A 115,343-nucleotide genomic window follows, 5' to 3' on the forward strand; every position below is an offset into this window, starting at 1 on the left:
ATCAGATCCCCTTCTTCGTATGTAACATTGCCTTCTATCATCCGATTGCCTTTTTTAATTTGTAATATGCTTTCCATCTGCGGTCTCCACCACTTCGCACAATATTTTACCGGGTTTTTCAAATTCTTTACCTGGATGTTTTTCGCGGAAAATAAGGTATAATGGGAACATTGACAGATAGGAGGTTACAGTCCGATGAATCGTTATCAATTGGTAACATTAGCTTTGGCATTTTGCGTAACCGCCTGTCTCATCGGAGTTGGCATTTCCATTGGGGAAAATAGCCCCCTTGGTATCCTTGGCTGTATCGTTGTTGCCTTCTCATTGATGGGATTTGGCTTTTCGTACAAGCGCAAGAACATGCGCTGACCCCTTTTCCGTTACCTTCTCACAAGCAAACTATTCACATAGAACAGCAGCGATGGCAAGCCTTTCGCCTGTTTTAGCAGCTGTTTTGCAATGGTGTAAATACGTGGCTGGCTGCGGTTTACTTTTCGATCTGCCAAGTAAAATGCAATGAGCCCGTCCACGATCATACGGTGAAATGAAGGATTTGGCAAGCGTCTAACGCTTGCCTTTGCTTGTTTTATGAAATATTGTAAACGATCCGTTGCGTCCCGCTCCGAGTCATAGTAACTGACGAAGTTTAGATCCCCGCCCAGTCTGTCTTCTTCCAGGTCAATCAAATAATCAAGCAAAATGTGCAAGCCGCACAACCACGGGAAGTAAGCCTCACTCACCTCACGGATCTGCTCATCGGATACATCCTCCTGCGTCGCCAGACAGAACAGGGCAAAAATCCCGATCGTTGAGCCTGTTACCGCCGCAAACTCCTGCCAGTACAGTTCCCCATACTTTTCCTCATATTTCCCCCACCACTTCAGCAGCTCACCTTCCCGTAAATGCGGGGCAATGTGCTTGTACACTTGAAGATCGCTGTACAGGGTCGAAAACTCCACTACTTGAGGCTGAATCTTGGTAAAAGCGGGCAATTGTGCCGCATATCGCTGACAGGTCTGAACCAGTGACATCAGATACCCGCCGTCGTCCTTTTCTTCCCGATATAGATAGTAGTCTCGCAATGGTGCTCCCGGTGTAAGGGCATCTTGCATGGATACGTGAAGCTGCCGAAAATCTTGCGGATCTAAAGACGTGCTGCGATCACACAGGTTGTCCAAATAATCGCTAATCGTTTGATAGGCCACAATCAGCGGCACGATCGTCTCTACGTATGGAATCACCTGGGCGGCGTACACCGATCCTCCCTGGCAATGAAATTTCTTCGTGTTCATACTATCTAATGCCTGTTTTCTCAGTTCCGGATTGGGAATGGTCTGCGCTCGCTCACGCCAAGCCGCAAACTCTCGTTCCAGAACAGGTTGGACATGGCGATAGACTCGATACAGTAGCTGCCATGGATTACGCAGTTCGCTCACTTGCTTCCCTCCCAACACAACAATAGTGATATCTTACCACATTTGCTGTCTCGCACCAAAAAAGCAATTGTATTATCCGATCCTGCGTTTGGATTCCATATAAAGAACGAACATGAATTTCTTTGTGTTGATTTTCGTGGAAGACAGGGCCGTTTCTTTTTGCGACTCCAGTTCGCGCATACGTTTGCGCACCTCGGTAAAGTCAAAGAAGGTAGAGGCATACGTCTCGAATTTGGGATTGCTGTAGTCCGTCAGCCCAAGGGAGGCTAGATGGGTCAAAGCCTGGTAGATGGCGCGACGAACTCGCTGCTCTGCTGCCTTTATCTCTTTTTGTACGAGGGCTGCTTCCTCGGTCCCCAGTTTGATTGCTGCGACTTGTAAAAAAATCTCTTTTAAGGAAGGGAAATTTCCGTCTCCGGATTTTTCTTTTTCCCAGCGATGCAGATACTCCATCATATCGAGTAGATCCCTTGACCCCGTTTCACTGATCATGCCCAGCTCCGTCAGCAGAAAGCGTGCGGATGTGGTGATGCTGCGCTCCGTGTAGACCTGCTCTTTTTTCGGTTGACCCGCATTTCCTCCGAGCACACTCAATGAGCGCTGGATACCTTCGATCGATTGCTGCAAGAGTATCCTCTCACGTACCTTTTGCATGACGCTGATCACTTCCAGCCTGTTTACAGGCTTGGTGATGTAGTATTCGATCCCCAAAGAGTACGCCTCTGCAATCATCTCTTTGGATTCGATCTGCGAAATCATGACGATCTTTCCAGGGTAGTCCTGCAATTGGCGCACTGTCTCAATCCCGTCACGATTTGGCATCAACAGATCAATCAGGAGAATATCAGCCCGTTTCCATTCCAGAAAATCACGGTCAATCTGCGAGCCGTCCTCCGCCTCCCCACAGACTTCACCCAAGTCGGCATCTTCAATGATATGAGTGAGCATGGATCGAATAGCGGGATCATCATCTGTAATGAAATAACGCATACTTTCACCCTTTCTGAACGAGACTGGCAATTGGTAATCGTATGATGAACAAAGTCCCGCGCTCTTGCTTTTCTTCCGAGATCTCGATGTGACCTTGCAGGTTGTCGATCACTTCCTTTACATAACAAAGGCCGATACCCGTAGATGGCTTTCCAGACACATCGTATTTCGTGGTAAATCCGGGCATGAACAACAGCTCTTTGTCCTTCACCTGAATTCCAGGACCGTCATCCGCAACGGAAAATTGAATCCATTGGCGCGATTCTGACAAAGATGCCGAGATCGATACCGTTCCTTTGTCTTGAATGGCCTCTACTGCATTTGCGACCAAATTATTGACGAGTGACAAGGTCGTGTAAATATGGCAAGCCAGATAAGGAGCAGCTACATCCGACTCAAACCAAATTGTTTTCCCCAACAGACGTGCGTACTTCTCCTGCGCACGTACGATCATGGCGATCAATTCTCCCATGGGCATGTAGTCGCGTTCATTCTGGTCAGAAATCAGCTTGGAGAGTCCTGCATAGATACGCTGATTGTCTTTCTTTACTTCATGGACTTGTCCCGCGATCGAGAGTGCCTGCTTGGAGTAACGATCGATCCAGTCGTCAGCGCCTTGTTCTTTCATTTTCCGGTAGAGATCGTAGCATTCACGGGTGATGTCCTCGACCTGATGCAGTGTCTTTTTCAGATGAATAGATTCCTCGTACAAGTTGGAAATTAGCATCAAAACGCGTTCATTTCGGTTGCGCTGTTGCTTCTCCATCCATTTTGCCTGCCGAAGCTGAATGATGTTAAAAAAGCTGAGGACAAAAAAACTGCGGATGAGTGCGATGGCTGTAATGGGACCGATAACCGACAATTGCAGAACATTGTCCCACGAAGAAGAACGAAACGACAGCTCGACCAGATTGGCTCCGATTTCAGCGGCCGTTCCGAGCAAGCCCACCCAGAGTGGCAAATGATGAAACAGGTTTACACGGAAGAGGGAAAACAATCCGGCAAACGTGGCGTAAAAAAAGAAAGCTGGCAAATGCATATGAAACGAAACGACGACATCAACAACGTCCTGCGACAGCCAGTCCAGAATGATGCGAAACAACACAACCGTCGCACCCGTCAGTACTCCCGCTACAAACGATGGCCGCAGCCACAACAGCAAAAAGAAAAAGGCTGTCGTCCCAAAGCTGATTCGAAAATCGTCCTGAAAGGGATGAAACTTTAATTCTCCCGCAATTGGCACGGTGAGTAGCATGACTAGAAGAATATAGAGGTTCTCTCTCATCGATGATTGCGCTATCCTCCAACACCCCTCATGGAGCAGATTTCCCAAATTAGAAAACTTGGCTTTGCCAAGCCTTGGCGCCGGCGAAGCCTTAGTTGCGCTTATACTATCATCCTTAGAAATTTTATACTTTCAGATAGTACAAGATTCGACATCTATTTTACTATATTCTTTTATAGTTTTTTGTAGTTTTTTATAGCTAAGCGCTTACACTTCCATGAGATAGTGTCCTTACGGCTATGAAAAAACGTCTGTTTATTCAGAAGTGGCACTATATTTATACAGTAAACATTTAGATAAGGGGGAATTCTCATGAAAAAACGCAGTACGCTTCTCTCGCTGACCCTGCTCTTGACCATGTCCTTGGTTACAGCATGTGGCGGCGGTGGCAACGCAGCTCCAGGAGGAAATACCAGTGGCGGCAGCAACGATCCGTCACAGCTGGTCATCGCTACAGGCGGTACAGGTGGTACTTATTATCCACTGGGCGGCGGAATGGCTGACCACATCACCAAAAACGCTGGTATCACAGCAACAGCTCAAGCAACTGGTGCATCCGCTGAGAACATCCGCCTGCTGCGCGACAAAAAAGCTGATATCGCTTTCACGCAAAATGATATCGCTGAGTACGCAGCAAAAGGTACAAACATGTTTGAAAAAGATGGAAAAATCGAAGCATTCCAAGCACTGGGCGCTCTCTATGACGAAACGATCCAAATCGTAGTGTCCGCTGACAGCAACATCAAGACCGTAGCCGACCTGAAAGGCAAACGTGTTTCTGTAGGCGCACCAGGTAGCGGTACCGAAGTAAACGCTCAACAAATTCTGGAAGCGTACGGCCTGAAATTCGAAGACACCCAATTGCAACGCCTCTCCTTTGCTGACTCTGCCAAAGCAATCCAAGACGGACAGCTGGATGCTGCGTTCCAAACAGCTGGTACACCAACAGCTGCCATCACCGAATTGGCTGCAACAACAGGCGTAAAAATTATCCCGATCGAAGCAGACAAGATCGACGCGATCATTGCCAAATATCCTTTCTATGTAAAAACAACCGTTCCAGCTAACACGTATCAAACCGTACCAGAAGAAGTGACTACCGTTTCTGTTAAGTCCATGCTGGTTGTACGCGCTGATTTGAGCGAAGACCTCGTTTACAAAATGACGAAGGCAATCTTCGACAACACAGACAAACTCGGTCATGCAAAAGCAAAAGAAATCAAGATGGAAAGCGTATTGGCTGGTGTGAGCTTGCCTGTACATCCAGGAGCGAAAAAGTACTTTGATGAAAAAGGCGTGAAATAGGATTTCATGCTTGTGAGAACACAGAAAGGGCGGACCGCGTTCCGCCTTTTCTCCTTACTGCTTCTACTGGCGGCGGTCACAGGCTTTTGCACGATCCCCTTATTTCCTTCTCTCGTGATTCGAGACACGCTGTCCCACAAGCTCATGTGGAGCAGCAAGATAGCAGACGATACGACCTTTGGCATTCGTTGGACTCATTCCATTCATCGCTCCTTAATTGAAGAGCAATACCGCATCCAGGGCGGACAGATCATTTTGGCGGAAATGTCCTTCCATGACTACGGTATCGGCATGGAAAACGAGCTGTCCCCAGGTGAAGAACTGGTCATCTCGGACGGAGCATTCCGCATTCGTCACATGAACCGTGTCTTTCCTGCCCTCCACTTGTTTATCGGACAGGTGCGGGCTAACCATACTTTGCTTTTCGCAGGCAGTGAGATTCCGCTTAGTTCCATCGACAAACCGGGATCTGCCATTACCATTCAGGCAGAAAAGCGATCCATATTGAGCAAGATAGGAGGCTACTAGATGAGCGCAACAAACACACCCAACATGAGTCAGCAAGAGATGGACAATCTAATTGCCCAGTACGACAAAGAATCAGCTGTACGTCAATTCGTCGGTCCGATGAAGTGGTTCACCTTCCTGCTGCTCATCCTCTTCTCCGTTTACCAGCTGTCCAGCACGCTCTTTCTCACGCTTCCCCCGCAAATTCATAGGCCCATTCACTTGGCATTTGGTCTTGGGCTGGTCTACCTGCTATATGCCGGAAGCAGCAAGGGCGACAAAAACAAAGTAGGGATCGTTAACATCATCCTCGCCTTGCTCGGCGTCGGTGTCTGTATGTACTGGGTATTTGATTACGAAGGCCTGGTCACACGTACAGGAAATTACACCACCCTGGACATGGTGGTTGGTGGCGTTGCTATCCTGTTGGTACTGGAAGCCGCACGCCGCGTCGTGGGCATCCCGATTACTCTGATCGCTTGCATTTTTCTGCTCTACACTTATCTCGGCCCGTACATGCCCGGATTCCTCGAGCACCGGGGCAGTGACGTCGAACGGATTATTGGTCATAGCTACTACACACTGGAAGGGATACTCGGTACGCCACTCGCCGTTTCTTCCACCTTTATCTTTTTGTTCGTTCTGTTTGGAGCCTTTCTGGAAAAGACCGGTGTCGGTGAGTACTTTAACGACTTGTCCCTGGTGATTGCAGGGCGTCGCATCGGTGGCCCTGCCAAAGTAGCGGTCTTCTCCAGTGCACTCCAAGGAACCATCAGCGGCAGCTCCGTTGCCAACGTCGTTACATCTGGCGCTTTTACCATCCCGATGATGAAACGCCTCGGCTACCGTCCTGAGTTTGCCGCAGCTGTAGAAGCCTCTTCCTCCACAGGTGGACAGATCATGCCTCCTGTAATGGGAGCGGCAGCCTTCCTGATGGCCGAATTTATCGGCGTTCCTTATCTGGATATTGCCAAATCAGCGGCATTGCCTGCCATCCTGTTCTTTGTCGGGATCTGGATCATGACTCACTTTGAAGCAAAGCGTCTCGGCCTGCGTGGCTTGACCAAAGAAGAGCTGCCAGATAAAAAAGAAGTTCTGAAAAAAATGTACCTGCTGCTGCCAATCGTCATTATCATTACGGCTCTGATGATGAACATTTCTGCAGAGCGTTCCGCTATCATCGGAATTATCTCGACCATCGTCGTCGGGGCTTTCCGCAAAGAAACACGCATGTCTTTGTCTGATATTCTGGAAGCACTCGCTTCTGGTGCAAGAATGGCACTCGGTGTCGTTGCCGCTACAGCCTGCGCAGGAATTATCGTAGGTACCATTACCTTGACGGGTATCGGTCTGAAGCTCGCGAACGGCTTGATCGACCTGGCAGGTGGACAACTGTTCCTGACACTGTTCTTTACGATGATCGCTTCTCTCATTCTCGGGATGGGGACACCTACTACAGCGAACTACATCATTACATCGACCATCGCTGCACCTGCACTCGTGCAACTGGGAGTGCCGGAAATTGCTGCTCACATGTTTACGTTCTACTTTGGTATCGTGGCTGACATTACGCCACCAGTCGCTCTGGCCGCCTTTGCCGCAGCCGGCATAGCCAAGTCAAAACCGATGCGAACCGGTGTCGAGTCTACCCGATTATCCATCGCCGCCTTTATGGCCCCGTACATCTTTGTTGTTTCACCCGCCCTACTCTTAATCGATACGACATTCTTTGAATCCATCTGGGTCATGTTGACTTCTACTCTCGGAATGATCGGGGTGGGTGCGGGATTGATTGGCTACTGGATGGCAAAGCTTAATCCATTGGAACGCATCCTGGCAATAGCTGGCGGTGTTTTGGCCGTCATTCCAGGTATCGAAACCGACATCGCTGGATTTATCTTGTTGGGTCTCGTATTCGGCTTGTCCCTATACAAAGCACGCAAGCAAAAGCAGCAGCTGCAAGCTTCCGCTTAACCTTTCCTGCCACCACTCATTGAGTAAGTGATTGTAAACAAAAATCCCTCCCGTACGTTGTTCCCTGAGAGAACAGTCACGTACAGGAGGGATTCTTTTTGCTAATCGGTTTTAATGACTTTGGTCCAGCCATCTACTTGCTCGACTCTACGTTCCTTCATCAGCTTACCCAGCGCACGCTTAAAGCTGGACTTACTCATCTGGAATTTTTCTTGGATGATGTCTGCTTCCGTCTTGTCGGTATACGGCATAGCGCCATCACGATTGTTCATATAGCGGAGCAGCTTCTCTGCGTCTTCTCCGTATTGGAGTTCTTTACGCTCCCGCATGGAGCCATTCAATCTGCCATCCTCACGCACGAAACTGACGCGGCACCGTACTGTTTGACCGATTCTCATTCGCTCTGTCATCTCGTCACGGTGGATGAACATAATGTAATCATCCTCGGTCAGCAAAAACGCCCCAGCTGCAATGACTTTGTACACCGTAGCTTCCACATTTTTGTTTTTCATGCTCTCATCTGCCAGAACGGAAATCTGCATGACTTCTTGTTCCGTCACAGGCTTTGCCAAAAGTCTGCCCAGTTTGTCCTGCTTCAGAGCCACCAGCATGCGATCACCGGGTCGCGGCCACTCATCCCTCAACTTTGGCAAATCGTCAACGAACACCAGCAGATGCTTGTTGATCCCGTTGTCCAAAAACACGCCCATACGCGACGAGAGGTCCACTACCTCCAGCCAGCCGTACTCACCCATCCCTACATAGGGCAGGTCCATCGTGGCAGCCAGACGGTTTTCGTGGTCGTGGTACAGGAATACCTCGACCTCGTCGTCCATATCCAAAGGTCCATGCGCCTCATTCTTATGCAAAAATACTTCGTCTTTATCCGACCGTAAAAAGTAACCAATGTCGGTTTTACGTGCCACCGTCATTTCCAGTGTCATCCCCGCTTGTAATTGACTGGGCGGTGTATTCGTCCGTACCTGTTTGTTCTTATTGTACATTGCGACCAATTCCTCACTCTCGTCCATCATGCACACTAAATATACCCGTCCGGCAGGGGAAAATACCACAACTTTTTTCCACGCATCCATACGGAAACACCGTAAAACAGGCAAGTCTTGTACAAGTGGACATACATATGACAATAAGGATTTTCTGCCATTTCTCTATCCACTTGACGTTAGGAGTGACTGTTCCGTATGCTTCTGCTACTCGAACATATCTTTTTAGGTATCGTGCAAGGCTTGACCGAATTCTTGCCCATTTCCAGTACTGGTCACCTCGTCCTGTTCCGCAAGCTATTTGGCTTGCAAGAAGCAGGTCTGTTATTCGATACGATGTTGCATCTAGGGACACTCATTGCCGTGGTCATCGTCTTTTGGCGGCAAATTCAATACATCCTCACACATCCTTTTAGCAAGCTGACGAAGCTACTAGTTGTCGGCACGATTCCGACAGCCGTCATCGGTCTCGCCTTTGAGGACTATTTTGAAGAAATCTCGCGAACCGGCGTCACGATCGGCTGGGAGTTTCTCGTGACTGGCGCCATAATCTGGGGAGTGGAATCCATGCGCCGAGGACGCCGCACCTTTGACCAGATCAGTTACACGGACGCCTTGATTATTGGCACCCTGCAAGGAGCTGCCATCCTCCCGGCCATTTCCCGTTCCGGACTTACCATTGCCGGTTCCCTCATGCGTGGGATCGATCGAGCAGATGCGGCTCGTTTTTCGTTCTTGCTCTCCTTGCCGGCCATCTTAGGGGCATGCGTCCTGCAAACAGCCAAGCTCGCCAAAGCGCCATTAGAGACTTCTCTACTGATCCCGATGATCGTCGGCACGATGTTTTCGGCAATCGCCGGCTATTTCGCCATTCGCTGGATGCTGAAAATCATCAGTACGGGCTCCATGAAAGGCTTTGCCATCTATGTATGGATCTTGGGGATCATCATTCTCGCCTTCCAGTGGTGGGGTGGTAACCAAGATATAGGTAAAGCCAGCTACAGAGAGCCGGCTTTTCATTTGCTTTCTTCCTTATCAGGATACCGGCTCGCCACGAGTTTCCCGACTAGAATCACGATCCCGTAAAAGGCAGCAGCCAGTATAGAAGTCCCTAGCCACGTCGGCGTCCCCAGTGCCAAATACAACAAGGCGTGAGCGATCCAAATGCCTGCCAACCACGCGAGGACGTTCATACGGTTGAAAAAGCTCATCAGACTACGCAAATCGACTTGCACCTCCCACCAATCCATCTATTTATGTTATAGCCGATGAGCTGGTGTTTTATCCCCCTTGTATTCAACCAAGTTCGAGGTGTAGAGGATCGACTGCGAAGCCTGCCCGCTCCAGAATGTCTGCCAATACTTGCAGCGGCGTATTCGCTACTTCCCCGTACATTTTTTGCGTGTGCAGCTGTATCGCCTGAGGGAAATCTTCCATTAAGTGTGCACGTAATTTTTTCCCACTAAAGTCTTCATCCGTGAACAGATACACTTCCTCAGCTTCTTGGGTTAGTTGGACGAGCTCCTCTCCCTTTTCAGGGCTATAGGTCCCATACGTGCACAGAATCGTAACGGGCTCCGCCAATACTTTCAGTAGCCGCTCCCTATCCGTTTTTCCTTCCACAATAATGACACAATCTGCCATTCCCGATCCCCCCTGCTCCGCTTCTTTGTCTTTGTAGTATACCTGTCATTTCCGTTCCTAACATCCTGGGCAAGATGTGGATGAGTAGGTCACCCGATTGTTTGGCATCGTATAGGGGAACCCGACAAAACGGTTGAAGAAGGAGCGATCCACATGTCCAAATGGAAAAGCGCGAAAAACTTGAATCAAAAAGGCTTGGCTGTCACGGGCTTGACCAGCAGCACCGTCGCGGACGACACCCACACAGAAAGTAACCAAGGATCATCTCAACAACAGCAAAATCAACAAAACCAAACTTCCTCCAGCGAATCATAAAGAAGCCGAACTCCGGCTTCTTTTTTTCATCTCGCATCCCAACACGCATCCTCGCACAAGTATGAATCCCTTTACTTTCCCCGTCGCCCTTGCTAATCTTTAGATAAAAATTATTTTTTTGAATATTTGACAAGACAAAGGAGATCAGGTGTGGAAGCTTCGTTATGGAAAAACAGCTCGTTCCTGAAGCTATGGCTCGCACAGATGACAGCCAACATCGGAGATCAGTGCTACAGCTTTGCTTTGCTCTGGTATTTGCTGCAGGCGACAAAATCAGGAGCTGCCCTCAGCTTGCTCGCTATTCCTGAGATGGTCGCTGGCCTCCTGTTCTATCTGATAGGAGGCGTGCTCGCTGACAGATACAGCCCTCGCCTGCTAATGGTAGGCGCCGACGTCGCGCGAATTGCGGTGGTCATTTCTGTAGGAGTCATGGCTGCTTTAGGAATCGAGCAATTTGCTTTCTTTTTAGCTGCACAGTTTTTGCTTGGCGTTTTTTCTAGCTTGTTTCAGCCAGCCCGGACAGTGGCTCTCAAAAGCATTATCCCGATGGAACAACTGAGCCGTGCAAACGGGATTCTGGACACAACCTTTCGCACCATTCGAATTTTGGCACCGATGACGATCGGATTACTCGCATCAACAGTTCCACTTTCGACACTCTTTTTCGTGAATGCCGCCAGCTATCTTCTCTCCGTTCTTTTTATCTTCGCGATTCGCCATTCGCTAAAGAGTCAAACGGATGGTCCAACAAGCAAGCTGACTGTCCAGCAGTACAAAAAGGATATCGCCACCGGAGTGAGTGAGCTTCGTCAGAATCGCTATTTGTTTCAAATCCTGTTGTTCGGCAATCTGGGATATCTAGTCTGGCTCGTCACCTACAATGTCGGCTTTCCTTTTCTAGCTGAACGCATGGAGCAAGGGAACGGCAGTACCCTCGCCATGCTGATGGGCTTTTACGGGATTGGTAACTTGCTGGGAAGTCTTTTTATGTCACGTGCGTACTATACCCGTCATTTATTTGTCATCCTGATCGGCTGGTTGATGCAGGCGGGCGGTTTTCTGTTCTTGACGGCAGGCGCCTCATTTCATTGGATTGCCTTTTTAGGAGCTGCTCTCGCCGGAGTCGGTGGGCCACTTATCGGGATTCCGACTGTGACCGCCATTCAAGTAAAAGCAACGGATTCCAATGTCGGGAAAGTGTACGCCATCAATATGCTGATGTTTACCTTCTTCGGCATGCTGTCGAGCAGTCTGGGTGCGATCTGGCTCGGGAAGCTTCCAGTAGAACAGCTCTTCCTGATCAGCGGCTTGTTTTTAACAGCTTTGACGATTGTCGGACTGCTCGTGGAAAAACGTAACGTAACCACAAAACACCAATCTTTCGACGCGTAGTCTGAAGGATTGGTGTTTTCATTATGATTTGTTAGAAAAATGCGGGAAGGTCACCCGTGTCCTTTAATTTGTGGTCGATCAGACTGTAGTGGAGGCGAGGAAAAAGGAGAAAACGCTCCAGCTTCATGGGAACACCTACTCGGGGGCATCCCTGTCCATCTCCATGAAAAAAAACGAAACCGCGTCCAAAGCAGCCGTCTCAGGGAGCTACTCAGAGGTGGACGTTTAAAAGCGTGTTTCGCTTTTTTCCCTTGAATATCAGCAAAAAAATAGTCTGATAGAAACTACACTTGCTCGCAGGAGAAGCAGGTTTCCAGGCGGAGCGACTTCGGAACCCCGCTTAGCGGAACAACGAATTCACGGGATCAAGAAGCGGTAGCTCTGTGTTCGCTGCGAAGCGGCTACTACTTTACCGCTTCCCCGTGAATCTTTGTGGAGTGGACAGTCTATACTCCATTGCAGGGTGTAGACCGGAGCGGAGATCGGAAACCTGCTTCTCCCCCGCCACAGCTATGTTGATATCAACGCGAGATTAAAATTTCTGAAAGTCACAAAAAAAGAATTGCAACGCGACTTTTCATGTCATATAATCTGACATAAATAAATGAAGTGTTAGGAAAACTAACACAAAGAGGAGTGGATTGAATGGAACCGACTCTAGCGCAACTCTCTTCTGCCATTGATGCCACGTGGGTCATGGTATCCGCGATTCTGGTCATCCTCATGCAAGTAGGCTTTGCACTCTTAGAGGCTGGATCGACTCGCATGAAAAACGCTGGTCATGTTGCCGGCAAGACCGTTCTCACTTTCGGTATTTGCTCAATCGCATTTTGGGCGCTAGGCTTTGGCCTGACATTCGGGGACGGAAACTCCTTCCTCGGCCTATCCGGATTCTTCTTTGACGGCAACTCCACGGACTCTTTTTCCGCTTTTTCCGCAGCTACGGTTCCTATTTCTATCCTCTTTTTGTTCCAGCTAGCCTTTTGTGCAGTATCTCTCGCCATCGCCTGGGGCGGTTTTGCAGAGCGCGCCAAGCTGTCTATTTATTTCATTTTCAGCGTATTGTTTACGGTCCTCATCTATCCTGTTGTGGGTCACTGGGTATGGGGTGGCGGTTGGCTCGCCCAGCTCGGTATGCAAGATTTCGCTGGATCGACGGTGGTCCACTTGCAGGGCGCAATCGTTGCTCTCGTAGCTACCATTCTCTTGAAGCCTCGACTCGGTAAATACAACCGCGATGGCAGCTCTAACCTAATTCCTGGTCACAACCAAGTGTATTCCGTTCTCGGCGTGCTTTTCCTGTGGATCGGCTGGTTCGGTTTCAACGCAGGTTCTACACTCGGCAGTACCTCTGGATTCTTCGGCTACATCGCCATGACGACCAACCTCGCAACTGCTGCAGGCGCTGTCGCAGCTCTGGCTATCTCCTGGATTGTCATGGGCAAAGCTGACATCCCGAGCATGCTGAATGGTGTTCTTGCCGCATTGGTAGCTATCACTGCTTCTTGCGCGTTCGTAGATCCTTGGGCAGCTGTGTTGATCGGTGCTGTGTCAGGTATTTTGACATTCTATACATCTATCTGGTTTGACCGTATCGGTATCGACGATCCGATCTTCGCCTTCTCCGTCCATGGCGTTGCGGGGATCTGGGGAACATTGTCCACGGGTCTGTTTGCAACACCTGAGCTCGCTGAAAAAGTGGGCGTCGGTGGACCTGGATTGTTCTACGGCGGCGGCTTCCACCAGCTAGGTGTGCAAGCGCTTGGATTGGTAGGAGCGATTGTCTACGTGTTCGTCATTTCTTACATCATCCTGTCTGTATTAAAAGCTACGATCGGTCTGCGAGTAACTGAAGAAGAAGAGGTGGTTGGTCTTGACCTTAGCGAACATGGGGGATACGGCTATCCCGAACTTCTCCAGCCAGAACGCGTACAACCCACTGCAACCGCCAAAGCGAGTGCCTCTCACACTCTCTCCTGAGCAACTAGAGCGGATCAGTAAAGCAGAAACCTTTCGTGAGTTGTCTCTCATCCGTCAGGAACTGCTGGACACGACTCCTCTGCGTTCATTAAACCGCGCAGGCGAGATAGCTCCTTTTGCCATCGTGGTCAATCTGATACACGACAGCATCATTCGGCAAAGCATACTTTTAGCAGTGGGCGAATTGGCGAAAAGGGGCGTGGGAACACCCCCCGTCCCTTTTGCCTTTCTCCAGTTTGGCAGCGGTGGACGCTATGAACAGGCACTCATCAGCGATCAGGACAACGGTCTCGTCTACCTGCTCCCCGATTATCTGGATGTGGCCAGTATAGAGAAAGTTCACAGCTTTTTTCACCTCTTGGGGGCGACGATCGTACAAGGTCTGGAGGAAGCTGGCTATCCTCCTTGCCAAGGAAATGTGACTTGCGTTTCACAAAAATGGCGGGGCAGTGTCGAACAATGGATCGAACGTCTGAACGGTTGGGCCTCTCACCCCATCTGGGAAAATGCCCGTTATTTGCTGCTCGCCAGTGACGCCCGTGTGCTTTGGGGCGAATCGGCTATTTTCCAACCTGTTTTGGATCATTTTCGTCGCATGCTCGCCCACAACGCTTTTCTGATGAGCCGACTCGTGAGCAACACCTTGCATTATCGGGTGCCTCTCGGATTGTTTGGCCGGATTTTACCAGAGGTCAACGGTCGCTTTCGTGGCGCCATCAATTTGAAGTACGGTGTCTATCTGCCCATCGTCAATTGTGTTCGCCATTTCGCCTTATCCAATGGGATTTTTTGCAGCTCGACGCTCGAACGGCTATCTTTGCTGCGAGAAAAAGGCGTGTGGTCTAAAAGCTTTTGCGATGAAGTGGAAAACCACTTCCGTCCATTACTCGGCTTGCGTCTGATCGCTCCACTCCACTGGGAGGACGGACAATACACCAGCAACAGCTACATCAAACTAAGAGAACTGTCAGCCGACACCACCGTCATGGCGAGAGGGGCCATGAAATTGGCTATTCGTCTGCAGCGGATGACAGCAAAGCTCCCATCCGTCTCTGAGGGGTAGGAGGGAACATCTTTGGCAAAATGGGATCTATTTGGGCGTTTATGGCACATGAATCGTGATACAGCAGGAGCCCAGGGAGATTGGAAAATCGGGCACAACGACGGCGACAAGCACCACCTCGCCTTTCTTCGATCGCTGAATAAAGAACGAAAACAGGCTGATTCGGGCGCGGACATGCCGCTTGCGGATCTCGAAGTCGTCGTCGTCGATTTGGAGACAACGGGCTTCTATCCGGATCATGGTGATGCGATCATTTCGATTGGTGCAGTGGCGATGAAAGGCGATAAACTATTACTAGGGGACTCCTTTTACACGCTGGTCAATCCCGGGCGCACCATTCCTCCTCATGTCAGCTCTCTGACAGGGATTTCGGATGAGATGGTCTCCAGTGCCCCTGATTTATTGCTAGCCATGTCCCGGTTCTTCCGGTTTGTCGGTGATCGTCCACTAGTCGCACACCACTCCCGCCATGAACGTGAATTTTTTCGGGCAGGATTGTGGAAGACCAGTCGTCGTCCCTTGACACATCGCATGCTCGATACGATGCTCTTAATCCGGTTGCTGAGCAATCCGATTGGCAACGGTTCGTTGGATGCCCTTTGCGCCCAACATGACATCCCGATCTCCCGACGCCATCACGCGTATTGCGATGCTGTAGCTGCGGGTACTTTGTGGGGGAAATATTTACTCAAGGCCCAAGACGCTGGCTATACGGATCTGCGGCAAGTATACGAAGCCTTGCGGTGACCATCACACGCGAAAAAGTCTTTTCGCAAAAGAGGGAATGTTATGGTGCTCATAAGAGATGCACATTTGCGTGATTTACCAGCCATGCTGGCCATCTACAATCAAGCTGTGAACACACTTGTCGCCACCTTTGACCTGGAAGAGCAGAGTCTAGAGCAGCGCGAAGTATGGTTTCACAAGCACGGGGGGCGTTATCCTCTAGTCGTCGCAGAAGATGAAGGCGAGGTCATCGGCTATTGCTGTCTTTCCGCTTTTCGTGAAAAGCCAGCGTACGGGAAGACGGCCGAGCTTTCCATCTACATCGCGGAAAATCAGCGAGGAAAGAGCGTTGGTTCCGCTCTGATGACCGAAATCCAGAAGCGTACACGGGAGCTGGACTACCACGCCGTGATCAGCGGGATTACGGGTGGAAACGAAGCCAGCGTCAGACTCCATGAGAAGTTTGGATTTAGCCTCGTCGGGAAACTGCGAGAGGTTGGCTTCAAATTTGGGGAATGGCATGACGTCCATTATTATGAGTGGATGGTAAAGGAAGCACCTAGCTCGTAAAAGAAAGAATCCGCCCTCTGAAAAGCAGGACGGATTTTTTGTATGCAACCTGTTTTGGTATTTGTTAAAATATTGAAAATGAAATCCATCTATTTTTAACTCCAAGGAGTGTCTTCATGACCGTTTACTTGCGCCCCTTTCAAATCCCCGAAGACTATGTCGCGCTCTCAACCTTTTACAATCAGCTTCAACCAGGATCCCTTACACCGGATGACCTGGCTGCGGAGGACAAGCAGATTCCTGCCCAATCCCGCCTTTTTCTTGATGTGAATCAGCAGCTAGGCGGCTTTGGCAGAGAGCGCATCGTGGCAGAATCTACGGAAACCAAGGCTGTGATCGGCTACGCGCAAATCTGGAGAGCTCCGTGGACACCTCCCGGGTGCCTGTCGAGCTTGTTTTATGTAGAGCCAGAGCATCGGGGACAGGGCGTAGGTACTGCTCTTCTCTCCCACCTCATCCAGTGGGCGAAGCAACAGCAGGCAGATATCGTCATGTCCGAGCTCAAGGACTGGATTCCTCACTCTCTGGCTTTCGTCGCCAAACACGACTTCACAGTAGATGCCCATGTCTTTGAGCTGCATGTGGATTTGGATACGTTTGATGCGCCAGAAATGGAAGTCATGCTCTCCTCACTTGAACAAAGCGGGATTACGTTTTGCACACTCGCCGACCTGTCTCCCATTCAGGAGCAATCTATGGAAAAGATATACCATTTGTATGCCGAAACACTGAAGGACAATCCGGGACATGTCGGCGAATTGCCCGAATTGGATGAGTGGCGTCGCGAGGCCTTTCCACAAGACTCCTGTGATCCTGAGCTTGTGTTTATCGCAGCAGATGGTGAGCGTTTTGTAGGCGTGACGACGGTCTTTCACACAGACCAGCCAAGCATCAAATACACGGACTATACGGGTGTTGCCCAGGATTATCGGGGACGCGGAATTGCTCGTGCCCTCAAGCTACTCTCCATTCATGCCGTCAAAAAGCTGGGGGCTAGTACCTTGTCTACAGAGACAGAAGCGAAAAATAGCCCCATGCAGGCTGTCAACCGAAAACTCGGTTACGTGCCGGGCAAAGGGCATTATCGTATCATCAAATGTTTGTAAGCAAACGGGGATATCTATTCATAAAACCGATTCGTCACATGCTACTTTCACTCCGCCGAGGCGGCATCAATGACATGACCGTTCGTCATTTGCAACAATTGCTCAAAGGATACGGGTAAGAGTGATTCCGCGATTCCAGCAGCCGTATACACGAGAGAAAACCGCTGCAAGGAAGCATCAATAAAAATCGGCACTTCCTGCTGCAACGCAAACGGACATACCGCACCTACCTGAAATCCGGTAACCGTCTCGACTTCTTCTGGCGAAGCCATTTTCGCCTTCACTCCGTTGAACGCTGCCTTGACTTGCTTTGCGTGGATACGGACATCTCCAGCTGCTACAAACAGAGCGTATTCCTCATTGACACGAAACAGGATCGACTTGGCGATTTGGCCAATCTCTACACCCAATGCCGTCGCAGCCTCCTCCGAAGTCTTCATCGGCTCAGGAAAAAGAAGTGGCACAAGCGAAGGCTCGTACTGCTGTACATAACGCTCGACTCTCTCTAGTGGACTCCTATTCATCGTCTACCCTCGCTTTCTATAGATTAACGTAAAAGCGGGATGCCCTGGTAAAGGACAACCCACTTTAGTTATTCGGACACATACACGGTGTCCCCTTCTGCGAGCATACCTGGTGTGATGACCGAAGCGTACACGCCAAAGTGATTGTCATGTCGCTTCACACAAGTCTTCAACACGGCAGGATTCATTTTCAGCGTATCGGGATCGATGTTGACGTACATGCAGCGCTCGCAATGCCGGTTTACCTGCAAAACGACATCATTGATCCGAATCTGTTTGCCGATCCAGTGATCTTCCGCGAAAGGCTCATCGTCCTCCAGTACGACGACGAGATTTCCCCGAAATCTTCTCGGATCCAGCTCATCTTCCCCGATCAGCCGCGCGATTTCACGCAGCGATGCATCGGTCACGAGCAGAATATGATCCTCCCAGTTCTTGCCGCCTTCCAGGGGTGTGCTTCTACCGGGCTGGATCGGTCGTTTGGCTGTCTCTGCTACATGCGAGAACAGCGATTCCCCCCACGTATGGGTACTCCCGTCTTTTGCCACGACGTACACCTCGGGATATTGCTGACTCGTCGATTCCTCTGTAAAGGTCGCGGTGTAACCGAGAAGCGCGGGTACGACGTCAGCACTGAGAAATTTACCATTGCGAGATTCGTCCAGGAAGTAGTAGCCTCGGTCTCCATATAAGCCAAAGGCATCCACCTGACATTGCGTCAGCTGTTCCCCGCGCATCGCCTTTACCGGATGACGAAAGATGCTTTGTAGTCTCCCCACTTGTTTCACGAACTTCTCTCCCCTTTGTCATTTCTCTATCCTTTGATAAATGAATTACGTACGCGGCTCCAAAAGGTCAGTCGCTTGTAACGGGCAAACTTCACTTTTTCCTGACCGACTCTACAAGAAATGGAACGAACGTCCTTCCAGATGTCCTGCTCACGATCCAACCCAATCATAATCTCCGGATTCATGACGATAAGCTCCACTTCATGGTGCTTGGGTAAGACCAGCGAGCTGTTGATTGTCCGATACGCCTGATTGTTGATGGAGGCGATCTCGGAGAGCTGAATCGCTTCGATCGATGGGTGTACGATAGCTCCATCTACTGCCTTGTTGTAAGCCGTGCTGCCTGATGGGGATGAGACGATCAATCCATCTCCGCGAAATGTCTCCAGCTCGTCACCGTTGATGTAGACACATGTCACCAACGTAGAGAGCGAAGCATTGCGCAAGACGAGTTCGTTTAACGCCCATTTGTCATAGACCTTCCCATCTCGCATCGTGATGCGGCACTCCACAATCGGATATTCTACGATGGCTGGTTGGGCTTGCTGCACCAATCGCTGTACGAATTCATCGAGCTCTTCGGGTCGCCAGTCGGCATAAAATCCCAGGTGACCGGTATGAATCCCTACGTAAGATGGCTCAATGCCATATTGATGGACAGCTTCCAGCAGCGTTCCGTCGCCGCCAATCGAGAGCACCATGTCTGGATGATCATCGGGCCCATCCACAAACTGGTACGGGCTGTCCGTCGCCCCAAGCTTCTCTTTCAAAGCATGTTCTACTTCCCTTGTATAGTCGTCATTTCGCAGTACAGTCGCAATCTTCATGCTGATCTGCCCTCACTTTTATCCTTGCAAGCTCCAAAATCGCTTTTCTTTTTTTCTCACTATACCACATGAAATTGCCAGATGCATGGAAACTCCTTTTCCCTACCAACGATCTTCCTGAAAGGCTTGATTACGAAATTCCTCTAGCCTCCTGAGCGTGGCTGGGGACAAGTCATCTGGGAGCTGATCCCACTGAAAAAACTGCATCTCAGCCACTTCCCCATCATTTCTAGCCCGCTTCTCGTCGATGCGTCCATCCGTGATATGGAAGAGTGCAATGTGATCACGCTTGCCTTCTCGTTCACTGTAAAAGAGATGGCACAACCTGATTTTCCCCGCCAGTACTCCGCATTCTTCTAGCAGTTCCCTACGAGCGGCAGCGAAAAAAGACTCCCCTCTTTCCACCCCTCCGCCAGGCAGATACCATCCCTCCACGTAGGTGTGGCGAATTAACAACACGCCTTTTTGCTCATCTGTCACGATCGCTCTGACCCCAAGGGTGATCGGCTTGCGAATTTTCCAATACCATCTTTGCCATGAATGGTACCATGCCATGGTTTCTCCTCTCCCGTGCTTTTATTTTGTATGATCGGAATGGATAAAGACTCTATGATTGATAGTATAAGCACGACAATGACTTCCTGCGCCAAGGCTCGGCAAAATCATTCCCTGCACGACAAGGAAAAGGCGGGCCTCTCAACGGGCCCACCTTCTACGCCAGGCGATTTTCCAGTTCTTTGACGATGGCCTCTGCTTTGCGCATCCAGCGAGAATCCACCTCTGCGTCCTTGTCCAGCGGCTCTTGAAACTGGTTCATTGCTGAAGAAGCTAACGGTTCGTAATATCCGATATCCTGCTCCACACCAGTCTGGTAGACATGCTTGAGCACAAAGGGATGCCCCAGCTCAATCCATGCGTCAGCACTGTCCAGCTCGCCCTGAAGTACCTTGATTGGCAAGCGCAGGAACACCATATTCTGATCGTCTAATGCTCGGTCAAAGTACCCTTGCTCGTAATCCCAATTCGCCAGCGTAAAGTTCGGCTGGAGCGTTTCACGAAAATAGCCAAACGTCCCTTTGGTTCCAGGCAAGCTGCTTTGTATCGGTTTCATCGCCCATCCCTGCCTTTCCAGATTCTGATTGTAGTGTGCGACAAAGCAGGCGGTTGTACTCACCTGATCAACCCGTAAAAGAAAACAACAAAAAAACAACAAGTCCCCGAACCAAAAAAGGTTGGCAGAGACTTGTTGAAAGGCTTGCATTTAGAGCAGGGCGATGGTGAGCAAGGTAAATAGCGCCAAAGGAATGATCTTGCGGCCGTTTCCGCAAGCGCGTCTTCTTCTTTTCGGTGCTGGAACGATGACTGCTGCTTTTGGCGGTGGTGGCGGAGGTGGTGGAAAGAAAGGAAAGCACGGAACTGGCGGCGGGAATGGTGGAAATGGCGGGAACGGAGAGAGATAGGGATTTTGGCCACTAAAAGGGCTGACTTGGCTGAACGGCGACTTCTCCGTGTGATAAGGGCTGACCTGGCTATACGGCGATTTCCCAGTGTGATAAGGGCTGACCTGGCTAAATGGTGCATTCTCATTACCATAAGGATAGCCTGTTGGGTTGCTGCTGCTGCCATATGGGTTGACCTGTCCATACGGATTGCTACTACTTCCGAACGGGCTCATTTGCCCGTAGGGGCTCATCTGTCCGAAGGGACTCATTTGCCCATAGGGGCCCATCTGACCGTAGGGATCCATCTGGCCGTAGGGACCCATCTGACCGTAGGGATCCATCTGACCATAGGGATCCATCTGGCCGTAGGGATCCATCTGGCCATAGGGATCCATCTGGCCGTAGGGACTCATCTGCCCATAAGGACCCATCTGACCGTAGGGATTCCCTGGAAACATGCCGACATCAACATACGGATTCCACTCCGGATAGTCTCCTCGGCCAGCGACTTCCTCTACCTCATAGTCATCTATCATCTCTGCGGCTGGATCGTAGTCTGGATCGTCTACTTCGACATACACGTTTTGGTCGTCAAAATCCACGATCACGCCTTCAAATATTTGTCCGTCAATCGCTTCAATGCGCACTTTTTGTTCCAAGTGCTCTTTTACAATATTGTGTACATTATGGCGTATATCCTTGATCATGCTGACTGTCTGAAAGTCAACCTGATAAAGGTTTTTGTCATCCTCAGACTGCATGGAAACTCCTCCCCTTCTGGTGTTTCTTTATTACCATATACAAGAGCCCATGGGGAGGTGTACCGTTTTTGGGCTTCAGACTAGCCCATTTTATCGAAAAGCAGCTGGGAACGGGATCAAGAGAGGAATCGGCTGGGCAAGAAAGGCTCTATCTTGTCTGTCCGTCCGCTCTCGATATAATCAGCAATACGCTTGGCGGTAATCGGGGATAACAGAATACCGTTACGGAAGTGCCCCCCAGCGAGTGAAAGTCCTTCCCAGCCCGGGACGGGGCCTAACAACGGTTTGCCGTCAGCGGTAGCCGGGCGCAATCCTCCCCACGCCTCCAAAAATGCTGCTGCATGCAGGGCTGGCACATAGGGCATGACACCATTCAGAATACTCGCCAGACCAGCCATCGTGACTTCTCGCTGGAAGCCACTCTCGTCCTCCGTCGCTCCAATAACGATTTTGCCGTCTTTTTTCGGCGTGATGTAACCAGTCGTACCAAAAATCACCGTGCGCAATGGGATGCCTACAGACGAGACAGCGGCAATCTGTCCTCGCACAGGCCGCACTGGAATAGCTACATCGAGCATTTGCATCATGATGCCAGCCCACGCTCCGGATGCGATAACCGTTTGGTCTGCCCGAATAGGACCGGAAGTAGTCTCGACTCCGACGACGCGACCTGATTTTACCGCGATCCCACTGACGACGCATCCGGACAATAGCGTTACGCCCTGAACCCGGCAGGCGGTTACGAGCGAACGCAGCAACAGTCGGTTATTGATATGCCCTTCACCCGGAGAGTAAATGCCCGCCACCACTTGATCGCTCAAAAGGGGCTCGACGTCTCGCAGTTCATTGCACTCCAGCCAGTGTACATCATGGCCCGCTTCCTTTTGCCAGTGGTGCTTGGCTTGTAGCTGCTCCCGTTCCTGTCCGTTCAAGGCTACGGTGACGAGCCCTTCCAGACTCAGCTGCACATCACCTGATGCCCGTTCCTCCAGCTCCTGCGCCCATTCCGGATACAAATGCAGAGACTCCATTCCGAGATCGAGCATCGGTCCCGGAGATGCAAATTCTTTTAACGGAGCCAGCATTCCTGCCGCTGCCGAAGATGCCTGGCCGCCCCAATCTCCCTGCTCGATCAAAGTGACTGCTAATCCTCGCCGTGATAGCTCATACGCCACGCTCAGTCCAATAATTCCTCCGCCCACTACCAGACAATCACTCATCTTCTTCTCCCCTTATCTCCTGCTGCCTATTTGACGATTTATTGTTCGGAACAACAAAAAACCCACCCATTCCTCACAGGAAAAGGTGGGGCTCATACGCCATATACAAAAAACAAAGCGCTGTTCGCTCGCAACCACATCCCTGCGCCGGCATGATCCGGATCAGGTGCAATGGGTCGATGGTCGTCGCTACCATCCTCTCAGCCCCGCGTGAAGGACTCCCCAAGTTGCTTTCCGTATGTCATTTTCTCAGACCAGTATAGACCTCTTTCTGACGATCTGACAAGTTCAAAAAATAATTAATCTTCATCCTTCACGTCATAGCTTTCCGGAATTGGCTCGTGTCGGGAAGCATCCTCCCACTCCCGCAATCTGCGCAGCTCCTCCAGATGATGCTTGAATTGTTCTTTGTTAATTAAGTATTCAGTTCCATCGTGAACCGTCCGAATCCGGCCCTCTTTAATCTTTTCCAGAATAAACATCTCCGGGAGCTCCAAATATTCCGCCGTTTCGGAAACGGTCAAATACGTCTTGTTCTCTTTCAATCTAGCCTCCAATTCCGCTTTCTGCCGTTCGTAGCCGGGCTTGCCTAGCAAAGCAAACATGTTGGCTTTGTACGCCTCCACTCCGGGCTGATCGAACGGATTGACGCCCAGTAAATAGCCGCTGATCCCACATGCTTTTTCAAAAAAGTAGATCAGGCCGCCCAGATGGTAAGCTGATGCCTTCGGTATTTCCACCAATAGATTGGGCACGCCTCCATCCACATGTGCCAATACTGTTCCTTCGAAAGCCTTTTTATTGACAAACCCCATCCGTTTGCCCGTCAGGAAATTCAAGCCATCCACATCCGTGGGATCCTCCTGTACGGTCACATCCACAGATGGCGTCGTTACGGATATGACGGTCTCAAACAACTGTCGCATACCATCCTGTATGTACTGGCCCATCGAGTGAAGATCCGTTGAAAATTCGGCAGACGCAGGAAAAATTCCTTTGCCATCCTTGCCCTCGGATTCTCCAAAAAGCTGTTTCCACCATTCAGAGAAATAGCGGAACTGCGGCTCATAGCTGACTAACAGCTCCACCGTCTTGCCTTTTCGATACAGGGCATTGCGAATCGCTGCATACTGATAGCACGGATTTTCTAGAAGTTCACGTGCCATGTACTGCTCTCTTGCATCTGCCGCCCCTTGCATGAGCGCATCCAGGTCAGCTCCGCTCACGGCAATCGGTAGCAACCCCACGGCCGTCAATACGGAGTATCTACCTCCGATATCGTCAGGGATGACAAAGCTCTCATACCCTTCCTCGTCTGCCAGCTTCTTCAAGGCTCCACGAGCTTTATCCGTGGTGATATAGATTCGTTTTTTTGCTTTATCTCGCCCGTACTTCTCGACTAGCCAGTCACGAAGCAGGCGAAAGGCAATCGCAGGCTCTGTAGTCGTGCCGGATTTGGAGATGACGTTGATCGACACATCTTTTCCATCCAGGACGTCCATCAAGTGGGAGATGTAGACTGGGCTGATGTTGTTGCCTACAAAATAAATTTCCGGGGCGCGCCTTTTTGACTTGGGCAGCAGATTGTAAAAGCTGTGTCCCAAAATGTCCAAAACCGCCTTTGCCCCTAAGTAAGAACCACCGATTCCTATCACCAAAAGCACATCTGAATCAGACTGAATACGTGCTGCCGCTTGTCGAATCCTTTTGTATTCGATGCGGTCGTACTGTTCGGGCAGATCCACCCACCCGAGAAAATCCCTGCCTGGTCCTGTCTTGGTGTGCAGCATCTCATGCGCTTGTCCAATCGCTGGAGCGAGCAGCTCCCATTCATGTGGCCTGACAAAAGCAAGAGCGTTGGAGTAGTCAAAACGAATCGCTTGGTTCATGGCTCCCCTCCCAGAACGTCTTCTATTCCTTATCTTATCACGCAAAATCCACAGAAAGTACTTTCCGCCAAAACATAGCAAAATGTGACTGGAATGTGAACAATTCGGCACTTCTGTTACCTTTTGTCTACCATTCCGTAAAACCTTCGGGAAACGAAATAGCAGAATTAGAAAAAACATCCAAGGAGAATGATCATGAAAAAACGCTGGTGGATCATCGGTTCCGTCGCTGTCGTTCTGGTCGTTGGCGTCGTCGGAGTCAACATGATGGGCTCCAAGCAGGCGATGGGCCTGCCAGTAAACATCGGAGTCGCGACCAAATCTGCATTGGAAAGCAAGATCTTGACGTCGGGGGTCGTCACCGTAGAGGACAAGCAAAAATTATTTACCAACGTAACAGGTACCTTGCGCGAATTTTCTGTAAAAGAAGGCGACAAGGTAAAGAAAGGGCAGGTCATCGGCAAGATCGACACGACAGATGTCGAAAGCAGGATTCTTGATCTAGAAGCGCAGCTTGAGCTGGCAAAGGCCAACCTCGCCAAAGTACAAGCCGGAAACGAACCGGAAGAAGTGGCACAGGAACGTGAACGCTTATCACAAGCACAGCGGGAGTACGATACAAACAAACGGGAGTACGACCGAATCAGCCAGCTCCACGCCTCGGGAGCCTCAACCCTACAAGAGCTGGATAAAGCCAAGTCAGCCGTAGATTCCTCCCTCTCGACCCTGAATGTAGCCAAGCAGCAGCTTGCGCTCAAGCAAAAGGGGCCGCGCAAGGAAGAAGTCGCTTCCCAGCAGGCACAAATCAACAAACTATTGGTTGAAAAAGGGCAGCTGGATAAAGAGCGCGTCCAAAGCGTCGTCGTTGCTCCGGCTGATGGAACCGTCATTGCACGCGCTGCTGACAACGGTCAATACGTAAATAAAGGCACGGAAATCCTCACATTGGCAAATTTGGACCATTTGCTGATCGAAGCCGATATTAATGAGTCCGATGTGAACAAGCTGGGGCTAGGACAGAGCGCTGTCATCGAAGGAACCACGCTGGGCAAACAAAAGCTGAACGCTAAAGTGTCCCGCATCGCTCCGATTGCGACGACGACGCAGAGCAGCTCTGGTCAAGGAGAAAAGACGCGTGTCAAAGTCACTCTGGAGCCTACCTCCAGTGAACTCGCAGCCCTGAAACCGGGCTTTCACGTCGATATCAACATCACCGTCGAAAAAATCGAGAATGCCCTGCAAGTACCCATCGAGTCCATCCAGCAGGATACGGATGGCAGCACGTTCGTCTGGGTAGCTGCGAACGGCGCAGCCAAAAAGCAAAAAGTCGAAACCGGCATGGAAAACGAACTCTTTTCCCATATTCGCAGCGGTCTGAACGGCGACGAGCAAATCATCCTAAGCCCATCCGATGGAATGGCAGAAGGAACTCCTGTCATGCCGATGTCTGGCTCAGCACCGATGGGCATGTAACCACTTTGCAAGGAAAGGAGGTCAGCCGACAATGCTACACGTGGAAGGCTTGACGAAATCATACAAGACGGGAGATTCGACTCTGCCCATCTTAAAAGGCGTCTCCTTGCTAGTGGAAAAAGGAGAATTTGTCGCGATCATGGGACCATCGGGGTCAGGTAAATCGACCTTCATGAACATGCTCGGCTGTCTGGACCGACCAGATAGCGGTACGTACATGCTCGATGGGCTCGAAATCAGCAGTCTTAAGGATAAGCAGCTGGCACTTGTCCGAAATCAAAAGATTGGGTTTGTCTTTCAGTCCTTTAATTTATTGGCACGCTCCACCTCTCTGCATAATGTAGAGCTACCAATGATGTACGCCAACATCAGTCGAACAGAACGGCGCAATCGGGCCACAGAAGCACTGAAACGGGTCGGCTTAGCAGAGCGCATTCATCACAAGCCTACACAGCTTTCTGGTGGACAAAAGCAGCGGGTCGCCATTGCACGCGCACTCGTGAATCGCCCCGCGATCTTGCTGGCGGACGAACCGACCGGTAACCTCGACAGTCGGTCCGGTACTGAAATCATGGCGATGTTTCAGGAGCTTCACGAGCAAGGCGTCACTATCATCCTGGTTACGCACGAGATGGACATCGCTCAGCACGCCCAACGGATTGTGACATTTAAAGACGGTATTATCATCCGAGACGAACGCGTTACAGATCGGTTGTTTGCCTCTGCGTCTGACGAGGTGATCGTAACATGAATTTACTGGAGAGCTTCTACACCGCCATCGAAGGCATCTGGGCCAACAAAATGCGCTCCGGTCTTACCATGCTGGGCATTATTATCGGGATTACGTCCGTTATCGCCGTCACGACGCTCGGGGAAGGCGGACAAAAAGCCATCAACCAGGAAATGGATAAGTTTGGGAAGTTCACTTTCAACGTCTACACGAACTGGGAAAGCAAGGAAGAGTCCTCGTCTGACGATCTGACGGTAGAAGATACAGAGGTCCTCGGTAAGATCAGTCCGGCAATTGAATACATCGTCCCATACAACTCCAGCACGGTCGAAATGAAGGGTCCCAAAAAGGAAGAACGAGTCAATATTACGGCTACCACTCCTGACTACTTCGCCATGCAAACGACGATGAAAGTAGCCAAGGGACGCTTTTTCAATGAGACAGACGACAAGGAACAGCGCGCTGTCATCGTACTCGAGGATGCGCTGGGTAAAAAGCTGTTCGGGCAAATGAATCCGCTCGGTCAACGCGTACGCTGGGGCAACAACTCTCTCGTCGTCATCGGTACGTATACGGAAGAAAAATTCAAGTTTGATATGGGTGCGCAATCCTTTGGTGCTTATGTACCCATCCGTTATCAGCTGAGCTTGCTAGAAGAGCCGTACGTGCAAATGTTCATGGGTAAGGCCAAGGACAAAGAGTCCATCCAGCCTGCCATGCAGCAGACGACGCAATATTTGGCACGCAAGCACCAGAAGCAGGATCACTATATGGCCCGCAGCATGCAAGAGTCTGTCGATCAGTTTAATCAGCTGACAGGTACACTCACGATGATCTTTAGTGTCATCGCAGGAATCTCACTAGTAGTCGGTGGGGTGGGCGTCATGAACATCATGCTCGTCTCTGTCACCGAGCGGACCCGTGAGATCGGAATTCGCAAGGCATTGGGGGCACGAAGGCAAGACATCCTCATCCAGTTTTTGATCGAGTCGGTCATCGTCTGCCTCATCGGTGGCTTGATCGGAGTATTGTTCGGTCTGGGGATCGCTGCTCTGATTTCCCACTTTGCCAATTTACCGCCGCTTCTGTCCTGGAACAGTGTCATTATCGCTTTCGCCTTTTCCAGCGCGATCGGGATCTTCTTTGGTCTCTATCCAGCGAATAAAGCCGCCAAGCTGGATCCGATTGAAGCATTGCGCTACGAGTAAGTTGGCGTAAGAAAACCTCTATCGAGGCATGTTCATGGAGGAGCGACCGCGTTTAAGCTTAAAGTTATTCTTGCTGAATCAGGCGGATTCTCAAAGAAGTGTTATACTTTCTGATTCAGTAAGAAAAACGTGGATATTGTGCCCGCGTCCTTTGGTTTGGTGGAAAATCAAACGGTGGTGGAGGGAAGGAAAAAAGGGAAAACACTACAGCGATAGGGACACTGGCGCAACCATTTGGACAATAAGCTTTCCCCCTTGAATAACTAAAAAGGTGGCTAGAATCCACAAAAGCTCGCAGGAGAAGCAGGTTTCCAGGCGGAGCGACCCCGGAACCCAGCTTAGCGGAACAACGAATTCACGGGATCAAGAAGCGGTACCTCTGATTTCCCCTACGTAGCGGCTACTACTTTACCGCTTCCCCGTGAATCGTTGTGGAGCGGACAGTCTAATCTTCTTCGCAGGGTGTAGGCTGGAGCGCAGATCGGAAATTTGCTTCTCTCCACCCCGGCTATGTAAATAAGCCCATACCACAAAAAACAAGCACCTGCCGCCAATCGCTGCAGGTGCTTGTTTACGTTGGTACTGTATCCGTCATCAGCTTCAAAAGAAAAAACAGCGCAATCCCCGCGACTGCCACCGTCCACCAAAGCGGTTTGCTATCCATTTTGCCCGTCTTGTAAATGCCGATCAGCTTCCAGGTGCCCACGGCCACGCAGAGGAGACTGATCAGGAGCAGGATTGTCCCCATGATCTCCCTCCCTTCCCTCTCCTAGCTATATGGGAAGGGGAGAAAAAAAATCACTCCTTTGGCACATCCTTTTTTCCTAAACGGTTCAAGACAGCTCGTCCTCTTTGCTTGATCGACTCGTCTGATACGGTGAGCTCACGCTTTTTCATCATGCCATTTTTCGAAGTATCCGGTCGGTCGTTTTGCTTTCCCTCACGCATCAGCTGTATTTGCCTTTGCCTTTTTTCTCATAGTCATCGAGCAGCTCGCCAAAGCTTTTGTTCTTTTCGCGTTCTTCCTGCTCACGGCGTTTTTTCTCGGCTGCTTCCTGCGCTTGTCGCTCGCTCTCGGCCTTCATATCTTTTTCCAGCTGCTTTAATTTTCCAAGCGCATCGGCATTCAGCATTTCTTTTACGTTCAGACCACTTTTTGCTTCTGTGGCTGCTGCCGCCTCATGTGACGGACGCTGCGGCTTGCGTTGCTGTTTTTTGGCCATCTGATTCCCAACCCTTTCTGTATCCTTATAATGCCCTCATTCAATGCCATCTGTCTGGTCATACTATTTGCATCCGACATGAAAGAGGAGGTAATAACATGGTACGTAACAAGGCGAAAGACTTTGGCAAAACCGCTGAAATCCGCGGACCAAAGGCTCAATCCGAAGCCGTACGTTCTGACGGCTCCATTAATAGTGAACCACAAGAGCGGTTAAAAGAAAACCGTTGATCACGCAAAACAGACCAAACCGCCGTTCCTATTGGACTCGGCGGTTTTTCTTAGAGACGCTCTGTTCCCTTGCTTTTCGGATCACTCGTTCCTGCTTGATCAACGTGAGTTTGTCGTCAAACTGGAAGCGGCACCCTTTTCGCCACAGCCTTTTTGCCAAATCCCGTTCCATCTCAAGCCGCGGCAATTCCTTGCACCTTCCCATTCGAAAAAGATTGTCGCGAAGAATGGAGACATGCTGGGTCTGAAATAACGTCCAAGGCGATCGATGGTGCTCCAGCCGCGGACCGTATTTTTGTCGAATCGCATGACGCTTCTCTGCTTCCGGGCATGGTAATCCTATGTGAAAAGGCAGTCCTCCAACAATCTGACTTTCCTCCAGCAAAGGAACCGTGCAATGCTGCGTATAGGGCCGTTTGATATGTGGGTATTGTACCAGCCATTCCCTGCACTCCTGCTGCTGGATGGGGCTGAAATCGGGTTCGTAGACTGAATAGATGCGCTTGGTCCCGAGACCCAACAAGACCAGCTCACCGGAATGATCATGGGCATGCTGATGAACGCCAATGAATTCCCGCGGTACGATCATGTTGCAGGACAGTAGAATGATCAGTTCTCCACTCGCCTGCGCGAGCCCGGTATTGAGCAGGTGGTAATACGGCATTCGTCTGCGGAATCGGACGACTCGCAGCGGATAATGGGCATGAAACCGCTCGATTCTTTCTGCAATTCCGTCACAGGATGCATTGTCAATCACGATCACTTCGAATTCTTCAAATGCCGTGAATTGCAAATTCAGGCTAAACAAGGTGTACAGGAGCTGATCGGCTGCATCTCTGACCGGAATGACGACACTGGTAAGCATCGGATCTCCCCCTTTTTATAATGTATGCCACCAAGCCATAGTTGGGCTGGGCGCACAAGGTATAAGGGGATTGGTCTTGATGCATCTTATCTAAAGAAGCCTTCCCACAAAGGAGGTCCTACTGATGGACAAAGACAAACGGGAAACGAAAGAAACGGAGAATATCGCCATCGACGGTACGCTGCCACACCAAATCAGCGCCCCGGACTTCAAAAACTCGTCTCGCTCGATCCAAAAGCCGTTCGTCAACGAATTTGGCGTCGTGATCGGAGACAGCTTTTACGATTCGCAGGAGTCTCCCATCAACAGCTGGAGTACAGAAACGGATCCTTCCATCATGTCGGGGGATCAGTGGGTACATCCGACCAACGACATTGGCTGGAACTCGTATGAAAATAGAGAAATGCTGGAGGACAAACCGTTTGTTGGAGCCCGTTTTTCACACCCTACCCATGATGTGAGCAAGGGCAAAGACTAACGTTTCCTCCCTATGTAAAAAGCCCATTCGGTGCAGTCTCAATTGCCGGATGGGCTATTCGTTTGTGGTACAATGGGCGATAACGAGATGAGAGGAGCATACCCATGAGTATCACGCTTACAATCGAGCCAGCATTCGCTCTCGCTTATCAACGCTATGCTGAATTTGCTCCAGGTGACGTCCTGCGTCTGTACGTTCGGACGAGTGGTCCTGGCACAGGCGGCTTATTTTATGCCATTGAAAAAGATGAAGTTATGCAAGACGATGCGGTTTTTGAAAGTGAAGGGCTGCGTTTTGTCATTCGTCCAAACGACTTTTGGTACTTTGACGGCGGACAGCTCAGCTATAACCCCTCGTATGGTGAATACGGCTTTTCCTTTTCCAATCCTCGCTTGGAAGACTAGACTCCTTTGCATGTGACCACTCTCGAAGCGAAACCATCAAGAAACTTTTCCTTAGGATAGTCGTATACATCAAAGACTGCGATGACGTATGGGAGGAACCCTGATGAAAAAAAGCCGTTCGGTCCTCTTGGCCATCGGTGCCTTTTTATTGACCAATTTAAAATGGTTGCTGGGAATTCTGAAGTTTTCCAAATTCGGCACGACCCTGCTGTCGATGATTATCAGCCTCTGGGCTTATGCTGTTTTTTACGGATGGAAATTCGCAGCTGCACTGGTGTATCTGATCTTTGTTCATGAAATGGGGCATGTCATAGCCGCCAAACGAAAAGGGATCGCTACGTCCCCCGCTGTCTTTATTCCATTTGCCGGGGCGTTTATTTCCATGAAGGACACTCCTAGAGACGCTAGCACAGAGGCCTACCTCGCCTACGGTGGCCCGCTCGCTGGTATGATTGCCTTCTTGCCCGCTCTGCCGCTCTATTGGTGGACGCACGATCCGTTTTGGGCATTGGTGATTTATCTCGGCGCTTTGCTCAATCTGTTCAACCTGATGCCGATTTCACCCCTGGACGGCGGACGCATCGTCTCTGTTCTCTCCACCAAGATATGGTTCATCGGTTTGGTCGGGCTAGGAGTGATGCTGTTTTCGAATCCTGGGCCGCTCATGGTCTTCATTTTCATCATCGGGCTGATCACCTGGTGGAGCCGATTACGCGAGGGCTACCAGCACCAAGTCCTCCAGTATGAACGGGAGCATCTACATGGCTTCCTGTATGAGATCGCACAGTGGCCACATCTGGAATCGTCCTGGAACAAACGAGTCGAGTTGAACCAGGAAATCGACCTCTTGGAAAAGACGGAGCCGCCAAAAGGCTATCTCGTCCCCTTTGTGCAGGATGAAAAACGTTTCAAGCGCGATCGATTGCGTTTAGATAAGGTATATATGCACCGAAAATGGGACTTGTTTAAACAATGGGAGCGCGAGCCTGTCTTGTTCATTGATGGCAACCCCTTCCAGCCGGCTCCCTCGACCGTCTTGGCAGAAGCGGAGCAAAAAGCCATGCAGCGCTTGGCAGAGGTAGATGAACAAATGCATCGACTCACGACATACTACACGGCACCAGCCTCCACCAAATGGAAGGTGTTGGTCGCCTATCTCGCTCTCGCTGCCGTCCTGTCCGCCTTCTTCATGTACGGTCAGCAGTTGCTCGGGCGTTGAGTCTAGATCCAGCGTGCAAACGTCCGGCATTTTGCAACCGGACGTTTGACCATCTATGACCTTCTCAGAGCGCAAAAACGTGCGATACGGTTATCTGACAGACGCTCTTCACAACCAACAGGTCCGTAGCGCCCACTAAGGAGGTTTATCGGCTTTGTCGACTCTCCGAAAAGTTTGTAAAATAGAAAGTGTACTTTCATTAAATTCCAGAGAGGATGACTATTTACTTGGATAGCGTTCCGATAGTGCTCAACCTACTGCTTGTCATTTTTCTAGTCTTTCTGAACGGCTTTTTCGTAGCCGCAGAGTTTGCTCTCGTGAAGGTGCGGCAAACGCGCCTGACACAGATGGTCAACGAAGGTAACAAACGAGCTGCCTTTGCCCAAAAAGTCACCCAAAAGCTGGACGCATACTTGTCCGCCTGTCAGGTAGGTATTACGCTTGCCTCACTGGGTCTTGGTTGGGTCGGAGAACCTGCGATTGCTCACATGATCGTAGAACCTTTGCTTGGCTCGTCAGGACTTCCTGATTACGCGATCTCTGCCATCTCGTTCGGTGTAGCATTTGCGATTATCACGTTCTTGCACATCGTACTCGGTGAATTGGCACCAAAATCATTAGCTATTCAGAAAGCAGAAGCGACTTCGCTGTGGGTTGCTGCGCCATTAATGTTCTTCTACAAATTGCTCTACCCGGCTATCTGGTTCTTGAACGGGACAGCCAACGCGCTCATGAAACGATTGGGTATGGAACCGATTTCGGAACATGAAGCGGCGCACACGGAAGAAGAAATTCGCATTCTCGTAAACCAAAGCCATCAAAGCGGACATATCGACCAGACTGAATTGTCGTTGGTGGAACACGTTTTTGACTTCTCCGAAACCTTGGCTCGGGAGACGATGATCCCGCGCATCGACATGGTTTGCTTATATACCTCGAATACGTTTGAAGAAAATCTGGAGATCATCCGCACGCAACGACACACTCGTTTCCCTGTAGCGGATGAGGACAAAGACAACATCATCGGTTTTGTCCATGCTACCGATTTCTATCTGTCCGCCCTGCAAGATGGGCATGTCGATCTGGCTGAGCTGCTCCGTCCGGTCCTCACCGTTCCGGAAACGATGGAGATCAGTACGGTATTGCGCCTCATGCAGAAAAAGCGTTCGCAGCTTGCGATCGTCATCGATGAATACGGTGGTACTGCTGGTCTGGTAACCATGGAGGACATCCTGGAAGAAATCGTCGGGGACATTCAAGACGAATTTGACGAAGAACGACCTGAAATCGAAAAAGTCGAAAACGGTCTCTCTGTTTCTGGTATGCTCACCCTCGCGGATCTGAATGATCATATTCCGTTTGATCTCGAATCGGAGGACGTAGACACGATCGGTGGCTGGTTGTACAGCCAACTGGAAGAAGAAATCGCAGTCGGTGCGATTGTCGAGTGGGAAAATTACTTGTTCACCGTCAAACAGATGGATAATCACCGCGTGACTCGTGTCTTGATTAAGGAGTTACCTCCGAAAGAAGCTGAAGCTTCAGAGGCGTTGCAGACTGTTTCTTAAATGAATATCTAGTGTAAAAGGAACGCCCCGATCCAGCCGTTACGGCTTTGGAAAGGGGCGTTTTTTGATCGAGTATCACGTGCTTTCTATTACTTTGCTCTGCTCCCAGTCACGGACGCCGTTGTCTTCGAGAATTCCCATCGTTACGTCGCTGATGTCTGGGTCGGTAAGTATGCTGTCACGAATTCGGTACTTGATGTCATCAGCCACGGCGAGCGTCAGACCTGTACGCAGCTCCACATAGCACTCGACATGGTAAAAGCGACCTTCCTGAACAATCCGTAAACGGTTGATATCGGTCACGTCCGGATCGGCGAAAATGATCTTGGCGACACGATCCTCGATTTCTTTTGGCGCAGCTACACCGATCAGACCGACCATGTTATCGTAGCCTACCTTGAACGCGACACCGATCATCAACACACCGATCAGCATCGTCGCAATCCCGTCCAACAGGGCAAAGGAAGAAAATTGAGTCACAATCACCGCAATCAGTGCCAGCAGAGCTCCTGTCGTCGCTACAATATCTTCGTAAAATACAAGGCGTGTCGGGGGTGCAGCGCGGCCTACATTGCGGAATGCCGCCGGAATGATCGCCCATCCCTTTGCATCTACTCGCGTCTCATGGACGATTTCTTTCATCGCTTTTACCAAGACATACCCATCCACGACAATCGCGAGAAGTAGAATCCAAAAATTGACCCAGAAATGACTAGCGTGAGCGGGTTCCTTGATGAGATGCAGTCCTTCCATGATCGTCTCATACGCCATGACAGTGACGACGATCACCGCAATCATACAAAAGAGATTGATGACGCGGCCAAAACCGGTGGGAAAGCGTGGTGTTGGCTTTTTTTCTGCTAAAACGCTGCCGAAAAAAACAAAGCCTTGGTTTACCGCATCTGCAACCGAGTGCATGGCAGAGGCAAACATAGCCCCACTGCCACTGTACGTAGCTGCCAACCCTTTGACGATCGCTAGACCCGTATTGCCCAGGGCCGCGGTTGCAGAAGACATGTTACCCTTTTTTAACGTTGCCCAAAGAGAGCCCATCCTGCTATGTATCCTCCTCATAACAAATCAAGTTCAGGTCATGCACGTTTTATTATACTATTCCCTGCCAGCATACGGATGGTGCTTTTGACGAAAAAGGTAAATAATTGAAAAGAGACAGGCGCATATGCAACCCTGTCTCTTTTGACGTTATTTTTCAATTAGCCAATCAGTTTGAGCCCCGCCACTGACACGATGACGAGTGCGATGCAAGCGATGCGCAGTGTATCACGCGGTTCTCCGTACACGAGCATCCCTACCAACGCACTACCGACAGTTCCAATCCCAGTCCACACGGCATAGGCTGTCCCCATCGCGATCTCTTTCATCGAAATCGTGAGCAGAATAAAGCTGAGCGTGAAGCCGCCGATCAGTACCGCGTAAGAGCGCAGCGACGGCTTTTGGTTGACCTGTGTAATCCCCATGACCCCAACTACTTCAAAGCAGCCGGCCAAAATCAATGATATCCATGTCATGCCGCTTCACCTTCCTTCCGCGGATGATCCTCGTGTTCGGGTGTCACCAGTTTCAACCCGATGATCCCCACCAGCAACAATGCGATCAATCCGACCTTTGCCCAGCTGAATGGTTCGCCGAACAAGACCATCTCACTGATGACCGTACCTGCTGTCCCCAACCCTACGAACACCGCATAGACCGTACTTGTGGGCAATTTCTTCCCTGAGTAAATCAGTACGGCAAAGCTAACCACAAGGGCGATAACCGTTACGGCCCACGTCAGCAAACTGTCTGCATGCTTGAGCCCGGCAACCCAGACGACCTCAAATACACCTGCGACAACGACAAGAAGCCAATTTTTTCCCATAGCGACATGCTCTCCCCTCTGTACCCGTATCATTCCCCTACACATCAGGTCAGGTTCATCGAAAAAGAAACTGCTTTTTCCACGCAAAAAAAGCCTCGGTCGAATACCAACTCGATATTCTCCCGGGCTTTTATCCCTCCGTGTACACGGCATTGCCGTGGGTTTTCTCTCGGTCCAGACCGGAGCTTTTCGCATCCGCGGAACCCTAGAAAACTCTGGGTATGAAGTTAGGTGTCTTTGTTTTGATTCACTCTAATTTATCACAAAACTTTCTCCGGCTCAATGGCTGTTCTTGGATCCTGTCTAGAAAAAGGACAATCCGACGGCAAAGATAATACCGGAGACCAAGAGCGTAGTCACGCAATACCCCATGATGTCACGCACTCCGAGTCCAGCAATAGCGAGTGCGGGTAAAGCCCAGAACGGCTGAGCCATGTTCATCCATGCTTCCCCGTAGGCGATCGCCATCGCTGCGATCCCTGCATCTACCCCAAGCTGCTGCGCCGCTGGCATGATGAATGGACCTTGAACGACCCAGTGACCGCCACCGGAAGGCACGAAGAAGTTTACGAAACCGGAGCTGAGGAACGCGAGGAACGGGAATGTCTCAGGTGTGGAAATGGAGATGAAAGCGTTCGTCATCATTCCACCCAATCCCGATTGTTCCATCATGCCTTGAATACCCGCGTAAAACGGGAATTGAATCAAGATTCCAGCTGTGCCCTTTGCCGCGTTTCCAACTGCTTTCATATAAGAGAGCGGTGTACCATGCAGAAGCAATCCCGTGACAAAGAAGAGCAGGTTGACTGTATTGATGTCTACTTTGAATCCTTTGTTCGCAAAGTAATAAATCAAGTAAGAGAAGCCCAATGCACAAATGATGACAGTCAAAATCCGGCTGTTCTCCATCACTGTCGCAAACGTTTTCTCAGACGGTGCAGCCACCTCTGCTGTCGCAGCAACTTCCTCTTTTGCAAACAGCTGTGGATCAATTTCCACGACTTCCTTGCCCGTTGGCATCATCAAGCGCGTCATGATCGGCAGCGCGATCAACAAAGCAATGGTAATGAACAGATTGTAGCCCGTGAAGATCGTATCGGTAAGTGGGATCAGACCAACTGATTTTTCCATTGGGTTACCTGCTGTGGCTGCTGTCAGTGGGACGGAGCCAGAAAGTCCCCCATGCCACGTCAAAAAGCCGATGTATGCACAAGCAATCAAAAAGCGATAGTCAGAACCAGGTACGCGCTTCGCTACCTCTTTGGCAAACAGTGCTCCTACAATCAATCCAAAACCCCAGTTGATCAGACAGGCTAGGGCAGAACCGAGCGTGACAAGAATGACACCCTGTACTGGTGTTTTGGCAATACCTGCAAGTCGAGTCAGGCTACGGCTTACGAGCGGTGAGCTGGCCAGTGCGTGACCTGTCACCAGTACGAGGGCCATTTGCATGGCAAAGGCGAGCAGATTCCAGAAGCCACTTCCCCAGAATTGAACCATCTGAATCGGACCATGATCCGTAAAGATAAGACCACTAGCAAACAAAATGATGGTGAGAATAAGGGCAAAGACAAACGGGTCTGGCAAAAACTTTTGAACCAAAGTCGAGAAGAAACGTGACAACGCTTTCATGAAAGTCCTCCTTACTTGCTATGCGTTCTACCACTCCCCTCTATTACAAGAATCGTACCAACTGCTTTTTTCTTCGTAAAATGGCGCCATCTATAGGTTTTACAGAAGATGGAAATCAAAAAAGTGTGTAAAAAGTAAACCTTCCGCCTACTTTTTACACACTTTGCTTTTATTCTTCTGACACGTCTATTACATACATATCCATTTTGTACAACAGCGCACTGCGTGAGATTCCTAGCCGCTTGGCAGTTCGTAGCCTGTTTCCTTTTTCTCGCTGCAAGGCTCGTGTAATCGCTTCTTTCTCGACTTCCTGTACGATGTCCTTCATGGAACGATCCTCATAACGAATACCGAGCTTTTCCGCTTCCGTTTGTGTCTCCAGTCTGGATTCCTCCAGATGCGCTTGAACATGCTCCGGTAGGATGGCTGGCCCGCTCGCAAGCACAACTGCTCGCTCGATCGTATTTTCGAGCTGCCTCACATTTCCTGGCCAGGGATACGCATTCAGTACTTCCACGGCAGCAGGTGACAAATAGCAGCCTTCTTTACCCGTCTCACGGCCATACTTGATTAAAAAGTGACGAATCAAAAGGGGGATGTCCTCTTTGCGATCGCGTAGTGGCGGCATTAGAATAGGAACGACATTTAGACGATAGTATAAATCTTCTCGGAACAATTCTTGACGGATTCTTTCTCGCAAGTCGCGGTTGGTGGCAGCAATGATGCGAACATCTACAGGTATGGGCTCCACTCCTCCGAGCCTGACCAGCGTTCGCTCCTGTAATACACGCAGCAGCTTCACCTGCAGAGAGGGAGTGAGCTCTCCTACTTCATCGAGAAACAGCGTCCCTCCATTGGCCGCTTCAAACAGTCCTTGCTTGCGGACGACGGCTCCCGTAAACGCCCCTTTTTCGTATCCGAACAGCTCGCTCTCCAGCAGTTTCTCCGGGATGGCCCCACAATTCACAGGAATCAGAGGCTGGTCTGCTCTCGGACTATTGGTATGGATCGCCCTCGCGATCAGCTCCTTGCCCGTACCACTTTCCCCTTGGATCAGCACAGTCGCTTTGGACATGCTCACCTTGCCTACCAGCTTGTACACTTCCTGCATGGCTAGGCTCAATCCTACCAGAAACCCAGGGCTGTCCGCCCTTTCTTCTGGAGATGGGCGCATGCTTCCATCCTCTTCGCTCGTTTCAGGCTGGTGCATGGCTTTGGCGACTACCTGCTTGACCTGTGTGAGATCAAACGGCTTTTGCACATAATCGTAAGCCCCCAATCGCATCGCTTCCATCACGTCATTGGCAGACCCGTAGGCAGTCATCATAACCACGCTAGGACTCGGTCCCTTCCTCTGCTTTAATCGGCGAAGCGTCTCCATGCCGTCCAATTCCGGCATACGTAAGTCCAGAAGCATGACCTCTGGCTGATACACCTCCATCTGCTCCAGCGCCTCTACTCCGCTCGCCGCCTCTTTCGTATCGTAGCCTGCCTTGCGTAAGCTCGTGGACAAGGCTTTTCTCACATTGGCTTCATCATCCACCAACAGGATTCGTCTCTTCATCTCTCTACCTCCTCCCATCTGCCCGGCAACGCCACTGTAAACTGGACACCACTCGGTACGTTTTGCGCGGTGATATAGCCGCCAAAGGCGTGTACGATTCGTTGGGAAATAGCCAGTCCCAGGCCAGTGCCGGAAGGTTTTGTCGTATAAAACGGTTCAAACACGGACAGCAAGTGTTCTTCAGCTATGTGATGACCTTCATTGGTTACGTGGACGCATGCGTACTCACCGTCTTTTTCCATTCGAATCTGCACGATTCCCCCATTTGGCATCGCCTGGATCGCATTCATCAGGATATTCAGGAACACCTGCTTCAACAAATCCGGAGAAGCCAGAACATAGGGTGCATGATCCCCAAAGCATCGTTCTACCTGTATACCTTTTCCGGTTGCCCCCCGTTCAACCAGCATCACTGTCTGGTTGATCACATCCCATACGTGAATATGAACATTGGCCGATTCATCTGGTCGAGAGAAAAGCAGGAGCTCGTCAGCAAAACGATTCAGCCGCTCTACTTCCTCCACGATGATTTCCGTATACTCTCGACTGTCATGCTCTTCCGGCAATTCTTCCTCTATGATTTGGGCAAAGGCTTTGATGGATGTGAGCGGATTTCGCACTTCATGGGCGATACTGGCCGCCCATTCGCCAATCGCAGCCAAACGTTCCGCCTGTGCCAGCCTCATCTCCATCCGCTTCCATTGTGTTCGCTCATCCAGAACCACAATGGCTCCGAGTACTTGGTCTGTCGGGCTGACCCAGATGGAGGTTCCTACCTTTACGTAGCGTAGTCCCATTTCCGCGTGTTGAAATTCCCACTCCGCATCTCGGATCGTTCTGCCATACGTCAATGTCTCTGACAACAGCTCCACAAATGGCTTGCTTTGGGCAAACACATCCGTGTACGCTTTTCCCATGACCTGTACTGCTGATAAACCGGTCACTTTCGTCGCTGCCTCATTCCACGATGTGATATTCCCTTTCCCATCCAGTGCAAGAACCCCGCTATCCATGCTTTGCATGATCGTTTCCGTATGAGTCCGACTTACCTGCAGCTCTCCTGCCATTTTGTTGATCGCCTCTGATATTTCTCCTGGCTCCCCCTCCAATCGCCTCATTCGAAATGACAAATCCAGACTGAGCTTTCTCAATCCAGCTTTGATTTCTTCCAGAAGCGCTTCCAACCGATGAACCATCAACCCACTCGCCACTGCTGCGATCAAGCAGCCGATGCCAGAAATCGCATAGATACTCCTGCGCATTCCAGCCAACTGCACATCAATATTACTCATCAGCTCATTGGCCCATGTATAGCCAATCATTTTTCCATTTCTTTGGAGAGGATACATCGCATTCATGATATTGCCCCTGACCTGCTCTCCGATGGCGATTTCCGGCTTTCCGCTCTCCATCACCAACCGTCCGAAATGAGCTCGAGAAATCGATTCACCTACGTGAAACTTCATCTCTTGGCTTGGTCCGTATGTAACGATCGCATCCAGATCTGCCGCATAATACCCGACTCCGATGCCAGGATGCTCGGAGGCAATTCGATCTGTAAGCGGTTGCAACGCTTGGTTGATATATTCAATTTTTTGTTCGCGCGATGCCTCTTGCACGCCGAGCTTTTTGGTCAGATCGTCATAATCTTTTGGCAGAGCAATGTCCAGCTGTTGGGTAATGGCGATCAGCTTTTGCTTTTTTTCTTCCAGCAGCGCTTGTTCGGCCGCATGCAGCAGGACCATCCCCGTAATCAAAATGGGCAGGATCGTCACTGCAACGACAGAGGCTATCAGACGAATCCGATAAAAATAAGCTTTCAATAGTCATTCCTCGCTTTACAAATCCTCTTCTATGTTATTCTAACATACAGAATCTACTCATTTTCTATAACAAAACGGTCATGACCGTTTTGTTTGACCACGAGCAGTCACATCCACTTTTATGAAAAAGGAGTATACTCATGACCCATGTATTATTTGTGTGCCTAGGTAATATTTGTCGATCCCCCATGGCAGAAGCTGTCTTTCGTCACCTCGTCGAAGCCAAAGGCTTGTCCGGACAAATCTCGATTGACTCAGCAGGAATTGGCGGCTGGCATGCGGGAGAGCGACCACACGCGGGAACCCAGAAGATTTTGAAAGAAAAGGGCATCGCTCACGATACATTGCGTGCCCGCCAAATTTCCCCAGATGATTTTGCTGCCTATGATTACGTCGTTTGCATGGACGAGGAAAATCTGTCTGCGTTGATGCGAATGGCTCCCTCTGGCAAAAAGGTGTACCGGCTGCTTGACTTTGCGACTGCCGCAAACGAGCAAAACGTGGAAGACCCGTATTACACCGGACGCTTTTCCTACGTGTATGATCTTGTGGAGGACGGCTGCAACGGGCTATTGGAGCATATCCAAGCAAAAAAGGGATAGCCACATCGTGGGCTATCCCTTTTGCTTTTTCTTTTCACATGGACTTGGCTATCAAACCGCTACAATTTCTTGTTCCGTCTGCTCTCTCAGCCATTTTACGGTGCTACCAATCAACCGTTGATAGCTGTCTGCTGCCGAGAACGTATGATCACCACCGATGATGATCTCCGTCTCGCAACGGCCCCGTCTGCGTAGCCGAAGCTCGCGCTCATAATGGAACATGGCGTCCACCGCGATCACGTCGTCACGATTGCCATGCAACACCAGTGCGTCACCTTCAAAATGCTTGGCTTGGCGCAAAGGAAGCGCACCATTCAACGATTGGAAAAAGCGATCCTGAAGCAAGTAACCGCGATGGGCTGTTCTACCGGTCAGTAATGCTTCCTGGTATTCTTTTTCGCCCACGATCCGTACGATGTCGTCATAGGGTCTGGCGACTGCCGCCCACAAAACGAGCGACTGAATGCGCTTTTCCTGGCTTGCGGTCAGCATGGAGACGGCACCACCCAGGCTGTGACCGATGAGGCTGACGCGATCTGGATCGATGTTCTCCAACGCAAAAGCGTAATCGAGGACGTCACGGGTCTGGCTCAGCAGGACGTCCAGTCCACCTGCCCCGTAGTCACCACCACTTTCCCCGCACCCGCCGTAGTCAAAACGCAGGACAGCAAAACCGTTGGAGGTCAGTTCTCTGGCTGCTTTGACAAACAGTCGGTCGACTCCAATACGACTGCCGATGAATCCATGGCAGATGATGACGAGTGGATGTTTTTCACTTGCTTGGCTCGTCGATCCCTCAGGTTCATGCAGGGTTGCGGCCAAGGAAATGTCCCCGCTAGGAATTTGTAAAGTCCGTTCCATTGAACTCACCTCATTTATTTTCAGTATTCCGAGTAGTTTACTTTGTTATTAGCATTATCTCCTTTGTTGCTTTGAATGTCAAGAACACGAACGGGATATATAGGGCCTAATTGAATGCTGTAGTGGTATGGCGGAAAAAGGAGAAAACGCTCTAGGTTAGTAGGGTCACTTGCATGGGGGCATCCCTGCACGGCTCCGCTTCAAAAGCGGAACGGCGTCCAAAGTTGCCGCTTCCACGAAGTTATTTCAAAGGTGGACGCTCAAACGTGTTCCGCTTTTTTCACTCCACCTCGGCCGTGACCCTAATACCTTCGCTTTTTTCTCCTTTTTCCTGGACAGCTGTTCTGGTTGAGCTGGCTTAGATCGCACCTCGTCATGCTTCGCTGTCTTCCCCTTCCTTTCTGAACCGACCTCAGTGATAGGGCGGAAAAAGGAGAATACTGATCAAGTTAAAAATAATTTGATATAGACTGAAGAAATAAAAAGTCAGCGGCAGCCACGGACTTTAAAATAAAGTCTTAGGCTGCCACTGACTTTTTCGACTATCAAAACCGTTTCTTTTGAGTTGAATCAGCTTTCTTTTAAATGGTTGTATGTTTCATCCGTTACGGGTTCCATCCATTCGGTTTCTCCCTTCTGGACATTTGTGCTTATCGCAATATGTGTAAACCAACTATCAGGGGTAGCCCCATGCCAATGTTTCACATCCGGAGCGATCTTTACTACATCTCCTTCACGAAGCACCTGTACTGGTTTGCCTTCTTCCTGATAATATCCTTTGCCACCCATAACAAGAAGAATCTGGCCACCCGCATGCTTATGAGGTCAGCCAGGGTAAAACGTCCCAGCCTACACAGGCTTCTTACACTTGATAATCATCGTAGTCGGAACAACCTTTGCCTTTTCTAGTGAATACCAGCCGTTTACATGATGCTCCTGTATTTCGTCCGGCTTACAAACATCCTCCACGACGTGCTCAATCTGAAAGCCGGCTTTGATCAGAGCATTGATATAGGAGCCGAGCTTGTATTGTTGCATAATGGCAGGCTGGCTCCATGCTTCGTGAACATAAGGGCCTTCTTCAAGGTACGACTTTTCAAGCGTCACCACACCCTCGTTACTCTTGATACGGTTATACAAGGGATGCTCTCAGCTAAAGATAAACGCACCACCCTGCTTCAGATAGCGATGAACATTTGCCAGCGTTTTTTCTAGATTTGTCGTCCATCCGATGGCGAAAATCGAAAAGACAATGTCAAAATAATCTTGCGGCATTCCTGGATCGAGCTCCATGGGCGATTCGAATAATTTGGCTTGCGGATTTGCTTGGCTCAATAGTGTTTTCGCTGTCTCAATTTGTACGGAAGACAGGTCGATCCCCCACAGCTCTCCCGCATGGCGCTGTTGCAAATACTGCAAGGAATGCCCACTCCCACAGCCCATCTCCAGCACTTTCAAATGAGTTACATCCCCAAATAAATTCAGTTCGTCCTCTCTTGGTGCAAGTGGTCCATACTCGGGAAGAGGATTTCTCCCAAAAAATCGCGGAGCTGCTTCATCCCAGCTTTTCTTGTTCGTCATCAGCGTGTCTACATTCACGTTTCCAACCCCCATGGAAATTTTATGAACGTAACTTCTATAGACATCCAAATTTCCCCTACTTGATTTTTGTTAATACAAAAAAGGACAGCGCATGCACGCTATCCCTTTCCTACTGATTATCGTTTACGCCAAAGCGTTTACTTGCTTCACAAATTCTTTCATCAAGACAGGCAGATCGTTCCACGCGTGTCCGGAGATGAGGTTGCGGTCTACGTGGAAACGAGTCTCGATGTACTTCGCTCCAGCAGCCTCTACTTCTGGGCGGCAAGCAAAGTATGCGGTCATTTCGCGGCCTTTGATATCGTCCGCGATCACGGTCAGCGCTACACTTGCATGGCACAGGATCATGATCGGTTTATCGTTTTGGAAAAAGTGGCTGGCGATTCTTCCAAAATCCTTGTGCAAACGGATGTGCTCAGGAGCTCGTCCACCCGGAATGATCAGGGCATCAAACTGCGCAGGGTCAATTTCGTCAAACGAAGCGTGGGCTTCGATCTGATATCCTCGTTTTTCCGTGAATGTCTGCCAGTCTTCGAAATCGTGCACAACGGTGTGCAGGACTTTCTTGTCAGTCGTGGAAGCAATCGTCACATCATATCCTTCCTCGAGGGAACGGTAATAAGGGTAATAAGCTTCTAACGCTTCAACGGCATCGCCGGTAAGAATCAATACTTTTTTAGACATGAGGTCCTCTCTCCTTTACAATAAGAGCATCGTCGTCTGACAAGGTTTATTATAAATAGGATTTACGAACAACATAAGAATGCACTTTTTTGTGCGGTAGTTACAAAAAGGGTACTAATGGAAAAGAACTTCAAGGAGAAGCCCTATGTCCGACATACGCAAAGAAACACTCGAAAAGATCCAAAAAGGGGACTTTACCTGCTCCAAAGAACTGACCCTGTCTATGTTCAGCGGGAAATGGAAGGTCGTCATCCTCTGGCACCTGGGAGTTGAAGGTCCTCACCGCTTTAGCGAGCTTCAACGACTGTTTCCAAAGATTACGCATAAAATGCTGACGAGCCAGCTCAAGGAGCTGATCGAGGACGGTATCGTACATCGAGAAGTATTTCCGGAGGTGCCTCCTCGAGTCGAATACTCTATGACCGAGCTAGGAATGACGCTGCTTCCTATCATTCAAATGATGTACGACTGGGGCGAACAGCGCATGGAGCAGTTAAAGCTTGAATTCCATCCCACTGCCCCCGAAGCTGCAGAGTCAAATGAAAAAGGATAGCACCTTGTGTGCTATCCTTTAATGGTTAGGGAGCCATTGTATTTTTCGGAGGAGAAGCGAGATCACGCAAGATCGCGACTTCTACCCGTCTATTCTTCGCTCGTCCCTCTGCCGTCGCATTGGATGCGACTGGGTGGTACTCGCCCATACCTGTCGCGCTGAATTTGGTCGGATTCAGATTCGGATTCTCCAGCAACACCTTGAGGAAGTTTACCGAACGCTTTGCACTCAAATCCCAGTTGGAAGGGAACTCAGCCCGATGAATCGGCACGTTGTCCGTATGCCCAGTGACGGTGACTTTTTTCGGATGTGGCACGAGCATGGAGGCCATCTCCGCAGCGAGCTTGCGTGCTTCCGGCTTCAGATCGGCTTTACCGGAGTCAAACAGTGCATTATCGAGGATCGTAATGAGCAAGCCTTCTTCCGTGAGCTTGGTCTGCAGCTTGTCCTGCAGCTTGTTTTGCTGGATATAACCTTCCAGCTGCGTTTGCAGCTTTTTCAGGTCCTCAGTCTCTTTGCGTACTGCTTCCTCCAGCTTTTTCTCTTCTTCGGTCTTCGTTTTTTCCGCTTCCTGTGCACCTTTATGGATCGTCTGTTGAGCCATGTTCGGATCAAGTGGCACCGGGCTCGGCTGATCCAAGACACCCACCCCGCCGTTTAGCGCAACGTTGAAAGACTTCACCAGCTGGTCAAACTTTTTGGCATCCATCTCACTGGACGCAAACAATACAATAAACAAGGCAAGCAACAGGGTGAGCAGGTCAGAGTAGGGTACCAGCCAAGTCTCGTCCATATGCTCTTCATGTTGAGCATGTCTTTTTGGTCGCTTAGCCATTTACCGCAGCTCCTTCCTCCTTCTTCTCTTCCTTCACCTCGGCACGCTCCTTGAATGGAATGTACACGAGCAGCTTCTGTTCGATCGCAGCTGGCGATACACCAGCCTGAATGGAAAGGAGACCTTCTACCATGATCTTCTTGATTTCAATCTCTTGCTTGGATCTGCGTTTCAGCTTGGTCGCAAATGGATGCCACAAAACATAACCGGTAAAAATACCGAGCAGTGTGGCAACGAACGCTGCGGCAATCGATACACCCAGAGCATCGATGTCACTCAAGTTGCCGAGTGCAGCGATCAGACCGACTACCGCGCCCAATACCCCAAGTGTCGGCGCATAGCTACCTGCCTGGCTAAATACCAGCGCACCTGCTTGATGGCGTTCTTCGATGGCGTGGATTTCTTCATTCAGAACATCGCGTACGAAATCTGGTTCTCCGCCGTCGATGATCATTTTCATGCCGTTTCGCAGAAATGGATCTTCAATTTCATCCGAAGTGTTTTCTAGAGCCAGCAATCCTTCACGACGAGCGATGGATGCCCAATTCATAAACTGACCGATCAACTCACGCTTACCAGGGAGTTTTTGCTCTGTAAAGAGAACCTTGAAAAGGGTGGGAATCCTTTTGATCTCCGACATCGGAAATGCGTTGAAAATGGCTGCAGCCGTACCTACGATAATAATCATGAATGCTGCTGGGTTTAATAATGCGGAGGGACTAGCGTGCTTCAAGATCATCCCGACAATTAATGCGAGAACACCTAGTACTATACCTATCAAGGTCGACTTTTCCATCGTGACACTCCCTACTTCCATAATCGAAATCTATCTATATATGGTTTCGGTAATTTTCGCCTTGATTGTGAGAGGAAGTTGCTGAAAAACTGAACTCTTTTACGAAAAGAACCTGTTCGCCCGCGTTTTCACGGGAAGGTTTATCATCGTCAAGCCAATGGCGGGCTCTGAGAAAGTTCGGCTTCAGCCAAACTGCTGGACCATTCCGATCATCACCAGCAATCCGACGATGAAGGAAAACGTAGCGGATCGCGCGTGTCCGTCCCCGTGGCTCTCCGGGATCAGCTCCTTGTACACGATATACAGCATAGCTCCTGCCGCAAACGAGAGGCCGTAGGGCACTAACCCTTCTACAAATGCAGTCAAATAATAACCGATGACGGCTGACACGATTTCGACCGCTCCGGTCAAGGTAGCGAGAATAAACGCCTTGAAACGGTTAACACGCTGATTGATTAAAAACAGCGCGACCAGAAACCCTTCCGGAGCATTTTGCAGACCGATAGCAAATGCGATCAGACCTCCCAGTCCCGGCTGTTCGCTGGAATAACTAACGCCCACAGATAAGCCTTCCGGAATGTTATGTAAAGTAATGGCTGACAAAATAAGTAATGCTTGGGAGTCCATCGAGATGTTGACCCGTGAATGCTCCAGATCAATATGCGGGATGAAGCTCTCCAACACGGTGAGCGTCAGAGTCCCTGTCAGTACACCCAGACAGATGACGTAAAAAGGCGCGTTCCCCATAGCTTGTGGAATTAGGCTAAAAGTGGCTGCTGCCACCATGATTCCAGCAGTAAAAGCCAGTAAAATATCACGCCAGCGATGCGTGACGGTTTTGAAAAACAATATGGGAAGCGCGCCTGCTCCCGTCGCCATTGCCGATAAAAAACTTCCCATAAGAAGCTGCTCCATAGGGTACCTCCACCTCGTAAATACGCTCCTTCAAATCATACCATTAAGATCGTTTGGAAGAAATTGCGTCACATGCAAAAACGCCATATCAGATGGCGTTTCTACTCCTATCTTATGTCTCGGAGCGATAAGTCTTTCCCAATTCTTCGCCCAATCCAAAGTAATGCCGAAAGTTGTACATGAGTGGATTCCAGGCCTTGGGATTCACGTAACGATCCCCGATCACGATCTGCTCATCTGCATGCACCTGTAGGACCTCCGTCTCCACAATGGCAAAGCTCCCTGCATATTCCGGAATCCGAATCTGGCGAACCACCGCTTCTAGCTGAAGCGCACACTCCCCAATTCTTTCAGGCTGAACGGACAACGACGGCACAGGTGTGAAGGAACCTGCAGCAAACTTGTCCTTTACATAGCGAAAGCCGAGATCCTGTTTGTATGGAGGCACTGGATCTCTTCCGGTTAACGAAGCGAGTGCCTCTACCTTGTGCCACATACTTGCATCGGCAAGATTAATGACACATTCAGGCCGTTGCTTGAGATTCTCCAAGCCCTGTGAGCCCATCCCTAAGCCCAAAATAACGAAATAGCCGAGTGCCCACGAAGAGGAGATCGGGCTAATATTGGTGGAGCCGTCCGCATTCTCCGTCGATAGCAAAACAACTGGCGCTCCATAATACAAAATTTTTGGTTGAATAGTCATGTGACTTCTCATCTGACAAAGTCTCCTTTTGCTGGAATGGCGTTTTCTCACTCATTTTATCCCGCTATTATTTCCATCGCCCTCGAAGTATGACTGTTCGAATTTTTGTAACCAACATCTCGATTTCCCACCATCCTTGTAGGATAATAAAGGCATGACTTGCATGGACGTTTGTACGATCAACGATTTTCTGGGGGGATCCGGATGGAAAACTACGAAGTGATCATTGTCGGGGCAGGATCAATGGGCATGGCTGCTGGTTATTATTTGGCAAAACAAGGCGTACGCACGCTGATGCTGGATGCGTACGACCCGCCGCACACCATGGGCAGCCATCATGGAGACACGCGCATCATTCGGCATGCTTACGGGGAAGGAAAGCAATACGTTCCACTTGTCTTGCGTGCTCAAGAGCTGTGGCTGGAATTAGAAAAGGCATCTGGTACAAAACTGTTTGAACAGACTGGTGTCCTCAGCGCGGGGAGCTTGAATTGCTCGTTCCTGCAAGAGCTTCGTGAGAGTGCCGAGACGTATTCTCTCCCATTGGAGGTATTGCGCGCAGAAGAAGTCAAAACCCGCTGGCCCGGAATTCAATTGCCCGACGATTATTACGCGTGCCTGGAACCGACCTCGGGCGTCCTGTATGCGGAGAAGTGTATCACCGCTTATCGCGAGCTGGCTATCGCCGCTGGTGCCACACTCCTGACGAATACACCTGTTACTGCTCTGCATCCGGATGGAGATGGCGTCCTCGTTCATACGGAAGCGAAATCGTATCGTGCAGACAAGCTACTGCTAAGTGCGGGTGCCTGGAACCCTTCCTTGACTACTTCACTCGGCTTGACGCTGCCATTGGTCCCTACCCGCAAGACTGTCGCCTGGTTCGGAGCAGACGATGAGCATTACGGTGCTGGGCACTTCCCAGCGTTCGTCTTCAATCTGGAGGATTCCATGTATTACGGTTTTCCGAGCTTCGATGCAGCAGGAGTCAAAATCGGCAGACACGACGGCGGAATGACGATAGACCCGGATCGCCTGGAACGGACATTTGGGGCATTTTTATCAGATGAAGGGGATGTACGCTCGTTTCTGGAGACGTACATGCCACAGGCAGCTGGCGCTCTGCGCCAAGGTCGCGTATGTATTTACACGATGACGCCAGACGAGCATTTCGTGATCGACCGCCACCCGGAACACACGCAAATCGTGATCGCAGCCGGGTTCTCCGGTCACGGCTTTAAATTTTCCAGTGCTGTAGGGGAAGCCACTAGTGAGCTTCTCACGAAAGGCACCTCTACCCACGACCTCTCCATGTTTTCTCTCAGACGTTTTTAGGAACTGGAACCAAAGAAGCCTCGTTACCACATCGGTGGGCACGAGGCTTCTTTCTTATGCTCATTCATTCCAGAACGTTGATCCGATCTGGGCGGAGATACTTGTACTCACCCCTTGCAGTCGTCCAGTCATGCCAGGCTGTCCGTTACTAAACTGCGACAAGTAAGCAAAGCCCGGTCTTGTCGCCTGACGCACGAGATAAGCAGAACGAGTCGCTCCCGGCCTTCTTTCGTCATTCAGAAAATCGATCAACGCCTCTGCTGGCTTGATCCCTGCTCCATGCCCGTAATACAATCCTCTCCCCAGATCCACGACGTTTTCACCTTGCCACCAAGGCTTTGCCGGATTGTAGTCGGGATTGGCAAAATAGAGAATATCTCCTGGCAAAAAGGTATTTGTACTCACCGTTTGCAGGTCCAAATCCTGGTCATATCGCCAGTCGTAGAGTAAGATATCCGCAAACATTCGCTCAAAGTCAGCTGGACGAATCGATCTTAGTGTCGCATGGTACAAAATGATCACCATCGCGGTCGCACATTCCGTCGCGTACATTCTACCATTGCGAAAAATGTCAATGATGCCTTGCGAAGGCAATATACCGTTACGCAGCTGGAATCCGCCAAGCTCCGTCCGGTTCCAATACGCTTCGTTGCATCGAGAATCCACAAATGTAGAAAATTCAATTCCGCTGTCATTGAGCGCAATTGCCGACCTCACCAGATGATCCCGCATCTTTAATTCAAATTGCAGCGCCTCCGGTGTCGGAAACTCAAATACTTCCTGGCTCCGCGCCATCTTGTTGACAATTTCGACCTGTACCCTGTTTAGGCCCCAGCCCGCCGCAAGCGTAGACGGGTTGACCTGTCTCCCTGCAATCCAAATCATGGGTATCCCCCTTCTCACACTCCATCATGATTATGTCTATGCAGGAGTCCAGGTCCATGTGAGCTAGTAGAAACCCCCGCCTGAATAGAAGACGGGGGTCATGCATGGTGTTGTTTATATTTCCGCTTGCTTGATCGAAGACTTCCCTCTCAGCGAAACATTTTTCAGTCGAGAGAAGAGGTAGCATCCCACGATCACAATCACACTGCCCAAAAGCTGAATGGTCGTCATTCTCTCTCCAAGCAAAAAGAACGCCAAAATCGCTGTAAATACGGGATTGAAGTTCAAAAACATCCCGGCAGAAGTCGCTCCTACCCTTTGCACGCCGACGTTCCACATGACCATGCTGACTACTGTCGCCAATACGCCCACGTAGAAAAGAGAAACCCAAAACGACCAGTTCGTATTTTGAACGGTAAACGTCGTCAGATTAAATGGCAGCATCAGCGCGACCCCAAAAACGCCGGAATACAAAGTAGACATCAACGGAGTGACGCTCTGCATTGCCCAGCGAGCACACACCGAATAGATGCCCCACATCGCTACGGCAGCCAACATCCAGAGATCGCCTACATTAAAATGAAGGTTCGCCAGATGTCCCAAATCTCCCTTGCTCAGTACCACTAATACTCCACCAAAAGAGATAAGCATGGCCAGGATCTGCAACGGTCTGATCTTTTCCTTTACGAGCAAAAACGAGAAAATTGCGATGGATACCGGATTTAAAGTAGATAAGAGTCCTACATTCGTCGCATCGGTTCTCTCCAGCGCCCAAAACATGAACAGATTAAACAGCGCAACACCCGTTACCCCCATCAGAATCAGTGGAAGAACAGCCTGCTTGGTAGGCAAGATCCGTTTTTCACGAAACCAGACCATCGGAATCAAACAGACGACAGCGATAATCCAGCGGAGATTGGTCAACGTCATAGAAGAAGCGTGACCGACCAGAAATTTACCAACGACAAAGTTCCCTCCCCATAGCAAGCTTGTACACAGCAAGAGGACGGCATAAATCGGTTTCATATAGCCTCCTTGATGAATGAGTTCATAGTTAGTCTGTCACCTATCATACACCCTTCAGGCGATTTTGGGCGGGCGTAATCCATTTTCCCATGAAAATCAGTTCATCCTGAGTAAAACCCAGTTTGTCGTAAAAGGCTTTATCAAGTGCGTCTTATACATTAAAACTAATAATTATACAATTATTCCTATAGAAAAAGGGGCCGCTTGCAGCCCCTAAAGCTTCCTGACCATGTAGTCCCGTTACACGCCCATCCACGACAGGATGACAGGGAGCAGAATAAACGCCCACACTACCGTCATGACGGCACCAGTAATGACAGCGAGTGTCGCACTACTGCCTTCTAGTTCGCCCAGCTCCAGCGCCTTGGCCATGCCCAAAACGTGAGCGCCCATTCCGTACATCAAGCCTATCGAAACGGGATGACGCAGCTTCAAATGCTTGATGAGAGTCGGTCCCCAAAATACGCCAGCAAAGCTGGTTAGCATCACGAACAATGCCGTCATGGAAGGAATCCCTCCGATTGATTCTGACAATCCTACCGCGATAGGCAAGGTGATCGACCTCGGAATGACGCTAATCGCCGCTTCCTTTCCCAGCCCGAGGAGCATCGACGTCGAGACGCCAGCAAGAATCGCAATGAGTGTACCAACTGCCAGACTGCTCACAATCATCCGCCAGTGCGAGACGAGAATCGCCCAGTTTCGGTAGAGCGGGATCGCAAATGCGACAGTGACCACACCCAGCATCTCATTCATGAAATTTGTGCCTTCCTGGTATTTCTGAAAAGGGGTACCCGTCACGATCAGCAAAAGCATGATGCCTAGAGGTGCCACGATAGCCGGCGAGAATAACAAACCAGGCCTTTTTCGGCTCAACTTTTTGGCCAATACGAAAAAGAGAACCGTCACGAGAAGGCTACATATTTTCCACAGAATCACGTCGTTTCACCTCTCCCAGCTTGAACACCCGCTCAGCTACGACGCCTGTCGAAATCATCACGAGTGCAGCACCACTCACGACGACGATCAAAACGAGCAGCCCTTTGATCCCCAAGAGCCACGGATATTGCATAATACCTGCAATCGCAGGGACGAAGAACAAAATCATCTGGGAGAATACGAGAGCCGCACCTGCCTCTACCCAATGCAGGCGAATCCAGCCCAATTGCAAACAGATAAACAGCAGGGCCATACCAATCAAACTACCCGGAATATGTAACTGCAGCGTCGCAGACAGCCATTTTCCTACCCATGCAAAGACGAACAACAGCAAAATTTGCAGCAGTGCCGAGAGCCACGATTTCATCCTGACCACCTCGATTCCTCATGTTGGTAGGTCCATTCTATCTGGTCTCGGGACTATTCGTACAATACATAAATAACATAAATTCTATTCCATTTGGTTATGGAGACAAATGCTGCTCGGCAAAGGAAATGAAGGCCCTCGCCGCGTGGGAGAGATAACGGTCCTTGCGGTAAATGAGCGCATATTGCCAGTCAATCACAGGAGCTGAAATGTCTACGATACGTAGCTCGCTGTTGTTCAGACGTCTCACGATCGAACGCGGGACGAGCGAGATGCCCAGCTGGGTCGCCACCAGTTCTCCGACGAAGTCCCATAGCGAGCTCATATAGGCGACCCGCGGTTCAAAACCGGAGCGTACACACGCTTGCTTGACTACATCATGGATCGCATACTCCTCGGTAAACAAGATAAACGCTTCATCGCGCAGCTCCGCCAGGCTGACGGACGAGCGCTCTGCGAGCCAATGCTCCCGGTGGGCAATCGCGACCAGGTCTTCTGCCTGCAACGGAACCGCATCGAATTTATCCGTATCGGCTGGAAGAACCGTCAGGCCTACGTCGATGCTTCCTTGCTCCACATGAACTTCCAGCAGCTTGGCACTGTACTCCTTCATCTCGATATCGATGCCGGGATAGCTCTTTTTAAACAAGGCGATGACATTCGGCAGCAAAAACGAGCCCACTGTAGGCATCATGCCCATTTTGACACGCCCACGCTCCATATTACGGACTTCCCCGATGGAAGACGACAAGCTGTCCATCAGCTGGAGCACCTTCGTCGCGTGATCGTAGACGAGCTCACCCGCATCGGTCAGCTCCATTTTTCGTTCCGTTCGATCCAACAGCACGACTCCCAGCTCCTCCTCCAGCGCTTTCATCATTTTGCTGATAGAGGGCTGAGAGACATGCAGCGTATTGGCAGCCTTGGTAAAGCTTTTTTGTTTTGCCACTTCCACAAAGTACTGCAGTTGCCTTATATCCATGAAAAAGCCTCCGTCGCGTCCTGTTTAAGCTCCTTACAGATTACCACAGAGACTGCGCAAAAGCGTACTTGCTCAAGGCTCAACCATCTTTAATCCCGATTCAAACAAAAAAGAGAACCCCTAAAACAGTTGGGTTCTCAAAACTCGAAAGTAAGGTTTCAATATTTTCCATAGCACTTATCTTATCTTTTATTGCACAGTCACCTGTACATTGACCAGCTTTCCGCTGTAGGTAGCAATGACCGTCGTCCGGCCCGCTTTGACAGCCGTAATCTTACCGCCCTCGATCGTCGCGATAGATTGATTCACCGAAGTCCAATCCGCCTTTTCCGTCACGTCTGTTTTCGTTTTGTCCGTGTAGGTGACGGTCGCTTTCAATTCTTTCGTCTCCCCTACCTTTAGGGTTACTTTTTTCACGTCTGTTTCCAGCTTGGACATGACAGCCGCTTCGACAGGAATCGTAACCGTCTTGCCTCCATACTTGGCAGTCAGCTTCGCTTTTCCGGGACCCACTCCTGTGACGACTCCACCTTCAATCGTGACGACTTCTGCATCACTGGTCGTCCACACTGCTTTTTCCGTTACATCTACTTTTTCACCATTAGTTAGGTACGCCGTCAGTTTTAGCGTCTGAGCTACACCTGGATGCACGTACACTTTTTTCTGATCCAATTGCAATTTGGAGATGACGTCCACTTCGACCGGGAGCGTCACCGTTTTGCCGCCGTAGGTGACAGTAATTTTGGTTTTACCGGAACCTACTGCTGTGACGAGACCTTTTTCGACGGTTGCGATCTCACTATTTTCCGTCGCCCACTCTGCCCCGTCTGTGACAGTGGCTGTCGTCTTGTCCGAGTAAGTCGCGGTGGCAGCGACTTGTTTGGTCGTTCCTATGCTCAAAGCAAGCTTCTTTTGATCGAGAGCCAGCTTGGAAATCACTTCAATCTCGACGGGAATCGTAACAGACTTTCCAGCGATGCTCGCCTTGATTTTGGCCTTGCCAGCATTCACGGCTGTCACCAGTCCTGCTTCTACGGTTGCGATCTCGCTGTCCGACGTGCTCCATTCGGCTATCTTGGTGACGTCCTCCGTCTTTTTATCAGAGTAGTGGGCCGTCAAAGTAAGCTGCTGGGTCCCCTCTTTTTTCAGTTTGACTGCTTTCGTATTAAACGTGAGCTTGGTGATCTTCTTTTCGCTGATCGTTGATGTTGCCGCCTTTGCATACAGAGGCAAGTGACCTGCTCCAGACAATGTCACTCCGAAAGCGACTACTGCTGCGAGCATCGCCTTTTGCCAACCGCGCAGGTGCTTGCGGTGCTTACTCATGTCGATCTCTCCTTCGCGCTTATCTACCACTTTTTTCTATATCGGCAATAAGCGGGCGCGAATGAATAAGCAAATGCACTTTATTACCTGCCTCCGCTCACATTGAGGATTTCACCCGTGATGTAATTCGCCGCATCAGATGTGAGAAAAGCAATCATCTGGGCGACATCTTTGGGTGTCCCGGCTCGTTTCAACGGTACTCCAGGCAAAAAGTGCTGTAGCCGCTCCCCGGAGGAAAACTTTTCATGCCACTGTGTATCGATTACGCCAGGTGCGACAGCATTGATGAGTATCCCCTGATCGGCAAATTCCTTCGCCATTCCGATTGTAAGTGTATTGACGGCGCCTTTGGCAGAAGCGTAATGTACACTCTCTCCCGCTCCCCCGAAGCGGGCTGCGCCAGAGGAAATGTTGATGATCTTGCCCTCCTTGCGCGGCAGCATCTCGCGCAGTACGGCTTGCGAGCAAAAAAGAACACTTTTGACATTCACCGCGTACGTCCTGTCCCACAGATCATCCGTAAGCTCCATGAACGTGCTCGGCTGGATGCCCGCTCCAGCGTTGTTCACCAGCACATGAATGGCCCCAAACTGATCGAGAACCTCTCCGACCATGCGGTTGACTTGTTCCCTGTCGGATACGTCCGCCGAAAAGAGAGCGCATTCTCCTCCCTGTTCTTGGATCACGGCAGCAGCTTCTTCTGCTCCGCGCTTGTTGGAGTGGTAATGAATCGCTATTTTTGCTCCCCGTGATGCCAATAGCTCAGCTGTCGCACGTCCGATTCCCGAGCTGGCTCCTGTGATCAGTACTACCTTCCCTTGTAAATCGTGCATGTTCCGTCCCCTCCACTCGTTCTACTTATCATAATCGGCATTCGCCAATTCGTAGATGGCTCTCGCATACATCGCTGCAGAGAGCAGCAGGTCTTCCACCTCGATATACTCATCTGCCTGGTGAGCCAGCGAGGTCTTTCCCGGGAACAGCGGACCAAATGCGACCCCGTTGCCAATGTGGTATGCGTAAGTGCCTCCGCCAGTTGACAGCAGTGTGGGCACAAGCCCAGTCGTGTCCTGATAAATTTGCTGCAAAATGCCGATCATCGGATGGTCCTTCGCCACGTGATGTCCCTTTTTCAAAAGCGGCGGTTCCATGGCAAACCCGTACTTCCCTACCTGTTTCGTGATCGTGTCCAAAATCCGGCTGGCTTCATCGGTCACCGGATACCGCAGGTTGATGTAAAAAAAGGACTCACCCTCTGGCTCGAATTGCAGGATGCCGCTATTGATGGTGAGCGCACCGGAAATCTCATCCTCATTGGCAATTCCGAGAGCCACCCCCGCGTAATCCTCAAACAGGTACGTTTCCACACAGTGCAGGAAACGCTCGGCATCTGGCTGAAAGGATAGCGGTGCGAGAAAATGAATCAGCTCTAGTGCAGCGTTGACTCCGAGCTGCGGTTCCATCCCGTGGGCTGCTTTGCCTTCCATTTCGAGTATGATCTGCCCCGCTTCTATTCGTGATATTCCCCTGCGCCCTCTAGACTCGCAATAAGCCGTGTACTCCGCCGCTAGCTCACCCAGACTCCCTGCTTCTCCCGCTATAATGGCACGCGCTGATTCTGGCACCATGTTGGCAGTCCCACCCCCGAAAAAGGAGTGCAGGTACCATTTCCCCTCAAGACCTACAGGTGCGTGTTCTACCGACCTCTCCAGCATCACCCTCGTGTTGATCTGTCCTTTTTCGGCATGAACGATGGGGTAGTCCGCGTCCGGCGTGAAGCCTGCAATTGGCAGCTTTTCCGTCTGACGGTAGCGTGCCATACAGCGGCTCCCGCTTTCCTCGTCCGTACCAAAGATGAACCGGACATTGTGCTTGAGCGGAAGTCCCAGCTCCTTGACGATTTTGAGTCCGTAGTAAGCAGCGAGAGTTGGACCCTTGTCATCGATGGCTCCACGCGCATGCAGCTTTCCATCCCGTATCGTCGGCTCATATGGCGGTGAGGTCCAATTGCCTGTCGCCGCGACAACGTCCAAATGCCCCAGAACGGCAATATAGCCATCCTCTGCCGAGCCTCCCAGCTCCGCGTATCCGACATACCCATCCAGGTTGGCGGTACGGAAGCCATGCTGTGCGGACAGATCAAGCATGTAGCCGAGTGCTCTGCCGATTTCCTTCCCCATCGGCGCCCCCGGTCCGCTCGTCTCTAGATTTTTGACGCTGGGTATGCGCAAAAGCCCATCTAGATCCTGCAACAGATCCTCTTTTCGTCTGTTCACTTCTTCATACCAGTTGATCATACCCATCCTCCTCGATCTAAAAAACCATCCGATCGGCTCGGATGGTAGGTCTTCCGTTGTTATTTGCTATTGTTCAAATCGTACGGCGTCTCTTGGTAGACGTAGTAGTTCAGCCAGTTGGAGAACATCAGATTGGCATGTGCCCGCCAGGTGACGATCGGCTGGCGGCTCGGATCGTCCTTGGGATAGTAATTTCTCGGTACAGCGATGTCCAATCCTTTGTTAATGTCCCGTTGATACTCATCTTGCAGGCTCGTTGGATCATACTCGGAGTGCCCTGTCACAAAAATTTGCCGTCCATCCTTGGTGGCGACGACGTAAATACCGGACTCCTCGGACTCAGACAAGATTTCCAGCTCCGACACTTTTTCGATGTCTTCCCGACGATTTTCCGTATGTCGGGAGTGCGGGATGTAGAAATAGTTGTCAAACCCACGGAACAGCTTTACGTTTTGCTTGTTCAACGTATGCGGGAAAATTCCGAACATCTTATCCGGCAATGGATGCTTGGGAACACCGAAGTGATGGTACAGTCCCGCTTGTGCTCCCCAACAAATATGGAGAGTCGAGGTGACATTCGTCATCTTCCAATCGAGGATTTCCTGTAGCTCCTTCCAGTACGTCACCTCGTCAAATTCCAGTTGTTCCACCGGTGCGCCTGTGATGACCATTCCGTCAAAGCGTTGATCCTTGATTTCTTCAAACGTTTTATAGAACATCGACAAATGCTCTTCCGATGTGTTTTTGGAGGTGTGGCTGGACATGTGAAGTAGCACGATTTCCACCTGCAGCGGTGTATTCCCCAGGAGGCGGAGCAACTGAGTTTCCGTCGTTTCCTTGACTGGCATCAGGTTTAAAATGACGATGCTCAGCGGCCGGATGTCTTGCGTGAAGGCCCTGCTCTCCTTCATCACGAAAATATTCTCCCCCGCCAGTATTTCCGTTGCTGGCAGCTCGTCAGGCAATTTAATTGGCATGTGTATCCCCCTTCCCATCCTTTGCAAATGCAGGCAGAAAAAATAATAATCCGACTAATTCGACAAAAATACATTCCTACCTGCTAGGATAATAGGTAGAAATAAAAAAAGCAACGTCCATCCACAAAGGAGCATTCCAGTGGAGACGTTGCTTTCACCTTTATTTTTTCATGTGTTCTTTCATCAAGCGATTTTTCGTTTCCCAGACGTCATCACTCATGTACAGTCGGTAGTGCTCCGGATTCAGCATCCGCAAATACTCCGGCCAGAACAGCTTCAGCTGCTCACGATGATACACACGAATTTCTTCTAACGATGGCAGGTCGTAAACCAGCTTTCCATTCAGGAAGACCGGAATCAGGAGCGATTCTGCTCTGTACTTCTCTAGCTGCTTATTCAAATAAGGGTGGCTCGGATTGAACAGGTGCAGGGAAGCTCCCGCCGGCACCTGCTCCTCTTGCGGGAAGCATAAGTAGTCGGCGATCGCCTTGTTCGTCTCAGGATCGATCAGGCGATACATATCCTTGATTCCCGGATTCGTCACTTTCTCCGGATTGCCAGAGATCTTGATAGTCGGCAAGTAATCCCCGTCCGCGCCCTCTCTCGCTACCAGCTTGTAGACACCACCCAATGTCGGTTGGTCTGCCGCCGTAATCAGCTGCGTACCGACTCCCCAGCTGTCCACTCGGGCACCCTGTACCTTGAGGCTCAGAATGGTGTGCTCATCGAGATCGTTGGACGCGACGATCTTGACGTAAGGAAGCCCCGCTTTGTCCAGCATCTCCCTTGTCTTGATTGACAAGTAAGCGAGGTCACCGCTATCCAGCCTCACCGCAGACAGTTGTTTTCCTTCTGCCTCTAACTTCTTGCCCAGCGCAATCGCGTGAGGAACTCCACTGTTCAACGTATCATATGTATCCACGAGCAAGGTCACTTGGCCTGGCAGTGCTTGCGCGAATCGCTCGAACGCTTCTTCCTCGCTCTCAAAGCTCTGTACCCAGGAATGGGCGTGCGTTCCTTTGGTCGGAATGTTAAACATTTTCCCAGCCAGCATGTTGGATGTAGCGTCAAAGCCAGCCAAATAAGCCGCTCTCGTTCCCCACAGAGCAGCGTCTGCTTCCTGTGCCCGTCGCGTCCCAAATTCCATGAGAATATCGGAGCCTGCTACATTTTTAATCCGAGAAGCCTTGGTCGCAATCAGCGTTTGGTAGTTCATGTAGTTCAAGAGCGCGGTCTCTACCAGCTGTGCTTCCATCATTCGGCCTTCGACGCGAATCAACGGCTCATTGGGGAATACCAGGGTCCCTTCCTTTACAGAAAACAGCGAACCCATAAAACGCATGCTTCGCAGTTCTTCCAGAAAAGCAGGGTCGTAATTCTCCTCCTGCTCACTCAAATAGACGAGATCGCTCTCTTCAAAGCGCAGGTTTTTTATGTAATCGACGATTCTCTCCAGCCCAGCCGATACCGCGTACCCATTGCCAAAGGGCAGCTTGCGGAAATAAGCTTCAAATACCACTTTGCGATTGTGTGTCCCGTTGATCCAATGGGCATACATCATATTGATTTGATATTTATCTGTGTGCAAAACCACACCCGATGATTGCATGGGACATAAGCCTCCTGTGTCTTCCTTTCCACCATCATACCAGAACCTCTAGAGGATGTCCCCCTGGGCAGTGGTAGCAACTGGGGATTTGTTATAGTATGAAGGGAGTGCACATGTTGGGAGTGAAAGAGATGTCAGAAAAAAAAATCGTATACGTGAGCAAAGGCTTACCGAAGAACAAGCTGTACAACGGACAAGAATTTCGCTCTGGCATATGGAAGGAACAAACGGACGAATTGCATGTCCACGCGCACCAGATCGCAGAGGACGATGTGGCAAACCCTGCGTACCATGGTGGTCCCGACCGCGTCGTCTGCCTCTATCCTTTTGAACATTATGCCCATTGGGAGAAGGAATTCGATCAACCATTAGAAAAATCGGCATTCGGTGAAAATGTGACGGCTGAAAATATGCGCGAGGACCAGGTCTGTATCGGGGATATTTTCCAGTTCGGGGAAGCGATCCTGCAAATCACGCAAGGCCGTTATCCTTGTGCTACCATTAATAAACGAAACCAGAACAACCTGCTGCTGAAACAAATTATTGCGACCGGGTATACCGGCTACTTTTTCCGTGTCCTGCAGGAAGGCACAATCAAGACAGATTCTCCTATTGTCCAATTGTCTGCTCATCCCCTACAGGTGAGCGTAGCCTCGATCCACCACCTGTACTTCCACGAGAAAACTCCAGATCCAAAGGTGTTAGAGCGCATGCTCGAAGTGGAAGAGCTCGCCTTGCCCTGGCGCAATAAACTGCTCGAAAAGCAGCAAAAGTCATGAAAGGAATCGTTCCATGCGAATCAATAAATACATAAGTGAAACCGGCTTTTGCTCGCGCAGAGAATCAGACAAGCTCATCGAAGCCAAACGGGTGACGATCAATGGCAAACTGGCTGAGCTGGGAAGTACTGTCGAACCCGGTGACGACGTACGCATCGATGGACAACCTGTTGGCACCAAGAAAAAAGCCGTCTACATCGTCCTGAACAAACCTGTCGGCATTACCTGCACGACCGAATTGCATGTAAAAGGGAATATTGTTGATTTCGTGAACCATCCAGAGCGAATTTTCCCTATCGGCCGATTGGACAAGGACTCCCAAGGTCTGATTCTGCTCACGAATGACGGAGATATCGTCAATAAAATATTGCGGGCCGAAAACAATCACGAAAAAGAATACATCGTCACCGTCGACAAGCCGATCACACCGCAATTTGTGCAAGGCATGTCCAGTGGCGTCCGAATCCTCGGGACCGTCACCAAGCCTTGCAAGGTCACCAAAATCAGCGATCGCGTCTTCAAGATCATCCTCACCCAAGGCCTCAACCGACAGATCAGACGGATGTGCCAAGCATTCGGCTATCAGGTGCGCCAGCTGAAACGAGTACGGATCATGAATATTCAACTGGACAATCTCAAGGTCGGACAATGGCGCGACCTGACCCATCAAGAGCTAGAAGAGCTAAATAAAAATTTGTAAGACGAACAGGATCGAGCGGTTTCATTTGCTCCTTCCTGTTTTTCATACCCACATTCATTTTCAAGAATATTTCGCATTTACATCCCTGCACCGTCCCGCTACTATATAGGGCATAAGTCGGTTTCTCCCAAGCCAACAAAAAACATAGAAAAGAGGTGGAGAGAACCACTCATCCTCGTGATGGGATGGATCTCATGGCTGATGAAATTGGTTTGCGTCGATTGCAACAAGGAATATCCTGCTCCATTCTTTGACTATCAATGTGAGTGTGGTGGACTGTTTGATATCATTCACGACACCAAGCATCTGGACGCAGAACAGCTGAAACGCGTCTTTCACGACCGCTTGTCAGATCGCATGACGCCTTATGCAAGCGGGGTCTGGCGCTACAAAGAGCTCATCTTTCCTGAACTCGCGGAAGAGCATATCACCACCAAATACGAAGGAAACACTGGCTTGTACGCTTCTGAGCTGTTGCAGACCTACACTGGCAATCGCAAAGTATTGCTGAAAGCACAGAGCGAAAATCCGAGCGGTTCTTTTAAAGATAACGGCATGACAGTCGCTGTTTCTCACGGACGTTCGCTCGGCTATCAGCGCTTTACCTGCACATCTACAGGAAATACCTCCTCTTCCCTCGCTATGTACGCGAGTATCGCACAAGGCGAGTCCTATGTATTCGTCCCGAACAAAAACATTTCCCTCAATAAAGTACTGCAGACACTCGCTTACGGTGCCAAGGTCATCAGCTTTGATGGCACCTATGACGATGGCATACGGTTCTACGAGCGTCACAGCAAGGAGCTCGGACTCTATATTTGCAACTCGATCAATCCATTCCGTATCGAAGGCCAAAAGAGCATCGTGTATGAAATCGCCCAGTACCTCAACTGGAATTTGCCTGATTGGGTCGTCATTCCCGGCGGCGCATTGAGCAACGTCACTGCACTGGGAAAAGGCCTCCAGGATCTCAAGACTCTCGGGTTGATCGACAAGCTTCCCCGCGTCGCGCTCGTCCAGGCAGACGGAGCAAGTCCGTTTCATCAGATGGTGTCGGAAGGACGAAGCGAGCTGATCCCTGAACCACATCCATACACGCGTGCTTCTGCCCTCAACATCGGCAATCCTCCTAGCTGGAAAAAAGCGCTACGTACAATTGAGGAGACTCGCGGTGTGACGTGCTCGGTAACGGATCAAGAGATTTTGGATGCCAAAGCGCTGGTCGACAAAAGCGGAATTGGCTGCGAGCCTGCCTCTGCCGCGACGGTCGCTGGTCTGCGCAAGCTCGTTTCCCAGCAAATCATCGACAAGGACGAGACTGCCGTCTGCATCCTGACGGGGAACATGCTGAAAGACACCGATGCGCTGCATGAATACCACTTGGGTGCATCGTCGAAAGGTGCCTTCTGCAACACCATACAGCCTGCCGAGCTTTCTTTGCAGAACATCGCCAATCTCTTGTAGAAAGCGTGGGTGAGAACGACTATACGAAATCATCTAGATCTCATGACCATTCAAGCCGAGGTGTTGTTCGTTCACGATCGTAACGGACGTTTGATAGGCATCAATGAACCGGATCGTCAGCCAGCCCCGCGGCTTTTTTGGGGACAGACCAGAACAGGTCACGTACTGAGATTTCAAAGGGATGTGCCGGATCATACCATTGCAGAGATTCAGGCTATCATGAACCGGGATGAGACACCTGAAAAGCTATCCCACGTGATCCGGACTTTTGAAAAAGAACAGCCTATCAACCGTATTTGGATGGGCCCCGCCTATGCTTGCCTTACTGGCGTTACATCCCCAACCGGTGCGATCTTGGTCACGGAGCAGAATCAATCTGCTTTGGAAGCAGGGTTCTCCCGTTTATTATCTGAACTTCCCTTTCGAAAGCCTTGTTATATGGTGACAGAGAACGACGTCGCTGTATCTGTATGCTTTTGTGCCAGAAGTACGGACAGAGCAGCAGAAGCGGGTGTAGAAACCTTGGAGGATTACCGCGGGAGAGGATATGCAGCCCTCACCGTATCCTCGTGGTGCAGAGCCATCTATGAATCACAGCGGATTCCTCTGTATAGCACCTCATGGGACAACTATGCTTCCATGTCCGTTGCCAAGCGCCTGAACTTCACTCTCTATGGAACAGATATTTCGATCTACTAAAAGAAATGACGAGCTTTTCGAGCATCCCTAGTTCTATATAAAAAAGGCAGCCTAACACCACTCTTTTCCATGTGTTTGAGGCTGCATTTTATTTTGTCATTTGGAAGGAGAACCTGCTTTTTACCTGTCGAAACTCCAAAAATCTTTCCCGGGAAATCGACAGCGCGATAAATCTAGCTATTGTCTAAAAATGTTTCCCATTCGCGTAGTAGCTTTCCTTTTGATAAGCGATAAACGCCATTTCCACCTCGGGGATGTCGAGTGACAGGATGTGCCGTGTGACGATTTCCGCAAACTGATCGCGCGTCTGCTGCCCGCGCTCGAACCATGCTACCTCGACGAACGGATAGGACTCCACCACTTTTCCGCCAAAGACGCCTGTCGTATGTAAACATTCGATCGTGAAATTGTCCGTGCCGCATCCGCAGAGAACGGCCAGTTCCTCGAGTAACGGCTCACTGATCGTTGCCATTTGTTCTGCCTTGATGCCTCGTACGATTAATTGTGGCATATGGATCTCTCCTCTTTATTTGTCGTGGGGATAATGTCTCTCCTAATCATACTCTTGCCGCCAACTCCTGAGTAGCTGATTTCTCTATCTTTTTTCTATACTTGGCTGTGTCTATTTTCAGTTAGCTCAGTCCATAGTGACGGGGGAGGTTGGTATGGACACTTTCACTGCGGCACCCTGAGAGCGTCCCAAAACTTTTAGAAAAGCCCGATGAGACGGATCAGTTCGCGCTGTAGCCACTTTCTCGACAGACTTAAAAGCATGTTTCGTTTTTTACTCTATCTTTTTTCGAGATGGCCTGTACCATTCGCGAACGTTGAAACGTATCTTCTTTTGTTCCTTACGAGTCGGTAAGGAAAGGCTTACTATTTCACGTCTTTTGTATTAAAGTGTATGAGGGACAACTCCTATAAAAACTCGCGCCCAAACTAGAGAGGCGTTTTTGGAAAGGTGAGTAACCATGGATCTTTGGCAAATCTTCGTGGCGTTTGTGTTGGGACTCGTAGAAGGACTCACAGAATTCGCGCCCGTCTCTTCAACTGGGCACATGATTATCGTCGATGATATTCTGTTGCATTCAAAAACTCTGTTTTCGCCAGAAGTCGCGAATACCTTCAAGGTGGTCATCCAGCTCGGCTCCATTTTAGCAGCCGTCATCGTCTTTAAAGATCGTTTTCTCAGTCTGCTCGGTCTTAAAAAAATCTCCCCAGATGGCAACGGTCCTGGACACAAGCTCCGTTTGTCGCAAGTCTTTGTAGGACTTTTACCTGCCGCCGTATTGGGATTGCTGTTTAATGATTACATTGATGAGTATCTGTTCTCGATAAACACCGTATTGATCGGGCTCGTGGCAGGGGCTGTCCTGATGATCGCAGCCGACTGGTTCCGTCCAGGCAAGCCGAAAGCAGCGAGTGTGGACCAGATTACGTACAAGCAAGCTCTCATTATCGGTTTGTTCCAGTGTATTGCCCTTTGGCCTGGTTTTTCCCGCTCCGGTTCTACCATTTCTGGCGGGGTTCTATTGGGTCTGAGTCACCGTGCGGCATCCGATTTTACCTTTATCATGGCGGTTCCTGTCATGGCGGGTGCCAGCTTTCTGTCGCTCTTGAAGCATTGGCAGTACATCACCGCTGATACTCTCCCCTTCTTCATCGTCGGGTTCATCAGCGCCTTTCTATTTGCCTTGCTAGCGATTCGCTTCTTCCTGAAGCTGATCAACAAGATCAAGCTGGTACCATTCGCTCTGTATCGCATCGTGCTGGCTGCTGTTATTTTCTTCTTGGTCATGTAGTCTGCTAGGACAAGCCTTACAAAAAAGCTGCCTTCCCGTTCACTCATGAATGGGGGCAGCTTTTTTATGTCTACGAGACGAGCTTCACTTTATGGGTCGATTCTGGATTGAGCGTGGTATACCCAGGCGAATCAGATCCTCACGGCGAAGTCAGCGCCATGCCGTTCGTTGCGCTTTCTCCTTGCTGCAATTGATACATCTGAAAGTACTTCCCTTTTTTCGCCATCAGGTCGTCGTGCTTGCCTCGTTCCACGATGGTACCCCGATCCAATACGAGAATCTGGTCGGCATTTTTGATCGTGGATAAACGGTGGGCAATGATGAATGTCGTCCTCCCTTTTTTCAGTACTTCCAAGGCCTCCTGGATGACCCCTTCTGTTTCGGTATCAATGCTCGCCGTAGCTTCGTCCAATACGAGAATGGCTGGATCAAATGCGAGTGCACGGGCAAATGAAATGAGCTGACGCTGCCCGGCAGAAAGGGTACTACCCTTTTCGATGACCGGCTCATCGAAACCTTTTGGCAACGTGCGAAGTAACTGATCTGCTCCCACGTCACGCAATGCTTTCTCCGCTCTTTCCCGTGAAATCGCCGGGTCCTCCAGTGTCACATTGGAGAGAATCGTACCCGTGAATAAAAACGGATCTTGCAAGACGATCCCCATATGCTGCCGAACCTGCTGCTTCGTCATGTCCTGCACATTTCGACCGTCGATCATGACTGCTCCCTGATTGACGTCGTAAAAACGGAACAACAGATTGATAATGGAGCTTTTCCCCGAACCGGTATGACCGACCAGAGCAACCGTTTCTCCAGGCCAAGCTTCAAAAGATACCTGCCGCAAAACGTATTGGTCGGAATGATAAGCAAACGTGACGTTCTCAAAGCGGACATTCCCCTGATAGCACGGAATTTTCCCCGGATCGACGGCAATCCCTTCCTCGTCGAGCAGTTCAAACACTCGCTCCGCCGCGACCCGCGCTTGCTCCAGCAAAGCCAGCTGGTTGACGATTTGAGTGATCGGTTGAAACAGTCGATTGAGGTAATCGACAAACGCGTACATCACCCCGAGCGTGAACAGGCTCCCTATTCCCATAGATGCTCCACCCACGTACCAGATGAACAAAATAAACGCGGTGTTACGCAGCAGTTGCACCAGATTGAAAGACGCCACAGAGTTGAATCGCTGCATCTTTTTTTGATAGGTGAAGATCTCTTCATTGAGCTCGTCGAATTCCCTTTTGGTTTCTTTTTCTCTGCGAAACGCCTGAATAATTGCCATTCCTTGAATCGATTCGTTGATCATGGCATTGATGTCACTGAGCCGGCTGCGTATGACATGGTTGTAGGCAGCGGCATACTTCCGATACAGAATGACCCAGACCACCATGATCGGTAAAATAGTGAGACAAACCAGCGCCAGCTTCACATCGAGCAAGAAAAGAGCCGTAAAAATACCGATCAAATAAATGCAGCTGCTAAAAAACTGATCGAGCACCTTGGTGAAGAGCTCACGTACCGCCTCCGTATCATTGGTGACACGGGCTACCACTTTTCCCGCAGGCAGGTTATCAAAATAAGTAATCGGCAAGCGCTGAATGTGAGCGAAGACATCTACCCTCAGCCTGCGAATGACCTGATTCGCTGATTTTTGCAGCATGAACTTTTGACCGTAATGGAAGAGGGACGCCAACGCGAGCAACCCCATATAGATGCCTGCCAGCATCAACAATCCACTGGTCTCCGGGCGGAAAAAGCCAAATACCTCCTGGTTGGTCAATTTCTGTGCCGGATACACAGCATTCCCGGAATCATTCACGATCGTCAGTGTCCCGTTTTGTACCTCTCGCTTGCCATCTGCTGCAATCGGTTGACCGACAAAAAAATACCCACGCCCGACTTGCAACACACGAACTTGATTCCCCAATCGCTCCCCTTCTGTCAGGTGGTCTTGGCGGGTGTACCACTTCCCTTGATACAAAGCAGAATCGTCTCGCTGTTCTGTCTCGTACCACGGAAGCTCAATCCCCAGTATATGAGTATCAATCATCTTTTTAGCTAGAAAGGGTCCTGTCAGCTCTGCTGCCACCGCGATGGATAACATCAGCAAGCCTAACAGGATGGTCTTCTTAAAATAAGCTGCGTAGCGAAATAATCGCTTTCCTGTTGACATGGAATCACTCGCCCTCCGTCAATTGTGCTTCCATCTGTTGCCGTTCATATTGCTCCTTGTACCACCCGCCACGTTCGAGAAGCTGCTCGTGTGTACCTTCCTCGATGATTTGCCCTTCATCGAGTACGAGCACCCAATCTGCATGCTTTACTGCGGACAGGCGATGCGTCGTAATCATCGTGGTCTTGCCCGCGCGCTCACGGCGAATATTCGCAATCATTTCCGCCTCTGTCTTGCCGTCTACGGCCGACATGGCATCATCGAGAATCAGGATCTCTGGCTGAACGAGCAATGCCCGTGCAATCGACACCCGCTGCTTTTGACCACCAGACAGCGCTACCCCTCTTTCCCCGACGATTGTTTCTACCCCCTCAGGCAAAAATTGCACGTCGCGAGCAAAAGCAGCTAATCGCAGAGCCTCCTGCATCTCTTCCTCTGTCCCAGTCTTATTTCCGAACAGCACATTTTCCCGCACGGTTTTGGAGAACAAGATCTGCTCTTGGGGAACATAGCCGATCCAGCGCTTCAGCTGATCGAGAGCGATTTGCTCCAGGGGAGTGTCCGAGATGGATACGCTTCCCGTGCCGAGCGGATATTCCCGCAAAAGCTGGCGTACCAGCGTGGTCTTCCCGCTGCCAGTCCGTCCTACGATGCCGAGCGTCTGGCCCCGTTTCAAAGAAAAGGAGATGTCCCTGAGCTGATCGACTTGCGCAGATGGATAACGGAAGGAGACCCGATCAAAATGAATGGTCTGCGGAATCGCTGGCTGTTGAGGCTGTTCGTGGTCCGTCACATCAGCCTGATACGCAAGTGTTTCATTGACACGATCGAGCGAAGCACTGCCCCGCTGCATGACGTTGATCAGTTCTCCGATCGCAAACATCGGCCAGATGAGCATCCCCAAATAGACGTTGAAGGAGACCAGCTTACCGAGTGTCAGCTCCTGATGAAAGACGAGATAACCACCGTAGATCAAGCCGATCATATAGCAGATTCCCACAAGAATTTTCACGGTGGGTTCGATGAGAGAGTCTACTTTGGCGACCGCGATATTTTTTTCATACACATCGTCGGTCATCGAGCGAAATCGCTTTTCATCCGCCGTTTCCTGCACGTAAGCACGAATGACCCTGACCCCGGAAACCGATTCGAGCACTTGGTCGTTCAGCTCACCAAAGGAATCCTGAGCCTGAGAAAATCGCACATGGATCTTCTTCCCATACTGATTGATCGCGTAAGCCATCAGCGGCAACGGCAAAATGGAGGCCAATGTCAGTTTCCAGCTGACGAAAAAACCCATCGTTAAAATGATGACACTAGTAAAGCTAGCTGAGTCCACCAGGGTCAAAATACCAAAGCCCGTCGTCATCGACACGGCCTTTAAGTCGTTCGTTGCGCGCGCCATCAGGTCTCCCGTACGATTTTTTTGATAAAAGGTAGGAGTCATCTTCAGGAAATGGGTCATTAGCTTGGAGCGCAGTGTCCGTTCTGCCAAAAACGCCCCTCCAAACAATTTGTTTACCCAGACGAGATTGACCAGATAGAGCACGACCGCAAGTACCGCATAAAACAGAATAATTTGAAACATTCTTTCCGCCGTCATCGTCCCTAGCTGGAGCTCGTCGATCGCTACACCGATGATTTTCGGGGGAACGACTTCTAGGATGCCACCCAAGATGAGCAACAGAATCGCTATGATGTATTGCTTTCTATGCTCCCGAAAAAACCAATCAAGCTTTGTCAAAACGGAAAACATCCGCTGTCAGCCCCTCTCCTGTGTCAACTATCATTTCCTCTGTCTTCTTACCTGATGGACTATTTGCGGAATAAAAAAAGGCACATCGCCCGTAAGCAATCTGCCTTTTCTTCTATGTGAATAGAAAAAGCGCCGGTTACGAAGACAGGTAACCTGCGCCATTGTGTGAGTGGAGGATAAAACCTAAACCTACATTACTCGCCCATATGGTGTGGTTACGTCATGTATGTAGTTTTGTTTACGTAGATCATTCAACAAAATCATGACAACCCCACCTTTCCAAAAAATGTTGTTAATTTCCAATTAATACATTCTGAACTTTATCATCCCTGCTGTATCCATGTCAATAAAACATTTTTAATGAATGAGCCCTGTTCCCTTGATTTGCACCTCTACCTTCGGACGAAAGGTAATGCGAGAATAATCCTTTTCCCAATCCAGGTTCGTCCATACCTCCGGATAAAAGGCCATCAACTGGCGTCCTATACCATACAGATCGCATCTGGCTTCTTGGATCTTGTGCAAAACTTTTTCAGCATCCTTCGTTAATTGTTCGGATAGTTGTTTATTGAGCTGGTTAAATTGTTCTTCGGTAATCAATTGGTTATGCGGATATTCTACTACGGTGACCTTTAGTTTTGCACGCAAGTGAACGATGATCTTCGGATGAGAGGAGCCCTCCACTTGTACGTCCAGTTTCCGTTTTGATCCTCCTATTAGCATATTGATATAGGCAAGGGGTCGCAGCTTTTCATCCCCACTGATTTTTTTTGAGATTCTCGCCCCCTTCATATCCAGCTTAGAAAAGATCATGCTGAGAAGTGATTCTTCCGGAGTCAGGGTCCCCGTCATCTCTTTGTCATGGATCAAAATGCTTCCGATCACGGCTGGATCCCCTCCAACCATACCCATGTAAGGGATCATCATGTCCTCCCCCCGATCCAACAGAGATGGATAGATCGATTGGAGTGTCGCCTCTGGTATGACCCGTCTTTCTACTTGACTCTCCAACAATTCAACCAAGTATGAACCGACCAACGGATCTTTTGTAGACACTTGCTCCATAAGCTGTTTTGCCTCACCCTTTACTACTGCAATCTTTGCCTGTAATCCCCCCATCGGATCTCGATAGAGGATATCGAGTGTCGTGTAGAGATCCTTTTTCGCTAGCTTCTCGCCAATCAACACTACTTGGTTTTTTGAGTCGTCTATCGTTTCCGATGTTTTTCTGTCCATCATCAACGCTGTTTGATTAACGCTGTCACCAACGGCTGAAATCACATTCTTTTGCTTGCCGCCCGTAATACCAGATTGCTGCGATGAAGAGGAGGAAGCTACCTGCTTAATCGCTGGAGTCAATAAGGCATATGAATTTTGGATTTTCCCCTCCTCCACCAAATCCCGACCGATACAAATAATTAAGTTTCTATCCTTTAATATTCTTTCATCCCAACATCCAGAGAGGCAGAGAATCGCGAGGATACCTGCTAAAAACACAGATGTTTTCATGCAGCCTTCTGCCTCCCCTTCCCTTTTTGCCAATAAGAAACCACAAGTAAAAATCCTGGAATCAAGAGGAAGATGACTGGGCTGAACGTCGCTAGCAGGTGCGCCATCTTATCCGTAACAAAAGGGTCATCCACCCATTGCGCTATCGCAAAGGGAATCATCGAGACTACTACTGCTACCCTTGTGTGGCTTCGTCTTTTCAGCATATGAGAGATTCCGACAGCGCTAAAAAAAATGAAGATAGCAGAAGAACTGATGATTTTCGTTATCCAAAACGATAGAAAAATGAATTCCAACCGCTCAATCACAATGAACGATAGGGCCTTTAACATATACAACACGGGCTCGGGAATAAGTGTAAGTTGCTTCGCGTTAAAAAAAGTGATGGCAGCAAAAATAGTCATGGTATACAACAGTGTGACAAAAAGATTGGCTGCCATCAGCTTTTTCAAAATCCCCTTCGTGGAGCCTTGCACGTAAGGAAAAAGCACAAGAATCGCTTCGAATCCGGTCATGGCCAGAATCGTACTCTTCATCCCTGAAAGAATCTCGGTGTAGCTCGCCTGTCCCATTGGAAGTAAATAAATCAAATGACCTTTTGAGAGAGCGAGTATGAGCAAAACAATAACAGGGATGAGCAAAAAACTCAGGATGGAATAAAACCGCGCAATGACCTGAAGGCTCTGCTTACATAAATAAGCCGAGACCAAAAACATCAGCCCCAGCAGGATCCACTTCGGTGTATTGGGGTAGGCCCATTTACTGATGATGGCATAATAGTCGATTTGAATGAATGTTGCGATGAACAAAAAATACCCGATGTAACACAGATTGATGAGTGATCCAAAAAAGACCCCTAGTCGTTCCGTTGTCATTGTGAACAAATTTGATCCGGGATTTCTGCACATCAGCACCCAGTATCCAACAACCAAAATCTGTACGATGAACCCGGATAACAGCATCGCTATCCAGCTATCCCCTTTTGCTGATAGATGGACTTCATAGGGAAGTGATAGAATACCTGCACCTACTTGAGCTTGGATGATGACGAAAAATAGTTGTAAAGGAGAAATTTTCCTATTCTCTGGGATCATCTGGTTGCCACCCTCGAGATATCGTCTCTTGCGTGCTTTTTTGGGGTGCTGCATCTACAGGTCTGTTGCTCATTTTCCACATGGGAAATCGGACAAATGTGTCTTTTAGATTCCTCCATTTGACTGTGGAAAGGGGGGCTAAATAAGGTGTGCCAAAGGACTCCAGCGCACACAAATGAATGAGTAGCAGCGTAAAGCTCAAAACAATGCCCAGCAAACCGATCGTGGCTGCAGAAATCATGAATCCGAAGCGCAACAGCCGAACTGCTGTCCCCATTTCGTTTGACGGGACGACATACGCCGCAATCGCTGTGATTGCCACTACGATGACCATGATATTGGAGACAAGATTTGCCTGTACGACTGCCTGGCCGATCACGATGCCCCCAATCACTCCAATGGTTTGTCCGAGCGGTGATGGCAAGCGAATACCAGCTTCCCGAATCAATTCGATGGTGATTTCCATGATGAATGCTTCAACCAAGGGAGGATAGGGAACCTTATCGATCGATTGTTTGATCGCAATAATCATGTTGCTCGGCAAAATTTCAAAGCGAAAGGCCACTGTCGCAATATAGATAGCCGGCAAGGATATGGCGATGAAAAAACTGATCAAGCGAATGATCCTAAAAAAAGTCCCTGCAAACCATCGGCTGTTATAATCATCCGGAGATTGGTAGAACGCGAAAAACGTGACAGGAAAGATTAATGCCGTAGGGGCACCACTTGCCAAAAGCGCTACTCTTCCCTCCATCAGGTTGGCCGTGACCCGATCCGGGCGCTCTGTGCTCAGTAACTGTGGAAACGGGGAGAATGGGGAATCTTCCACATACTCTTCAATAAAATTGGTCCCCAGAATACTATCTGCATGAATGGACTGAATCCGTTTCTCCATTTCTTGCACGACCTGCCTGTTGGCCAAGTCATTCATGTAAAGAAGTGCGACTCGCGTCTGCGTTTCTTTTCCTACGGTGTAGTACGTGACAGTTAACTGCCGATTTTCTATCATGTTCCGTACCAAATGGACGTTCACATTGAGATTTTCGATAAACCCGTCATGCGCTCCCCGAACTACCTTTTCATTGCGTGGTTCTACAGTCGTGCGGATAAACGATGATTTAGCTGAAATACAGAGGATGTCTTGGCGTTCGGAAAAGAGTAGAGCAACAAAGCCCTTGAGCAGACAGGAAACAGCATCATCTAGCGTTTGGACGACCTTTATCGTGGCGGCCGGCAAACATTCCGCGATCGTAGCTTCTGGGTGGTGGAGGATGGGTTGTAAAATCTGTTCGTGAATGGACTGGCTATCTGTCAGCGTATCGAAAAACAATATCTTCATCTGTTCGTTGTTCAACCAGAAATCATTGATTTGCAAGTCATCACTATTGTGGAGCAGCTCTTGAATCATAGCTGCATCCTTTTCGACGGAACCGGTTGGAATATCTGGAAGTCGACCGCTCACACATATCCCTCCTTATCATCCCATCCTATTTTCCCTCATTTTCCAAGAAGTATGTATCTGAGGCCGGACTTCTCATTTTTGCTTACTCGTTTTTTCTGGTATGATTACCCTTACGAGTATGAACCAGGAGGCTACACGTTTTGCTATCATCCTCTCAAAAACGTCGATTGACGTCTGTGCAGATCATTGTCTTTTTTTATGTAGGGCTCATATTAGTCTCTACGATATTATTGTGCTTGCCCTTCTTTCATAATCCGGGAGTTTCTCTGTCCTTTATCGACTCTTTGTTTACTGCGACGAGCGCAATTAGCGTCACCGGTCTCACCGTCATTACGATCCATGAGGTCTTCAATGAATGGGGACTTCTCTTTTTGACCCTGCTCTTCCAGGTAGGCGGGATTGGAATCATGACGCTGGGAACCTTTTTTTGGTTATTGCTTGGCCAAAAGATCGGACTGGAGCAGCGGATCTGGATCGCGACTGACCACAATCGTTCTACCTTGTCCGGTCTGGTCGATTTGATGCGGAATATTCTCGTCATTGCGCTCATGATTGAGCTTGTCGGTACAGTTCTGTTGGGAAGTCACTTTCTGTTCGCCGGCTATTACGATGAATGGTATACGGCTTTCTACCACGGCTATTTCGCCTCGGTCAGTGCGTTTACCAATGCAGGCTTTGACCTTTATGGCAATTCCATGCTCGGCTTTACCCACGATTACATCTTTCAGTCGATCGTCATGATCCTGATCATCTGTGGGGCAATCGGGTTTCCGGTGCTGGTGGAACTGAGAAGCTATCTATCGTATCGTCGAGCCAAACAGCGTTTTACATTTACGTTGTTTACCAAAATCACGACCTTGACCTTTTTCTCGCTCATTGTAGCGGGTGCCCTGCTCATCTACCTGTTTGAGCGCACCGCCTTTTTCCAGGGTCAATCGTGGGACCAGATCTTGTTCTACTCGCTGTTTCACTCGGTTTCTTCCCGAAGTGGCGGTCTGGCAACCATGGATATCAGCCTGCTCTCTACGCCTACGCTGATCATGCTGTCAGGGATGATGTTCATCGGTGCCTCTCCGAGTAGCGTCGGCGGGGGGATTCGGACGACGACCTTCTTTGTACTGGTCGCGGCTGTTTTTGCCAATATGCGAGGCTTCAAGGATGTCAAAGTATTTGGCAGGGAGCTCGTGGACGAAGATATCATGCGTTCGTTCATGGTATTTTTTGTCGCCATCATTCTCGTCTTCACAGCTGTCATGCTGCTGGTTTGGCTGGAGGATTTGCCCTTCCAGCACATCCTTTTCGAGGTGTGTTCTGCCTTTGGTACGACGGGTTTGTCCACTGGCATCACTTCGCATCTCGGTTCGGGCGGGAAACTAATTCTCGTCGTCACCATGGTCGTGGGACGGATAGGCATTATCAACCTGCTGCTATTCCTCAAACGTAAAGATCGGATTGTCCGCTACCATCACCCGAAAGAGCGTGTGATCATCGGACAGTAATCAAAAGAACAAGGCCTGTGTGACTTTACCCTCACACAGGCCTTTGCATTACTTGTATTTTTCATGCAGCTGGGCTGCGATGATATTTTTCTGAATCTCGGATGTGCCTTCGTAAATTCTCGTAATGCGTGCATCACGGTAAAAGCGCTCAATCGGATACTCAGCAATATACCCGACGCCGCCATGAATCTGTACCGCTTTGTCCGCTACCCGATTGTACGTCTCTGATCCGAGCAGCTTGACCATCGCCGCTTCTTTGATCACTTTCATCTGTTGATCGACCATCCATGCGACACGGTAGACCATCGAGCGCAGTGCCTCTGTCTCCATGGCCATTTCAGCTAAGTAATGCTGGATTATTTGCTGCTCAAAGATCGGCTTTCCAAACTGGACCCTCGTGTGAGCATAATCAAGCGACATTTCCAATAATTTATCGCACGAGCCCAGATTCCGTGCGGCCAACCCGGCGCGTCCATTGGTCAATATTTTCAAGGCGTTTACATACCCTTGCCCTTCTTCTCCTAGCACATTTTCCGCAGGGACTTCACAATCCTCAAAAAATAGCTCAGCCGAATGCGACCCGTGTAGCCCCATCTTTTTTTCTTTTTTCCCTACGTGAAAGCCAGGGAAATCCCTCTCTACGATAAAGGAAGTGATCCCCTTCGACCCTTTCGTAGGGTCTGTCACTGCCATGACCGTAAAGATGTCTGCGATAAAAGCATTCGTAATATAGTGCTTGCTGCCATTGAGGATGTACTTGTCGCCCTTTTTCACAGCGGTCGTCCGCAGATTGGTCGCATTAGACCCAGCGCTTGGTTCTGTCAAAGCAAAAGCGCCGATCCGCTGACCAGATGCCATATCAGGCAGATACTTTCGCTTTTGCGCTTCATTTCCGATCTCTACGATACCGACGGAGCCGATCCCTATGTGCCCGCCAATGACGGTCGTATAGCCATTGTGCGTACGTCCCAACTCTTCTGATGCCGCACATTTTCCGACCATCCCTACTCCTAATCCGCCGTACTCTTCCGGTATGCTGAGGCCAAACAGCCCCATTTCCTTTGACATCTCCATGATTTTCTCGGGAATTTCATCTTTTTCTTCGATTTCCATCGCGTATGGCTCCACTTCGTGATCGATAAACTCGCGTATGCCTCGTTTCAACGACAGGATCTCATCAGACAATCGAAAATCCATAAGACTCATTCTCCTCGCTCAATCAGGATATGGGGAAGAATCTTGCACAGCATGTTGCTTACAGATATACCAGACAGCCTCTCTTTTCCAACTCAATCAAGCAGTCCGTTACCCTCAGGTTCTTGTTCCATCTCAAGTCGAGCTTCTCTAGGTATTCCAGCTTCAATACCGAATGAGGAATTTCTGGGATGTCGTTATCCCGTAAATCCAGCTCGATGAGATTCGCCATGCCCCCGATTTCTTCAGGAACGCTCTGCAATCGATTGGTCCGCAGATTCAATCGTCTTAGTTTTTTGAGGTTGCCAATCGAGTCAGGCAGCCCTGTTATTCGATTGTCGCTCACATCTAAAACTCGCAGATCTGTCAATTCCCCCAGCGAAACCGGTAGCCGCTTCAGTTGATTTCCATAAAGATGAAGCTCTCGCAATGAGGCAATTGCGGTTAACGCATCAGGCAAAGCCTCGAGCAGGTTGTTGTACAATCGCAATTCGACTAGGCTCTTCCATCCATCTATATTCGCGGGAAGCTCTGTTAATTGATTATCTGTGATGTTTAAATAACGTAGTTTGTGAAGCTGGCATAGTTCATTCGGAATCGTTTTAAAATGATTGTCACTCAGGTACAGAAAGGCATCCAAATTTTGCAGCATCCCGAGCTCTGCTGGCAGCTCTTTGATCTTATTGTGACCTAAATCGAGCATCTTGAGGTTTTGCAGATTTTGAATTCCCTTTGGGATCTCCTCCAGCTCGTTTCCTGCATAATTCAATACTTCCAATTCGGGATGAGCAAAGACTTCTTCCGGTATCTCTTTGATTTGATTGTTAAAAATACTCAACTCGATCAGGGAATCGGTCGCAAATACTTCTTCCGGTGTATCGGTCAGGCCTCGTCCATCAAAATTGAACCTCATATAGATTTCCTCCCCTAAAGAGCGAGATGATCGCTTTGGCTTTTCCTATCTTATTTTAGATAGGAAATCAATCTCCTGTTTTTGCCATCAAAAAAACCCCTGGAATCACTCCAAGGGTCCTTGCACACTTCCGTTTATTTCAGATCCAGCGTCGGGATAAAGTCGGAGAAAAATTTAAATTGCTGTGTTGCAAATGTAGTAAAGTCGTCCGGTGATTTATACACAGCAGACATACCGCGCTCGCTCGCGAACTTCTTGAAATCTTCTGACTCGACAGCTTCCTTCAAGGCATCCGCCAAGACTTTCTTAAACTCGGCTGATGTACCCTTTGGCAGGACAAATCCACCCCAGCCAACTACTTCCACATCGAATCCCTTTTCTTTCAAAGTTGGGATATCCGGAAAGTTTTTATCGCGTTCTGCACTCATCACAGCCAGCACTTTCAGTTTCTTTGATTCTACGCCGCTTTTCACTTCTCCCAGGCTGACTGCTACCGCATCTACGTGGTTGCCCATCAATGCTGTCACTGCCGGAGCAGCACCGTCAAAGGGAATATCGGTAAATTGCACATTGGCTTTGTTCGCAAAAGCGGTAGAAGCGATATGCCAAATGGATCCTACCCCGGAATTGCCCACCTTGATTTTTCCTTGATTTTGTTTAGCGTACTCCACGAATTCTTCAATGGTGTTATACGGTGCATCAGCTGGAACCGTAATGGCAGCAGGAATCATCGTCGCCTGACCAAGCAGGTCGAATTTGCTAGGCTCTAATTCAGATAGTCCAAGTGCTTTGTGCATGGTCATCTCTACGGGTACATATCCAAACGTATATCCGTCGTTTGGGCTGCTCTGGACAAAAGACATGCCCACACCACCCGTACCTCCCGTCTTGTTCACGGTAACGATCGGTACTTTCAGCTTTTCTTCCATGTTCTTGGCGATGATGCGTGCTGTACTGTCGGATGCTCCCCCTGGTGCGTAAGGAACGACAAGGGTGATTTCTTTCTCAGGGTACTTTTTTCCCTCTGCCTGCCCTGCTTGTCCACCAGCCTGCCCACCCTGTGAGCTACATCCCACCATGAGTGCGAACGACAGCCCGATCAGTCCCCATACGATTTTTTTCATTCGATGACCCTCCTATTGGCTTTTTTTTATTTGCTCTGACATGGTACAGCAGCAAAGAATAAGTCTGTACCACGGGACTACATCTCTACATCTCCCGCAAATCCCGCTTTCTTTTTCTTCACCTCCGCAAGGACACTAAAGAAGAGAACAATCAGGGATAGCACGAGCAGCGTACCGGAGATCGGTCGTGCAAACAAATGCAGCACGTTGCCGTCAAGCATTTTGATCGACTGCAGCAAAGAGTTTTCCATCAATTTGCTCAGGACAAAGGTCAAGACGATCGGCGCCATCGGGATATCCAGCTTTTTCATGATGTAGCCCGCAATCCCAAACACAAACATGACGCCAACGTCCCACAAACTGTTGCTGACTGTATAAGCTCCGATGATGGAAATGATGAGAATGAGCGGGTAAAGCAACTTGGGAGGTACCGCTGCAATCTTGGCCCACATCCCTGCCATCGGAAGATTCATGATTAATAGGATGAGGTTGCCGATAAACATGCTCGCGATAATCGCCCACACAAAATCCGGGTTGTTTTGAAAGAGTGTCGGCCCCGGGGTCAGTCCGTGCATGATGAAAGCCCCCAGGATGATCGCGATGGTAGGTGAACTAGGTATTCCTAACGTGAACAAAGGAATTAATGCAGCCCCGCAGTACGAGTTGTTCGCTGTCTCTGGACCTGCCACCCCTTCAATAGCCCCTTTCCCAAAGCGGGAAGGATCCTTGGCAATTCGTTTCTCCAAGGTGTAGGAAAGAATCGCGGGAATGACCGAGTTGGAGCCAGGAATCAGCCCGACGAAAAATCCCAATCCCGTTCCTCGTCCGATGGCATTGAGCGTCGGTCTCCACTCCTCCTTACGCGGGAGGAGTCCTTTTACTTTCGCTGGCTTGTCCAATTTCTGCAGATTTTCCATTCCGTACAAGATTTCCGATAGACCAAATAAGCCCATGGCTACCGTGACGAGATCCAGGCCATTCATCAAGTGTGCTTCACCAAACGTAAAGCGAACAGCACCCGAGACGGGGTCCATTCCGATCAAAGACAGAATCAAGCCGAGAAACGCAGCGATCAAGCCACGAATCAAGGATCTGCCCATGAGACCAATCACCATGATCAAACCGAAGATCATGAGGGCAAAAAATTCAGGAGGTCCAAACTTTAGCGCCAATTCTGCCAATGCAGGACCGATAAAGGCCAGGCCGATAATCGATATCGTTCCTCCGATAAAGGAACCGATCCCTGCCACTCCCAAGGCGACGCCCGCTCTTCCCTGCTTTGCCAGCGGATGTCCATCCAGACACGTAATGACAGACGCCGCTTCACCTGGTGTATTGATCAAGACAGAAGTGATCGTCCCCCCGTACATAGAGCCATAGTAAATTCCCGATAGCATGATGATGGCCGATACTGGCTCCATCCCAAAGGTCATGGGGATCAAAAGAGCTGTCCCTGTGGTTGGGCCGAGTCCGGGAAGAACCCCTACCAGCATCCCGACCGTAACACCGATCAGGCAGTACAACAGATTCCACCAGGTGAAGGCTGTCTCAAATCCACCTATCAATTGTCCTAATGCTTCCATCTTCCCCCTCCTTACCAGCCGAACATGTTAACAGGCAGTGGAATCGTAAAAAATGATTTAAAAACGAGAAATAGCACGATCGAGACTCCAGAAGAAATGCCCAAGCCTGTGTACCATTTATACTCCCGGCGCAAAAGAATGAAGAGGAGAACCGTACTTGCAATAATAAAACCCGTCACATTGACAATGACCATGAAGATGACAACCGACAGGATGACGGACAGGATGTTCCCCATTTCCCGTCCTTTCGGTAAAATATCGGCCCAGGTAATCACTTCTTTTTTCAGAGAATGCCAGATGTAGGCAATGCCGATCAGCAAGAGAAACCCGCTGAGCCATACGGGAAACAGCCCAGGCCCCGGACCAAATTTGGTATAGTACTTCAGCGAGAATGATTGGACAAAAATAACCAAGGCAAAAAGAACCACGATGACTCCGACCCAGACTCCAGCATTTTGCCTTTTCATCGAACCACATCCTTATCGGGATACGTCTGCTTTTCCGTATTGAAAACGCTTTCATACTTCTCGGCATCTCGCTCGCCCATTGATGCGATTTGCGTGCGGATGTGACTTCCTTTTTACCCTTCCGATTTTCTGGCACAAGATGCACGTACCAGCAGCTCCGGCTTAATCACGATTTGCTTGGGTGGAAACGGCTCTTCCATGGTCAAACGATTTTTGAGGATAATTGCTGCCTCTACCCCGATTCTCTTGAGAGGCTGCGTCATAAGCGTTAGCGGTGGTTGAATCAACTCCCACTGACTCAGATCCCCATAGGAAATGATCGAGATATCCTCGGGAAAGCGCCATGCTTGTTCTTGAATGGCTTTTAGCATCCCGACCGTCATCGTGTTGTTGCAGCAATAGATGGCAGTCGGCGGGTCAGGCAAGAACAACAGCTCGATCGTTGCTTTGTACGCATCCTCGGCTTTAAACTTACCCGAGACCAGCAGCGCCTCGTCATCCGAGCATCCAAAATGTCTAAGTGCATCTACAGCGCCCTCGTACCGCTCTTTTCCGATTGAGCTGTTGGTGGTTCCATAAATGAACCCGATTCGTCTATGCCCTAACGAATGCAGGTAGGCGATGGATTCGTAAGAGCCGTAATAATTGTCATCGACGATGTAGTCCGTCGTAATGCCCTCTACCTTGCGATCGACCAGAATGACTGGAATCTTATGATCCAGAACTTTCTGAATCATGTCTGCATTCCCGCTCGTCGGAACGAGGACCAGCCCATCCACCCGCTGTTCCAAAATCAGCTGCAGGAGCTCGCGTTCGGTCTTTGGATCTTCATTGTGACTCATAACCAGCATGTGATAGTGACTGGAACGAATCTTGTCCTCGATTGTCTTGGCAATCGACATCATGTACGGATTGGAAATATCCTGAACGATGACCCCGACCTTGTTCGTCTTGGATGCTTTCAAGCTTCGCGCATTGGCATTGACCTGATAGTTCAGCTCCTGAATCGTATCGGTTACTCTTTTGTAAATCCCACTGCTAACATATCCTTTGTCATTTAACACTTTTGAAACAGTACCAATCGATACGCCGGCATGTTTTGCTACGTCTTTAATCGTGACTTTTTTCATCGATACCTCCAAAACATAGTAAAACGTTTCACCGACATTATAGCATTCGCTGTTGGAAACGGAAATACAACGATCCGTCCCAAAGGAGGGGAGCAGCGTCAACTACGACTGGTACACACCCTCGCTCGAGATTTCGGCGAGTTGTTGCAGACGTGCTTGCAAAGCCGTTCTCTCCTCTTGAGTCAGATCCAGCTGCGGTTCTCGCATACGCCCTACCTCGACCCCTCTCATCCGCAAAGCTGCTTTGAAATAGGCCATGTTGCTCCCGTTTTTTAGCGTTTCACAATAGTGGACCGCGATCCGCTGCAACTTTCTCGCCTTTTCCAAATCGTTATCTAAAAACGCCTGATAGAGGGCTACAAACGGCTCCGGGTAGACGCAGGAAACACCGGATACAGTCCCTTCACAGCCCATCGCCAACCCAGCCAAAAACAAGCGGTCTGTCCCATGCGATACAGAAAACGTGCCCTGATTCACCGCGAGATACTCATTTGTTCTCAGCATATCCGGGTAGCTATACTTAATCCCAATCACATTTTTGCAGGAGTCCGCGATTCTTTGAACCACATCGCTCTTCAGATCATTTGCGGCACACTGCGGTATATTGTAAAGGTAGACGGGAAAATCCGCTGGGACACTGGAGGCTACTGCTACAAAATATTCTTCCAGTTCTTTGTCTGTTGCTCCAAAGAATACGGGTGTTACCACCCCAACACCGTCTGCACCGACTTCGTGCGCGTGTCTTGCCAGTGCAATCGTGTCTTCTTGATTCATGGAACCGACATGGATAAAGACCGTCGCTCGATTCGCTGCCGCTTTCACGACGGTTTCCGCTACGTCTTTTCGCTCCTGAATCGACAAACGGAGCATTTCTCCTGTTGTTCCCAATGGATAGAGACAGTGAACACCCTTGGAAATCAAAAACTCTGTCAAGTTTCTCATCTGATCGTGATCGACCTGACCACCCTCACCAAACGGGGTTACCATCGCTGTTGTTACACCGTATAAATGCTTCATTTCGCCATCTCCTCATCATTACATTTTCTACTTCCTTCACTTCGGGCTCCCCTAATCCACGCTATTCAAACGTGCTGTGACACCATCTGAAAAGCCTTTGACGAACAGAGCTCCCACCGTCGCTCCGGGGTCCTGATGGCCGATAGAGCGCTCCAAGTACCTACCTGCTCTGCCGTGTCGCGATTGCATCTCGATGGTTTGCTTGGCTCCCTTTTCTGCCGCTTCTGTGGCTGCCAGCATGATTTGCCCCAGGGACTTGCCCTCGTTCAGAGCCGCTTCCATTGCTTCGACTGCTGGAACCAAGGAATCCAGAATCGTCTTATCCCCGACATTTGCTTTGCCTCGTTCTTTCAATCCTTGAACCATCGCCTGAAAAAGAACGATGACCTCGGAAGACGAAAGCTCGGTTTTCCCCTGAATAGCTTTGCCCGCTCGGAACAATGCCGATGACATCAAGGTTCCCATCGTAGAGGCGACGGCTTCTCCCATCTCTAGCGCACTGCTCATCAATGCCTTTCCGATATCATTTTGAGTTGACGCACGCAGATGATCGTTGACTGCACGCAATCCGTTTGACATCGTCAGCCCAATATCGCCATCTCCTAAAGCACCATCCAATTTGCAAAGGAAGTCTTTGTTTTCATCCATGATCTTACCGATTTCTTGCAAGATCGCCTGAACGTCACTAAACACGAGTGCCTCTCTCACACCATTCTCTCCCTTCTTCTTTTATTTCTGCATCTGGAACGGCGTTTGGAAGGGGGCATCGAGCAATGAACGCAGCTCATCATCCAGCTTTAAAATGGAGACAGACAACCCAGCCATTTCCATAGAGGTCGCAAATTCTCCAATATAAGGTCTATAGATGCAAATCCCCTGCTCTGCCAGAAGCTGGTGCACCGAACGATAGACGACATACAGCTCTTCCAATGGAGTCGCCCCCAAGCCGTTAATCAGAACCGAGACGTCATGGCCCGCTTCAATCGGCATGTCTTGCAGGATCGTGGATACCAAGGTCTTGGCCACTTCTTCGGCTTTCTCAATCGTTCCTCGATGAATGCCAGGTTCCCCGTGGATGCCCATTCCGATTTCCATCTCTCCGTCTCCGATCGTAAACGTCGGATGCCCAACCGCTGGAAGAATACACGGAGTCAAGGCCACACCCATCGTACGTACATTGGCATTCGCCTTTTCTGCGACCCGCTTAACTTCGTCGAGAGTAGCCATCTGTTCTGCTTTTGCACCAGCCAGCTTGTACAAGTAGAACATCCCTGCAACACCGCGTCGTCCAGCCTCGTTTCCTTTTGGCATGGAAGCTACATCATCAGTAGCCACGACCGTCTCTACGCGAATGTCTTCCATCTCCGCGAGTTCTGCCGCCATATCAAAGTTCATGACGTCGCCGCCGTAATTGCCATATATGTATAAAACGCCTGCATCACTATGAATCGCGCGGGTTACGTCCAGCATCTGCCTTGCACTCGGAGAGGCAAAGATGTTTCCGATTGCTACGCCGTCCAGCATACCGGGTCCCACATAACCGAGGAACAGCGGTAAATGTCCTGATCCTCCACCTGTCGCGATCGCAACCTTACCTATAACAGGGCCATCTGCTCTCATCAGTGCACGATTGTCACTGCGCACACTCTTCAGCTGGTCCGAGTGAGCGAGAAGCAATCCTTCTAACATTTCATCTACTACGTTCTCGGGATCATTCAGGAATTTTTTCATGCGATTCACCACTTGGCTCATACAATCCCCTCCATGACTTTTTTGGTTGTGCGAGTCATTTCAATAGTTAATGAAACGTTTCACCAAACTCCAAAATAACGGGCCCATCATTCAGGTTGTAAAAGTAAAATTTTACGTGATTGATTGGCCCTTTTTTACTGATCACTTTCATTTTTTTAATGATGTTCTGGTTCCTACCTACTTTTTTTCAGAATGCCATCCGAGGATAGTGAAACGTTTCAATCTATAACAAAAAAATATAGGAAAAAACCTTATACAACTTAAGAATTCCGTGTAAATGAACTGAATTTTCCGAATGAAACGTTTCAATGAAATCAGTATAAATGGAGAGCGCATTCAATTCAATCCTTAAATTTTAAATTTTTTCATTTTTCTATCTCTCTTCGAAAAATGAAAGCGATCTCCTGGTTGCAACTAGGGATCGCTTCGTACTCTTTATTTTCCTTCCTCTTTTGGCAATTCAGGATACACCCACGAAGCTGTCTCGGCGTCCACAAGCATTCGTACGAGGACGCTCAGCTCCTCTGGCTTGTACTTTTGCAAAAACGTAGTCACACCGTATTCGATCCTCTCATGCAGAGCTCGATGAAGATCGAACAATTCTTTGCCTAGCGGCGTAATGCGGAACAAGATTTCTTTCTTGTTATTGGGCAAGTACTCTGTTTCAATCAGCTTTCTTGCCAGCATTCTTCGTGTGATTTTGGAGACGCTCCCCTTTGGAATGGAAAACTGCTTGGAGATGGTGATCCCATTCACTGGTTCGAAACGCCCGATGGCATCCAGTACGTGCAGCTCCATTACTGTCATTTCTTTTAGCAGGTCTACGATGACGGGGTTTTTGCAATTTTCGACGAGCCATTTCCTCTCCTCATCGTCTTCTGTTTCAAACCGTTTTTGAATCTTACCGAATAAACCTATGATTTCCTGTATGAGCGGATCCTGCTTCATGGAGAGGTCTCCTTTTCGATCGTGTTCTCTTTTTATCAGTATACCAAGGAAACGACGTTCCATAAAGTTTCCACGAAACCATATTGACTTATCTTAGCGGCTGTTGGTAATATTGTTTCCAAGAAACCATTTTGGATTTTACAGGAGATGATCATGATGAATCATCGCACCATCGCCCAGGCATTACGCGCTGGAGGTCCTGAAGTGATAGAAGTCAACCGGGAAGATCTCGCTCCCCTCCAAAAGGGAGAGGTGCTCGTCCGGGTCAAAGCAGCTGGTCTTAATCATGTTGATTCGCTGGTTCGGTCCGGTTCCTATTCCTTTCAATTCCCGTTTCCGTACGGAGTAGGTGTGGAAGGCGCTGGAGTTATCGAGGATGTTGGAGCGAATGTGAGCTTGCAAGCGGGCTACCGCGTATGCTGGACAGGAGTGTTTGGTTCTTGCGCAAATTACGTCATCGCAAACGCCGACATGCTGACAGCTCTCCCGGACGAATTGAGCTTTGAAGTCGGTGCCAGCCTTGCTCATGCAGGCTTGACCGCTGGGGGTCTCGCGCGTCACTGGCCACTGCAAAAAGGATCTTATGCAGTAGTATGGGGTGCTGCTGGGGCTGTCGGGCGACTTCTTGTCGCATTTCTGGCTGAGCACGGGGTACATGTCATCGGGATTGCCAGCGGGCATCGAGTTGACGTGGTCCTCGCCTCCGGAGCTGTTCATGCCATTGATCGGACGTCAAGGGACGTCAAACAGGCTGTCCTTGCGTTTACCAACCAGCAAAAGGTAGCAGCCGTATTTGATCCTGTCGGTGCCGAGACGTTTCAAACAAACCTGGAACTGATCGCTCCACGTGGGTGCCTGATTAATTACGGGCAATTGTCCGGTTCATTGCCTACCATCGACCTGAAGCAACTCATGATGACTGGTTCCATCTTCGTAACCAAATACGGTCCTGGCGGAGTAAGCGGAGCCACGGAGATGAGAACGATGATTGGTGCAGCCCTCTCTCTCGCTTCGAGTCGTCCCGTGTTGATTGGCAGCTCCAGACGCTTCCCTCTCACACGTACTGCTGACGCCTACCGTGCGATGGATTCCGGTGTGACTGACAAAGTACTGGTCCTCCCCGACGAACCGGTCCACTAGCGCCTCCTGATCCATCGACCTCACCAAAAACAGCCGAGGCCTCCTGTAGTTTCAGGAGACATCGGCTTTCTTTTTCTACACTGACAGGACTTCTTCTACAACATCGGAGTGATCGTCGGCCCCAAATCCTTTGGAACGAAGTTCGGAATAGACAGGACCGGCAATTCCATGATATTGCGCTGCTTGCCCGTCCCATAGTAGTCCTCTTCCTTTTGGGCGAGGGTAAAGCCAAAAGCCTCTAATGCGCGAATGGATTTGATATTCGATTCGCTGACGGTTACCAGTACCTGCTGGAGCGTGGATATCTGGCGCAGGGCTTGCAACCTAGCCTCAATCAGTTTTTTGCCGATTCCTTTGCCCTGATACTCTTGGTGCACGTTGCTGAAAAGCAGCCATCCCGTCGTTTGATACATATCGATTCCCGCACAGCCAAAGCCGATCAACTGACCATCATGAGTCGCCTTGAAGATCAGGTCGGGAAAAAGCTCGATGTACTTCTTCAATTCGTGCAAGTTCATTCGGTCCGGCAGCGTCAAATCCGCAAGCTGAATCATCTCCGAAAAATCGTCCCGTCTTGCCTGTTCAATTCGTACGTCCATCCTCCCACGCCTCCTTCCATCTTCTGTATGACATAACTGTACCAAAGGCATGTTAAGACAGAATGGATGCAATGTGGAAGCTATGTAAAATCATTGAAAAAGCCGACAATTCCTTTCATTCGGAACCGCCGGCTTGGGAAGAACTTCTGTTATGTTGTCTGGATGATGCTGCTTACTTTTTAACCGAAGGCATGACACCTTCAGGGATCGGATTCACGTAAGTAGAATTACCCAAGCGTTGTTTCAACTCAGCTTTGGCTTGGTCGATCATCTCTGGATTTTTCAACATGTCTATTGCTGTAGAAGCCATGACTTTACCCGCGTGCAGCATTCCTTTGTGTGCCATAGAGGTCGCACCGAGCGTTACCCATTGCCAGGAGTGGAGCGACGAGCCGTTGATAAAGCAAGCCATTGTACATTGAGCAGTTGGTGTGATCCAGCTTACGTCACCAACGTCCGTGGAACCGTTTAATGGTCTCAGTTCCCCCGTGTACGAATTGAGCCAGGTCACCATATCGGCATCAGGGCCACCTGGTGACTGAACTTCAGAGGTACGCAGCTCTTGTTCACTCAGCGTTGCTCGTACGGCCTTTGCCAATTGAAGCTCCTGCTCATCGTGAACGGGAACACCGAGTTCTTGGAAGTTGCGGTACATTACTTGCTCCAGGGTCTCGTTTTGTACAAGGTTGGAACACGCTTTGTCAAACACGATTTCCACTTCGGTTTCGGTCATGAGGGCAGCACCTTGGGCGATTTTGCAGACACGTTCGTAGATCTCTTGCACTTGAGCCACGATCGGTGCACGCACCAGGTAGAGCACTTCAGCATACGGCTGCACGACATTCGGGGAAAGGCCGCCTGAATTGGTGATCGCATAGTGCACGCGCGCTTCAGGAATAATGTGCTCACGCAGGTAGTTCACACCGACGTTCATCAGTTCCACTGCGTCCAGGGCGCTACGTCCGAGATGGGGACTAGCTGCTGCGTGGGAGCTTTTGCCTCTGAACTTGAAGTATACCTGATAGTTGGCCAGAGAATTCATCGCCATGATGCTGTTGTAACCCATTGGGTGCCAGCAAAGGGCAAAATCCACGTCGTCAAACAATCCTGCTCGTGCCATGAAGGTCTTGCCGGATCCGCCTTCTTCACCTGGGCATCCGTAGTAGCGAACCGTACCAGTTAGATTATTTTCTTCCATGTATTGCTTGACGGCAACCGCTGCTGCCAGAGAAGCGGTACCGAGCAGATTGTGCCCGCAACCGTGTCCGTTCGCTCCTGGCACCTCTGCTTCTTGTTTCGCTTGCCCTTTCTTTTGGCTCATGCCGGAGAGGGCATCAAATTCTCCCAAGATCGCCACAACTGGGCTGCCACTTCCGAAGCTTCCGATAAAAGCCGTCTTGATTCCGCCGACGCCTCTCTCTACGGTAAACCCTTCGCTCTCCAGGGTGCTCGCGAGCAGTTCTGCCGACTGATATTCTTCAAAACGCGTCTCCGCAAATTCCCAGATGCGGTCGGCTACTTTGATAAACGACTCTCTTTTGCTTTCGATCATGTCTGCAATCCGTTGTGTATGCATGTAGAAACATCCTCTCTATTTGCTGTAAGGTTTGGCGAGTGCGACTAATAGAAGGGTTTCTTAAGTAAGAAGCCGTCTTGCAATGCGATTCAACAGCTCGACAGTGCGCGGAAGAATTTCTTCCTGAATGTCGAACTTCGGATGGTGGTGAGGGGCAGGAATGTCTGTCCCAATGGACATGTAGGTTCCTTTGCCGCCGAGATCCTGAACACGCTTGATCAGGAAGCTCGCATCCTCGCTGCCCATCGCGTTGTATTCGCCTTTTTTAAAGGAGTGGAACCCTTCAACATGTCTGGCCTCACCCAGTGCGAGATCCGCCATATCATCATCGTAGTTGATCGGGATGGCGCCGCCGATCACCTCGATTTCATGGTCCAGCTCGTGCATGGCCGCAGCACTTGCGATTATGTTGCGTACCCGTTTTTCCACCTCTGCATTGACTTCTTCTGACTCCGAGCGAGTCTCGACGATCATCTTCGCATAGGCAGGAATGATATTTGCCGCTGTTCCGCCTTCGAGCACACCGACGTTTACACGAGTAGCTGCTGTGCTAAAACGCGTAATCGCATGAATGTTCAATAAGGCAGTCGCCGCTCCCAAGAGTGCATTTTTCCCGTGCTCAGGAGATGCTCCTGCATGAGAGGAAACTCCGTGGAAGTGTGCCAGCAATTTCGTGGTCGCCAGCAGGCCGTGGGATCCGCCGTGTACTTCACCCAATGGCACATTGACGCCCAAATGGTGGCAGAAGATGTAGTCGACGTCGTCCACGATCCCTTTCTGAACGATGGAATAGGCACCGCGCACGCCTTCTTCTGCCGGTTGGAAAATCAATTTGACTGTACCGGAAAAATCGCCATCCGCGAGCTTTTCCGCCAGCCCCAGACCAATGGTGGTATGACCGTCATGCGCACAAGCGTGCATGTTTCCCTCATACTGTGAGCGGAATCCGTTCGCCTGCGGGAAATGATCCGCGTCTTTGCTCTCTAGTACAGGCAAAGCATCCATATCGAAGCGGAAAGCAACGGTAGGTCCATCCGCTTTCCCTTTTTTCACACCGATTACAGCCGTGTAGCCGCCACGCATTTTTTCAGCAATGGCAGGGTTCGCGCCATCTCGCAACGCTCGTTCGTAAGCTTCTTCCAACACTCCCTGCGCTGGCAGGCCTCTTCGAGAAGGCCCGTCCAACGCTTCTTGTCCATAAATCACTTCATAGCCCAGGGAAGTCAGAATCTCCACCACTTTTGTAGCTGTGCGAAATTCCGTAAAACCAACTTCCGGATGCATGTGAAAATCTCTTCGTAACGAAACCAGATCCAACATCACTCATACCTCCTGTTATCTCTGGGGCATTCTCAAGCTTACAAATGTGGATATACCCCAGGACCGATTGGCAAACCTACGAAATACCATACGATCAGCATTAATGTCCAAAGAATAAAAATCGCAATCGGATACGGCAGAATCAAGGAATAGTAGGTTCCCAGCTTGGCATCCTTTTTGTACTCCTGCAAGAAGCCCAGGAATAGCGGGATGAACGGCGACACGATCGCGAACGGAATCACGGACGAGTCAGCAATCCGGAATGCGATTTGCGCGAATGCCGGATGGAAACCAAGTGCCATAAACATTGGAATGAACACGGGTGCCAAGAGAGACCAGATCGCAGAACCACTGGCAATAAACATGCAGAGGAACGCGGACAGGAACATCAAGCCGATAAAGACGGGTGCTCCGGTCATGTTCATTTTTTCTAGAACATCCGTAATGGACAGGGCGAGGAAGCTACCCATGTTACTCCAGTTAAACATCGCAACGAATTGCGAAAGTGGGAAAACCATGACGATGAAACCAGCCATACCTTTGATCGGATCCGTCAGCAAAGCAGGAATATCGTTTTGTTTTTTGATCATGCCTACTCGGATACCATACGTGATTGCTACCGTGAAGAAGAACAGCAAGATGACTGGCACAATTCCTGAAATGAATGGAGAAGGAACGATAGTGCCCAGTTTTGGATCGCGGAGCAGACCATTTGCTGGCACAACCAGTACGGCGATGACAGCTAGGAATGCCAATGCAGCGATACCTGCTGCACGCAATCCTTTCTTTTGAATATCGGACAAATCTTCCAGCTTCTGTCCTTTTTCACCTTTGTAAACACCCAGTTTTGGCTCGACGAACTTGTCTGTGATGAAACCGATGATCGCGGACAGCAAAATGACGGAAGCGGACATGAAGAACCAGTTGTCCAATACGCTGACGGTTACATTCGGATCAACGGATTTGGAAATCTCCGAGCTGATACCGGAGAGCAAGACGTCCGTGGTCACGATCAGCATGTTGGCGGTAAAACCTGAACCAACACCGGCGATCGCTGCCAACAGACCTGCTACTGGGTGACGACCTACAGCAAGGAAAATCAATGCTCCCAGTGGAGGCATGATAACGAAAGCAGCATCAGATGAAACATGGCTAAAGAAGGCGATAAACGCTACCAGATAGCTGGCATACCGAGCACTGACGCGCAACGACATTTTGCGAATGACGGCTTCTAGAAGTCCGACTTTCTCAGCAAGCCCTACCCCTAACATCAAGGTCAAAATGGAGCCAAGTGGTAAGAAGCTTGAGAAGTTTTTGATGATATTGGGCAACAGCCATTGAAGTCCCTCTTGGCTGAGCAAGTTTTTCACTGCTAACTGTTCATTTTTAATTGGGTCCATCGCAGTCACATGAAAAAAGGACAAAAGCGCGGTAACAACCATTAAAATGGCAATCAGATAAAGGAACAGCATAAATGGATTTGGCAGCTTGTTCCCAACCCGCTCGACCCATTTCAAAAGGCCAACTCCATCTGAATGTTGCTCATGTCGGTTCGTCTTTACTGGTTGTGCACTCATAGAGCAATCCCCCTTGGGCCGTTTCTTAATTTCTTTCTCTTGCATAATGCTTAGTGAGTGAGTGATCAGTCTTCCTCCACGAAAAAATGAAAGCCCTTTCAATTTCGCTTCAGAAAATAGTAAGCATGTTACTCCTTTCGTAATTTCCGGCTGATTCGTCATTATACGAATATAAAGAGACAATTTCGTTTAATTAAATTATATAGCGTGCTTTAATTTTTTTCAACACAATTGTTAGACTTCTTGCAAAATACAAAAGCTTCCATTTACAGTTTGATTTAAGAAAATCGCGATAATCAATCTATTTTGGAGGAAGAGAAAAAAGGAGAAAACACTCCAGCTTCGTAGGAACACCTGCAGGGGGTCAACCCTGTCCATGTAGGGTGTAGGCCGGAGCGCAGATCGGAAGCCTGCTTCTCCCACCTCACCTAAGTTGATTTATACAAAAAAACACCCGATACAATCGAGTGTTTCCTCACTTTTTCAGCGTATACATTTTCTTTGGTCTGCCTCGCATGGCTTGCTGTTCTTCGCCTTTTAATTCAGCCAATCCAAATTCGCAGAGACTTCCCATAATTCTCTGGGCATTGCGCACAGTCATGGATAAATAGGATGCAATGTCTGTCGTCGTAAACATATTCCAGCCCATCCGCTGCACCAACGCTTCGATCTTATGGTACGTTTTGACGCTGACATTGGCCTTGTTCAATTTGTCCAGCAGCTCTTTGTCGTTTGAGCGATACGAATAAGACAGTTGCTCGGTTTCTCCCGCTGATTCCATGATGACTCCATCATCCTGCACGATGACAATCCCGAAATCTGGTCTTTCCTTTGCATGTTGTATCGCTTTTCGCGCGTTGTTTTCAGCCGAAAATGCTGTCTCTCCAAAACCTACACCGACTGCTACCGGAACATCGGCTTCCATAGATAGCTGCTGGACTGTGGTCCGGAGCATCTCGATTTCCCGTTGGATGGCGCCACGGGTACTAAAGATCTGATAGCGGCCATTTCCATTGGCCAAGAGCGACCCGTCTAGCTTCTCGCACAGGAGTAGCAGGATCTGCCGAACTTTCAGCTCCAAATGCTGCAAGTGAAATCTCGTTTTTGCCCGTTCCGCGATTTTGTCCATCTGCTCCAACTCGATGATTTCCACGCCGATCTGAGTATCCTTGAAATACGAGCTTTTTGCTTTTTCAATGACCATTTTCATGGCTTGTCTAATTTCCATCTTGGTCATCAAGACCCGATATACTGGGATGCCCTCCTTTTGCAAAGCGCGTTCCACTGAAAAGAGTGTGGTAAAGGCTCCTTGCGTCTTCCCTTCTCTCCAGAGGTCCAGATGAAATTGCGTAATTTTCTGGGCGTCGTAATTCTCGTCGTACGTCAGCACATGCCTGTCCTCTTCCGGAATATCCAGCTCATACAACGATTCGTGCAAATACTCTCCTTCCGATTTGATCATGTCGACTGACACCCGTTTTACGACCTCATCATGGTCGATCGACATCTGGATAAAGCACCGATACAGATTCGATCCGGTAGGCGGACAATAGACGATGTTCGCATCCGGGCTAAGCACATTTTTTGCAATCGTAAACGGAATCGGCCCTGAAAAAAACCATCCATTGAATTCCCAGTCGCGCTCCGAGACAATGCTGCTCACGACCTTTGCATCCTCGTACGCAATCGGGACAAATTCAATGCCGTGCTCAAACTCATTGGCGACAGCCAAAATCCGCTCTACTGAGGGGAGCGGGCCCACCACACCTATTTTATACATAGTTCCGATTAGCTCCTGATTCTTTGTATGAGATATGTAACTTCTACTATATCAGACTAGGTAGCCAACACGTAATGGGTACAACATACACTAGTAAAAAGGAACTAGGTTGTGAATTATTTTGTCGATAAAGATAACTTTTAAATTGCCTTTAAAAAGAGAAAGAAATATTCTGAATATACGCTTTCATTTTCTTCAAGGGGGATCACTATGAAAAAGGGTATTACACTGGCAACCTGTCTGACCCTGTTATTGGGCGGGGCTCTCGCAGGCTGTTCCAACTCCTCACAACCATCATCACCCGCACCAGCATCATCCACCCAAACTCCTGCAGCACCGGCAGAGGCTACAAAGACAGAACCTATGGTGTTGCACTGGAGCATTAACAGCGAACCGCCTTCTATGGACCCTGGAATCGCTGTTGACGCAGACTCGTTTGACATGATCTACGCAGCGTTTGAAGGTCTGACCAACTACGACCTGAACGGTCAGCTGACCAACGCCACAGCAGAGAGCTTTACGAACAACGACGATTACACGAAATTTACCTTTAAGATTCGCAAAGAGGCCAAATGGAACAACGGCGATCCTGTGACCGCGAAAGATTTCGTCTACGCGATCAGACGGAACCTCGATCCAAAAACAGCCTCCGAGTACGCCTATCAGCTCTATTACATCAAAGGCGGAGAAGAGTTCAACACGGGTAAAGGCAAAGCCGATGACGTAGGCGTAAAAGCGCTGGATGATTATACGGTCGAATTCGATCTGAAATCACCGACTCCGTTTTTCCGCGAACTGACCTTCTTCCCAACCTTGTTCCCACTCCATCAAAAAACGGTAGATGGCAACCCGAATTGGGCAGCAGAAGCGAAAAGCATTGTTTCCAACGGTCCGTTCAACATGGAAACGTGGGAGCACAAGAGCAAAATCGTATTCACCAAGAGCCCTACCTATTGGGATAAAGACAACGTCAAGCTGGATCGCCTGGAAATCGTCATGATTGACGACAATAATACGGCATTCTCCATGTTTGAAAACGGCGAAGTAGACTGGGGCGGCTATCCAGCCTCCACGCTGCCAACAGATGCCATCCAATCCATCAAAGACCAAGGGAAGCTGATGGTAGCTGACAACCCTGGTACGCAATCCGTCGTGTTTAACACCACCAAACCACCATTCAATAACAAAAAGATCAGACAAGCCTTCTCGTATGCCATCAACCGCGAAGAAATCATCGACAACATCTTGCAAACAGGCGTACCGGCAGCATACGGTTGGGTACCGACTTCTATGGGGCTGAAGCAAGATGGCTACTTCAAGGCAGATCCTGAAAAAGCGAAACAACTGCTGGCAGAAGGTATGAAAGAATTGGGCTTGACCAAGTTCCCGGAAGTCACTTACACCTTTGACACAACTGACGTGAATAAAAAAGTGGCAGAAGCCCTGCAAGACCAATGGAAAAAAGCGCTCGGCGTCGATGTAAAACTGTACACAGCCGAACTGAAAGTGTACCGTGACATGAGATCGCAAGCCAATTTTGACATGATCCGCTTCCAATGGGGCGCTGACTTTAACGACCCGATCAACTTCCTGGAGATGTTCCGCGACAAGACAGGCGGAAACAACCATCCTGACTGGGAGAATCCGAAGTTTAAAGAGCTGATTGACCAGAGCTATCATGAGCCAAATCTGGATAAGCGCAAACAAATCTTGCTCGATGCAGAGACCATTCTCATGGATGAAATGCCGCTCGCGCCAATCAATTTCCGTGGCAGCCCTTATGTGAAAAATGACAAAGTCAAAGACTTCATCATCTATCCACTGGGTGGCGCGTACTTCAAGTTCACTTCCGTCGTCAAATAATCACGTATAGTCGATCACAAGCAACAAGCTGCACCGTCGTAACAGACAGTGCAGCTTGTTTTTTTTGATTCGTATTAACTCTCTACAGTTGCGTTCTTATCTTTCGGTGCAAAAACATTTCGCTTGAGAGCCACGATCGCACAGATAACAGTGAGCACCTGCGTACCGATCCCGTAAAGCTTTCGGAGCCATTTCCCGCAATCATCGCTCCCATGATGGTCGGCATGAGTGCGGATACGAGATTACCTACACCATTTACGATACCGTACGTGCTGCCGACACTCGAGTCCGGCGAAGCCGCTTGTACAATACTCGGAATCGCAGGTCCTTGTATGCCCCAGAACAGGAAGCTTGAAGGAGACATTCCGCCAGGCTTGGAAGACACCAGGTCTGATCTGGATTCTGTTGATCGAGATCGCGACTCTCAGCTATTGGCCACAATTAAGCCAATCGCAGACACGATCGGGCTGGCAGAGAAGATCGCAATGGAGACGCTAATCGCTGTGCCCAGTCCACCGACAACAAATAGCATGGAGACGCGTTTCGGTGAAATGCGGTCAATGATATACCCTGCTGATCATCTACTGATTAGGAGACTATTGATTCCTATCTCTATCCATAAAAAAAGGCTACACCCGCGCTTACTTTTGCGGTGTAGCCTTCGTTCCTTTATACGGTTAGAGATGTTTCTTTTGTCTCGTGATACACGTTCGTATCCAGTTCTTTCGTCGCCCTGCTGGTGAGCAGTCCTGCTGTCATGCTTCCGCTCACATTAAGCGCTGTGCGTCCCATATCAATCAGCGGCTCAACAGAGATTAGCAAGCCCACAATCGCAATCGGTAGATTCATGGAGGACAAGACCAGCAAGGCTGCAAAAGTAGCTCCTCCGCCTACGCCCGCCACTCCAAATGAGCTGAGTGCCACGACCGCGATCAACAACAGAATAAACGATGGTGTCAGTGGATCAATCCCTGCGAGTGGTGCTACCATCACCGCAAGCATAGCCGGATACGTACCTGCGCATCCGTTTTGCCCGATAGAAAGGCCAAATGATCCTGCAAAATTGGCGATTCCCTCTGGAACTCCTAAGTCTTGCGTCTGTGTTTTTACATTCAGCGGCAATGCGCCAGCGCTGGTCCGGGAAGTAAAGGCAAACGTAAGAACAGGCAGCGCCTTTTTCACATAAGTCACTGGATTCAATCCTGCGAAAGCCAGCAAGAGCAGGTGCACGATAAACATCACAATCAAGGCAACGTAGGACGCCACAACGAATTTCCCTAGCTGCCAGATCGCATTGTAGTCGCTGGTAGCCGTCACCTTCGTCATGATCGCAAGCACTCCGAATGGGGTCAGGCGTAAGATTAGTGTGACGACCCGCATCACGATGGTATGGAGGGTGTCTACTATTTTGGAGAACAGTTCAGCTTGCTCCGGATTTTTTCGTTTGATTCCTATATACGCGACTCCGATGAATGCGGCGAAAATTACGACGGCGATCGTCGAAGTCGGGCGCTCTCCCGTCAAGTCTTGGAACGGATTCGCTGGCAAGAGCGAAACAATTTTTTGCGGCAGCGTCGTGTTCTGAACATCACCCAATTTTTGACCCACCAGTTCGATTCGCGCTTTTTCCGCATCCCCTTGCTGAAGCTGGGCGCCGTCCAAATGGAAAGCCAGAGTCGATGCGATCCCGATAGCTGCCGCGATGGCAGTCGTCCCCACCAGGATACTGAGAATGAGCGAACTAATTTTTCCGATGTTATTCGCTAATTTCAGTTTCGTAAAAGCAGAGACAATCGAGATAAAGACCAGTGGCATGACGATCATCTGGAGTAGCTTTACATATCCGTTTCCGACGATATTGTACCAATCGATCGTCGTTTTCAGGACATCAGATTTTGTTCCATAAGCAAATTGCAAGACTAAGCCAAACAAAATCCCGATCCCAAGTCCGATAAAAACCCTTTTGGAGAACGAGACGTGTTTCTTTTGCAGTGTGTACAAGCCAACTATGAATAAAAGCAAAATAATTATGTTTGCGATGATCAATAGCGTAGACATGCTTCTCCTCCTCTTCTGTACTTTCATTTTCTCTAAAGGTTATTGAGCCTTATCTATTTATATTCGTATAATTCCGATTTGTAAAGTATGAATTTAAAATAAAAAATCAGGAATCGCAAACATGGCGACTCCCGAGTCCACCTATTCGGTTATTTCAGTTGCTTGCTAATGAGATTCCAGATCCAAGTCAGCACTACGGCACCGATGACACCGGCAATGACGTTAAATCCGGCCCACATCCACAGCCAGTTCCCCAAGACGAGGTCGCCCAACCAGCTTCCCAACAGAGCCACGATCAGTGAAGCCAACCAGTTCGTTCCACCTGCTTTTCCTGTCATCAGCATGTTCATTGCCCACCAAACGACCAACCCGACTAATGCCCATACGATCCAGAACATACGACACACACCCTTTCTCATGATGGTAACGCTTACATAAGGACCATAAAAATTATAGTTATCTGTTACTATCATATTGAAAACCTTCGGATGTGTTCGTAGGTACATGCCTGTTTTCATGCGAGTAAAGGCTTCTTACACAGTTTGCTAATCAATTAACTGTAGCAGCGGGGCAGAAAAGGGAGAAAACGCTCCAGGTTAGCCACTAATACCTTCGCTTTTTTCTCCCTTTTCCTGGTCAGCTTTTAATCATATCCCTCCCCTCAAAGATAAAGGGATAGCTATATAGCTATCCCAAAACTTCTCACGGATTAGCGACTGGCCAGCCAAATGCGCTGCGCTGTCGCCGTTTCTGTTTTAGTTAATATAAAACTCTGCGCGCCGATTTGCCACACTTGGCAATTTACTGCGGACGCGCTGAATGCGATCCAGATCAAGCTCCGCCACGATGAGCGTTTCTTCTTCACCTGCACTCGCTAAAACGACACCCATCGGATCCACGATCAAGCTACGTCCTGCAAAAATATTGCCCACCTGATCGGCCGCGCAAACGAACATCGTATTCTCAATCGCTCTCGCACGGACGAGTGTCTCCCAATGATCTTCTTTCATCGCGCCTGCTACCCATCCAGCTGGTACGAACAGGATGTCAGCACCTTGCAGGGCAAACTGTCTCGCAATTTCCGGGAATCGCACTTCATAGCACACCATGAGGCCGATTTTCCCAAACTCCGTCTCCACCACCTGGTATGGATTGTCGCCCGCAGCGATAGCCTCGGACTCCACGAACGAAAAGGCATCGTACAGATGTGTCTTGCGGTACGTATGGATCAATTCACCAGATCGGTTCAGGAATACCGTCGTGTTGTATGCTCGATTAGGATCATGGTCGATCTTTTCGTACATGCCGCACACCACATAAACGCCATGATCACGAGCCGCTTGCGCCAGCCCGGTAACGAAAGGTCCGTCCAAAGGCTCCGCTACCTGTGCTGGTGTGACACCTGTTTTCGGTGTGGCTGGTGCGAGATACATTTCAGGCAGAATAACAAAATCTGCCCCGGACGCTTTCGCTTTTGCGATGTAAGTAACTGCTTTTTGCAGGTTTTCCGCTTTATCCATGGTCGATGTGAGTTGCGCAATCGCTACTTTCATCTATTCTCCGCCTTTCACGTTGGTCAACATACTTACTGAATAGTATAACTGATTTTATCCGTTTGGAAGGAGTGCTTCTTATACTTGGGCAGTTGACTTGGCGTATTCGCTTGCCCTACTTAATGTGGACGGGGAAATCCCAGCTTCTAGTGGTTTCTGATCAAACCGAATGAAACGTTGACGGACATCTAAACATCCATCCCCCCTCTCTTCCCTCTTCCTGGAAGAGAGTTTTTTTATGTAAGGTACAAGCGTTACGCAATGAATGCTTTACCGATCCATCTCCTTGTATATAATGGACTTGTCAGATTGATGAGAGGTGAGACCATGTCTATCCGTATCAAATTGCTGCTCTCCTACACGGGAATGCTGGTCATCAGCCTCTTGATGTTCGGGCTGACAGCGGGCTTGTTTACCATCGCAGCCACCGGAGATATACACAGCATTCGTGATTTTTATAAAGTCCATTACCAGTTGAACCCGTTGACAGAACAGGAGGAATCGATCTTCCTAGACTTGAAATACCTCGCCAAGAATACCCCAGACGAGCTTTTGAACAAACAATTGCTCGTCGACTACGATTTCAAGCTTCGGACAGTGCGTGCCGGGCTCTACGTGCGGCGAGAAAGCAATCAGGTATTCGAGTCATACACGTTTCATCAACCGGAATTGGAGCAGAACCTGCCTCCTTATGATCTAAACAACAGTCAGATTCGCAACACCTTCAACATCGGTGAGCGATTTTACGCGTATGCCAAATTCGACTTTCTGTATTCGGATGGGGCTAAAGGCAGTGTGTTTGTCATCCGGGAACGCAGTCCGTTCGCAGAGGTGACTCGCCGTCTGCTCCCTATTCTCCTCTTTATCTTGCTCGGCGTGCTGGTCATCGCCAATATGCTCCTGTACCGCTGGATTACCAAAAGCGTGATCAAGCCGCTCAACCTGCTGCGCAACTCGGCAGAACGCATCCAGGAAGGCGATCTGCAATTCGCTCTGAATCTGCATTCGAAAGACGAGATCGGTCAATTGAACGAAGCCTTTGAGAACATGCGAAAAAGATTACACGAATCGGTCCAGCTCCGTTTGCAGGACGAGGAAAACCGCAAAGAACTGATCTCAAACATCTCGCATGATTTACGCACGCCGATCACCAACATCAAAGGCTATATCGAGGGAATCCGAGACGGTGTTGCTGATACGCCTGAGAAAATGGACAAGTACGTCAATATTATTTACGCCAAAACGGTGGACTTAGACAAGCTCGTCGATGAGCTTTTCCTCTACTCCAAGCTCGACTTGAAACAGGTTCCCTTTACCTTCGAGTCTTTGAACATCGTACCGTTTCTCGACGATTGTATCGAGGAGCTCCATTACGGTTTGCAAGAGCAGGGCATCGACCTAGAATGGGAAAATCGCACAGACAAGCCGATATGGGTACTCGCTGATGTAGAAAAACTCAAGCGTACCGTGTTGAATATCATCGATAATGCCCAGAAATTCATGGATAAGCCCGAGAAAAAGATCCATGTATCGCTGCAACCAGATGATCGATATGTCACGATCGAGATTCGAGACAACGGAATGGGAATTCCGCCTGATGCAATCCCCCATCTGTTTGAACGCTTTTACCGAGCGGAACAATCACGCAACTCGACCACAGGCGGCAGTGGATTAGGCCTGGCGATCGCTCACGAAATTGTGGAAGGGCACGGCGGGAAGATCTGGGTCAAAAGCGAGCAAGGAGTTGGCACCAGACTGTTCTTCTCGCTGAAACGTACGACAAATCCAGGAGGCTATCACGCACATGACACGAATCCTGATCATTGAAGACGAAACGACGATCGCGCAGCTCGAACGGGACTATTTTGAGCTAAACGGCTTTACGGTCGACCTTTGCCACACGGGCGATGAAGGCTTGCGGCTGGCTCTGAACGGGGAGTACGGACTTCTCATCATTGACTTGCAGCTGCCAGGCATCGATGGCTTCGAGCTGTGCCGCCAGATTCGCCAGGCAAAGGAAGTGCCAATATTAATCGTCTCGGCCAAAAAGGAAGAGCTGGATAAAATTCGTGCCTTTAATCTCGGCGCGGACGATTACATCACCAAGCCATTTAGCCCGAGTGAACTGGTCGCCCGTGCCAAAGCGCATTTGACCCGTTATGAGAGGCTGCTCGGCAAGCAAGGGCAACAGCAAAAAGACGAAATCCACATACGTGGCCTCGTCATGGATAAAGCGTCTCGTAGAGTGTATGTGCGCAACCAGGAAGTCATTTTCACCACCCGGGAATTCAACCTGCTCGAATTTTTGGCGAGTCATCCCAACCGCGTCTTTAGTAAAAACGAGCTGTTCGAACGGATTTGGGGGATGGATTCGAGTGGCGATATCGCAACGGTCACGGTCCATATCCGCAAAGTACGGGAGAAAATCGAGATCGATCCCTCAAATCCACAATACATCGAGACTGTCTGGGGTGCCGGCTACCGTTTTACCGTGTAGGCTTATCGCAGTTTAGCTTTTTTTAATATCTGGTTTCGAAACTTTTAAGATCAGGTTTCTAGGCAGTTTAGGTCTCTCGTCTATCCTGTGAATAAGGCAAGCAATACTAGCCATCCATGATACGAGGAGGACTTTCTGATGAAAAAGATTTCAAATAAAGTAGCGGCCATGGTTCTGACAGCTGCATTGGGCACCGCCTCTCTCCCTTTTGCCACGATGACGGCTCACGCTGCTTCTAGCGCGATTTCTTCCCCTCTTACAGCCCAGGAGATTCAAGGAGCGGTGAGTGAATTGGCTCGCCTCGGTGTCATGCAAGGGTACGCCGACCGCTCCATGGGCGCTCACAATCAAATCAACCGCGCTGAACTGGCGAAAATGGTTGTGAAGACCTTTAACCTGGAAGGCAAAGCACAAACTCCAGCCAAATTGACAGATATTCAACCGAATTCTTGGGCATACAAATACGCCTCCGAGCTAGTCGGACTTGGTATCATGCAAGCGGAGGATGGACAATTCAATCCAACAGGAACAGTCACAGACGCAGAGCTCGTGCAGATCGTGTCCAAAGCTCTAAACCGCGATACGAAATCCGTCAACTACTGGATGGAACGATTCTACTCTGGCAACCAAACGGCATCTCGCGGTGAAGTCGCCTTCTTGCTGAAGACCGCACACAAAGCGATCCCGTCCGAAAAAGCGAAAATCACGAGCGTACAGTCGTTAAATGCCATTACGTTGATCGTCACCTTTGATGCTCCGCTGACAGCAGAAGATGAAGTGTTCGCGAAAGCAAAAGCCGACTTCGTCTTTAATGACGGGCTGACACTGACCAACATGCCACGATTGAAAACAGGCTCGATGGCCACTTATATCGTCCCGACTTCCGTCCAAACAGCAGGTACGACTTACAACCTGACTTATAAGGGCAACAAGGCAGGAACATTCACAGGGAATGCGACCAAGCTGCAAATGAACGAAAGCAGACAGGTAACGAACGATACGTTTGAAGTAGAAGCGCTGAGATCGGATAACGTCACCGATTACGGATACGTCATCTCAGCCTACAGCGCAGGACGTGGTGAAAACGCCTATGTCCTGGATCAAAACAACCGTGCAAACGGCACTACCTATCAAATCATCTCGTCCATGCAAGCACGGCAAGTAACGATTACACCTGCAGGCGGTCAGCCAATCGTAGCGAAATATGTTCCATTCACCCAATCGACAGACGGCAAACAAGAGCCAAAATTCCGTCTGCCAGAGGGACAAGTCCTGACCCCGGGTGTGACGTACACCGTAACTTCTGACTGGGCTACGATCAAGAACCCGACATTTGTAGCAGAAGAAATCGCTCCTGTGGAAATAACGGAAGCGGAAGCACTCTCTGACACTTCGATTGCCATCACATTGGCTGAAGATCCTGGCGATGAGCTGTTCTCCGGGCGCAGTGTGGAGTTGACTGCAGAAAATGGAGAAAAATTGCTCGCCACCTATAAATACTCCAGCCGTAAAGGAGCTGTTGGCATTTTTGACCTCCAGCAAAATGGCTCACTGGCTGAGAGCACGATTTATACCGTTACACCTGTTGGCGAATGGGCTGGGGATTCTCAGGCTGAGTTGACTGTGGAATAATAGGGGCTATGAACCATTGCATTCCAGCAGAAAGGAGAGGGTTTGCCTTGCTGTATATGGGCCTGATTGCTTTCACTCTGGCGCTCACAGGCTGTGAGATGAAAGTAGAAACCATGCTAGGAAACAACGAGCAGCAGCAAGCGACCCAAGCGGAGAACATGGAGATCAAAAAGCTGAACCAGGCGTTGTTGAAAGCAGTGCAACAAGGAGAGCCGAATACTATTTCTCAACTGTTAGCAGATGGAGCTGACATTAATGCAACGGATGATACGGGCAGGACATCTGCTTTGATCGCCGTACACACAAACCAGCTGGACGTCTTCAACCTGCTGATCAAGCATGGCGCCAATATCAACATCCGCGATGAGCGATTAGACAACCCACTGCTTTACGCCAGTGCGGCCGGCTTGCTCGACTTTGTCAAAGCCTCCATCGCGGCTGGTGCTGATACGACGATCACCAATCGTTTTGGCGGAACCGCTCTGATCCCTGCTGCCGATCGCGGGCATGTAGCGATCGTCGAAGAACTCCTGACCCACTCCGATGTCAATGTCGATCATATCAATCGCTTGGGCTGGACTGCTCTGCTCGAAGCCGTCATTCTCGGAGATGGCGGGGAAAAGCACCAGCAGATCGTCAACCTGCTGATCCAGCATGGCGCTGATGTAAATCTCGCCGACCATGACCGAGTGACTCCTCTGCAGCACGCGAAAAATCGCGGCTATCAGGAAATGGTGGACGCATTGACGCAAGCGGGAGCGAAGTAATCACCCTCGGAACAAACATAAGCAAAGGCCCCTCAGCCTTTGCTTTTTGTTTTGCCCTACTGGATGTATGGCTACCGTATGATATTCTTCCCGTAATAAATCTCATCCATCTCATTGTGCAGTCGCTCGGTAATATCCCGCTGCTCCTCAGGCGTGAGCTTATCCTTGGTATAGCCAAACAGGTAATTGTTCAGATCAAATTGCTTCAGCTTACATTTGGTGTGAAAGATATTTTCCTGGTAGACGTTCACGTCAATCATGTCATACAGATCAATGACTTCATCCGGGATGTAATTTTGGATGGAGCTGATGTCATGATCAATGAACAGCTTATTGCCATCGATATCCCGGGTGAATCCGCGGACCCGATAATCGATCGTCATCGTATCCGTCTCAAACGAGTGAATCAAGTAATTGAGTGCTTTTAACGGGGAGATCTCTCCACAGGTAGAGACGTCAATATCGGCTCGAAACGTGCTGATCTCTTCATCGGGATGATACTCCGGATACGTATGAACGGTAATGTGGCTCTTGTCCAGCTGCATGACTACCGAGTCCGGCAAAGGTCCTGGCGATTCCTCATACGATTCCGTCGGGACTTCAACGACTGGCCCCTCTGATACGAGAAAGGTAACACTGGCACCCTGCGGGACGTAATCCTGTTTAGCGATATTCAGGACGTGTGCGCCAATGATATCGGATACGGTTTTCAGGATGCTGGTCAGGCGGTCAGCATTGTATTGTTCGTCTATGTACTCAATGTAGGCTTCCCGTTCTTCCTTCGTTTTCGTATAGCAGATATCGTACATATTAAAGCTCAGAGACTTGGTCAAGTTGTTGAAGCCGTGCAAGGTGACGTGTTTTTCTGTCATCGGTTTCACGCTGTTCATCTCCCTCCCGCTGCACTCTCTTTCATAACTTACCCAATTGATTGCTTTCATCCATCATCTTCACGAAAGAAATAATAAAAAGGTCCCATCCATTTCTGGACAAGACCTCACTGATTAACACTGCCGAACATGGGTGAGAGCCGTCCAAGTCCCCCGCTCTCCTGCCCGTATGGAGGGAGGCTTCATCAAGACATTGCCTTGCAGGACGTAATGGCGGAGATTTAGCAGCGGTTCGTCCTTACTGAACAAGCTGCCTACAAAGGACGCGAACTGAGTATCAAAAGCGATCTGTCTGGTTGCTTCGTTCCATGTTCCCTGCATCGGAATAAACGTGCCGCGAAAATTCACCGCGCCATTTACCCTATTATTCGTGACGCTCTGAATAAACAATGTCCCCAATGATGTAGGTCTGCCTCCAAAGCTGGCCTGAATGTCCCATGTCGTCGGGTACGGCAAGCTCACCCTCGTCATTTGTCCGATTGCCAAGGCTACCCTCTCCTTCATTCATGATGATTACGATCGAACAAAAAGGTACCCTACAGTATATGAACCCATGGGGAGACGTCACGTAGGCAAACGTACATTATTTGGTAATCGACTATGCATTCAAAAAGGACCTATGCCCGATCCACCCGTGTAATCTTGGTTGCGCCCACCAGTCCGACCCATTTTTTAAGCGATCCTCCTAGCTTTTCTCCGATTGCTCCATTCGTTGATGACCATGACGAGCAAGAGAACGATTCCCCACATAAAATCTTTGAAGAAATTTCCTACATGTAAGGCGTTCAAACCGCTCGATAAAAATTGGAGGGTCAAGACCGCCATCACGATCCCCGATACCTTCCCAAATCCACCCTTTGGATCGACCCCGCCCATCACGGCCACCAATATCGCCTGTAGGATGTAAGACGTCCCATAGTCTGCTTTTGCAGAATTGGTCTGGGCGACGATGACCAGACCGGCTATGGCTGCCAGCATACCGCTGATGGCGTATGTCTTTAAAAGTACACGGGTGTTGTTTACGCCCGAGTAGATAGAGGCCGTCGGATTTGCCCCCAGCATTTGCAGCTTCATTCCATAAGATTGCTTGTTCAACAGCACATACGTCCCCAGAATACACAGGCAAAACATGAGCAACGGTACAGGAATGATCCACAAGCTGCCATTTCCTATCGTCGTATACAGCTCTGGGAGCCCGACAATCGCTTGTCCTTTGGTCAGGATAATGGCGAGTCCCATGAAGAGCTGCATCGTTCCCAAGGTCACCAGGATCGGAGGTATTCCAATCCTCGTAACCGCAAAACCATTGAACAGACCGCATATCAGTCCGACCACGAGTGCGGCAATCACACCCAGTAGGATGTACAAAAGACTCTCGCCTGCCGTCGCTTCAGCTGGCAACAATCGCACCATAACCGAAGCGGCTATGATCGAGGTGAGATTGGCGATCCCTACGATGGACAGGTCGATGCCTCCCGAGATCATCGTGAGCATCATGGCTAACGCAAAAATACCAAACACGGGAAACTGAAACGCCATCGATGTAAAGCTATCCAATGATAAAAACGTGCGCGGACTAATACCTGCCATCAAAGCGAAGACGACGACCATGAACAGACACAGCCGGATCGTGCTTGCATCCTGTGGCAAATAGCGCTTCAAGGAAAAAGACGAGCTACCAATTGGCGTAATTGGCTCGGGATTGCTTCCATTTGGGTTTGTCATAACAAGCCTCCTCCAGAAGTGGTTACGTAACGATCGATTTTCGCCTCATGATCGATCTCTTCACCTGATACGCCGCCACGCCCGTTCCGATCAGGATCAAGGCACCGATGACAAACCGCTGCCAATAGGAAGGAATCCCCAACAGTATCAAGCTGTTCTGGATCGTGATGACGAGTAACAATCCCAACAGGGAGCCTAGCACTGTTCCATGCCCGCCCGTGATGCGCGTCCCTCCGAGCACGACCGCGGCAATGATCAACAGCTCTGTACCCAGCAGGTCGACCGGATTGGAATTACGCATCATTGTCGTATGAATCATGCCTGCGACTCCGGCCATGAGTCCGACAAAGCCATAAATAAAAAACTGTATTCGCACCGGAGAAAAGCCGATCCTTTGCGCAGATACGGGATCGCCTCCCAAAGCGTAGATCCCCCTGCCCATCATCGTATACCGCAGCAGCAACGCCACGAGTACAATGACCCCAAACGTGACAAGGACGGCAACAGGCAGTCCCACTGTTATTCCGCTATCATTCGTAAACTTGAAGACTTGTTCCTTGGAAAAGGACAAGAGCGGCTTGGGCAAATCACTGATCTGGCTGCTGCCGACAAACGTCAGGAGAAATCCACTGAACATAGAAGAAGTACCCAGCGTCACGATCAACGCGGGCAAGCGAAATAGAGATATAAAAACGGCATTGATGAGCCCCAGGCACAGACCAATCACCCCCGACAGAAAAAAGGCAACAAACACCGGGCCGTCATAGTGCATGGAATGAAGAATTTTCGTGGCGCAAAACATGCTGAAGGTCGCAATGGCAGGGAACGAAACATCGATCCCTCCTGAAATAATGACCAACATGGCACACATCACAAATATCCCGGGAACGATCCCACTACGGATCAGATCGAACAGATTGGTGGTGGTAAAAAAAGCACTGCTTTGACTGCCGATCACGAGAAACAGCGCCAGGACGACGATCGCCACGTAAAATTCACTGGTCTGCACTACCTTTTTCATATGCTCTCTCCCCCTACCGACTCACTACTATGTGGCTTCTTGCAATCGCGTCCATTCCTCTTGGCTCCATTCCTTACCCGCCATTTCCCCAACCAGACGTCCTTTTTTCATGACCAGTACCCGATTGCAGTTTTGCTTGAGCTCAGGCAAGTCATCGGAGATCATCAGCACTCCCATGCCTTCCTTTGCCAACGCTCGTATCACTTGATGAATGTCTTCTTTGGAGCCAATATCAACCCCAACAGTCGGCCCATTCAAAATGAGCAGGCGTGGATTTGTCGCCAGCCATTTGGCGAGAACGACACGCTGCTGATTGCCACCGGATAGCGTCTTGACCGGCAATGCTGGGGAGTGTGCGACGATCCCCAAGCTCTTGATCCAGTCCTGAACCGTACTTTTCACTTTGGCCAGATCGATCATGTGCCAGTGACTGGACAGCCGGTCGACCACACTGATGACCATGTTGCGCTCAATGGATTGCTCCAAAAAAAGGCCCTCGGTCAGGCGATCCTCCGGCACATACGCAATTCGTTGCTCAATCGCGTCCTGTACGGTGCGAATCTGCTGCTCCTTTCCCTCGATAAAGATTTTGCCACTCGTCGCCGGACGCAAGCCAAAGAGTGACTCTGCCAGCTCCGTGCGACCTGATCCCAGCAAGCCCGTCAATCCCACAATTTCCCCTGCTTTAATCTGCAACGAAATATGTTCAAAGCACCCCTGCAACCCGAGATCCTCCGTTTGCAAGATCGGTACTGTTGTCTCCTCTTTTATCTCGTAATAGCTTTCTTCAATCTGTCTCCCCGTCATGAAAAAAACGAGCTTGTCGCGATCCAGCTGTTGGACCCGTTCGGAAACCACGTTCTTACCATTGCGCAAAATGGTGATTCTCTCGGAAATCTCAAAGACTTCTTCCAGCTTGTGACTGACAAACAAGATGGTCATTCCTTCTTTTTTCAGGCCGCTAATGACAGAGAACAGCGACCTCACTTCTTTTTGCGTCAAGGCTGTCGTCGGCTCATCCATGATGATCAGCTTGGCCTTGTGCATCAGTGCTCGTGAAATGGCAATCAACTGCTTGTCAGCAACAGACAACGTCTCGACCTTTGCATCCAGATCCAGCTGGATATTCACTTTCTCCAGCGCCTGTTTGGCCATCTGCCTCATCCTGCGCCAATTTACCAGCTTCCTGTTTTGCGCCAGCTCCGTATTAAGGGCGATATTTTCTGCTACGGTCAGGTTGGGAAAGATGGAAAAGTCCTGATAAATAACCTGAATCCCTTCGTTAATCGCATCGATTGGCGTTAGTAGCTTGCGTTTCTGACCGTGAATCAGCATTTCGCCATGGTCCGGTGCGTGCACACCGGACATGACTTTGATCAGAGTGGATTTCCCGCAACCATTCTCTCCGGCCAGACAATGGATCTCTCCATAATCGAGTTTGATGCTGACATCCTTCAGCGCTTGAACACCGGCAAATGATTTGCTGATTCCTGACAATTGTATGAGTGACATGATTGCGGTTCACCCTCTCTATACGTGTGTGGGATTAGAAGTTGTAATCGTTCATATTCTCCTTGCCGACACCTACCCAAGCGCTGCCGAACAAGTATTTGCCGTTGACCACCTTGATGCTTTCGTAGCCCTTCACCCCGAGATTCGCGCCTTCTTTGATGTCTGCTTTCTTGCCGTCCAGCACCATGACAGCCAGCTTGTTCATGACATATCCAGCATCAGCGGGATCCCAGAATCCGATCATGCTCATCGCACCGCTCTCCAGATACTGCTTGCTGACGGACGGTACACTCGTACCCACGACGTTCACTTTTCCTTGCAAACCCATTTCCTCAACAGCCAATGCCGCACCAGCTGCGTCGTTACCGGACGCACCCTGGAAGCCTTTCAGGTTGGGGTAGGCTTTGAGTGTTTCACGGAATTTCTCACTCGCTGTCTTCTGATCGTCATTCGTCTCCAGCTTGCGGGCGACTGCCTTCATGTTCGGGTATTTTTCCTGCTGGCGCTTGTACGCTCCTTCTTCCCACTGCATATGCGATTTCGTCGTCAGGCTGCCTACCGTCGTCATGTATTCGCCCTGCTCACCCATCGATTTCGCCAGACTGTCCATCAAGAACGCGCCGTAGTCCAGATTGTCGAACGCCTCGATGTTAAAGTCCGTATTTTCAAAGCCGTCCGCTTCATGCGTAATGACCACAATCCCTTTTTCTTTTGCCTTTTTCAGCACAGGCTCCAACGCTTCGGCAGAGAACGGAACGACCGTGATCGCGTCCACTTTTTGAGCGATCAGGTCCTCGATGATTTGCACCTGCAGCGCCGCATCTGCTTTTTGCGGCCCTTGCATGAACGTTTCGTTGCCTGTTTCCTCACCGAACTTCTTAATTCCCTCGTTCATTCGGTCAAACCACGCGACACCCGTCAATTTGACTACTGTGGCGATCTTGTACTTTTTGCCGCTGGCTTGTTTTCCCGTCTCACCTTGTGGCTGTGTGCCTCCCCCACCGCCACTGCATGCTGTCAGTAAGAGCAGCAATACAGCCAGCATCAGGCTCACGAGCGTCAAACTCCTTTTCTGTCTGTTCATGAACGTCGACCTCCCTTATCTACTGTGTGTAATGAAAATGACATTGTCACATGTCATGCACTACCCCTGTCGAAACGCTTTTACCTTTTCCATAAAAGCTCGGACTCGCACTTGATCTACATGATTTTCGAATTTTCCGTCTAATTTAAAAGTAGTACCGACCACTGCTCCATCCGCGATGGATAGCTGCTGCTCCAGATTTTGCATGCGGACTCCGGTATTTGCTAATACGACCGTTTCGGGTACCGCTTCCTTTACCCGCTTCAGGATTTGCGAATCTGTCTCTGTCCCTGCCGTCAAACCCGATACGCACAAAGCATCCGGTCGATTATTAAACACAGTGGATTTCGCGACATTCTCAATATCCCGATCCGCCAAGTACTTCGCCGCTTCCGGTACGATATTAAAGAGCAGCTTTACATTCTCCGCACCGATCCGATATTGATGCCGCACCGTTTCGCCGACATTGGTGTTCCAGATCCCAAAGTCACTCGCGTAGACACCGGTAAAGATTTCACGGACAAATTGCGCCCCTGTCGCCGCAGCCAGATCGAGCGATTTTTTTGCATCCCAGAGCACGTTGACCCCAAAAGGAATCTTGATGTCGCTCTTTAGTTCCCCGATGATTCTCGCCATCGCCGCTACCGTCTCCGTCTTTACATCGGTCAAATACGGCAGGCTAAATTCATTGGAAAACATCACGGCATCCACACCGCCATCCTGAAGAGCTCGTAAATCCTTTCGCGCCATTTCCACGACGTATTCCATCCCTTTTTCTTTTTGAAAAGAAGGATCACCCGGCAAAGGGAGCAAGTGACACATGGCGATAATCGCTTTTTCCGTTCCGATTACTTCATTTAACCAAGTCATTGATTGACTCCACTCCTCTGATATGTAATAGGTTACCCGCGGCTCAGGTCCAGCCCGTGATCACACGTGAGCAACAGCTTTTCCAGCAAGCAAATGAGCTGCTCGACATCCTGCAAGTCGACTGCCTCTACCGGAGCGTGTGTGTATCGTGCCGGATAGCCGAGATCCACCATCGGGATGCCGTCATTCTCCAGCTGGCTAAAAGAAGCATCCGTCAGAATCCCCATAAATACCGCTTGTTGTAATGGAATCTCCTGTTCTCTCGCGATCTTTTGCAAATGCCTCACCAGCTTGGGATTGGGGATCAGTCCACCCAGCGTACCTCTCCCATGAAAGGTGTACATGCCGATGCTTGGGCCACCTCCGAGGCGAATATCTGCGCTTCCTTTCAGATCGGGGGTATCCGTCGCGATCGTAATATCCAGCGTGATCGCCAAATGTGGATTTACCCTTCGAACGGCTGGCAGCACCCCGCGCAAATTAAATTCCTCCTGCACGGAAAAGACAATGTACAGCTCGCACGGCAGTCCTGTATCCTGCAAGCGATCTGCCAGCTCTAGCAGGGTCAGGCAGCCCACACGGTTGTCGAGCGTATTGCTGAAAACGATGGAGCCATTGTCAAAAAACTGCCGGGCGTACCCTACAGGCGTACCAACCGATATTCCTGCATCCAGGGCGTCCTGTTTACTCCGAAAGCCAAAGTCGGCATAGATCTCGTTCACCGGGAGCACCTTATATTTTTCGTCTTGCTTTGTGACATGATGGGATTTAGTGCCAACGATGCCGTTCCACTGTTTTCCCTCTGCTTCGATCAAAAGTGTCGTGCCTGCCAAGCTCTTCTCCGGAATCCCTCCCAGCCGCTCCAAGCGCAAAAAACCACTTTCTTCAATCTTGGTCACCACCAATCCCAACTCGTCCATATGAGCGAACACCATGACCCGATACGGATTTTCCGTCTGCAATCGATTCATGCGCACGATGACATTCCCAAGCGGATCGATCTGGATCTCCTCTGCCTTGCCCGCCAGTCTCTCCTTCACATAACGAATGACAGAATCCTCGTAACCAGACAAAGCCAAACAAGACGTCAAGTCACGCAGAACCTCTTTCATTTTTCGATAATCTGGATTCATGCTTCGTTCCCCCGTTGTTTGGTTAAGTTAGCTCATCCATCAAATCACGTGTTTGCCGATACAGTCGGTGATAGAGCTCATAGTAGCGTTCATATAAAGGCTGATGAGCCTCTTGTGGTGTGATCTCTTCCTTCACTCTCACCCATTGATCCATCTCCGTGATGTCTCGATACCAGCCGAGTCCCAGCGCACACAAAAAGGCGTTTCCGTAAGCCGCGCCCAGTGTAATTTCCGGGATGACCTGCGTCATTTGACAAATGTCACTCACACTTTGCAGCCAAAGGCGATTCTTGACGCCACCCCCTACTGCGACAGCGCGATGGATTGGAACCTGCATACTCCTGATTTCGTCCATGTTGTGGCGAATGGAAAACGAGATGCCCTCCAGAATCGAGCGATACATGTCCGATTGCGTGTGATGGAGGGTGAGTCCGAAAAACACACCCTTTGCCGTTGCATGATGAATGGGTGTTCGCTCTCCGCTAAAATAGGGTAGGGTGAGCAGTCCATTTGCACCGGGTGGACTCTGCTCTGCCAGCTTCGTCGCATACGTGTATGCTTCATCGACCGTCATACCACCAGTGGAAGGATCCCCTCTCTGTCCCGCTACGGACAACCATTGATCAATGAACCATCGGGTGAGGGAGCCTGCTGTAGCCGTACCACCTGTAATCGTGTGTGAGCCAGGGACTGCGTGCAGATTGGCCCACAAGGTTTGCGTTTTGGGTAAGTGGGGAGCTACGAGAATAAAAAAGGTAGAGCTGCCGTACATGAGCATCAGATCGCCCTTGTGCACCGCTCCGACACTGATCGCCTCGGAGAGCGCATCAGCTGTGCCCGCGATCACCTTTGTTCCTTGCGCTAATCCAGTTTGGTCTGCTGCCTGCCTCGTCACTTCGCCTACAATCTCATGACTCCAGGTGAGTCGGGGCAATTGATCCAGCTCACAGATCGCACTCGCCAGCTCCGTGCTCCATTTCAGCTGATGAATGTCAAAGAGGGGAGCGTAGGACGCAGCCGTGTAACGGTCGATGATCTGCTCATCTGTCAGCTTGTAGACGAGGTAGCCCGAGCCACAGAGAAACTTGGCCGTTCGCTCGTAGATGTGCCGCTCCTCTTGGCGGATCCAGAGAATTTTCGGTCCTGCCGACTGAGCAGACAAGGATTGCGCGGCTACTTGAAAAATCCGTTCTTCTCCGATTTGTTCATTCAGTTCATGGACCTGCTTTTGGGAGCGCGTATCTACTCCGTACAGAATCGCTTTACGCAACGGCTTTCCCTCGACATCCACCGGGACGACAGCCGGGGCGATCGAGCTGACCCCCACCGCTTTGATTTCCTCTGGTCGGATCCCGTATTTGTCAGCTGCCTTTTGCGTGATGGCTTTGCTCAATTGGGTAAAGTCATGCCACCATGTTTGCTCCGCATCATGCTCGGCCCAGCCTCGTTGCGGGATTTCCAGCCGATGGGCTACCGCCTCGCTCACAAGGAGCTTCCCTGCCTCATCTACCAGCGCTCCCTTTGACTCATAGGTACCAATATCAATCCCCAGCACATAAGCCACGTCATTCACTCCCCTCGCAAACCGAGATGATCGCATCCTTCATGCTGTCACCTATTAGACGTAGGTAATTTTGCCTTGGAAATGATCCTCGGGAAGCTCCCCGTCAAAGTCACCTTTATTCGTGATCATTTCGTCGATCTGCTCTGCTTCACATACCTTGATCAAGGAAGATTGCCCAAACTTGGTCCTGTCGACGAGGGCGATGACTTCTTTCGAACGATTGATAAAGGCTCGTTTGATTTCGGTCTCCTCGATGCTGTAATCCGTGAGGCCCGTTTCCAGACTGATTCCGGCTACCCCGAGATAAAAGCGATCAAAATTGAACTTCATGATCGTCTCTTGAGCGATACTGCCGACCATCGACATTTCCGTTTTGCGGATCAGCCCACCGATCATATACACCTGGAGATTGCTCTTGGCGAGGATCGAAGCGACCTGTATGCACGAAGTAAACACCGTGATGCCCGAGCGCTTTGTCAGCTCCCTCGCCAATTCGGCCGTTGTGGTACCGACATCCAGTGCGATCACTTCGCCCTCCTGGACCGTGTCTGCCACATACTTGGCGATCGATTGCTTGAGCTCGTGATTTTTCTTTTGCCGCTGGTTGAACATCGGCTCGAATCCTAGCTCGGGAAGGGAGGCTCCTCCCCTTTTGCGGACGATCATTCCTTGCTTTTCCATCGCGGTCAGATCTCTGCGGACGGTGACCTCGGATACGTGCAGGGACGCCGCCAATTCTTCTACGCTCAATGGGGATTTTTCGTTTAGAAAATTCAGAATCTCTTTCTCGCGATCTGTCGCCATACTTATCGATCTCCTCTTGAATGAAATAATACATGAACGATCATATTCGATCAATTAAAAATCATGAATAATCAGAAATTGATCATTTCGAAATGTTACTTCGATCATATGTGATCATGAAAACGATTGCAATACTAGGAAAAAGAAAACAACGACTAGCCTCTATCCGACTAGTCGCTGCTCTTATGACTGACTTTCTATTTGAACCAACCTTTTTCCTTGAAATGCGTAATCGCCTCAATGCGGTTGCTGACCCCGAGCTTGTCGAGAATCACCGAGATGTAGTTACGGACGGTTCCTGTCGTAAGGAACAGCTGACTGGCAATCTCCTTGGTGTTTTTACCGTCGGCAATCAGCTCCAGCACTTCCTTCTCCCGCTCGGTCAGCGGATTTTCCTGTCCGTAGGCTTCATCCACCAGCTCTGCCGCATATATACGTCGACCAGCCATGATGCTGCGTATCGAGCTGGCCAGCTCCTCGCTGGGACTGTCCTTGAGCAAATAACCATTGGCTCCCGCTTTCAGCGCCCGCTCAAAATAGCCTGGACGGGCAAACGTCGTGAGGATCATTACTTTACAGCCACAGCCTTTTAATTCTTCTGCAGCATCCAGCCCGCTTTTGACCGGCATCTCGATATCCATGATGCAAATGTCCGGCTGATGGAGATGAACGAGCTTCACCGCATCTTCCCCGTTGCTCGCCCGACCGACGACCTTCATATCCTCTTCCAAATCGAGCAGGGACGCCAGAGCACCCAGCAGCATCCGCTGGTCCTCGGCAATGACAATTCGAATCATACCCCCGCCTCCTTTTCCGGTTGTTTGAAGACGTTTGGTACCTTGATCACGACCGTTGTTCCGCTTTCTGCTGATTCGATATCCATGCTACCGTTTACAAATTCGAGCCTTTCCTTCATGCCCCGCAGACCATTCCCGCGGATGTACGCGTATTCCGCTGCCATGCCGATTCCATCAT

General features: G+C 49.7%; 113 protein-coding genes, 2 pseudogenes and 2 riboswitches (2 of these 117 only partly in view). Of the genes and pseudogenes, 35 read left to right on the forward strand and 80 right to left on the reverse strand.

The window, feature by feature from the left end:
- Window positions 1-77: the start of a PilZ domain-containing protein gene (locus AN963_RS26660; protein WP_055747520.1), read on the reverse strand. It extends 544 nt beyond the left edge of the window; 77 of the gene's 621 nt are visible here — the first part of the coding sequence; the start codon lies at window positions 75-77; its stop codon lies off the left edge, out of view.
- A gap of 118 nt (window positions 78-195) precedes the next feature.
- Between AN963_RS26660 and AN963_RS31275 the strand changes: the two genes are divergently transcribed.
- Window positions 196-369, forward strand: a complete 174-nt coding sequence (locus AN963_RS31275) for a DUF5325 family protein (protein WP_161827308.1) — start codon at window positions 196-198, stop codon at window positions 367-369.
- Between the two features lie 11 nt (window positions 370-380).
- Here AN963_RS31275 and AN963_RS26665 read toward each other — a convergent pair whose 3' ends face one another.
- The 3 genes from AN963_RS26665 to AN963_RS26675 form a co-directional block, all read right to left on the reverse strand.
- Window positions 381-1,436 (reverse strand): tetraprenyl-beta-curcumene synthase family protein, encoded by a 1,056-nt coding sequence (locus AN963_RS26665; RefSeq protein ID WP_055747521.1) that lies wholly within the window; start codon window positions 1,434-1,436, stop codon window positions 381-383.
- Between the two features lie 72 nt (window positions 1,437-1,508).
- Window positions 1,509-2,426, reverse strand: a complete 918-nt coding sequence (locus tag AN963_RS26670) for a response regulator (protein ID WP_055747522.1) — start codon at window positions 2,424-2,426, stop codon at window positions 1,509-1,511.
- 4 nt (window positions 2,427-2,430) lie between these two features.
- Entirely contained in the window at window positions 2,431-3,711 is a 1,281-nt protein-coding gene (locus tag AN963_RS26675) for a sensor histidine kinase (RefSeq protein WP_055747523.1), read from the reverse strand.
- Window positions 3,712-4,023: 312 nt separating this feature from the next.
- On the opposite strand from AN963_RS26675, the gene AN963_RS26680 reads away from it, so the two are divergent.
- Genes AN963_RS26680 through AN963_RS26690 form a run of 3 tightly spaced genes read left to right on the forward strand, consistent with a single transcriptional unit; the run spans window position 4,024 to window position 7,497 of the window.
- Complete coding sequence (locus tag AN963_RS26680) at window positions 4,024-5,016, forward strand: TAXI family TRAP transporter solute-binding subunit (RefSeq protein ID WP_055747524.1); 993 nt, start codon at window positions 4,024-4,026, stop codon at window positions 5,014-5,016.
- Window positions 5,017-5,022: 6 nt separating this feature from the next.
- On the forward strand, window positions 5,023-5,544 hold the full coding sequence (locus AN963_RS26685; protein WP_055747525.1) for a DUF1850 domain-containing protein: 522 nt from the start codon (window positions 5,023-5,025) through the stop codon (window positions 5,542-5,544).
- Window positions 5,545-7,497, forward strand: coding sequence for a TRAP transporter permease (locus tag AN963_RS26690; RefSeq protein ID WP_055747526.1), 1,953 nt, complete (start codon window positions 5,545-5,547; stop codon window positions 7,495-7,497).
- A 101-nt stretch (window positions 7,498-7,598) separates the two neighbouring features.
- Here AN963_RS26690 and AN963_RS26695 read toward each other — a convergent pair whose 3' ends face one another.
- Window positions 7,599-8,501, reverse strand: coding sequence for a CvfB family protein (locus tag AN963_RS26695; RefSeq protein ID WP_055747894.1), 903 nt, complete (start codon window positions 8,499-8,501; stop codon window positions 7,599-7,601).
- Between the two features lie 198 nt (window positions 8,502-8,699).
- On the opposite strand from AN963_RS26695, the gene AN963_RS26700 reads away from it, so the two are divergent.
- Complete coding sequence (locus AN963_RS26700) at window positions 8,700-9,587, forward strand: undecaprenyl-diphosphate phosphatase (protein WP_083497069.1); 888 nt, start codon at window positions 8,700-8,702, stop codon at window positions 9,585-9,587.
- A 210-nt stretch (window positions 9,588-9,797) separates the two neighbouring features.
- On the opposite strand, the gene AN963_RS26705 is transcribed toward AN963_RS26700, so the two are convergent.
- Window positions 9,798-10,145 carry a toprim domain-containing protein gene (locus AN963_RS26705; RefSeq protein ID WP_055747527.1) on the reverse strand — a complete coding sequence of 116 codons (348 nt, stop codon included), beginning with the start codon at window positions 10,143-10,145 and terminating at the stop codon, window positions 9,798-9,800.
- Window positions 10,146-10,298: 153 nt separating this feature from the next.
- Here AN963_RS26705 and AN963_RS31650 point away from each other — a divergent pair, with 153 nt between their 5' ends.
- The 7 genes from AN963_RS31650 to AN963_RS26735 all read left to right on the forward strand — a co-directional run bounded on the left by AN963_RS31650 (window position 10,299) and on the right by AN963_RS26735 (window position 17,297).
- A complete protein-coding gene (locus tag AN963_RS31650; protein WP_169791947.1) occupies window positions 10,299-10,460 on the forward strand; it encodes a hypothetical protein in 162 nt (53 codons plus the stop codon).
- 150 nt (window positions 10,461-10,610) lie between these two features.
- Window positions 10,611-11,852 carry an MFS transporter gene (locus AN963_RS26710; protein ID WP_055747528.1) on the forward strand — a complete coding sequence of 414 codons (1,242 nt, stop codon included), beginning with the start codon at window positions 10,611-10,613 and terminating at the stop codon, window positions 11,850-11,852.
- Window positions 11,853-12,497: 645 nt separating this feature from the next.
- Window positions 12,498-13,832, forward strand: a complete 1,335-nt coding sequence (locus tag AN963_RS26715) for an ammonium transporter (protein WP_055747529.1) — start codon at window positions 12,498-12,500, stop codon at window positions 13,830-13,832.
- Window positions 13,726-14,895 (forward strand): DUF294 nucleotidyltransferase-like domain-containing protein, encoded by a 1,170-nt coding sequence (locus AN963_RS26720; RefSeq protein ID WP_236708099.1) that lies wholly within the window; start codon window positions 13,726-13,728, stop codon window positions 14,893-14,895. Before AN963_RS26715 ends, AN963_RS26720 begins: the two co-directional genes overlap by 107 nt.
- A gap of 12 nt (window positions 14,896-14,907) precedes the next feature.
- Window positions 14,908-15,642 (forward strand): exonuclease domain-containing protein, encoded by a 735-nt coding sequence (locus AN963_RS26725; protein WP_055747530.1) that lies wholly within the window; start codon window positions 14,908-14,910, stop codon window positions 15,640-15,642.
- 42 nt (window positions 15,643-15,684) lie between these two features.
- The gene (locus AN963_RS26730) at window positions 15,685-16,191 is read left to right on the forward strand and encodes a GNAT family N-acetyltransferase (RefSeq protein WP_055747531.1); all 507 of its coding nucleotides are present in this window, start codon (window positions 15,685-15,687) and stop codon (window positions 16,189-16,191) included.
- Window positions 16,192-16,307: 116 nt separating this feature from the next.
- Window positions 16,308-17,297, forward strand: coding sequence for a GNAT family N-acetyltransferase (locus AN963_RS26735; RefSeq protein ID WP_055747532.1), 990 nt, complete (start codon window positions 16,308-16,310; stop codon window positions 17,295-17,297).
- 47 nt (window positions 17,298-17,344) lie between these two features.
- Here the strand turns inward: AN963_RS26735 and AN963_RS26740 are convergent, their stop codons facing one another.
- From AN963_RS26740 to AN963_RS26775, 9 genes and pseudogenes are all read right to left on the reverse strand, one after another.
- On the reverse strand, window positions 17,345-17,821 hold the full coding sequence (locus tag AN963_RS26740; protein WP_055747533.1) for a YbaK/EbsC family protein: 477 nt from the start codon (window positions 17,819-17,821) through the stop codon (window positions 17,345-17,347).
- 68 nt (window positions 17,822-17,889) lie between these two features.
- Window positions 17,890-18,609, reverse strand: a complete 720-nt coding sequence (locus AN963_RS26745) for an MOSC domain-containing protein (protein ID WP_055747534.1) — start codon at window positions 18,607-18,609, stop codon at window positions 17,890-17,892.
- A gap of 26 nt (window positions 18,610-18,635) precedes the next feature.
- Window positions 18,636-19,436 (reverse strand): NAD kinase, encoded by an 801-nt coding sequence (locus AN963_RS26750; RefSeq protein WP_055747535.1) that lies wholly within the window; start codon window positions 19,434-19,436, stop codon window positions 18,636-18,638.
- A gap of 102 nt (window positions 19,437-19,538) precedes the next feature.
- Window positions 19,539-19,991: an NUDIX domain-containing protein gene (locus AN963_RS26755; RefSeq protein WP_055747536.1), complete on the reverse strand. Its 453-nt coding sequence runs from the start codon at window positions 19,989-19,991 to the stop codon at window positions 19,539-19,541.
- Between the two features lie 157 nt (window positions 19,992-20,148).
- Entirely contained in the window at window positions 20,149-20,547 is a 399-nt protein-coding gene (locus tag AN963_RS26760; protein ID WP_055747537.1) for a YugN family protein, read from the reverse strand.
- A gap of 150 nt (window positions 20,548-20,697) precedes the next feature.
- Window positions 20,698-21,639 carry an LSm family protein gene (locus AN963_RS26765; protein ID WP_055747538.1) on the reverse strand — a complete coding sequence of 314 codons (942 nt, stop codon included), beginning with the start codon at window positions 21,637-21,639 and terminating at the stop codon, window positions 20,698-20,700.
- A gap of 116 nt (window positions 21,640-21,755) precedes the next feature.
- The gene (gene thiO, locus AN963_RS26770) at window positions 21,756-22,859 is read right to left on the reverse strand and encodes a glycine oxidase ThiO (protein ID WP_055747539.1); all 1,104 of its coding nucleotides are present in this window, start codon (window positions 22,857-22,859) and stop codon (window positions 21,756-21,758) included.
- Between the two features lie 122 nt (window positions 22,860-22,981).
- A riboswitch (TPP riboswitch) is annotated at window positions 22,982-23,094 on the reverse strand.
- A gap of 64 nt (window positions 23,095-23,158) precedes the next feature.
- Window positions 23,159-23,416, reverse strand: a complete 258-nt coding sequence (locus tag AN963_RS32395) for an excisionase family DNA-binding protein (protein ID WP_327995524.1) — start codon at window positions 23,414-23,416, stop codon at window positions 23,159-23,161.
- A pseudogene (locus AN963_RS26775) lies at window positions 23,399-24,748 on the reverse strand (glucose-6-phosphate isomerase); the annotation flags it as partial. The gene AN963_RS32395 and the pseudogene AN963_RS26775, both read right to left, overlap by 18 nt.
- Window positions 24,749-24,943: 195 nt before the next feature.
- Here AN963_RS26775 and AN963_RS26780 point away from each other — a divergent pair.
- Genes AN963_RS26780 through AN963_RS26790 form a run of 3 tightly spaced genes read left to right on the forward strand, consistent with a single transcriptional unit; the run spans window position 24,944 to window position 28,159 of the window.
- Window positions 24,944-26,221: an efflux RND transporter periplasmic adaptor subunit gene (locus tag AN963_RS26780; RefSeq protein ID WP_055747541.1), complete on the forward strand. Its 1,278-nt coding sequence runs from the start codon at window positions 24,944-24,946 to the stop codon at window positions 26,219-26,221.
- 31 nt (window positions 26,222-26,252) lie between these two features.
- A complete protein-coding gene (locus AN963_RS26785; RefSeq protein ID WP_055747542.1) occupies window positions 26,253-26,972 on the forward strand; it encodes an ABC transporter ATP-binding protein in 720 nt (239 codons plus the stop codon).
- The gene (locus AN963_RS26790) at window positions 26,969-28,159 is read left to right on the forward strand and encodes an ABC transporter permease (RefSeq protein ID WP_055747543.1); all 1,191 of its coding nucleotides are present in this window, start codon (window positions 26,969-26,971) and stop codon (window positions 28,157-28,159) included. The genes AN963_RS26785 and AN963_RS26790 overlap by 4 nt, the downstream gene beginning before the upstream one ends.
- Window positions 28,160-28,730: 571 nt before the next feature.
- Here AN963_RS26790 and AN963_RS31655 read toward each other — a convergent pair.
- The 3 genes from AN963_RS31655 to AN963_RS26795 are packed head-to-tail and all read right to left on the reverse strand — an operon-like array spanning window position 28,731 to window position 29,382.
- Window positions 28,731-28,907 (reverse strand): hypothetical protein, encoded by a 177-nt coding sequence (locus AN963_RS31655; protein WP_169791948.1) that lies wholly within the window; start codon window positions 28,905-28,907, stop codon window positions 28,731-28,733.
- 50 nt (window positions 28,908-28,957) lie between these two features.
- Window positions 28,958-29,107, reverse strand: coding sequence for a hypothetical protein (locus tag AN963_RS31660; RefSeq protein ID WP_169791949.1), 150 nt, complete (start codon window positions 29,105-29,107; stop codon window positions 28,958-28,960).
- On the reverse strand, window positions 29,107-29,382 hold the full coding sequence (locus tag AN963_RS26795; protein ID WP_055747544.1) for a YqkE family protein: 276 nt from the start codon (window positions 29,380-29,382) through the stop codon (window positions 29,107-29,109). Before AN963_RS26795 ends, AN963_RS31660 begins: the two co-directional genes overlap by 1 nt.
- Window positions 29,383-29,480: 98 nt before the next feature.
- On the opposite strand from AN963_RS26795, the gene sspK reads away from it, so the two are divergent.
- A complete protein-coding gene (gene sspK / locus AN963_RS26800) occupies window positions 29,481-29,612 on the forward strand; it encodes a small acid-soluble spore protein K (protein WP_003391014.1) in 132 nt (43 codons plus the stop codon).
- Between the two features lie 28 nt (window positions 29,613-29,640).
- Here sspK and AN963_RS26805 read toward each other — a convergent pair whose 3' ends face one another.
- On the reverse strand, window positions 29,641-30,477 hold the full coding sequence (locus tag AN963_RS26805; RefSeq protein ID WP_055747545.1) for a glycosyltransferase family 2 protein: 837 nt from the start codon (window positions 30,475-30,477) through the stop codon (window positions 29,641-29,643).
- Window positions 30,478-30,601: 124 nt separating this feature from the next.
- Between AN963_RS26805 and AN963_RS26810 the strand changes: the two genes are divergently transcribed.
- The 4 genes from AN963_RS26810 (at window position 30,602) to AN963_RS26825 (ending at window position 34,146) form a co-directional block, all read left to right on the forward strand.
- Window positions 30,602-30,955: a DUF3905 domain-containing protein gene (locus AN963_RS26810; RefSeq protein ID WP_055747546.1), complete on the forward strand. Its 354-nt coding sequence runs from the start codon at window positions 30,602-30,604 to the stop codon at window positions 30,953-30,955.
- A gap of 104 nt (window positions 30,956-31,059) precedes the next feature.
- On the forward strand, window positions 31,060-31,359 hold the full coding sequence (locus AN963_RS26815; RefSeq protein ID WP_055747547.1) for an iron-sulfur cluster biosynthesis family protein: 300 nt from the start codon (window positions 31,060-31,062) through the stop codon (window positions 31,357-31,359).
- A 103-nt stretch (window positions 31,360-31,462) separates the two neighbouring features.
- Window positions 31,463-32,578 carry a site-2 protease family protein gene (locus AN963_RS26820; RefSeq protein ID WP_055747548.1) on the forward strand — a complete coding sequence of 372 codons (1,116 nt, stop codon included), beginning with the start codon at window positions 31,463-31,465 and terminating at the stop codon, window positions 32,576-32,578.
- Window positions 32,579-32,805: 227 nt separating this feature from the next.
- Window positions 32,806-34,146, forward strand: a complete 1,341-nt coding sequence (locus tag AN963_RS26825; protein ID WP_083497071.1) for a hemolysin family protein — start codon at window positions 32,806-32,808, stop codon at window positions 34,144-34,146.
- A 75-nt stretch (window positions 34,147-34,221) separates the two neighbouring features.
- Here the strand turns inward: AN963_RS26825 and AN963_RS26830 are convergent, their stop codons facing one another.
- From AN963_RS26830 to atoS, 6 genes are all read right to left on the reverse strand, one after another.
- Window positions 34,222-35,199, reverse strand: coding sequence for a cation diffusion facilitator family transporter (locus AN963_RS26830; protein ID WP_055747550.1), 978 nt, complete (start codon window positions 35,197-35,199; stop codon window positions 34,222-34,224).
- A 161-nt stretch (window positions 35,200-35,360) separates the two neighbouring features.
- The gene (locus tag AN963_RS26835; RefSeq protein WP_055747551.1) at window positions 35,361-35,675 is read right to left on the reverse strand and encodes a DMT family transporter; all 315 of its coding nucleotides are present in this window, start codon (window positions 35,673-35,675) and stop codon (window positions 35,361-35,363) included.
- Window positions 35,672-36,025 (reverse strand): DMT family transporter, encoded by a 354-nt coding sequence (locus AN963_RS26840; RefSeq protein WP_055747552.1) that lies wholly within the window; start codon window positions 36,023-36,025, stop codon window positions 35,672-35,674. The genes AN963_RS26835 and AN963_RS26840 overlap by 4 nt, the downstream gene beginning before the upstream one ends.
- Before the next feature lie 117 nt (window positions 36,026-36,142).
- A riboswitch (guanidine-I (ykkC/yxkD leader) is annotated at window positions 36,143-36,245 on the reverse strand.
- Between the two features lie 83 nt (window positions 36,246-36,328).
- The gene (locus AN963_RS26845; RefSeq protein WP_055747553.1) at window positions 36,329-37,657 is read right to left on the reverse strand and encodes a TIGR00366 family protein; all 1,329 of its coding nucleotides are present in this window, start codon (window positions 37,655-37,657) and stop codon (window positions 36,329-36,331) included.
- Window positions 37,658-37,826: 169 nt separating this feature from the next.
- The gene (locus AN963_RS26850) at window positions 37,827-39,221 is read right to left on the reverse strand and encodes a sigma-54-dependent transcriptional regulator (protein ID WP_055747554.1); all 1,395 of its coding nucleotides are present in this window, start codon (window positions 39,219-39,221) and stop codon (window positions 37,827-37,829) included.
- Complete coding sequence (gene atoS, locus AN963_RS26855; RefSeq protein WP_055747555.1) at window positions 39,218-41,044, reverse strand: two-component system sensor histidine kinase AtoS; 1,827 nt, start codon at window positions 41,042-41,044, stop codon at window positions 39,218-39,220. The genes AN963_RS26850 and atoS overlap by 4 nt, the downstream gene beginning before the upstream one ends.
- A 140-nt stretch (window positions 41,045-41,184) precedes the next feature.
- Here atoS and AN963_RS26860 point away from each other — a divergent pair, with 140 nt between their 5' ends.
- Window positions 41,185-41,646, forward strand: a complete 462-nt coding sequence (locus AN963_RS26860) for a low molecular weight protein-tyrosine-phosphatase (protein ID WP_055747556.1) — start codon at window positions 41,185-41,187, stop codon at window positions 41,644-41,646.
- Between the two features lie 51 nt (window positions 41,647-41,697).
- On the opposite strand, the gene AN963_RS26865 is transcribed toward AN963_RS26860, so the two are convergent.
- The 5 genes and pseudogenes from AN963_RS26865 to AN963_RS26885 form a co-directional block, all read right to left on the reverse strand.
- Entirely contained in the window at window positions 41,698-42,507 is an 810-nt protein-coding gene (locus tag AN963_RS26865; protein ID WP_055747557.1) for an alpha/beta hydrolase, read from the reverse strand.
- 570 nt (window positions 42,508-43,077) lie between these two features.
- Window positions 43,078-43,329: pseudogene (locus tag AN963_RS26875) on the reverse strand (cupin domain-containing protein); the annotation flags it as partial.
- Between the two features lie 27 nt (window positions 43,330-43,356).
- Window positions 43,357-43,614: a hypothetical protein gene (locus tag AN963_RS32175; protein ID WP_236708100.1), complete on the reverse strand. Its 258-nt coding sequence runs from the start codon at window positions 43,612-43,614 to the stop codon at window positions 43,357-43,359.
- Window positions 43,615-43,656: 42 nt separating this feature from the next.
- Window positions 43,657-44,106: a class I SAM-dependent methyltransferase gene (locus AN963_RS32180; protein WP_236708101.1), complete on the reverse strand. Its 450-nt coding sequence runs from the start codon at window positions 44,104-44,106 to the stop codon at window positions 43,657-43,659.
- Window positions 44,107-44,232: 126 nt separating this feature from the next.
- Window positions 44,233-44,793 (reverse strand): DJ-1/PfpI family protein, encoded by a 561-nt coding sequence (locus AN963_RS26885; RefSeq protein WP_055747559.1) that lies wholly within the window; start codon window positions 44,791-44,793, stop codon window positions 44,233-44,235.
- Window positions 44,794-44,938: 145 nt separating this feature from the next.
- On the opposite strand from AN963_RS26885, the gene AN963_RS26890 reads away from it, so the two are divergent.
- Complete coding sequence (locus AN963_RS26890) at window positions 44,939-45,346, forward strand: winged helix-turn-helix transcriptional regulator (RefSeq protein WP_055747560.1); 408 nt, start codon at window positions 44,939-44,941, stop codon at window positions 45,344-45,346.
- Window positions 45,347-45,371: 25 nt separating this feature from the next.
- On the opposite strand, the gene motB is transcribed toward AN963_RS26890, so the two are convergent.
- The 4 genes from motB to AN963_RS26910 form a co-directional block, all read right to left on the reverse strand.
- Entirely contained in the window at window positions 45,372-46,181 is an 810-nt protein-coding gene (motB, locus tag AN963_RS26895) for a flagellar motor protein MotB (protein ID WP_055747561.1), read from the reverse strand.
- Window positions 46,174-46,977, reverse strand: coding sequence for a flagellar motor stator protein MotA (motA, locus tag AN963_RS26900; protein WP_055747562.1), 804 nt, complete (start codon window positions 46,975-46,977; stop codon window positions 46,174-46,176). The genes motB and motA overlap by 8 nt, the downstream gene beginning before the upstream one ends.
- 183 nt (window positions 46,978-47,160) lie before the next feature.
- Window positions 47,161-47,892: a ZIP family metal transporter gene (locus AN963_RS26905; protein WP_055747563.1), complete on the reverse strand. Its 732-nt coding sequence runs from the start codon at window positions 47,890-47,892 to the stop codon at window positions 47,161-47,163.
- 112 nt (window positions 47,893-48,004) lie between these two features.
- The gene (locus tag AN963_RS26910; RefSeq protein ID WP_055747564.1) at window positions 48,005-48,607 is read right to left on the reverse strand and encodes a flavin reductase family protein; all 603 of its coding nucleotides are present in this window, start codon (window positions 48,605-48,607) and stop codon (window positions 48,005-48,007) included.
- A 192-nt stretch (window positions 48,608-48,799) separates the two neighbouring features.
- On the opposite strand from AN963_RS26910, the gene solA reads away from it, so the two are divergent.
- Window positions 48,800-49,930, forward strand: coding sequence for an N-methyl-L-tryptophan oxidase (solA, locus tag AN963_RS26915; protein WP_055747565.1), 1,131 nt, complete (start codon window positions 48,800-48,802; stop codon window positions 49,928-49,930).
- Between the two features lie 60 nt (window positions 49,931-49,990).
- Here the strand turns inward: solA and AN963_RS26920 are convergent, their stop codons facing one another.
- From AN963_RS26920 to AN963_RS26965, 10 genes are all read right to left on the reverse strand, one after another.
- Window positions 49,991-50,815 (reverse strand): protein-glutamine gamma-glutamyltransferase, encoded by an 825-nt coding sequence (locus AN963_RS26920; RefSeq protein ID WP_055747566.1) that lies wholly within the window; start codon window positions 50,813-50,815, stop codon window positions 49,991-49,993.
- A gap of 114 nt (window positions 50,816-50,929) precedes the next feature.
- The gene (locus AN963_RS26925; protein WP_055747567.1) at window positions 50,930-51,841 is read right to left on the reverse strand and encodes a DMT family transporter; all 912 of its coding nucleotides are present in this window, start codon (window positions 51,839-51,841) and stop codon (window positions 50,930-50,932) included.
- Between the two features lie 240 nt (window positions 51,842-52,081).
- Complete coding sequence (locus AN963_RS26930) at window positions 52,082-52,780, reverse strand: LrgB family protein (RefSeq protein WP_055747568.1); 699 nt, start codon at window positions 52,778-52,780, stop codon at window positions 52,082-52,084.
- A complete protein-coding gene (locus tag AN963_RS26935; RefSeq protein ID WP_055747569.1) occupies window positions 52,758-53,147 on the reverse strand; it encodes a CidA/LrgA family protein in 390 nt (129 codons plus the stop codon). Before AN963_RS26935 ends, AN963_RS26930 begins: the two co-directional genes overlap by 23 nt.
- A 97-nt stretch (window positions 53,148-53,244) precedes the next feature.
- Window positions 53,245-54,129: a LysR family transcriptional regulator gene (locus tag AN963_RS26940; RefSeq protein ID WP_055747570.1), complete on the reverse strand. Its 885-nt coding sequence runs from the start codon at window positions 54,127-54,129 to the stop codon at window positions 53,245-53,247.
- A 189-nt stretch (window positions 54,130-54,318) separates the two neighbouring features.
- Complete coding sequence (locus tag AN963_RS26945; protein WP_236708102.1) at window positions 54,319-55,455, reverse strand: Ig-like domain-containing protein; 1,137 nt, start codon at window positions 55,453-55,455, stop codon at window positions 54,319-54,321.
- Window positions 55,456-55,538: 83 nt separating this feature from the next.
- Window positions 55,539-56,288, reverse strand: a complete 750-nt coding sequence (locus AN963_RS26950; RefSeq protein WP_055747571.1) for an SDR family NAD(P)-dependent oxidoreductase — start codon at window positions 56,286-56,288, stop codon at window positions 55,539-55,541.
- A gap of 21 nt (window positions 56,289-56,309) precedes the next feature.
- The gene (gene pepV, locus AN963_RS26955; RefSeq protein ID WP_236708103.1) at window positions 56,310-57,752 is read right to left on the reverse strand and encodes a dipeptidase PepV; all 1,443 of its coding nucleotides are present in this window, start codon (window positions 57,750-57,752) and stop codon (window positions 56,310-56,312) included.
- A gap of 59 nt (window positions 57,753-57,811) precedes the next feature.
- The gene (metA, locus tag AN963_RS26960) at window positions 57,812-58,729 is read right to left on the reverse strand and encodes a homoserine O-acetyltransferase MetA (protein ID WP_055747572.1); all 918 of its coding nucleotides are present in this window, start codon (window positions 58,727-58,729) and stop codon (window positions 57,812-57,814) included.
- Window positions 58,730-58,889: 160 nt separating this feature from the next.
- Window positions 58,890-60,338 carry a nicotinate phosphoribosyltransferase gene (locus tag AN963_RS26965; RefSeq protein WP_055747573.1) on the reverse strand — a complete coding sequence of 483 codons (1,449 nt, stop codon included), beginning with the start codon at window positions 60,336-60,338 and terminating at the stop codon, window positions 58,890-58,892.
- Between the two features lie 131 nt (window positions 60,339-60,469).
- On the opposite strand from AN963_RS26965, the gene AN963_RS26970 reads away from it, so the two are divergent.
- From AN963_RS26970 to AN963_RS26985, 4 genes are all read left to right on the forward strand, one after another.
- Window positions 60,470-61,117: an MOSC domain-containing protein gene (locus AN963_RS26970; protein ID WP_055747898.1), complete on the forward strand. Its 648-nt coding sequence runs from the start codon at window positions 60,470-60,472 to the stop codon at window positions 61,115-61,117.
- A 13-nt stretch (window positions 61,118-61,130) separates the two neighbouring features.
- Entirely contained in the window at window positions 61,131-61,817 is a 687-nt protein-coding gene (gene rluF / locus AN963_RS26975) for a 23S rRNA pseudouridine(2604) synthase RluF (protein ID WP_055747574.1), read from the forward strand.
- Window positions 61,818-62,018: 201 nt separating this feature from the next.
- Entirely contained in the window at window positions 62,019-63,281 is a 1,263-nt protein-coding gene (gene thrC / locus AN963_RS26980; RefSeq protein WP_055747899.1) for a threonine synthase, read from the forward strand.
- Between the two features lie 9 nt (window positions 63,282-63,290).
- Window positions 63,291-63,980 carry a GNAT family N-acetyltransferase gene (locus AN963_RS26985; RefSeq protein ID WP_236708104.1) on the forward strand — a complete coding sequence of 230 codons (690 nt, stop codon included), beginning with the start codon at window positions 63,291-63,293 and terminating at the stop codon, window positions 63,978-63,980.
- Between the two features lie 184 nt (window positions 63,981-64,164).
- Here AN963_RS26985 and AN963_RS26990 read toward each other — a convergent pair whose 3' ends face one another.
- Window positions 64,165-64,491, reverse strand: a complete 327-nt coding sequence (locus AN963_RS26990) for a DUF1904 family protein (RefSeq protein WP_055747575.1) — start codon at window positions 64,489-64,491, stop codon at window positions 64,165-64,167.
- A 460-nt stretch (window positions 64,492-64,951) separates the two neighbouring features.
- Here AN963_RS26990 and AN963_RS26995 point away from each other — a divergent pair, with 460 nt between their 5' ends.
- Window positions 64,952-65,782 (forward strand): undecaprenyl-diphosphate phosphatase, encoded by an 831-nt coding sequence (locus AN963_RS26995; protein ID WP_055747576.1) that lies wholly within the window; start codon window positions 64,952-64,954, stop codon window positions 65,780-65,782.
- Between the two features lie 139 nt (window positions 65,783-65,921).
- Here the strand turns inward: AN963_RS26995 and AN963_RS27000 are convergent, their stop codons facing one another.
- The 5 genes from AN963_RS27000 to AN963_RS27020 all read right to left on the reverse strand — a co-directional run bounded on the left by AN963_RS27000 (window position 65,922) and on the right by AN963_RS27020 (window position 73,776).
- Entirely contained in the window at window positions 65,922-67,955 is a 2,034-nt protein-coding gene (locus AN963_RS27000) for an ABC transporter ATP-binding protein (protein WP_055747577.1), read from the reverse strand.
- Window positions 67,956-67,959: 4 nt separating this feature from the next.
- Window positions 67,960-69,711 (reverse strand): ABC transporter ATP-binding protein, encoded by a 1,752-nt coding sequence (locus AN963_RS27005; RefSeq protein ID WP_055747578.1) that lies wholly within the window; start codon window positions 69,709-69,711, stop codon window positions 67,960-67,962.
- A gap of 357 nt (window positions 69,712-70,068) precedes the next feature.
- Window positions 70,069-71,220 (reverse strand): Ger(x)C family spore germination protein, encoded by a 1,152-nt coding sequence (locus AN963_RS27010; RefSeq protein ID WP_055747579.1) that lies wholly within the window; start codon window positions 71,218-71,220, stop codon window positions 70,069-70,071.
- Window positions 71,217-72,314: a GerAB/ArcD/ProY family transporter gene (locus AN963_RS27015; protein WP_055747580.1), complete on the reverse strand. Its 1,098-nt coding sequence runs from the start codon at window positions 72,312-72,314 to the stop codon at window positions 71,217-71,219. Before AN963_RS27015 ends, AN963_RS27010 begins: the two co-directional genes overlap by 4 nt.
- Entirely contained in the window at window positions 72,298-73,776 is a 1,479-nt protein-coding gene (locus AN963_RS27020) for a spore germination protein (RefSeq protein WP_236708105.1), read from the reverse strand. Before AN963_RS27020 ends, AN963_RS27015 begins: the two co-directional genes overlap by 17 nt.
- A gap of 140 nt (window positions 73,777-73,916) precedes the next feature.
- Here AN963_RS27020 and AN963_RS27025 point away from each other — a divergent pair, with 140 nt between their 5' ends.
- Window positions 73,917-75,275, forward strand: coding sequence for a TrkH family potassium uptake protein (locus tag AN963_RS27025; RefSeq protein ID WP_055747582.1), 1,359 nt, complete (start codon window positions 73,917-73,919; stop codon window positions 75,273-75,275).
- A gap of 48 nt (window positions 75,276-75,323) precedes the next feature.
- On the opposite strand, the gene AN963_RS27030 is transcribed toward AN963_RS27025, so the two are convergent.
- From AN963_RS27030 to AN963_RS27075, 10 genes are all read right to left on the reverse strand, one after another.
- The gene (locus tag AN963_RS27030) at window positions 75,324-76,472 is read right to left on the reverse strand and encodes an acyl-CoA dehydrogenase family protein (protein WP_055747583.1); all 1,149 of its coding nucleotides are present in this window, start codon (window positions 76,470-76,472) and stop codon (window positions 75,324-75,326) included.
- 58 nt (window positions 76,473-76,530) lie between these two features.
- Window positions 76,531-77,382, reverse strand: a complete 852-nt coding sequence (locus AN963_RS27035) for a leucine-rich repeat domain-containing protein (RefSeq protein WP_055747584.1) — start codon at window positions 77,380-77,382, stop codon at window positions 76,531-76,533.
- A gap of 134 nt (window positions 77,383-77,516) precedes the next feature.
- On the reverse strand, window positions 77,517-78,506 hold the full coding sequence (locus tag AN963_RS27040; protein ID WP_055747585.1) for a tripartite tricarboxylate transporter substrate binding protein: 990 nt from the start codon (window positions 78,504-78,506) through the stop codon (window positions 77,517-77,519).
- 77 nt (window positions 78,507-78,583) lie between these two features.
- Window positions 78,584-80,089 (reverse strand): tripartite tricarboxylate transporter permease, encoded by a 1,506-nt coding sequence (locus AN963_RS27045; RefSeq protein ID WP_055747586.1) that lies wholly within the window; start codon window positions 80,087-80,089, stop codon window positions 78,584-78,586.
- An 11-nt stretch (window positions 80,090-80,100) separates the two neighbouring features.
- The gene (locus AN963_RS27050) at window positions 80,101-80,556 is read right to left on the reverse strand and encodes a tripartite tricarboxylate transporter TctB family protein (protein ID WP_055747587.1); all 456 of its coding nucleotides are present in this window, start codon (window positions 80,554-80,556) and stop codon (window positions 80,101-80,103) included.
- A gap of 113 nt (window positions 80,557-80,669) precedes the next feature.
- A complete protein-coding gene (locus AN963_RS27055) occupies window positions 80,670-81,686 on the reverse strand; it encodes a LacI family DNA-binding transcriptional regulator (RefSeq protein ID WP_055747588.1) in 1,017 nt (338 codons plus the stop codon).
- Window positions 81,687-81,788: 102 nt separating this feature from the next.
- Window positions 81,789-82,703 (reverse strand): dihydrodipicolinate synthase family protein, encoded by a 915-nt coding sequence (locus AN963_RS27060; protein WP_055747589.1) that lies wholly within the window; start codon window positions 82,701-82,703, stop codon window positions 81,789-81,791.
- 51 nt (window positions 82,704-82,754) lie between these two features.
- Window positions 82,755-83,411 (reverse strand): dihydroxyacetone kinase subunit DhaL, encoded by a 657-nt coding sequence (dhaL, locus tag AN963_RS27065; protein ID WP_055747590.1) that lies wholly within the window; start codon window positions 83,409-83,411, stop codon window positions 82,755-82,757.
- Window positions 83,412-83,432: 21 nt separating this feature from the next.
- Complete coding sequence (locus AN963_RS27070) at window positions 83,433-84,455, reverse strand: dihydroxyacetone kinase subunit DhaK (protein ID WP_269084414.1); 1,023 nt, start codon at window positions 84,453-84,455, stop codon at window positions 83,433-83,435.
- A gap of 435 nt (window positions 84,456-84,890) precedes the next feature.
- Window positions 84,891-85,403 (reverse strand): MarR family winged helix-turn-helix transcriptional regulator, encoded by a 513-nt coding sequence (locus AN963_RS27075; protein WP_055747591.1) that lies wholly within the window; start codon window positions 85,401-85,403, stop codon window positions 84,891-84,893.
- A gap of 153 nt (window positions 85,404-85,556) precedes the next feature.
- On the opposite strand from AN963_RS27075, the gene AN963_RS27080 reads away from it, so the two are divergent.
- Window positions 85,557-86,543: a zinc-binding dehydrogenase gene (locus AN963_RS27080; protein ID WP_201783782.1), complete on the forward strand. Its 987-nt coding sequence runs from the start codon at window positions 85,557-85,559 to the stop codon at window positions 86,541-86,543.
- Window positions 86,544-86,638: 95 nt separating this feature from the next.
- Here the strand turns inward: AN963_RS27080 and AN963_RS27085 are convergent, their stop codons facing one another.
- The 5 genes from AN963_RS27085 to AN963_RS27105 all read right to left on the reverse strand — a co-directional run bounded on the left by AN963_RS27085 (window position 86,639) and on the right by AN963_RS27105 (window position 93,395).
- Window positions 86,639-87,142, reverse strand: coding sequence for a GNAT family N-acetyltransferase (locus tag AN963_RS27085; protein ID WP_055747593.1), 504 nt, complete (start codon window positions 87,140-87,142; stop codon window positions 86,639-86,641).
- A gap of 172 nt (window positions 87,143-87,314) precedes the next feature.
- The gene (locus AN963_RS27090) at window positions 87,315-88,718 is read right to left on the reverse strand and encodes a M20 family metallopeptidase (protein WP_055747594.1); all 1,404 of its coding nucleotides are present in this window, start codon (window positions 88,716-88,718) and stop codon (window positions 87,315-87,317) included.
- 60 nt (window positions 88,719-88,778) lie between these two features.
- Window positions 88,779-90,038: an amidohydrolase gene (locus AN963_RS27095; protein WP_055747595.1), complete on the reverse strand. Its 1,260-nt coding sequence runs from the start codon at window positions 90,036-90,038 to the stop codon at window positions 88,779-88,781.
- Window positions 90,039-90,076: 38 nt separating this feature from the next.
- On the reverse strand, window positions 90,077-91,615 hold the full coding sequence (locus tag AN963_RS27100; protein WP_055747596.1) for an AbgT family transporter: 1,539 nt from the start codon (window positions 91,613-91,615) through the stop codon (window positions 90,077-90,079).
- Between the two features lie 475 nt (window positions 91,616-92,090).
- On the reverse strand, window positions 92,091-93,395 hold the full coding sequence (locus AN963_RS27105) for a hypothetical protein (protein ID WP_055747597.1): 1,305 nt from the start codon (window positions 93,393-93,395) through the stop codon (window positions 92,091-92,093).
- A 210-nt stretch (window positions 93,396-93,605) separates the two neighbouring features.
- Between AN963_RS27105 and AN963_RS27110 the strand changes: the two genes are divergently transcribed.
- The gene (locus AN963_RS27110; protein WP_055747598.1) at window positions 93,606-95,258 is read left to right on the forward strand and encodes a peptide ABC transporter substrate-binding protein; all 1,653 of its coding nucleotides are present in this window, start codon (window positions 93,606-93,608) and stop codon (window positions 95,256-95,258) included.
- Window positions 95,259-95,927: 669 nt separating this feature from the next.
- On the opposite strand, the gene AN963_RS27115 is transcribed toward AN963_RS27110, so the two are convergent.
- The 3 genes from AN963_RS27115 to AN963_RS27125 all read right to left on the reverse strand — a co-directional run bounded on the left by AN963_RS27115 (window position 95,928) and on the right by AN963_RS27125 (window position 98,869).
- Complete coding sequence (locus AN963_RS27115; protein WP_055747599.1) at window positions 95,928-97,316, reverse strand: L-cystine transporter; 1,389 nt, start codon at window positions 97,314-97,316, stop codon at window positions 95,928-95,930.
- 149 nt (window positions 97,317-97,465) lie between these two features.
- The gene (locus AN963_RS27120; RefSeq protein ID WP_055747600.1) at window positions 97,466-97,714 is read right to left on the reverse strand and encodes a GlsB/YeaQ/YmgE family stress response membrane protein; all 249 of its coding nucleotides are present in this window, start codon (window positions 97,712-97,714) and stop codon (window positions 97,466-97,468) included.
- 357 nt (window positions 97,715-98,071) lie between these two features.
- A complete protein-coding gene (locus tag AN963_RS27125; protein ID WP_055747601.1) occupies window positions 98,072-98,869 on the reverse strand; it encodes a carbon-nitrogen hydrolase family protein in 798 nt (265 codons plus the stop codon).
- A 327-nt stretch (window positions 98,870-99,196) separates the two neighbouring features.
- Between AN963_RS27125 and AN963_RS27130 the strand changes: the two genes are divergently transcribed.
- The 4 genes from AN963_RS27130 (at window position 99,197) to AN963_RS27145 (ending at window position 103,765) form a co-directional block, all read left to right on the forward strand.
- Window positions 99,197-100,696, forward strand: a complete 1,500-nt coding sequence (locus tag AN963_RS27130) for a sensor histidine kinase (RefSeq protein ID WP_055747602.1) — start codon at window positions 99,197-99,199, stop codon at window positions 100,694-100,696.
- Window positions 100,674-101,366, forward strand: coding sequence for a response regulator transcription factor (locus tag AN963_RS27135; RefSeq protein WP_055747603.1), 693 nt, complete (start codon window positions 100,674-100,676; stop codon window positions 101,364-101,366). Before AN963_RS27130 ends, AN963_RS27135 begins: the two co-directional genes overlap by 23 nt.
- A gap of 138 nt (window positions 101,367-101,504) precedes the next feature.
- Window positions 101,505-102,998, forward strand: coding sequence for an S-layer homology domain-containing protein (locus AN963_RS27140; RefSeq protein ID WP_055747604.1), 1,494 nt, complete (start codon window positions 101,505-101,507; stop codon window positions 102,996-102,998).
- A 98-nt stretch (window positions 102,999-103,096) separates the two neighbouring features.
- On the forward strand, window positions 103,097-103,765 hold the full coding sequence (locus tag AN963_RS27145; protein WP_055747902.1) for an ankyrin repeat domain-containing protein: 669 nt from the start codon (window positions 103,097-103,099) through the stop codon (window positions 103,763-103,765).
- A 71-nt stretch (window positions 103,766-103,836) separates the two neighbouring features.
- On the opposite strand, the gene speD is transcribed toward AN963_RS27145, so the two are convergent.
- The 12 genes from speD to AN963_RS27205 form a co-directional block, all read right to left on the reverse strand.
- Window positions 103,837-104,637, reverse strand: a complete 801-nt coding sequence (speD, locus tag AN963_RS27150) for an adenosylmethionine decarboxylase (protein ID WP_407922570.1) — start codon at window positions 104,635-104,637, stop codon at window positions 103,837-103,839.
- A gap of 132 nt (window positions 104,638-104,769) precedes the next feature.
- Window positions 104,770-105,141, reverse strand: a complete 372-nt coding sequence (locus AN963_RS27155; RefSeq protein WP_055747605.1) for a hypothetical protein — start codon at window positions 105,139-105,141, stop codon at window positions 104,770-104,772.
- A gap of 186 nt (window positions 105,142-105,327) precedes the next feature.
- Window positions 105,328-106,380: an ABC transporter permease gene (locus AN963_RS27160; protein WP_055747606.1), complete on the reverse strand. Its 1,053-nt coding sequence runs from the start codon at window positions 106,378-106,380 to the stop codon at window positions 105,328-105,330.
- 22 nt (window positions 106,381-106,402) lie between these two features.
- Entirely contained in the window at window positions 106,403-107,401 is a 999-nt protein-coding gene (locus AN963_RS27165) for an ABC transporter permease (RefSeq protein ID WP_055747607.1), read from the reverse strand.
- 27 nt (window positions 107,402-107,428) lie between these two features.
- Window positions 107,429-108,913, reverse strand: a complete 1,485-nt coding sequence (locus AN963_RS27170; RefSeq protein ID WP_055747608.1) for a sugar ABC transporter ATP-binding protein — start codon at window positions 108,911-108,913, stop codon at window positions 107,429-107,431.
- Window positions 108,914-108,947: 34 nt separating this feature from the next.
- Window positions 108,948-109,997 (reverse strand): autoinducer 2 ABC transporter substrate-binding protein, encoded by a 1,050-nt coding sequence (locus tag AN963_RS27175; protein ID WP_055747609.1) that lies wholly within the window; start codon window positions 109,995-109,997, stop codon window positions 108,948-108,950.
- A gap of 60 nt (window positions 109,998-110,057) precedes the next feature.
- The gene (locus tag AN963_RS27180; protein WP_055747610.1) at window positions 110,058-110,867 is read right to left on the reverse strand and encodes a BtpA/SgcQ family protein; all 810 of its coding nucleotides are present in this window, start codon (window positions 110,865-110,867) and stop codon (window positions 110,058-110,060) included.
- A 32-nt stretch (window positions 110,868-110,899) separates the two neighbouring features.
- Window positions 110,900-112,000, reverse strand: coding sequence for a M42 family metallopeptidase (locus AN963_RS27185; protein WP_055747611.1), 1,101 nt, complete (start codon window positions 111,998-112,000; stop codon window positions 110,900-110,902).
- Between the two features lie 22 nt (window positions 112,001-112,022).
- Complete coding sequence (locus tag AN963_RS27190; RefSeq protein ID WP_055747612.1) at window positions 112,023-113,564, reverse strand: FGGY-family carbohydrate kinase; 1,542 nt, start codon at window positions 113,562-113,564, stop codon at window positions 112,023-112,025.
- Between the two features lie 54 nt (window positions 113,565-113,618).
- Window positions 113,619-114,368 carry a DeoR/GlpR family DNA-binding transcription regulator gene (locus AN963_RS27195; RefSeq protein WP_055747613.1) on the reverse strand — a complete coding sequence of 250 codons (750 nt, stop codon included), beginning with the start codon at window positions 114,366-114,368 and terminating at the stop codon, window positions 113,619-113,621.
- Between the two features lie 197 nt (window positions 114,369-114,565).
- The gene (locus AN963_RS27200; RefSeq protein ID WP_055747614.1) at window positions 114,566-115,165 is read right to left on the reverse strand and encodes a response regulator transcription factor; all 600 of its coding nucleotides are present in this window, start codon (window positions 115,163-115,165) and stop codon (window positions 114,566-114,568) included.
- Window positions 115,162-115,343, reverse strand: partial view of a sensor histidine kinase gene (locus AN963_RS27205; RefSeq protein ID WP_055747615.1) — the 3' portion only. 958 nt of this gene lie beyond the right edge of the window; the window shows 182 of its 1,140 coding nt (coding positions 959-1,140); its start codon lies beyond the right edge, outside the window — the gene reads right to left on this strand; it ends in the stop codon at window positions 115,162-115,164. The genes AN963_RS27200 and AN963_RS27205 overlap by 4 nt, the downstream gene beginning before the upstream one ends.

Origin of the sequence: Brevibacillus choshinensis (assembly GCF_001420695.1) — a bacterium.
Lineage (GTDB): Bacteria > Bacillota > Bacilli > Brevibacillales > Brevibacillaceae > Brevibacillus > Brevibacillus choshinensis.

Bases quoted from the DNA above. Each gene is read 5' to 3' on its own strand.
- AN963_RS31275 (WP_161827308.1), top strand. From the start codon at position 196: ATGAATCGTTATCAATTGGTAACATTAGCTTTGGCATTTTGCGTAACC.
- AN963_RS26670 (WP_055747522.1), bottom strand. From the start codon at position 2,426: ATGCGTTATTTCATTACAGATGATGATCCCGCTATTCGATCCATGCTC.
- AN963_RS26675 (WP_055747523.1), bottom strand. From the start codon at position 3,711: ATGAGAGAGAACCTCTATATTCTTCTAGTCATGCTACTCACCGTGCCA.
- AN963_RS26680 (WP_055747524.1), top strand. From the start codon at position 4,024: ATGAAAAAACGCAGTACGCTTCTCTCGCTGACCCTGCTCTTGACCATG.
- AN963_RS26685 (WP_055747525.1), top strand. From the start codon at position 5,023: ATGCTTGTGAGAACACAGAAAGGGCGGACCGCGTTCCGCCTTTTCTCC.
- AN963_RS26690 (WP_055747526.1), top strand. From the start codon at position 5,545: ATGAGCGCAACAAACACACCCAACATGAGTCAGCAAGAGATGGACAAT.
- AN963_RS26695 (WP_055747894.1), bottom strand. From the start codon at position 8,501: ATGTACAATAAGAACAAACAGGTACGGACGAATACACCGCCCAGTCAA.
- AN963_RS26700 (WP_083497069.1), top strand. From the start codon at position 8,700: ATGCTTCTGCTACTCGAACATATCTTTTTAGGTATCGTGCAAGGCTTG.
- AN963_RS26705 (WP_055747527.1), bottom strand. From the start codon at position 10,145: ATGGCAGATTGTGTCATTATTGTGGAAGGAAAAACGGATAGGGAGCGG.
- AN963_RS31650 (WP_169791947.1), top strand. From the start codon at position 10,299: ATGTCCAAATGGAAAAGCGCGAAAAACTTGAATCAAAAAGGCTTGGCT.
- AN963_RS26715 (WP_055747529.1), top strand. From the start codon at position 12,498: ATGGAACCGACTCTAGCGCAACTCTCTTCTGCCATTGATGCCACGTGG.
- AN963_RS26730 (WP_055747531.1), top strand. From the start codon at position 15,685: ATGGTGCTCATAAGAGATGCACATTTGCGTGATTTACCAGCCATGCTG.
- AN963_RS26735 (WP_055747532.1), top strand. From the start codon at position 16,308: ATGACCGTTTACTTGCGCCCCTTTCAAATCCCCGAAGACTATGTCGCG.
- AN963_RS26740 (WP_055747533.1), bottom strand. From the start codon at position 17,821: ATGAATAGGAGTCCACTAGAGAGAGTCGAGCGTTATGTACAGCAGTAC.
- AN963_RS26750 (WP_055747535.1), bottom strand. From the start codon at position 19,436: ATGAAGATTGCGACTGTACTGCGAAATGACGACTATACAAGGGAAGTA.
- AN963_RS26755 (WP_055747536.1), bottom strand. From the start codon at position 19,991: ATGGCATGGTACCATTCATGGCAAAGATGGTATTGGAAAATTCGCAAG.
- AN963_RS26760 (WP_055747537.1), bottom strand. From the start codon at position 20,547: ATGAAACCGATACAAAGCAGCTTGCCTGGAACCAAAGGGACGTTTGGC.
- AN963_RS26765 (WP_055747538.1), bottom strand. From the start codon at position 21,639: ATGCAGTCTGAGGATGACAAAAACCTTTATCAGGTTGACTTTCAGACA.
- thiO (WP_055747539.1), bottom strand. From the start codon at position 22,859: ATGAGTGATTGTCTGGTAGTGGGCGGAGGAATTATTGGACTGAGCGTG.
- AN963_RS26780 (WP_055747541.1), top strand. From the start codon at position 24,944: ATGAAAAAACGCTGGTGGATCATCGGTTCCGTCGCTGTCGTTCTGGTC.
- AN963_RS26785 (WP_055747542.1), top strand. From the start codon at position 26,253: ATGCTACACGTGGAAGGCTTGACGAAATCATACAAGACGGGAGATTCG.
- AN963_RS26790 (WP_055747543.1), top strand. From the start codon at position 26,969: ATGAATTTACTGGAGAGCTTCTACACCGCCATCGAAGGCATCTGGGCC.
- AN963_RS31655 (WP_169791948.1), bottom strand. From the start codon at position 28,907: ATGGGGACAATCCTGCTCCTGATCAGTCTCCTCTGCGTGGCCGTGGGC.
- AN963_RS31660 (WP_169791949.1), bottom strand. From the start codon at position 29,107: ATGCGTGAGGGAAAGCAAAACGACCGACCGGATACTTCGAAAAATGGC.
- AN963_RS26795 (WP_055747544.1), bottom strand. From the start codon at position 29,382: ATGGCCAAAAAACAGCAACGCAAGCCGCAGCGTCCGTCACATGAGGCG.
- sspK (WP_003391014.1), top strand. From the start codon at position 29,481: ATGGTACGTAACAAGGCGAAAGACTTTGGCAAAACCGCTGAAATCCGC.
- AN963_RS26805 (WP_055747545.1), bottom strand. From the start codon at position 30,477: ATGCTTACCAGTGTCGTCATTCCGGTCAGAGATGCAGCCGATCAGCTC.
- AN963_RS26810 (WP_055747546.1), top strand. From the start codon at position 30,602: ATGGACAAAGACAAACGGGAAACGAAAGAAACGGAGAATATCGCCATC.
- AN963_RS26815 (WP_055747547.1), top strand. From the start codon at position 31,060: ATGAGTATCACGCTTACAATCGAGCCAGCATTCGCTCTCGCTTATCAA.
- AN963_RS26820 (WP_055747548.1), top strand. From the start codon at position 31,463: ATGAAAAAAAGCCGTTCGGTCCTCTTGGCCATCGGTGCCTTTTTATTG.
- AN963_RS26830 (WP_055747550.1), bottom strand. From the start codon at position 35,199: ATGGGCTCTCTTTGGGCAACGTTAAAAAAGGGTAACATGTCTTCTGCA.
- AN963_RS26835 (WP_055747551.1), bottom strand. From the start codon at position 35,675: ATGACATGGATATCATTGATTTTGGCCGGCTGCTTTGAAGTAGTTGGG.
- AN963_RS26840 (WP_055747552.1), bottom strand. From the start codon at position 36,025: ATGGGAAAAAATTGGCTTCTTGTCGTTGTCGCAGGTGTATTTGAGGTC.
- AN963_RS26845 (WP_055747553.1), bottom strand. From the start codon at position 37,657: ATGAAAGCGTTGTCACGTTTCTTCTCGACTTTGGTTCAAAAGTTTTTG.
- AN963_RS26850 (WP_055747554.1), bottom strand. From the start codon at position 39,221: ATGAAGAGACGAATCCTGTTGGTGGATGATGAAGCCAATGTGAGAAAA.
- AN963_RS26860 (WP_055747556.1), top strand. From the start codon at position 41,185: ATGACCCATGTATTATTTGTGTGCCTAGGTAATATTTGTCGATCCCCC.
- AN963_RS26865 (WP_055747557.1), bottom strand. From the start codon at position 42,507: ATGGAACGGACTTTACAAATTCCTAGCGGGGACATTTCCTTGGCCGCA.
- AN963_RS26885 (WP_055747559.1), bottom strand. From the start codon at position 44,793: ATGTCTAAAAAAGTATTGATTCTTACCGGCGATGCCGTTGAAGCGTTA.
- AN963_RS26890 (WP_055747560.1), top strand. From the start codon at position 44,939: ATGTCCGACATACGCAAAGAAACACTCGAAAAGATCCAAAAAGGGGAC.
- motB (WP_055747561.1), bottom strand. From the start codon at position 46,181: ATGGCTAAGCGACCAAAAAGACATGCTCAACATGAAGAGCATATGGAC.
- motA (WP_055747562.1), bottom strand. From the start codon at position 46,977: ATGGAAAAGTCGACCTTGATAGGTATAGTACTAGGTGTTCTCGCATTA.
- AN963_RS26905 (WP_055747563.1), bottom strand. From the start codon at position 47,892: ATGGAGCAGCTTCTTATGGGAAGTTTTTTATCGGCAATGGCGACGGGA.
- AN963_RS26910 (WP_055747564.1), bottom strand. From the start codon at position 48,607: ATGAGAAGTCACATGACTATTCAACCAAAAATTTTGTATTATGGAGCG.
- solA (WP_055747565.1), top strand. From the start codon at position 48,800: ATGGAAAACTACGAAGTGATCATTGTCGGGGCAGGATCAATGGGCATG.
- AN963_RS26920 (WP_055747566.1), bottom strand. From the start codon at position 50,815: ATGATTTGGATTGCAGGGAGACAGGTCAACCCGTCTACGCTTGCGGCG.
- AN963_RS26925 (WP_055747567.1), bottom strand. From the start codon at position 51,841: ATGAAACCGATTTATGCCGTCCTCTTGCTGTGTACAAGCTTGCTATGG.
- AN963_RS26935 (WP_055747569.1), bottom strand. From the start codon at position 53,147: ATGAAATCGTGGCTCTCGGCACTGCTGCAAATTTTGCTGTTGTTCGTC.
- AN963_RS26940 (WP_055747570.1), bottom strand. From the start codon at position 54,129: ATGGATATAAGGCAACTGCAGTACTTTGTGGAAGTGGCAAAACAAAAA.
- AN963_RS26945 (WP_236708102.1), bottom strand. From the start codon at position 55,455: ATGAGTAAGCACCGCAAGCACCTGCGCGGTTGGCAAAAGGCGATGCTC.
- AN963_RS26950 (WP_055747571.1), bottom strand. From the start codon at position 56,288: ATGCACGATTTACAAGGGAAGGTAGTACTGATCACAGGAGCCAGCTCG.
- pepV (WP_236708103.1), bottom strand. From the start codon at position 57,752: ATGATCAACTGGTATGAAGAAGTGAACAGACGAAAAGAGGATCTGTTG.
- metA (WP_055747572.1), bottom strand. From the start codon at position 58,729: ATGCCAATTAAATTGCCTGACGAGCTGCCAGCAACGGAAATACTGGCG.
- AN963_RS26965 (WP_055747573.1), bottom strand. From the start codon at position 60,338: ATGCAATCATCGGGTGTGGTTTTGCACACAGATAAATATCAAATCAAT.
- AN963_RS26970 (WP_055747898.1), top strand. From the start codon at position 60,470: ATGTCAGAAAAAAAAATCGTATACGTGAGCAAAGGCTTACCGAAGAAC.
- rluF (WP_055747574.1), top strand. From the start codon at position 61,131: ATGCGAATCAATAAATACATAAGTGAAACCGGCTTTTGCTCGCGCAGA.
- thrC (WP_055747899.1), top strand. From the start codon at position 62,019: ATGAAATTGGTTTGCGTCGATTGCAACAAGGAATATCCTGCTCCATTC.
- AN963_RS26990 (WP_055747575.1), bottom strand. From the start codon at position 64,491: ATGCCACAATTAATCGTACGAGGCATCAAGGCAGAACAAATGGCAACG.
- AN963_RS26995 (WP_055747576.1), top strand. From the start codon at position 64,952: ATGGATCTTTGGCAAATCTTCGTGGCGTTTGTGTTGGGACTCGTAGAA.
- AN963_RS27000 (WP_055747577.1), bottom strand. From the start codon at position 67,955: ATGTCAACAGGAAAGCGATTATTTCGCTACGCAGCTTATTTTAAGAAG.
- AN963_RS27005 (WP_055747578.1), bottom strand. From the start codon at position 69,711: ATGTTTTCCGTTTTGACAAAGCTTGATTGGTTTTTTCGGGAGCATAGA.
- AN963_RS27010 (WP_055747579.1), bottom strand. From the start codon at position 71,220: ATGAAAACATCTGTGTTTTTAGCAGGTATCCTCGCGATTCTCTGCCTC.
- AN963_RS27015 (WP_055747580.1), bottom strand. From the start codon at position 72,314: ATGATCCCAGAGAATAGGAAAATTTCTCCTTTACAACTATTTTTCGTC.
- AN963_RS27030 (WP_055747583.1), bottom strand. From the start codon at position 76,472: ATGGATTTTCGATTGTCTGATGAGATCCTGTCGTTGAAACGAGGCATA.
- AN963_RS27035 (WP_055747584.1), bottom strand. From the start codon at position 77,382: ATGAGGTTCAATTTTGATGGACGAGGCCTGACCGATACACCGGAAGAA.
- AN963_RS27040 (WP_055747585.1), bottom strand. From the start codon at position 78,506: ATGAAAAAAATCGTATGGGGACTGATCGGGCTGTCGTTCGCACTCATG.
- AN963_RS27045 (WP_055747586.1), bottom strand. From the start codon at position 80,089: ATGGAAGCATTAGGACAATTGATAGGTGGATTTGAGACAGCCTTCACC.
- AN963_RS27050 (WP_055747587.1), bottom strand. From the start codon at position 80,556: ATGAAAAGGCAAAATGCTGGAGTCTGGGTCGGAGTCATCGTGGTTCTT.
- AN963_RS27055 (WP_055747588.1), bottom strand. From the start codon at position 81,686: ATGAAAAAAGTCACGATTAAAGACGTAGCAAAACATGCCGGCGTATCG.
- AN963_RS27060 (WP_055747589.1), bottom strand. From the start codon at position 82,703: ATGAAGCATTTATACGGTGTAACAACAGCGATGGTAACCCCGTTTGGT.
- AN963_RS27070 (WP_269084414.1), bottom strand. From the start codon at position 84,455: ATGAGCCAAGTGGTGAATCGCATGAAAAAATTCCTGAATGATCCCGAG.
- AN963_RS27075 (WP_055747591.1), bottom strand. From the start codon at position 85,403: ATGAAGCAGGATCCGCTCATACAGGAAATCATAGGTTTATTCGGTAAG.
- AN963_RS27080 (WP_201783782.1), top strand. From the start codon at position 85,557: ATGATGAATCATCGCACCATCGCCCAGGCATTACGCGCTGGAGGTCCT.
- AN963_RS27085 (WP_055747593.1), bottom strand. From the start codon at position 87,142: ATGGACGTACGAATTGAACAGGCAAGACGGGACGATTTTTCGGAGATG.
- AN963_RS27090 (WP_055747594.1), bottom strand. From the start codon at position 88,718: ATGCATACACAACGGATTGCAGACATGATCGAAAGCAAAAGAGAGTCG.
- AN963_RS27095 (WP_055747595.1), bottom strand. From the start codon at position 90,038: ATGTTGGATCTGGTTTCGTTACGAAGAGATTTTCACATGCATCCGGAA.
- AN963_RS27100 (WP_055747596.1), bottom strand. From the start codon at position 91,615: ATGAGTGCACAACCAGTAAAGACGAACCGACATGAGCAACATTCAGAT.
- AN963_RS27105 (WP_055747597.1), bottom strand. From the start codon at position 93,395: ATGTATAAAATAGGTGTGGTGGGCCCGCTCCCCTCAGTAGAGCGGATT.
- AN963_RS27110 (WP_055747598.1), top strand. From the start codon at position 93,606: ATGAAAAAGGGTATTACACTGGCAACCTGTCTGACCCTGTTATTGGGC.
- AN963_RS27115 (WP_055747599.1), bottom strand. From the start codon at position 97,316: ATGTCTACGCTATTGATCATCGCAAACATAATTATTTTGCTTTTATTC.
- AN963_RS27120 (WP_055747600.1), bottom strand. From the start codon at position 97,714: ATGTTCTGGATCGTATGGGCATTAGTCGGGTTGGTCGTTTGGTGGGCA.
- AN963_RS27125 (WP_055747601.1), bottom strand. From the start codon at position 98,869: ATGAAAGTAGCGATTGCGCAACTCACATCGACCATGGATAAAGCGGAA.
- AN963_RS27130 (WP_055747602.1), top strand. From the start codon at position 99,197: ATGTCTATCCGTATCAAATTGCTGCTCTCCTACACGGGAATGCTGGTC.
- AN963_RS27135 (WP_055747603.1), top strand. From the start codon at position 100,674: ATGACACGAATCCTGATCATTGAAGACGAAACGACGATCGCGCAGCTC.
- AN963_RS27140 (WP_055747604.1), top strand. From the start codon at position 101,505: ATGAAAAAGATTTCAAATAAAGTAGCGGCCATGGTTCTGACAGCTGCA.
- AN963_RS27145 (WP_055747902.1), top strand. From the start codon at position 103,097: ATGAAAGTAGAAACCATGCTAGGAAACAACGAGCAGCAGCAAGCGACC.
- speD (WP_407922570.1), bottom strand. From the start codon at position 104,637: ATGACAGAAAAACACGTCACCTTGCACGGCTTCAACAACTTGACCAAG.
- AN963_RS27160 (WP_055747606.1), bottom strand. From the start codon at position 106,380: ATGACAAACCCAAATGGAAGCAATCCCGAGCCAATTACGCCAATTGGT.
- AN963_RS27165 (WP_055747607.1), bottom strand. From the start codon at position 107,401: ATGAAAAAGGTAGTGCAGACCAGTGAATTTTACGTGGCGATCGTCGTC.
- AN963_RS27170 (WP_055747608.1), bottom strand. From the start codon at position 108,913: ATGTCACTCATACAATTGTCAGGAATCAGCAAATCATTTGCCGGTGTT.
- AN963_RS27175 (WP_055747609.1), bottom strand. From the start codon at position 109,997: ATGAACAGACAGAAAAGGAGTTTGACGCTCGTGAGCCTGATGCTGGCT.
- AN963_RS27180 (WP_055747610.1), bottom strand. From the start codon at position 110,867: ATGACTTGGTTAAATGAAGTAATCGGAACGGAAAAAGCGATTATCGCC.
- AN963_RS27185 (WP_055747611.1), bottom strand. From the start codon at position 112,000: ATGAATCCAGATTATCGAAAAATGAAAGAGGTTCTGCGTGACTTGACG.
- AN963_RS27195 (WP_055747613.1), bottom strand. From the start codon at position 114,368: ATGGCGACAGATCGCGAGAAAGAGATTCTGAATTTTCTAAACGAAAAA.
- AN963_RS27200 (WP_055747614.1), bottom strand. From the start codon at position 115,165: ATGATTCGAATTGTCATTGCCGAGGACCAGCGGATGCTGCTGGGTGCT.